Origin of the sequence: Streptomyces sp. NPDC048484, assembly GCF_040651415.1 — a bacterium.
GTDB lineage: Bacteria > Actinomycetota > Actinomycetes > Streptomycetales > Streptomycetaceae > Streptomyces.
In genome coordinates, this window is the sequence record NZ_JBEZJY010000037.1 from 1 (window position 1) to 98,241 (window position 98,241).

A 98,241-nucleotide genomic window follows, 5' to 3' on the forward strand; every position below is an offset into this window, starting at 1 on the left:
AAACCCCACGAAGGAGCGGAACAACACACACCGCTTCGGCATAGTCGCGGTCTCCGCATAGGTCCAGCTATGCGGATATCCGCATAGGTGGACGACACCGGCTCACTCGCCCTCGGCGGAGCCCTGGCCGGCCTGGCCATCTGCTCGCGCACCCAGCTGCTGCTCGTGCTGCTGGGCGGGCTCTTCGTCCTGATCACCCTGTCCGTGGTGATCCAGGTCGGCTCGTTCAAGCTGACCGGCAAGCGCGTCTTCAAAATGGCCCCGCTGCAACACCATTTCGAGCTCAAGGGCTGGTCGGAAGTCCTGGTCGTGGTCCGCTTCTGGACCATCCAGGGCATCTGCGTCATCGTCGGTATCGGCGTGTTCTACGCCGGCTGGGTAGCAGGCTGACCAGGACGCTCAGGAACCCGACAGGCAGCGACACTCTCGAACCCGACAGGCGGCGCGCGAGGTAGGGCGCCGTGGCACTGTGCCGCGCGATCGAGCCACCTCGGCCGCATCCGGGGCACGGCAGAGCCTGTCCCCGTCCGTCGCGTGGTTCATGTCGCGGCCCTCCCGGGAGGGCGGGCCTCCGGGGAGGGCGGTTGCAGAGGGAGGCCGCCCGGCGAGCGGCGGGGAGGCGTTTCGCCGGGCGGCCCGGTGTCAGACACGAACGGTGTCAGACGCAAACGGTGCAGACGCAGCCGATGTCAGACGCAGCCCGCGGGGGTCGCCCGGGACACGTCGTCGATCAGGGCCTCGTGGGCCGCCTTGAGCCGCTTCACATCGGGCTTGACGACCGCACGGTCGTAGGTGATCAGCCCGTTGAGCTCGCCCTCGACGTCCGCGATCTGGGTGTACACCGCGCCGTTGCCGCCCTTGCAGGCCAGGGCGTGCACCTCGGCGAGCTTGGTGAGGTAGTCGTCGGTGTACGTGGCCGGGTCGACGTCGACATAGGACTGCTGCACCGACCAGGCGTGTCCGGGCACCGCCAGGCCGAGGCCGCCGTACTCACCCATGACCTGGGCCCGTTTGCCGTCCGGGTGCGGTGGCAGTGCCGGGCTCGGATAGCCGTGCTCGTCCATGAGGTCGCCCGTTCCGCCGTCGGCGCCGAGGTTGAGGCCCGACTGGTTGTTGACCAGGCGTGTCGGGTCCCAGGCCTTGGCCTGCTCGGCGATGCGGCCGACGTCGTACTGGCCCCACCCTTCGTTGAAGGTGACCCACATGACGATCGACGGACTGCTGATGTGCTCGTCGATCATCTGCTTCATCTCGCGCTCGTACGTGGCGCGGGCGGTGGCGGACGGGTTCACACCCGCCGTCATGGCCGGCATGTCCTGCCACACCATCAGGCCGAGCTTGTCCGCCCAGTAGAACCACCGGTCCGGTTCGACCTTGATGTGCTTGCGGACCGAGTTGAAGCCCATCGACTTGTGCATCTTCAGGTCGTAGGCCAGGGCCTTGTCGCTCGGGGCGGTGTGCAGGCCGTCGGGCCAGAAGCCCTGGTCGAGGGTGGCCATCATGAAGATCGGCTCACCGTTGAGGACGGTCCGCGGGGTTCCCCCGACGTTCTCCACGGAGATGGACCGCATGCCGGCGTAACTGCTGACGCGGTCGGATCCGACCTTGACCTTGACGTCGTACAGGAACGGGTCGTCCGGCGACCAGAGGCGTGCGTCCTTGATCTTCAGGGTGAGCGGGCTGCCCGTGTGGCCGGAGACGGTGGCCACCTTGCGCTTGCCCTCGTACGCGGTCGCGGTGACCGGGACCCCGTCGCGTACGCCCTTCGGCGCGACCGTCAGCGTGCCCGCGTCCACGTCCGGAGTAAGGGCGAGCGAGTCGACGTGGTCGGTGGCGACGGGCTCCATCCACACGGTCTGCCAGATGCCGGAGGACGGGGTGTACCAGATACCGCTCGGGTCGAGGCGCTGCTTGCCGAGCGGCGGGTTCTCGCCGTTCGCGGCGTCCGTCGGGTCATAGACGCCGACGATCAGCTCCTGGGTGCGGCCGGGCTTCAACGCGTCGGTGACGTCGGCGCTGAACTTGTCGTAGCCGCCCTGGTGTTCGGTGACCTTGGTGCCGTTGACGTAGACCTCGGAACGCCAGTCGACCGCGCCGAAGTTGAGCCGCAGACGTTTGTCCGAGCCGATCTTCCAGTCGGACGGGACGGTGAAGGTACGCCGGTACCACATCCGGTCCTCGTGCCGTTCGATGCCCGACAGCTGGGACTCGACGGGGTACGGGACAAGGATCTTTTCAGCGAGCTTCTTGCCGACCGGGGGCTGCTCCCCCGCCTCGGCCGCCGCGAACTGCCAGCTGCCGTTGAGGTTCTTCCAGTTGTCGCGGGTGAGCTGCGGCCTCGGGTACTCGCGGTGCGCGTTGGCCGGGGTGACGTCCTTGCCCCACTTGGTGCTCAGTTGGTGGGTCGAGAGGTTGGTGCCGCTGCTCCAGAAGGCTTTGACAACGTTGCCGTCCTTGGCGGAGAGACCCCCCGCTCCGTCGTAGCGCACATCGGCGCTGCCGCGCGCGGTGCCGGTCTTGTTGCCGACCACGGGCTCCTTGAGCGCGACCAGCAGGGACTTGGAGTCGGCCGGGTCGAGCTTCACCTTTCCGAGCGGCCAGGCGGCTCCGCCGATCACCGCGTCCAGGTGGTCGAGGAAACCAGCCGCGGGCGCCTTGAGCTTCTGGGCGAAGTCGAGCCGGAGTGTGCGGCCGTCCTTGAGTACCGTGGTGGCGATGGCCCCGTCGTAGTCGTAGCCCGCGGGCAGCAGGAACGCCGACTGCGGGATGGCGGCCTTGGTGCCGCCGGGCGGTGTCCACCGCACATGGAGGTTGGAGCCTCCGTAGTGCTCGAAGTACTCCACCTTGATGTCGTAGGCCGTGCCGGCGGTCAGCTCCACGGGCTGCGAGTTCTGTTCGCGGTCCCAGTCGTCGACCCAGTGGTCGATGGCGATCTTCCCGTCCACCCAGAGGCGGAAGCCGTTGTCCGCGCTGATCGAGAAGGTGGTGGGGCCGGACTTCTCCGGCACGATCCGGCCGGTCCAGCGGACGCTGACGTCGTCCGACTTGCCGGTCGCGGAACTCAGGCGGGACTCCAGGCTGTCGAAGTCCAGTCGGGAGTCCATTCCGGTGGCCTTGAGCTCGTGGAAGTCGAAGGCGCCGGGGGCGGACTGGGTGTAGTACTCGCCCTTGAGTCCGTGGACCTCGGGGGGATCCTCCACCGCTGTCGCGACAGGTGCGGCGGCCAGTCCCGCGGCACCGAGTACCGCTGCGACGAGCAGGGCGAGTCGGTTTCTGAGTGGTCTGATGCGCACGAATCCTCCTAGGGTGAGGAAGGGTGGCGGCTCGGGGCTTCAGTCTGTACAACGTTGGAAGCAGAGGCAGTTGGCATGAGAGCACGAGCTCCCGCCCGCTGTCCAGGTTCATGACACAGCTCCGGTCGCGGAGTTCCCGTCGATGCCGAGGAGATCCCTTGCGGGTCAGCCTGAAGGACGTGGCCGAACGGGCCGGCGTCTCGATCAAGACCGTTTCCAACGTCGTGAACAACTATCCGCACATCACCCCGGCGATGCGCGCCCGGGTCCAGGAGGCGATCGACGAACTCGGCTACCGGCCGAACCTCACCGCGCGCCATTTGCGCAAAGGCCGTACGGGCATCATCGCGCTCGCCGTTCCCGAGCTCGGCAATCCCTATTTCGCCGAACTCGCGGGCGCGGTGATCGACGCCGCCGCCGAGCACGAGTTCACAGTCCTGCTCGACCACACGCGGGGCGAGCGCGAGCAGGAACTGCTGGTCAGCCAGGGTTTCCGGGCCCGGGTGATCGACGGGCTGATCCTCAGTCCGCTGGAGCTGGAGGCCGAGGATCTGCGGGGCCGGCCCGACGACGTACCCCTGGTACTGCTCGGCGAGCGCCAGTACGGTCTGCCCTTCGACCACATCGCGATCGACAACGTGGCCGCCGCACGGGCGGCGGTGCGCCATCTGCTCGACCGCGGCCGGACCCGGATCGCCTATCTCGGTGTGCGTACGGACTCCGCGAACCGCCCCGCCCATCTGCGACTCGACGGCTGGCGTGCGGAGTTGGCGGCGGCGGGCCTGCCGGTAGACGAGGACCTGATCGTGACCGTCGGCGGCTGGGACCGGGACGACGGCGCCCACGCCATGGCCCAGCTGCTCGACGCGGGCCTGCGTCCCGACGCGGTCTTCGCCTTCAACGACCTCATCGCCATCGGCGCCATGCGGGTGCTGCACGAGCGCGGGCTCAGGGTGCCGTGGGACATCGCCGTGGTGGGTTTCGATGACATCGCCGAGAGCCGTTTCGGAGCCGTTTCGCTGACCACCATCGCGCCGGACAAGCAGGCGATCGCCCGCCTCGCGGTGGCCTCGCTGTTGCGCAGTCTGTCGGGCCGTCAGGATCCCGGCGGGCGTGAACTCACCGCGGAGTTCCGGCTGGTGGAGCGGGAAAGCACCCTGGGGCGCCGCTGACGACGGGCCGAACCAACTGGTCGAGATTTCGGACGGAGAGGTTTACAGGCCCTCTCCAACGATGTAAAAAACTCCCCTGAACGACGTGCACGCCATGTTGACGGTCAAGTGCCGAACCCCCGAGAGCGATCTCAGTCCGTGTGCTTCTGCAGAAGGTGATCCAGAACGTCATCAGCCAGATCGGCTCCCTCGACTCCGCAGAACGGCCTTGCCCGGGCGGCATCGATGCCGCCCGGGCAAGGCCGGATACGCGTCCCGGGGCTACTTCGTGGTGAGGTAGGCCCGTTCGGTCGTCTGGACCAGCGTGTTGCCCTCACGGTCCGTCAGCTTCGCCCGCAGGGAGACGGAGCCCGCCGCGGCGGGGTGGGTCAGCGACAGGTGCTTACCGCCGACGGCCTTGACGGACTGCCAGGTGGTGCCCTCGTCGTAGGAGACCTCGAAGGCGAGCTTCCTGGGCCGCTGCCCGGCGGCCGCGCCCTTGACTGAGAACGGCACCTCGAAGCGCCGGCCCGCCTTCGCCGTGCTGGCCAGGGTCAGCTTCGGGGAGAAGGTGACCGTCGACAGCGGCAGCGCGGCGAAGTCGTCGTCCGGGGTCGTGGCCGAGCGGAAGGTCCACTCCGCCTGGACGCGGGTGCTGACCGGGAACACCGCGGGGTCACGGGAGCTCTCCACGCTCAGCTTGTACGAGGCGTCCTGGGCCGGGACCGTGTACTCGGTGAGGCCCAGGGTCGGCGGGAAATCGTAGTTGTCTGCGATCTCCTTGCCGTCTGCCGTGAGCGTGGCCTTCGTCGAGGTGGTGGCGGCCTCGCCCCAGTGCCCGTCGCCGTCGCCGAACAGCGGCACATAGGCCCTGATGGTGTTCCCGAGCCGGGCGACACCCGGCAGGCCCTGGCCCGGTCCGAGCTCGTCGGGGCGGTTCAGGACCGGGCCGAACACGCCGACGTTGAACTGCTCGCGGTAGTTCTGTCCGGCCTTCCAGGTCTGCGGCATCCGCATCAGGAAGTTCTCCCAGACCTTGTCATCGCCCTGGCCGCTGGTCTGCCACATGCGGAAGGACCACTTGACGCTGTTGGCGAGGATGTAGTCGGTGGTGCTCAGCGGCAGGCTCCCTCGCAGGTCGCCGAAACTGGCGAGCAGGTTCCCGTCTGCCGTGTGCGGGCTGACCTCCACCTGGACGTTCCTGCCTTCGACGGATGCACCCGCCCGGAGGTCGACCTTGGCCAGCTGCTTCTTCCCGACCGCGGCGGTGAAGCCGTTGAGGTCGTTCGCGCGGTCCCAGGCCAGGTGGTAGGTGACCGGCCGGCCCTCTTCGTCGAGGCGGGTCCAGTCGCCGGTGAACAGCGCGCTGACGTCGTTCTCGGACTGCTCGGTTCCGAGCCGCCCGAACCGGCTCCCCGCGAAGGTCGGCAGCAGGTACTGAAGGCTGCCCGCGCGCAGGCCCTCGCCCCGCGCGTAGTCGAACGCGACCGTGGCCTCGGTGTTCTCGGCCGCCGCGTCCGGCAGGGTGATCTCCACCGGCTTCGCCTGCCGTGCGTCGACGGTGACGCCGGTGTCCTTGTCCAGGCTCAGCTTCGGCTGCACCAGCACGGAGTGCGTGGAGGACTCGTACGACGGGTGGATCACACCGCTGAGGGTGTAGTCGCCCTTGGGCAGCCGTACCGTGAGCTCGCCGTCCTCCTCATCGGCGTAGTCGCCCCGGAAGTCGCTGTCCACGCCTGTGACGGAGGTGGCGGCGTCGCCGGTCGGCTCCCCCTTCTCGTCGAGGTGCTTCAGCGTCAGGTCGTACGACTCGACCTCGCGCTCCACCCCCACGGCGGAACGCACCTGGATCTTGTCGTCCTCGGACGCGGCCTGCACCGAGCCGCCAAAGGTGCCATCGGTGCTGCCGGCGCGGGTGTCCGCCGTGACGTCGGCGCTGGCGGTGCCGCCCGCCGGGACGGTGAGCTGCCGCGGCGACACGGCGAACAGGCCCTCGGCGGCGGGCTTGCCGTCCGCCGCGAACGCGTCGACGGACAGGTCGAGGGTGACCGGCTCGGTACCGAGGTTGCGGTACGTCAGCTGCTTGGTCGCCGATGTGTCGTCGTTGTGCGGCCACTGCTGCTTGCCGAAGTCGAGCGGCCCCTGCTCGGTGACGACGCTCTGCTCGATCGCCCGGGCCAGGTCGGTCCGGCCGGTGCCCTGCTGGAAGGCGCTGTACGAGCTCGGCTTGGCGGAACCGGTGAGTACGGCCTTGATGCGCTCGCCGGTCCAGTCGGGATGCTGCTGGGCGACGATGGCGGCGGCGCCCGCGACATGCGGGGACGCCATGGAGGTGCCGCTGATGGTGAGGTAGCCGGGTATGTCGGAGGGGTACGAGCCCGCCAGGACGCTGCCGGCGGCCGAGGCGGCCGTGATGTCGACGCCGGGCGCGGTCAGGTCGGGCTTGACCCCGCCGTCACCGACGCGCGGGCCACGGCTGGAGAACTCGGCAAGCTGGTCGGCGTCGTCGACCGCGCCGACGGTGAGCGCGGCGTCGGCGCTGCCGGGCGAGCCGACGGTCCCCTCGCCGAACTCGCCCTCGTTGCCGGCCGAGATGACGAAGAGCGTGTCCGATGCGGCGGAGAGCCGGTTGACCGCCTCCTCCATCGGGTCGATGCCGGGCGTGTCCGTGCCGCCGAGGCTGAGGTTGGCGACGTCGGCGCCCTGGGCCACCGCCCACTCCATGCCCGCGATGATGCCGGAGTCCGAGCCGTAACCGTCGTCGTCCAGGACCTTGCCGTTCAGGAGCTTCGCTCCCGGGGCGACGCCCTTGTACCTGCCTCCCGACCTGGCTCCCGTCCCGGCCGTGGTGGACGCCACGTGGGTGCCGTGGCCGAACTTGTCGCCCGGGCCGGAGGAGCCGGAGAAGTCCTGCTGCGCGATCACCTGCCCGGCCAGATCGGCGTGGGTCGTGTCGATCCCGGTGTCCAGCACGGCGACCTTCATGCCGGTGCCGTCGAACCCTGCGGCCCAGGCCGTCGGTGCGCCGATCTGCGCGACGCTCTTGTCGAGGGTGGCCTTGCGCCGGCCGTCCAGCCACACCTTCTCCACCGCGGTCGAGGCGGTGAACCCGTCGGTGCCGGCACCGGTCACGGCGTTCCAGAACGTGGCGCCACGCTCCTTGACGGGGCGTATCGCCTTCCCGTTGACGACGGGCAGCGCGCGGCCCATCCGCGCCCCGGCCCCGGTGAACGGGCTCATCGAGGGCGCCTTCCGGCCCTTGAACGTGACGATCAGCGGCAGGTCGGAGCGGCCCGCGTCGTCGTAGCCGTCCGTCACCAGCTGGGTCACGTCGAACAGCCGTGCATCCAGCTTGCCCTGTGCCAGCAGCAGCTCCGTGTCGGCGGGCACCACATGGGTGTGTCCGTCGATCTCCCGGACCGAGAACGGCATCCGTTCCCGGCCCTTCGCCCGCTCCACGCCGGTGATCCGGCCCTTGCCGTCCACCTGGACCCGGTCGCCGGTGACCAGTGTCACCGTCTTGACCGCGCCGGCCGTGCCGAGGCCGCCCACGCCCCGAGCCACCACCCCGGAACGCCCGTCGGCCGGTTCACCGGTCGGCGCGGCCCGGGCCACCTCACCCGGGACACCGGCCAGCAGCAGGGCCGCGGAAGCCACCCCTGCCACCACGACCGCACGCCTTGGTCTTGCGCGTAACTCCATCTGAACTCCTCGCGATCCTGGATCTGTCAGGAGCCGTCCGGCGGCACCGGGATTCCCGGCGCCTCACCCCTGCGCCGACGGCTCGCTCCTGATACGGACGGGAGAACCAGTGGGTTGCCACAACATCAACAGGCGTTTCTGACGCCGGGTCACCTGATGCCTGGTCGCTTGACGGGAACGGGCAGCCGACCCGATGCAGACGGTGACGGACCGCCGCGTGTCCGCCCGCCGTTCCAGGGCATTCGGAGTCCGGAAGAGGCAGGCTGCGTTACCTCGTCGTTGCCCGCAACGACCCCCGAGAGAGGCATTGGTCACGTGCGTACCGTCGGAGTGGAAGAAGAACTCCTCCTGGTCGATCCTGAGACCGGAGAACCGCAGGCCCTGTCCGCTGCGGTGCTCGCCCGTGCCGCCAGGGACGATCCGTCGGAGGAGACGTTCGAGAGGGAACTGCACAGCCAGCAGCTCGAGTTCGCCACCCATCCGCAGGCGGACATGGCCGACCTGGGCGCGGAGATCGTCCGATGCCGGAAGGAGGCGGAGCGCGTCGCGGGGGACATCGGGGCCGCCGTCGTGGCGCTGGCCACCTCGCCGCTGCCGGTCAGTCCGTCGGTCAGCACGAACACCCGGTACCAGTGGATGGTCCAGGAGTTCGGGCTGCCCGCCCAGGAGCAGCTCGTCTGCGGCTGCCACATCCACGTGTCGGTCGAATCCGACGAGGAGGGCGCCGCGGTGCTCGACCGGCTGCGCCCCTGGTTGTCCGTGCTGACGGCCCTCAGCGCGAACTCCCCGTTCTGGCAGGGCAAAGACAGCCTCTACAGCAGTTATCGGAGCCGTGTGTGGGTACGTTGGCCGATGGCCGGCCCCACCGAGCTCTTCGGTTCGGCCGACGGCTATCACCGACGGGTCGACGACATGGTGGCCACGGGTGTGCTGCGGGACAAGGGCATGGTCTATTTCGACGCGCGGATCGCCGAGCGTTACCCCACGGTCGAGATCCGTGTCTCGGACGTCTGCCTGGAGGCAGGCACCGCCACACTGCTCGCCACCCTCACCCGTGGACTTGTCGAGACGGCGGCGCGCGAGTGGCGCGCGGGGCAGGCCCCCGCGGAGCACACCGTGGACCTGCTGCGCCTGGCCGCCTGGCGGGCCGCCCGGTCGGGGCTGGAAGAGGAACTTCTGCATCCCCTGTCCATGAGGCCGGCACCCGCCGATGACGTGGTGCGGGCGCTCCTGGAGCACGTCGGCCCCGCCCTGGACGACAGCGGAGACACCGACCGCGCTCACACGGCCGCCGCGGAACTGCTGCGTCACGGCAACGGCGCCCGGATCCAACGCCGGCTCCTGGAGCAGACGGGAAGCCTGGGTGACGTGGTCGCGGAGTGCGTACGACGCACTCAGACGTGAGTTCAGCGTACGTCGGCCCCCGCTGGTGTGTCGTCCGCGTGTGTGTCGTCGAGGAAGCCTCCTGACTGGTGCTGCCACAGCTTCGCGTAGGCACCGTCCGAGGCGAGCAGCTCCTGGTGTGTGCCCTGCTCGACGATCCGTCCGCGGTCGAGGACGACCAGCCGGTCCATGGTGGCAACCGTACTCAGCCGGTGCGCCACCACGAGTGCGGTGCGTCCCTCCATGAGCCGCCACAGCGCCTCCTGGACGAGGACCTCACTCTCGGAGTCCAGGGCGCTGGTGGCCTCGTCGAGCAGCAGGATCGGCGCGTCGCGCAGGATCGCCCGGGCGAGCGCGACCCGCTGGCGCTGCCCGCCGGACAGCTTCACACCGCGTTCGCCCACCATGGTGTCGAAACCGTCCGGCAACGCGTCGGCGAACTCCGTGACGTGCGCGGTCTCGGCGGCGCGGCGGATCTCGGCGTCGCTCGCGTCCGGCCGGGCGAACGCGATGTTGTCCCGCAGGCTGCGGTGGAACATCGCCGGGTCCTGCGGCACATAGGCGATGAGGCTGCGCAGGTCGGCCTGGCGCAGCCTGCTGATGTCCTGTCCGCCGATCAGGATCCGGCCGGCGTCGAGGTCCGTCATCCGCAGCAGCAGCCGGCTGAGCGTGGTTTTGCCTCCGCCGGACCGGCCGACGAGACCGATCTTCGTGCCGCCGGGCACAGCCAGGTCGAGTCCCTCGAAGAGGGGGCCGGCTCCCGCGTGGGCGAAGGTCACATCCTCGAAGTGGACGTCGGAGGCCTCGGAGCGCAGCGGCTCCGCAGGCACCGGGTCGAGCACGGTCGGTGGCATCAGCAGCAGTTCGGTGAACTGTGCGGCCTCCGTCATCGAGCTCTCCAGGCGGCGGTAGATCTGGTTGAACTCGAACATGATGCGTGTGGCGTTGGTGTAGTACGTGAAGGCGACCACGACCGCCTCCACGCCGTGCCCACTGCCGGCGAGGGCGACCGCGAGCAGCAGGCCCAGCGCGTTGGTGAGTACGGACAGGGGGGCGATGAGTGTGTCGATGCGCAGGTTGCCGTAGTCCCAGGACCTCAGCGTGAGCCGCCGCGACTCCGCGACACGGGACCGGTGCTCCGCGGCCTCGCGTTCCTCGGCCGCGAACGCCCGGACGGTGTCCATGTTCATCAGGCTGTCGGCGACATGACCCGACACCCGGGCGATCGCCTCCTCGCGCTTGGCGACCAGTTTCTGGCGGCGGCGGACGAGGGGCACCACACACAGGGCGGTCAGCGTGATCATCGTCAACAGGCCGACAACGAGGAGCGGTTCGTAGCGCCAGAGCACCACTGATCCGAAGACCAACGGCACCAGGCTGCCCACGACCTGGAAGGTCAGCGTGTCGATGAACGCCTCGAACCGGGAGGCGAAGCTCAGCACCCGCTTGGTCAGCGACCCGGCGAAGTTCTCGTGGAAGAAGGCCGCGTCCTTGGCGAACAGTTCGTCCATGCCGATCACATACAGGTTTTCGATGCCGAGGGCGTCGAGCCGGTTCAGGCAGTGCAGACCCAGCCGCCACAGTATCTCCGCGAGCAGCAGGACACCGGCGAAGGCGAGGACGTAGGGCAGCGCCGCGGTGACGGTGATACCACCGTCGACGGCGATCCGGCCGACGAGTTTCGCCACGATCAGCGGCGCGATGTAGTTGATGCCGATGTTGCCCAGCGCCGGCAACAGCATCCCTGGCACCGAGAACAGTTTGAACCGGGCCAACTCCCTTCCGTAGCAGCGTAGAGCGAGGAGCACCGCACCCTTGCCCGGCTGCACCTTGCGCAATTCAGGTGATCCCATCCCCACCTCCTGTCGTCGCACGGCGGCCCGTCACCCGCTTCGGCAGACAGCGAACGACAACAGCGCCCCGCGCACCTCACACCCCTGCCAGGTGTGGGTAAGGGCGGGCCGGAGCTCCGATTGTCCCGCGTGGGCGCCCGAGGAGTCCAAGTGTTTTCCCTGCCCTCAGGACCCATACATACGTGCGAGACCAACAGCCGACCGGACGTTTCCAAGACACTTGTGCAACCGTGGGGCCTCTGCATACGGCATACGACTACATACGACTGGGGGGATACGACGTGGCACACATCCTTGTCATCGGTGGCGGAATCGCCGGTACGGCGGCCGCGTTGGCCCTGCACAAAGCAGGGTCGGACGTCACCGTGTACGAGGCACACCCCGACTCGGCCGAGGACATCGGCGCGTTCCTCACACTCGCGAGCAACGGCATGCGAGCCCTCGCCCAGGTCGGCGCCTCCGCCGCGGTCACGGCGGTCGGCTTCCCGCTGCGCTCGATGCGTGTCCTCGACGACACGGGCGCCGCCGTGGCCCGTGTGCCGCTCGGTGAGGCCGACGACCCGCTCCTCCGGTATCGCTGCCTGCACCGCGGCGAACTGGCCACCGCTCTGCAGGCGGAAGCAGTTCGCCGGGGCATCGACATCCGGCACGGTGCCCGCCTCACGTCCGTCCAGGACGCCCCCGACGGTGTCACCGCACACTTCGCCGACGGCAGCACCGCCACGGGTGACCTGCTCGTAGGTGCCGACGGTCTGAACTCCGCCGTACGGCAGGGGTTCGCCCCCGCCGTACAGCCCTGCTACGCGGGGCAGCGCGTCTTCTACGGCTACACCGGCCACGCTCCCCCGGAGGAAAACGCCGAGGACGGCGAGCGCATCACGATGGTGCGGGGCAGCGCGACGGCCTTCGGCTACGCGGTGTCTCCGGACGGGGAGACGTACTGGTTCGCGCGCGTGGCCGGTGAGCCCCTGGCCGCCGACGAGATCGCCCACGGCACACCTGCCCACTGGCGCGATCTGCTCCTGCCGCTGCTGCGCAAGGACACCACTCCTGCCGCAGGCATCGTCGCGGCCACCACCGACCGTGTCATGGTCACCAACGCCACCGAGATTCCCACCGGCACGCCGTGGCGCTCCGGCCGCACCCTGACCATCGGCGACGCGGCCCACGCGGCCTCCCCGGCGACCGGGCAGGGGGCGTCGATGGCCCTGGAGGACGCCGTCGTCCTCGCGAAGTCCCTGCGTGACGCACCCGATACCGAGACCGCGCTGTCCCTCTACGAGTCACTCCGTCGTCCGCGTGTGGAGGAGAACGTCACCGTCAGCGGGAACATCTCCCGCGGCACGCCTCCACCGTCCCGCCCCGGCCGGGGAGCGCCCACTCCCTCCTCCCGTCCTGGCGACGACGCACTCAACCGGCACCTGGAATGGCATGCCGACCTCTGGGCGGAGAGCGGCGGCGGTACGCGTGAATGAGGCGCGCACCAGGAACACCACAATAAAGTCGTGCGTACTATCTCTACACTGACGCAAAGCGCGCGGTTGTGTCCTTCGGACGGATCAGCCCTGACAGACACCATCCCGCTCTTCACTCGTGCAGAGACATGTTCCCTGTTTCTGCACATGTGTTGGCGGATCGAGAAAGGCTTTACTCATGCCTGAGAACCAGACCTCCACCACAGAACTCACGTCGCAGTACGTCGCACAGGTGACGAGCGACCTCGAACGCAACACCAAGGAGCAGGACCGCATCGCCGCGGACATCTCGGCCCTGCAGGAGCAGTTGCTCGCCCTGGAGCACGACCACACGGTCCTGGTGAACATGCAGCAGGCGCTCGGCGGCGCGCGCCCCACCGCCGGGACCACCGCGGCTGTGCCCTCCGTGCCGAGCCAGGCTTCCGCCTCGCCGAAGCAGGCCAAGCAGGCCAAGCAGAAGAAGGCCGCTGCTACGGACGCCAAGGAGACCGCCACCAAGGAGACCTCCGCCAAGAAGCCCGTGGCGAAGGCGGCCAAGGCAGCCGCCCAGCCGAGCCTCGTCGACCTGATCCGCACTCACCTGGAAGAGCAGAAGGAGCCGCGCTCCGCCGCCGAGATCACCACCGCGCTCACCTCGGCCCACCCCGACCGCAACATCAAGACCACCGTCGTGCGCACCACCCTCGAGAACCTGGTCGCCCGGAGCAGCGCCCACCGCAGCAAGCAGGGCACCTCGGTCTTCTACACGGCCACCGCCGAGTCTGCCGCCGAGCCCCAGCCCGCCGCGGCGACCGCCTGATCACTCTCGTCGGCTCCACTGCCTCCGGGCTGCCGGCACGCTGGCACGCGCCTGTTCGCGTATGCCATTGCGTGCCGGGCCGCCCGCGGCACAGGGTGGCCCGGCCGGTCATGCCACCGGTCAACGGGCCGGGTGCCGTTGGGTGAACTCGTCGGCGAGTATGCCCATCAGCACCACGTCGTGGTACCGGCCGGCGAAGAACACATGGTCACGGAGGCGCCCCTCCTCGATGAGACCGACTCGGCGTTGCAGCGCCAGCGACGCCTCGTTGTGCGCGAAGATCCGCGCTTCACACTTGTGGAAGCGCCGCTCCTCGAACATGAACCGCAGCAGCATCACCGCGGCCTCCGTCGCATAACCCCTGCGCCGGTGTTCCGCACCCATGGTCACCGTGCGCCGTGTGTACGGGCATGCGTCAGGCGCCGCTGCCCGCGGTGAACGGCCCGAACTCCCATGTGCTGTCCCCGAAGACGGCCGACTCCTCAATGCTGACCTGCACGCCGTTGACCTTGAGGTCGTACTGCGTCGGCGTCGTTCCCTCGGTGAGCAGGTACGACGTGCTGGGGCGGTACGTCGTTCGTCGGCAAGGCCGTTGTCAGTGGTGGCAGGCAGGATGACGGCATGACCACACCAGTTGCAGTGATCGTGGATGCCGCCGCCTACGCGCAGGCGGTCGAGGACGCCGTGCAGGCTTCGGGCGCCTACTACACGGGCGGCACCTCGCCGATGGACGACGACACCTACGACCGGCTGATGCGCGCCATCACCACGTGGGAGGCGGAGCATCCCGACCAGGTGCTGCCCCACTCGCCGACCGGAAAGGTCGCAGGCGGTGCCGTGGAGGGCGATGTGCCGCACACGGTGGCCATGCTCAGCCTGGACAACGTGTTCTCCCCCGACGAGTTCACCGCCTGGACGGCTTCGCTGGCCCGGCGTATCGGTCACGACGTGGAACGGTTCGATGTCGAACCGAAACTCGACGGCCTGGCGATCGCCGCCCGCTACACCGGTGGCCGCCTGGACCGTCTGATCACACGTGGGGACGGAACGGCCGGGGAGGACGTCTCGCACGCGATCGGCACCGTCGAGGGCCTGCCCGAGGCCCTCGCCGAGCCCGTCACGGTGGAGGTGCGCGGTGAAGTCCTGATGACCACCGCCCAGTTCGAGCACGCCAACGAGGTCCGCACCGCGCACGGCGGCCAGCCGTTCGCGAATCCGCGCGGCGCCTCGGCGGGCACCCTGAGAGCCAAGGACCGCGCCTACACCGTGCCGATGACGTTCTTCGGCTACGGCCTGCTGCCCCTGCCGGACACGGACGCCGAACTCGCCGGACAGCTGCGCGAGCTGTCCCACAGCGAGCTGATGTCCCGTGCCGCCGGGCTCGGGGTGAACACCACCGCCGGCACCGCCGTCCCCGGCACCACGGCCGACACGGCCGAGCAGGTCCTGGCGCGGGTGCAGGAGATCGCCGCGCTGCGGGCCACGCTGCCCTTCGGAATCGACGGGATCGTCATCAAGGCCGACCTGGCCGCCGACCAGCAGGCCGCCGGATCCGGTTCGCGTGCCCCGCGCTGGGCGATCGCCTACAAGCTGCCTGCGGTGGAGAAGATCACCCGGCTGCTCGACGTGGAGTGGAACGTGGGCCGTACCGGCATCATCGCCCCGCGCGCCGTACTCGAACCGGTCGTCATCGACGGAGCCACCATCACCTACGCCACCCTCCACAACCCGGCCGACATCACCCGGCGCGACCTGCGCCTGGGCGACCACGTCATGGTCCACCGCGCCGGCGACGTCATTCCCCGTATCGAGGCCCCTGTCGCCCACCTGCGCACCGGTACCGAGCAAACCATCGCCTTCCCCGAAGTGTGCCCGCGGTGCGGTGGCGGCATCGACACCAGCGAGCAGCGCTGGCGCTGCGAGAACGGCCGCAACTGTCATCTCGTCGCCTCCCTCTCGTACGCCGCCGGCCGCGACCAGCTCGACATCGAAGGCCTCGGCCACACCCGCGTCGTCCAGCTCGTCGAAGCGGGCCTGGTCGCCGATCTCGCGGATCTGTTCGCTCTCACCCGCGACCAGCTCCTGCGCCTGGAGCGAATGGGCGGGACGAGCACCGACAACCTCCTCGCGGCGCTCGGTACCGCCAAGGGGCGGCCGCTGTCGCGGGTACTGTGCGCGCTGGGGGTGCGGGGCACGGGCCGTTCGATGTCCCGCCGCATCGCCCGTCACTTCGCCACGATGGACAACGTCCGCGCGGCCGACACCGCGTCGATGCAGCGGGTCGAGGGCATCGGCACCGAGAAGGCCCCCTCCATCGTCGCCGAACTCACCGAACTCGCCCCGCTCATCGACAAGCTCGTCACCGCCGGGGTTAACATGACCGAGCCCGGCGCCACCCCGCCGAGCGCGGCAGCCCCCGACGACCTCGACGACCCCAAGGGCGCCTCGGTGAGCTCCCCGGACGCACAGGACCCGAAGGCCCCGGACGGCCCGGGACCGACGGGCGGGCCGCTGGCCGGCATGACGGTGGTCGTGACCGGCGCGATGACCGGTGCTCTGGAGAAGCTCAGCCGCAACGAGATGAACGAACTCGTCGAGCGCGCCGGAGGCCGCTCCTCCTCCAGTGTCTCCAAGAAGACCGCCCTGGTGGTGGCAGGGGAAGGTGCCGGATCCAAACGCGCCAAGGCCGAGACCCTCGGCATCCGCCTGGCCACCCCCGACGAGTTCGCCGCCCTCGTCACCGACTACCTCGAATAGTCTGCTCCCCGCATCCGCTCGGCCGATGAGTTTCGCCGGGGCCAGCAGTCAATCAGGCAGTGACGGACCGCAGGACAACAGCGACGGACCACAGGACAACAAGGAGACCTTCGATGCGCACCCTGATCAGCAGCGCCTTCATCTCGCTCGACGGCGTCGTGGAGGGCCCGGGCGGCGAGCCCGGTTACCGGAACTCGGGTTGGACCTTCAAGGACATGGAGTTCCTCCCAGAAGCGTTCGACATCAAGGGCCGGGAGCAGCGGGAGGCCACCGCGATGCTGCTGGGCCGGACGAGCTACGAGGCGTTCAGTCCGTTCTGGCCGGACATGGAGGATTTCTCCGACTACAAGATGATGCCGAAGTACGTCGTCTCCACCAAGCTCGCCGAGGACGGCCTGGTGTCGAACTGGGGACCGACCACGATCCTGCGGTCGCTCGACGAGGTCGCCGCGCTCAAAGGGACCGAGGGCGGCCCGATCATCATCCACGGCAGCGCCGCCCTCAATCGGAGCCTCTCGGACGCCGGCCTGATCGACCGCTACCACCTCCTTGTCTTCCCCCTCCTGCTCGGCGCGGGCAAGCGTCTGTTCAGCGACACGGACAAGGACACCCAGAAGCTGCGGCTCGTCGAGCACGAGGCGTACGCCAACGGCCTGCAGAAGAACGTCTTCGACGTGGTGCGCTGACGAGACGTGGTGCGTTGACGATACGACCGCGCTCCCCGAACCGGGTGTGTCCGGGGAGAGTGCGTCAGTTCACACCTCGCACGGCACCGGCGGCGGAACAAGCAGGAGCGGCCGACCGTTCATCCGTATGTGGCTGCGGAGGGGACAGTGTCCCCGGGCCTCACCCAAAGCCCATGGGGACGATCGTTCGGCTGAAGCCCCATGGAGCCCCCCCGCCGAGAGGCGACCGCCCTCCGCAGACCACCGCACACAGCCCCGGCTGGTCTCCCCCGTCCAGCCGGGGCTTTCCCGTGCGCGGGGTCAACGCCGGTGGCGCAGAACCGGGCCGCCATGACAGGCTCTGCGTCGCTCGTGAACAGGCCGTTGGTGAGGGGAAATCCGTGGACACGCAGACCTGGGACGCGCTGGTCGCATCGATGAAGAACGCGTACACCGCGGATCTGACGCAAGGGACGGCGCCTCGCCCGGTCATCATGCCTCTGGTACGTGGCGAACTGGTCGGGCTCATCTGGCTACGCCCCACCAAAGGCGGCGAGGACGCCCTCACCGCGATCGTCGAGCTCTCGAACGTCGCCGCCGCGGCAGGCGCCGACGAGGTCGTTCTCGCCTGGGAGACGGACGAAGTCGCCACCGCATGCCGGCTTCCGGCCACCGGCCCCGCCCCCTGCCTGAACCTGGTACACGCCACGAAGGACGGACACGTACTGCACCAGCTTCCCTACACGCGGGAGCCCCTGGACGCGTCCCCTGGCGACCCCGGTCCGGTCACGGCCGCACCGCTGTGGCTCCCTGCCCCGGAACCGCAGCCGGACGGCGATCTCGCCCCGCCGATCCAGGCCGCCCTCACCTACTCCTTCACCCCTCTCGAGCTTGACCACCCCTCCCCCTTCGGCGTCACCGTCCTCCTGATGGAAGACGACGGCTACACCGTCCACCTCACCGACACCTTCACTCTGTGACTCCACGGTCGGGGTCTGTGCAAGGGTGAAGGCCGATTGCCGTTGTCGTCCCGCCACAGCGGGGTATACGGAGCTGTGCAGGTACCGCACCACCGCCCCCGTCACAGGAGAAGAGCCATGGCAGGCATCATGAACAAGATCAAGCAGTTCGCCAAGAGCCCGCAGGGCCGACGCACCATCGAACAGGCCCGCCGTGCCTCCGCCGATCCTCGACGCCGAGCCCAGGCCCAGCGACTGCTGGGCAAGTTGCGCGGGCGGCGCTGACCCCGGTCGAGCGACCTGCCCTCAGGGCCGGCGGCGACACGGCTGTTTCGTACCCGCCGACCGCACTCCCGACGCCGACGCAAAGACCCCACCCGAGGGACACGGGTGGGGTCTTGTGGAGCGCCGGGCAGGCCTTGCACCTGCATTTCCCCGCAGGAAGCGGGGCGTCTTTCCTTGGACCACCGACGCGAGACGCACCAGCCGATCGGCCGCGCGCTCAAGATCAAGGATACCAGCGCCGGGACCCGCGAATCACACGTTGACGGAAGGTCAGGCGAGAAGACGTTTTCGGCGCACGGGTTGCGGGCCGCGTTGTTCGGAATACATGCCACCTGACCAGCTGCGAAGAGCTCCCGCAGGCTCCTTGACCAGACCGAATCACTAGGGTGCGGAAACATGATGGCGCGGCTTCGGGCTGGGGCCGATACTCGCATCTCAGGCGATCTGGGCCCTGGTTGACGGGCACGGCGAGATCGCTGTGGCACTGCGCCAGGCGCGTGCTGTCGGCCCGCCGACGCGGCCGCCACCCTCACCGTGCTGCAGGCGGCCCGCCGCTCGTCCGCCGAGGGTGTGGCAGTCCGGCGGCAGCCCGGAGCACTGAAACTCCAGGTCATGCCCCGTAAAGGACCCAAGTCGCCTGTAGTGCGTAGGCACCAGGACACCTGTGTGGGTGGTCCGGGTGCACCAGGCGAAGACGGCAGCAACGGACGATGCCCCGCGAGGCGCCGACGGGGAGTGTTGGAGGCGTGCGCATTTCGCGCATTCCCCCTACCCGGCAGCTTCGACCCGGCCGGCTGACCGGCCGGGCAGTACATCCCGCTGGCGGACCAGTGCGGCCCGCGGCCCCGCTTGACGTGTGCGCCACGAGAGCGCTGCGCCCACATCAAACGGGTCCACGCACATGCCCGCACCCAAGCTCGCACCCAATGATGACAAGGACGTCCATGTCCGAAGCTGTGATTTCCCCCGTCCGCATCGGGAGGCTGTCGATCGGTGCCCTCGGCATCCTGGCGCTCGCCCTCGGCACCCTGCAGTCGGTGGTGGAGCCTGCGCTCCCGCTGCTGCAACGTGAGTTGGAGGTCAGTCCTGGCGAAGGGGCATTGATCGGCAACGCGCTACTCGTCACCGGCGCGGTCGTCACACCCGTCGCAGGCAAACTCGGCGACCGCTACGGCGGAAAGCGGGTGCTGGTCTGGCTGATGGCCGTGGTGTCGGCCGGTGGTCTGTTGGCCGGCCTGGCGCCGAACCTGCCGGTGTTGTTGCTCGGTCAGGTATTGCAGGGTGTCATGGTGGGTGCGCTGCCCCTCTCGTTCATCCTGGTGCGTAAACACCTCCCGGCAGGAGAGTCGCAGGTGGCGATCGGACTGGTCGTCGCGCTGTTCACGGGCGGCAGCATGGTGGGAATGCTGTTTGCGGGGCCGATCGCGGATGGACTGTCCTGGCATTGGATGTTCGCGGTACCGACGATCGCGATCATCGCGATGACGTTGGTCGTGACGTGGCTGATGCCGCATGATCCGCCGATCCGGTCGGACAGCAGGATCGACTGGCCTGGTGTTCTTCTGCTGAGCGGCACGTTGCTCGCGTTCATGCTCGGGCTCGTGACGGTGACGAGGGACGGCGGTCTGCCACCATTCGCGGTCGGTGCCATCGCGGTGGGCGTGGCCGCCCTCGCGACCGGATGGGTCGTCGTCGAGCGCAGGGCGGTCTCGCCGATGGTCGATCTACACATGCTGGCAAGGCCCGCGATGCGGAACGCGTTCGTGTTCACCTTCGTCATCACCACCAGTTACGGGATGGTCGGCTTTCTTCTCCCGCAGTTGTTCGGGGTGTCGGCCGACGGGTACGGCTTCGGAGCCAACACCACCGACATCGGACTGTTCCTGCTGCCCGGCGCCGTCGCCGGGTCGGTGAGCGATTCGGTCGGCGGGATCGCGGCGCGGCGTTTCGGTCCGCGTGCCGTGGTCGTCGTGGGCACCGTCGTCACGGCGGCCACGATGATCGCCCTGGCGGCGCTGCACAGCGCGGAATGGCAGCTCGTCCTCGCGAAGGCGCTGACCGCGTTCGCTGCGGGCGTCGGTACCACGGCGTTGCTCGCCGGCACCTTCACCACCGTCGAGACCAGGGACACCGGCATCGCCACCAGCCTGCTCGTGGTGACACGCGTGATCGGCACCGCCCTGGGCGCCCAGATCGGCGGCGCGATCCTCAACGCCGGTGCCACCCCGCTGACGGGCCGGCCGGCCGAATCGGCCTTCGCCACAGGTTTCGCCATCGCCGGCCTCGTCGCCGCGTTGTCACTGCTCGTTGTCCGTATCACGAAGAATGGAGCCCAGGCATGACACCTACCGGTCTGTCGATGAACGTGAGTACTGCCGCGAAGCGCAAGGTTCTGATCTCCGGGGCCAGTATCTCCGGACCCGCGCTGGCGTACTGGCTGCACCGTTCCGGGTTCGCGGTCACAGTGGTGGAGAAGGCAGACGCACTGCGCGCCGGTGGTTACCCGATCGACGTCCGCGGTACCGCGACAGAGGTGGTCCGGCGGATGGGCATCCTGCCGCGGCTGCGGGACGCGCACATCGACTCGACTCGCTGCACGTTCCTCCACGCCGATGGCAGCAAGGTGGCCTCGGTCAGCCCGAGCGCCGTTGTCGGCAGCGTCGAGGGACAGGACATCGAGGTGCGTCGTGGGGATCTGGCCGCGAGCCTCTACGCGACAGTTCGCGACGATGTGGAATTCCTGTTCGGCGATTCCATCGACACTCTCGACCAGTCCGACCAAGAGGTCGACGTCACGTTCCGCAGTGGGCAACGGCGTACGTTCGACCTGGTGGTCGGCGCCGACGGTATGCACTCACACACCCGGGAGTCCGTGTTCGGCCCCGAAGAACAGTTTCACCGCTACCTGGGCTACTGCTTCGCCATCTTCACCATGCCGAACACCTTCGGGCTCTCCCGTGAACTCATGTTGTGGAACACCCCGGGGAAAGCCGCGGCCCTCTACGCCGTCGGGGACAACGACGAGTTGCACGCCTTCCTGAACTTCCACCAACCGCAGCCGCCGTTCGATGCCCTCCGGAACCCCGGCGCCCAGCGGGACCTGATCGCCACGACCTTCGCAGGCGCGGGATGGGAGGTCCCTGGCATGGTCGACGCCATGCGCGACGCGGATGACCTGTTCTTCGACACGGCCGGTCAGATCCGTATGCCCCACTGGTCCAGCGGCCGCGTCGCGCTCGTCGGCGACGCCGCGTACGCACCCTCGTTCCTCACCGGACAAGGCTCAAGCCTTGCGCTGGTCGGTGCCTACATGCTCGCCAACGCCCTGGCCACGAACCGGGACCACACCGCGGCCTTCGCCGCCTACGAGCGCGGCGTTCGCGAGTTCGTCACCATGAACCAGGCACTGGTCGACACGGGTGCGGCCACGCTCTTCCCCACCACGGCGCGGGCCCTGGAGCAACGCAACAAAATGCTGCGTGATCTCGTCACCATGCCCTCCCCGACAGCACGACCGGCCCACTCAGCCCTTACGCTGCCCGAGTTCGCCCCTGTGCCGTGACCGGCTGCCGGCCCGCCTCCTGTTCGGCTTCCGTTCGGCTCCGGGTGCGAGGCCCCCGGAACGGCGCCGGCAGAAGGCGGGCTTCCGCTGCAAAGCCGCCCTCGGCTGAAGCGGTCGTGCTCACCGCGCCTTGTCGGCCACCACTGTCCCCCCGACGGCAGTCCGTTCATCGTGACGCGCCGCCGGTCCGGTCGGCCGGCGGATGAAGGCAACACCCAGGGCCGCCAGCACGGACGCCGCGGCGAGAGCGTACAGACCTCCGTGCGTGTTGCCGGTGGTGTCCTTGAGATAGCCGAAGAGCGTGGGTGAGACGAAGCCGCCGAGGTTGCCGAGCGAGTTGACCACCGCCAGCCCGGCCGCGGCGATCTTCAGGTCGAGGCCGCTCTGCGCCATCGGCCAGAACAGAGTGGCCGCGCACTTCCCGCCGACCGCTGCCAGCGTGATGGCGAGCAGCCCGAACCATGGGGAGCCCAGGGTGGCGAGGAAGGCGCCGATCGCCGACAGGACCAGACACACCGCGAGGTACGGCCGGCGGTCCGGGACATGGTCCGTGAAGTGGGCCATCGAGTACATGGCGATCACCGCACAGATCCAGGGGATGGCGGACAGCAGCCCGATCTGGAAGGGCGAGAGCCCGCCGATCTCGGCCACCAGGCTCGGCAGCCAGAAGGTGATCGCGTATCCGGTGAGGGCCATCGCGAAGAAGACCCCGGTCAGCAAGGCGACCTGAGGGTGGATCAGGAGCCGCCAGCGCGAGACCTTGGGTGCCCGGCTGCGGGCCTCCTGGTCGCGGGCGACCGCGCTGCTCAGCGCCTCCTTCTCCTCCTCCGTGAGCCAGCGCGCCTCACCGATGCGTGAGACGAGGAAGAACCCGGCGACGATACCCACCAGGATGGAGAAGGCCCCTTCGAGAGCGAACATCCAGCGCCAGCCGGCGAACCCGCCCACGCCGTGCATTTCCAGGAGCGCCCCGGTGATCGGACCGGTCACGATGTAGGCCGTGGCGGAACCCCCCAGGAAGATCGCACTGGCCCGGCCCCGGCTGGAGTCCGGCAGCCACTGAGTGAAGTACAGGAGCACTCCGGGGAAGAAGCCCGCCTCGGCGACGCCGAGGACGAACCGCAGGATGTAGAACGTCGTCACGTTGTGGATGAAGCACATCGCCAGGATCACCAGACCCCAGGTGATCATGATGCGGGTCAGCCAGACCCGGGCGCCGAAGCGCTCCATCAGCATGTTGCTCGGCACCTCGAAGAGTGCGTATCCGATGAAGAACAGGCCGGCACCGAGACCGTAGGCGGTGGCGCTCACCCCGACGTCCGCCCGCAACTCGTCCTGGACGAAGCCGACGTTCGTCCGGTCCATCTGGTTGACCAGCAGCATCAGAACCAGGATGGGCAGCATGCGGCGCAGGAATTTGCCGACCGCGCGGCTTTCGGCGTCGGGTTCGCTCTCGGGACTCTTCGCATGAGGCTGCGGGACCATCATTGTCTCCCACTTCGATCGCCGTGATGGCATGACAGATGCTTCTGGGGCCCGCGGTGTTGACCGCGCAGGCCCGACTCCGCTCGCGAAGGCGAGGGGGGCGCTGCACCCCGATCGGGGGCGACAAGCAACCGACGTATACATATGTGAATCCATGTCACACGCGTGGACACGTTACGGATGCATGCCGACCGGGTCAACGGCTTCCCGGCGGATTCCCACAGCCACACACCTTGCTCACATTCAAGGACTTCGGGCACGCCAGAGGTGGTGCGTGGCACCACAGCCCCTTGACGGTCCCCGACGGCTCGCCCTAAGTTGACTGGCGCCTACACGGATATAAATACACTTCACGTATGTAAACGGAGTTTCATGCCTGACGGAGTGCTCTTCCTTCCGGTCACGCCCTTCGCACCCGACGGCGGCCTCGACCCGCGGACCCTGGACACCCCCGTACGGGCAGGCGTGACGGCCGGTGCGGGCGCGGTCCTCCCCGGCTGCGGCACCGGCGAGTTCCGCGCGCTGTCGCCACGCGAGCACTCCGACGTCGCACGGACCGCGGCGACAGCGGCAGACGGGGCCGTCCCCGTCTACGCGGGTGTCGGCGGCGCGCTCCCGACGGCCGTCGCCCTCGCGGAAGCGGCCCGGGACAACGGCGCCGACGGCCTGCTCCTGCTGCCGCCGTACCTGGTCAAGGCCGGCGTACGGCTGCGCGGCCTGGACGTCGGGGCGGTGCGCGCACCGCTGAGCGACCCCACACGAGAAGACCTCGACGAACTCTCCGTGCTCATGGAGCGAGGACTCGAACTGGTAAGGAACGCCTGAGCATGAGTGTCGAACCACTGCGGATCTCCGGCGTCACCATCACCCCCGTGGCCTTCCGCGACCCACCGCTGCTCAACTCGGTCGGCGTCCACGAACCGTACGCTCTGCGCGCGATCATCGAGGTGCGCACGGACGGCGGACTCACCGGACTCGGCGAGACCTACGCCGACGCCAGACATCTGCAACGGCTCCAGGCCGTCGCGGAGCGGGTCATCGGGCTCGACGTCTACGCCACCGAGGAACTGCATCGCCGCGTCGGCGAGGTCATCGCCCGTGTCGGCGGCGTCGGAGGCTCCGGTCTCACCGGAATGATCACCACCAGCAGCACCGTCGACCGGGTGCACTCACCGTTCGAGGTCGCCCTGCTCGACATCCAGGGGCAGGCGTGCGGCCGTCCGGTCTGCGACCTCCTCGGCGGCGCCGTGCGCACGTCGGTGCCCTTCAGTGCCTACCTGTTCTACAAGTGGGCCGGCCACCCCGGTGCCGAGCCCGACGAATGGGGCGCCGCCCTGGACCCCGACGGTGTGGTGGCCCAGGCCCGGCGCATGATCGACGCGTACGGATTCACCGCCATCAAGCTCAAGGGCGGAGTCCTGCCGCCCGAGGAGGAGATCGAGGCGGTACGGGCCCTGCGTGCCGCCTTTCCCGGCCACCCCCTGCGGCTCGACCCGAACGCCGCCTGGACGGTGCCCACCTCCGTCAAGGTCGGCCAGGCACTCGACGGTGTGCTGGAGTACCTGGAGGACCCCACACCGGGCATCGAGGGCATGGCCGCCGTCGCCCGCGAGGTGTCCATGCCGCTGGCGACCAACATGTGTGTCGTGGCCTTCGACGAGCTGCGTCCCTCGGTGTCGGCGGACGCCGTGCAGGTCATCCTCTCCGACCATCACTACTGGGGCGGGCTGCGCCGCTCGAAACTCCTCTCCGGGATCTGCGACACCTTCGGTATGAGCCTGTCCATGCACTCGAACTCGCATCTGGGAATCAGCCTCGCCGCCATGACCCACCTCGCGGCGGCCACCCCCCGCCTCACCTACGCCTGCGACACCCACTGGCCGTGGAAGACGGAGGACGTCATCGAGCCCGGTGTTCTGGAGTTCAAGGACGGCTCGGTGGCGGTGCCGTCCGGCCCGGGCCTCGGTGTCACGCTCGACCACGACGCGCTGGGCACACTGCACGAGCAGTATCTGACCAGCGGCCTGCGCAACCGCGACGACACCGGCTACATGCGTACCTTCCACCCGACCTACCGGGCCACCATCCCGCGCTGGTAGGGCACCACGCGCAGGCCGGCCCTCTCCCCCGCCCCCGCCGGCCACCGATCCTCACCGGCGGCGGACACGGCGCCCGCTGCGGCGCCCGCGCTCCGTTCTACGTGGGCACGCCGAGCGGTGATCACATCGCGAGACAGCCTTGCGTCATGGCCCTGACCAGGCGTTGTCTCGCACAGTGAGTATCGAACAACCCGCACACCACGACAACGACAACGCAGGCGACCGCTCCGCGCGCCGCGCCGTCACCGTCTTCCCCGTCCTCGTTCTCCTCGCAGGCGCCGTCGGGCTACTGCTCCCGGGCAGCTTCGCCGGCTGGGGCGAGTCGGTGCCGTACCTGCTGGGCGTGGTGATGTTCTGCATGGGCATCACCATGACCCCGCTGGATTTCCGCGGTGTCGTCAAACGACCCTGGGCGGTGGCCCTCGGGCTGGTCGCGCACTACGTCATCATGCCGGGCCTCGGCTGGGTCATCGCCCACTTGCTGCAGCTCCCGCCGCAGCTCGCGGCGGGCGTGATCCTCGTCGGCTGTGCCCCCAGCGGCACCGCCTCCAACGTGGTGACGTATCTGGCGCGCGGTGACGTCGCGCTGTCCGTCTCCGTGGCCACCGTCTCCACGCTCGTGGCCCCGCTGGTCACCCCGCCGCTGACGCTGCTGCTGGCGGGCGAGTACCTGCCCGTCGACGCGGGCTCCATGGTCGGAGACATCCTCAAGACCGTACTGCTGCCGGTTCTCGCGGGTCTCGCCGTGCGGTTCCTGGCGGGCCGCTACGTGCAACGGGCCCTGCCGGCGCTGCCCTGGCTGTCCGCCGTGACCATCGGCGTGATCGTGACCGTGGTGGTGGCTGGCAGCGCCGACGCCATCAAGTCGGCCGCGCTGCTGGTGTTCGTCGCCGTCGTGCTCCACAACGGTCTCGGTCTGGCACTGGGCTACGGCGCGGGACGGCTCAGCAGGATGGGCGAGCCGGCGAGCCGTGCCATGGCCTTCGAGGTCGGCATGCAGAACTCGGGACTGGCGGCTTCGCTGGCCACCGCCCACTTCAGCCCACTGGCCGCGCTGCCCGCCGCGGTCTTCTCCGTCTGGCACAACATCTCCGGCGCCCTCGCCGCGGCCTGGCTGTCCCGCCGCAAGCACTGACCGTCGTGCTGCCGGGCCACCACTTCCGGAGGACGGGCCGCGGTCACCGCCGGACGGTCGGGCGGTCGGGCGGTCGGGTGGTCGGGCCGCACAGACGCCGGGTGAACTTTTTCAGACACGCGCGTGGCGTAATCCGTCACGTTCCAGCCATGCGCGGGTGCGGGCCCGAACTGCGTTCTTTACCCCTCCGTAACCCTCGGAGTGCTGGATGACAGGGCTTTGACCAGGGACAACGCAGGATTCCTTCATTGACGAGGGCCATGGTGCTCATTAGCGTCAGCACCATGAACCACCGAGCTCCCGTGGAGACCATCGACGAACTGGACCGGCGCATCATCGCCGCGCTCCAGCTCAACGGTCGCGCCCCGTGGAGCGCGGTGGCGCGGTGGGTGGATGCCAGTGAGACGACCGCCCAGCGGCGCTACCGGGCTTTGCGCGAGCGGGGGCTGCTGCGCGTCGTCGGCACCCTGGAACTGGACCGGACACGGGAGGGATCCTCCATGCTCGTCCGGGTGCAGGCCAGGCCCGGCCGCGGTCTGGACGTCGCGGAACGGCTCACCGCCAGTCCGGACGTCCGTTTCGTGGCCGCCGTCACCGGCTCCGCCGATCTGATCGTCGACTTCGTCGCCCGCGACAACGACGAGATGATGCGGTTGCTCTTCACCGATCTGCCCGCGGCCGAGCTCATCACCAGCACCGAGGCCGTACCGGTCATCCGTGCGTTCACCTCGGCGTCGATGTGGGACACCGGGCTGCTGCCCGCCGAGGCGGCCGCCGACCTGCGGCCCGCCTCCCTGGCGTCGTCCTGCGACCGTGCCGACTGGGACGTGGCGCCACAAGCGCTCACCGCCCTGGAGCAGGCGGTCGTCGCGGCGCTCAAGGAGGACGGCCGCACCCAGGTCAGCACCCTGGCCCGGAGCCTGGAGCACACCGAGTCCAGCGTCGCGCGGGCCATGGACCGGCTCATCGCCCGCGGCGTCCTGCAGTTCCGCACCCTCGTCGAACCGGCGCTGCTCGGGTACGACGCGGAGTTCATGGTCTGGCTGTCGATCGAGCCCGACCGGCTCGACGCCGCGGGACGGCAGCTCGCCCGGCATCCGGGAACCAAGTTCCTGAGCGCGGCGACCGGGCGCTTCAACCTCGTCGGGCACATGGTGCTGCCCCGCCGCAGCGACCTCTTCCGCTACACCAGCGACGTCATCGGGGCGCTGCCCGGACTGATCGCCTCCGACGTGACGCTGCACCTCGCCACCATGAAGTACTCCTGGCACCGGATGGTCCGCCCCGCCTGAGCGGGCACGCACCCGCCCCGTCGTGCCCCGCGACGGCTCCCGGCGGCCGCCGCACGCCTCTTCTTCGCTCTCTTTCCTCTCCCTTTCCTCTCTCTTTCCTCGCCCCGTCCCCGACCCGTGGAGTCACCATGCCCACACACGATTCCGGCCTGCCCGCGGAGAGCTGGCGCTGGACCGAACAGACCTGGCGCGGTCACCTCGACGCCGTACGGGCCGGACGCCGGCTGGTCCCCGACCGCTGGCCCGGCGGCGCCCGGGTGGCGGTCGCCCTGTCCTTCGACTCCGACCACGAGACGATCCCGCTGCGCGACGGCGAGACCAGCCCCGGCCGCCTCGCCCAGGGCGAGTACGGTGCCCGCGTAGGCGCACCCCGGATCCTGGACCTCCTCGCCCGTCACGGCGTCCCCGCGACGTTCTTCATGCCGGCGGTCTCCGCCCTCATCCATCCCGAGGAGGCCCGCGCGTACAGCCGTGACGGGCATGAACTCGCCGTCCACGGCTGGATCCACGAGCGCAACATGCTGCTGGACCCCGACGACGAGAGGGAACTGACCGCACGCGCCCTCGACACTCTCGACACGCTGACCGGACAGCGGCCCGTCGGGATCCGCACGCCGTCCTGGGACTTCTCGGACTCCACGCTCGACATCATGCTCGAACTCGGCTTCGCCTACGACTCCTCGCTGATGGCCGACGACGAGCCCTACGAGATCGTCACCGGCGGCAGGCCCACCGGCCTGGTCGAGATCCCCGTGGACTGGATCCGGGACGACGCCCCCTACTTCACGATGGACCGCTACGGCTCCGTGCGCCCGCACAGTCGCCCGCGCGACGTGCTGGAGATCTGGACGGACGAATTCGACGCCGCCCACCGCGACGGCGGTGTCTTCCAGCTCACCCTGCACCCGCACGTCATCGGCCACCGCTCCCGCCTGGTGGCGCTGCGCGCACTCCTCGACCACATCGCCGCCCACTCCGGCGTCTGGTACGCCACACACGCCCAGCTCGCCGACACGGCCCGCAGCGTGCTGAACGGCCAGACGACCGCCGCCCGTGCCCGTTCCGTCCCCGACGCCCCGGAGCAGACGCCATGAAAACCGGATCCGCCACACCCGCCGGTCCCCTGCCCAAAGACGGCGACTCCCCCGCCCCGGACAGACTGAGCGGCGCCCAGCGCAAGGCCATCGTCGCCGGCACCATCGGCAACACCGTCGAATGGGTCGACTGGGCCCTGTACTCCATCTTCGCCAAGATCATCGCCGATGAGTTCTTCCCCAAGGGCGACGAAGCGGTGGCCCTGCTGTCCACGCTCGCCGTGTTCGCCGTCGGCTTCGTGATGCGACCGGTCGGTGCCGCCGTGCTCGGCGCCTACGCCGACCGCCACGGACGCAAGAAGGGCATGACGCTCACCGTCGCACTGATGGCGGGCGCCGGCTTCCTGATCGCGATCACCCCGAACTACGACACCATCGGCGTCCTCTCCCCACTCGTCCTGCTCATCGCCCGGCTCGTACAGGGCTTCTCCGCGGGCGGGGAGTTCGGCTCGTCCTCCGCCTTCCTCGTGGAGTCGGCCGCCCGCGGCAGGCGCGCGTTCGCCGGGTCGTGGCAGCAGGTGTCGGTCGCGGGCGGCGTCCTCATCGCCTCTCTCCTGGGCACTCTCACCACCTCGGTGCTGAGCGACGACGCCGTGCACTCCTGGGGCTGGCGCGCCGCGTTCGTCTTCGGCGGCCTCCTCGGCCTGGTCGGTCTCTGGCTGCGGGTCTCGGTCCAGGACACCGAGTCCTTCACCCAGGCCCAGGGTTCGGGCCGTACCCGTACCAACCCCGTCAAGGCCATGTTCGTCGAGCATCCCGCGGCGACCCTGCGCGTCGTCGGTATCACGATCGCGGGCACCCTGACCTACTACATCTGGGTCAACTACCTGCCCACGTACGCGAACCTGACCACCGGCATCCCGCTGAAGACCGCCCTGCTGTCGCAGACGCTGTGTCTGGTCGTCTTCGTCGTCGCGCTGCCGTTCGTCGGGCTGCTCTCGGACCGGGTCGGCCGTAAACCGACCATGGCGGCCTTCGCCGGCGGCTTCGTCATCCTGGCCTGGCCGCTGCTGCACCTGCTCGACGGCAGCTTCCTCAGCCTGTTCCTGGTCCAGCTCGTGGGCATGCTGCTGATCCTCGGCTACTCCGCCAACTGCGCCGTCATCATGGCCGAGCAGTTCCCGGCGGAGGTACGCGCCACCGGCATCGCCCTGCCCTACGCCCTGGCCGTCGCGGTCTTCGGCGGCACGGCCCCCTATCTCACCACCTGGCTGCACGAGAGCGGCCACAGCGACCTGCTGTGGATCTATGTGTCCGCCGCCGCCCTGATCTCCCTCGTCGTCTACCTCACGATGCCGGAGACCAAGGACAAGGAGTTCAACTGATGGCGCATGTGCTCGTCACCGGTGCCGCGGGCGGTATCGGCGGGGCGATAGCCGAGGAGTTCGCCGCGCAGGGCGCGCTGCTCACTCTCGCCGACCGCGACCCCGAGGCGCTGGAACCGACCGCGGCGCGGCTGGGCGGGGGCGCGGCACGGCTGGGTGGCGGCGCGGCGGCGCACGCCGCGGACCTCACCGACCCGGACGCGCCGGCCGCCCTGGTCGAGGAGGCCTGGACGGAGCACGGCCCCGTGGACATCCTGGTCAACGCGGCGGGTGTCTACCCGTCCCTGGACATGGCCCAGGTCGACGCCCGCGCCTGGGACCGGCTGTTCGCCGTCAACCTGCGCGCTCCCGTGCTCGCGACCGCCGCGTTCGCCCGGCTCGCCATCGCAGGAGGGCGGCCCGGCGCCGTCGTCAACATCTCCTCCGGTTCCGCGCTGCGGGCCCGGCCCGGCGGAGGACCGTACGCGAGTTCCAAGGCCGCCCTGGAGATGGCCACCCGCGCCGCCGCCCTGGAACTGGGCGAGCACGGCATCCGCGTCAACGCGGTCAGCCCCGGGTTCGTCCAGGTCTCCAGCGACTGCAATCCCGTCTCGGCCGAGTACGCCGCGGCCATCGGCGCCAACCCGCTGGGCCGCCCGGGCAGCCCGCGGGACATCGCCCGCGCGGTGTGCTGGATCGCGGGCCCGGACGCCTCATGGATCACCGGGGAGGTCCTGCGGGTGGACGGCGGATCCAGTACGGGCGCACTGCACCTGCCCCGCATCTGGCAGCCCGGCGACACCCGCGCCGCCCCGCTCACGGCGGCCCCGGTCGCCACCACGGAAGGACCCACCCCATGACCGACGCCTCCCCGCAGCGGGCCGCCTACACCGTCGTCGGCGGGGGCGCCATCGGCGGGACGCTCGCCTTCGCCCTCGCGCGGGCCGGCCACCCGGTCACCGTCGTCGACACCGACCCTGCCCACGTGGACGCAATCCGCGCCCGCGGACTCGTCGTCGCGCACGGCGACACGCGTACGAGCGTGCCGGTCACCGCCACCACCCCGGACGGGTTCTCCGGCACCCTGGGACGGGTCCTGCTGGCCGTGAAGGCACAGGCCACAGCCACGGCGGCCGCATGGATCGCACCCCGCCTGGACCCGGACGGCTACGTCGCCTCCCTCCAGAACGGCTTCAACGAGACCCTGATCGCCCAGCACGTGGGCGCCCATCGCACCGTCGCCGCGTTCGTCAACATCTTCGCCGACGTCATCGAACCGGGTGTCGTCCTGGACGGCGGCGCCGGTGCCGTCGTCATCGGCGAACCCGACGGCGCCCCGGTCAGCCCCCGCGTCCACGCACTCGTGGCCGACCTGCAGAGCTGGGGCCCGGCCGTGGCCAGCGACAACGTCGAGGGATACCTCTGGGCCAAGGCCGGCTTCGGTGCCATGCTCGCCGCCACCGCACTCGCCGACGCCCCCATGGCCGACCTCATCGACCGGCACCGGCCCAGCATGGCCTGCCTGACCGGTGAGATCTTCGCCGTGTCGGACCGGCTCGGCGTCACCCTGGAGGCCTTCGACGCCTTCGACCCCCACCCCTTCCGGCGGGGAGCGGACCCGGTGGACCGCGACGCCGCGTTCGACCGCCTGACCGCGTGGCTGCGTACCCAGACGAAGGACCGCAGTGGCATCTGGCGCGACCTCGCCGTACGCCACCGGCCCGTCGAGGTCACCACCCACTACACCGACGTCCTCGACCACGCGGCCCGCGAAGGACTGCCCACGCCGCTCCTGCGCACCGTCATGGCCGGCCTGCGTGAGCTGGAGGGCGCTCCGGACCGGATGTCGGAGTCTCGGCTGGAGGAACTGGACCGCCTCGCCGGGCCCGCGGCGCCCGGGCTCCTGCCGGAGGCTGAGCAGGCCGCGGCGGTCCGGCGCTGGCTCGACGAGCACCGCGAAGACATGGTCGCCGACCTCGACGCGTACACCTCCCAGGGCAGTGCCAGCGACGACCCGGACGACCTCGACGCCTGTCTCGGCTGGCTGCGCGACTGGCTCGACCGGCGCCTGGGCGCACCGGACACCGAGGAGACCCTCCCCCGCGAGGAGGCCGGAGACATCCTCGTCCGCCGCTATCCGGCCCGGGGCCCGGCCGCCGACGACAGCCGGCCGGTCCTGCTCCTCGGCCACTACGACACCGTCTGGCCGACCGGCACCCTCGACAGCTGGCCCTTCAGGCGGGACGGCGACCACATCAGCGGGCCCGGCGTCTTCGACATGAAGGCCGGTCTCGTACAGGCCGTGTGGGCCCTGCGCGCCCTCGACGCCCTGGAGCTGCCCCGGCCGGCCTGCACCCTGATGCTGAACGGCGACGAGGAGACCGGCAGCCTCGCCTCCCGCGAGGCCATCGTCGCCGAGTCCCACGACAGCAGGCTCGCCATGGTCTTCGAGGCGGCCGCCGACGGCGCGATCAAGACGGCCCGCAAGGGCGTGGGACTCTTCACCGTCACGGTCACCGGCAGCGAGGCCCACGCCGGGCTCGACCCCACCGCCGGGGCGAGCGCGGTGGACGAACTCGCCCACCAGATCCTGCGCCTGGCCGAACTGCGCGCCCCCGACGCGGGCACCTCGCTCAATGTGGGCGTGGTGGAGGGCGGCACCCGTAGCAACGTCACCGCGGGACGTGCCGTCGGCCGCATCGACGTACGCGTGGCCTCCGCGGCCGAGCAGAACCGCGTCACCGAAGCTCTCGCCGCCCTGCGCCCCGTGGATCCGCGCACCCGCGTGGAGGTCACCGGGGACTGGAACCGCCCCGTCTTCGAGCGGACCGAACAGGTCGCGGCGCTCGCGGAGCTGGCCCGCCGGTGCGCGGCACTGCTCGGCGAAGACCTGCGGGAGGCGTCCGTCGGCGGCGCGAGCGACGGCAACTTCGTCGTGGCCACGGGAACACCGGTCCTGGACGGCATCGGGGCGGTCGGCTCGGGCGCACACGCCCGCTCGGAGAACACCTCGGTGTCCGGCATGGTCGCCCGTTCCGCGCTGGCCGCCACGGTGCTGGTCTCGCTGGCCGCCGGATGACCCCTCGAACGAGCGGTGTGCCCCGCGCGGCACGGGGCACACCGCTCGTTCGACAGTCCCTTTCGGGGAGAGCTGCTTCCGTTGGCCAACCCGGCGTGACGTAGGTCATGGAGGCCATGAAGGTCACTGGGGTCACGGGGGCCCGGGAGGTCTGGGAAGCGGTCTTGGAATGCCTGGTGACTCTGCCCTTGCTGCTGCCTTCTAGGATTGGGCTGTTCTGGGGCTGCCGGGCAATGGTGCTCAGCGCGACGGGCCATGGGGACCGAAAAGGTTCCTGGCCCGACCTCGTCTCCCATTTTCCGGACCTCTGTTACCGGACCACTGTCTTTGAAAGGTCTCCTGCACCATGCCGCTGGCACTGCTGGCCCTGGCCGTCGTCGCGTTCGGCATCGGCACCACCGAGTTCGCCACCATGGGGCTGCTGCCCCAGATCGCCGACGGGGTCGGGGTGTCCGTGCCGCGCGCCGGCAATCTCGTCTCGGCCTACGCGCTCGGGGTCGTTGTCGGCGCCCCCGTCCTGACAGGCATCGGTGCGCGCATACCCCACAAGCGACTCCTGCTGCTCCTGTCCGGACTGTTCGTGGTCGGCAACGCCGCGTCCGCACTCGCGCCCAACTTCGGTCTGCTCTTCGCCGCACGCTTCCTGGCGGGACTGCCACACGGAGCACTGTTCGGCGTGGGCGCGGTCGTCGCCTCCCGGCTGGTCGCTCCCGAGCGGGCCGCCCGCGCCGTCTCGAAGATGTTCCTCGGGCTGACCGTCGCGAACATCGTCGGCGTACCCGCCAGCACGGCTCTCGGGCAGCAACTCGGCTGGCGCTCCGCCTACTGGGCGGTCGCCGTCATCGGCCTCATCGCCCTGGTGTCACTGGCTCTCTTCGTTCCTCACCAGCCACGCGGGCAGCAGTCCGGCATCCGGCACGAGCTGCGGGCGATGGGCAACAAGCAGGTCGTGATCGGCCTGGCCACGGCCGTCGTCGGGTTCGGCGGGTTCTTCGCCGTCTACAGCTACCTGGTGCCCATGCTGACGCATCTGACGGGGATCTCCGGCTCCTCGACCACTCTGGTCCTCGCGCTCTACGGCGTCGGTATGACCGTCGGCACACTGGTCGCCGGCCCGCTCACCGACCGCGCCCTGCGGCCGACGCTGTACGCGGGGCTCGCCCTGCTCGCCGCGGCGCTGGTGACGTTCTACTTCACCGTCCACTCCACGGTGCCCGCCCTGATCACGATCACCTTGATCGGTGCGATGGGTTCCCTCGTCACCACGCCCGTCCAGATGCTGCTCATGGCCAAGGCGAAGAACGCTCCGACCATGGCGGCGGCCTCCAACCACTCCGCTTTCAACCTGGCCAACGCCGGCGGCGCCTGGCTCGGCGGCCTGGTCATCGCGGCCGGCTGGGGCTGGGCCGCACCCAACCTGGTCGGCGCGGCTCTCGCCGTGGCGGGCCTCGGGCTCGCCTTCGCGGGAGGCCTCATGGACCGGGGTGGCCCCCCTTCCGAGGCGATCGCCTCCTCCGTGGGTGAAGCCTCGACGGCAGCCGGAGAAGGCACGGTGCCCCAGCGCACATAGCCTCGGACAGCCCTCGGGGTGGGAGACGACGGTCTCCGCTGTCACAGGGCCTTGAGCCGGGTGCGCAGGAGGCAGAACTCGTTGCCCTCGGGGTCGACCAGGACGTACCAGCTTTCGGTGCCGGTCTGGCCGATGTCTGCCGGCCTTGCGCCCAGAGCGAGCAGTCGTTCCAGCTCAGCATCCTGGTCGCGGTCGGTGGCGTTGACATCGATGTGCAGCCGGAGCTTTGCCGTCCGGGGGTCGCTGGTCGGGCTGAAGACGAGGGTGGGCTGCGGGCCGCCGAAACCGGTGTCGGGCGGGCCGATCTCGATGCTTCCGTCGGCTTCCCTGTCGAGCTCGACGTAGTCGAGGACGTCGCTCCAGAATGCGGCCAGCCGGTCGGGATCCGCAGCGTCGATGACCAGTTCACTGATTCGGCATGCCATGGCCGTCACTATACGTTTGTGACGTGCCGTGACGTGACGGGCTTGGCTGGGGTCGGGCCGTGGGCCTGCCGCTGACAAGCGGACACCACGGCTGTCACCCCTGGTCGTACATCCGCGGGCCGATGACCCGGAGCACGGGCGCACTTGTGCTCGCGCCATGTCAGCTCATCCCGGCCAACTGCCGTTCCTCAAGCGCCTGCCGCCCGGCCGCTGGACGGCGGGCGTCTGGGGCGGTGCCATGGTTTTCGCGTGGATCGACGAGTTCTTCGTTCTACCGGGCGACACCCTCCACGACGGCCAGGTCCTCCCCGGCTTCGGCCTGACGTGTGTGAGCGGGCCGATCCTGCTGGGCGCCGTGTCGCCGTCGCCCTCGTGCTGACCGCTGGCCGGCTCCTGCCGCGCCGCCCGCTGGTGGCCTACCCTCTCCTGCTGCTCGGCACGGTCTTCGGGGCGTCGCTGCGCGGCAGGGCCGGAGCGGATCACCGGCCGGCGGATCAGCGTCTGCCGAGCCGTTGCGGGGTGGAAGCGTGGGCCGGTCGGTCCGGGTCAGTCGTGCGGGACGACGGCGACCGGGGACGCGGCGTGGTGCATCACCGCGTGGGCGACCGGGCCGAGGTACGTGCCGATCGCTGAACCGCGGCTGCGGCGGCCGATGACCAGCAGACCGGCGCCGGAGGCGGCCTCCACCAGATGGTGGGCGGCCCCGCCGGTCACGGACGTCTCCGTCACCTCGACTCCGGGGAACTTCTCCCTCCACGGGCGCAGCGCTTCGGCCAGTTCGATCGCCTTCTGCGCGGCCAGTTCGCCGCCCAGGTCCGACATGGCTGCGCCCGAGGTGTAGCCGAAGCCGGTGTCCATCCCGTAGTAGGCCGGCGTCGACCAGCCGTGCACGACACGCAGCGCCGACGTGCGGCTGGCGGCGGCGTCGAAGGCGAACTCGATCAGCGCGTCGGAGGGTCGCCGCAGGTCCAGGCCGAGCACGACCTCGCCGAACGGGGGCTCCGCAGGGCGAAGGCCGGAGGCGGCCGGATCCTCGGCCCGCACCAGGACCACCGGGTGGGCGGCGCGGGCCACCACCGAGAGCGCCACCGAGCCGACCAGGAAGCCGCCGATGCCGCTCAGCCCCCGTGACCCGATGACCAGCAGCTCGGAATCGTCGGCGGCCGCCAGTAGTACCGGGACCGGCTGCCCGTCGACCTGGTCGGCGCTGACCCGCAAGCTGGGGTAGCGGCGCCGCAGATCCTCCTCGGCCTCGCGCGGCACGCGCTCCGCCCAGTGGCGCTGCAGCTCCTGCCCGGCCGGAGGTGCGTAGGCGGTGGGGTACTTGTAGGGCTGCTGTTCCCATGCGTGTACGAGGCGGCAGGGCAGGTCGCGGAGCAGGGACTCACGGGCCGCCCAGTCCGCCGCGGCCAGGCTTTCGCGCGAGCCGTCCAGGCCTGCGGTGATGATGCGGGACATGCTGCCAACTTCCATGTGGAATAGGTGTATTGCGCCGGCCGCGCGGCCGGCGAAGGAGGCCGAGCTGTCCGGCCCGGTGCGATCGAACGGTGCGAAATCTGGCCGCGTGCCGTTGTCGTCCTGGGCCCAATGTCCTGCCCGGGCCAGTCCGACCGCAGGGGCCCACAGGTACCTTCACAGGGGCCGAACGTCCCTCTCCCTCCCCGTTCGGGAAGCCGCACGGGCGCTGATGCGCAGCCGGATGCCGGAGCTGGCCTGCCTGATGCTGACGTCCTTCGATGACGAGGAAGCCCTGCTCGACGCGATCATGGCCGGGGCGGCGGGCTATGTGCTCAAGCAGATCAGGGGCTCCGATCTGGTCGCGGCGGTCCGCACGGTCGCTTCCGGCCAGTCGATGCTGGACCCCACGAGCCAGCCATCTCGCACAGCCCGACTCCACCGGCCACTCGACGCGCTGAGTCCACCCTGTTCCGCCTCGCCGCCCGGGCCTGCCGCGGGGCCCGCCCCCGCGGTCAGCCTTGGGTGGCGGCGCCGTCCGCACTCACGGGAACCCGCCACACCAGCCGCGTGCCGCCGCCCTCCGGGCGTTCGCCGAGCGTCAGTGTTCCGCCGAGGGCGGCGGCCCGCTCCTTGATGTTCTTCAGCCCGCTGTGCCCGACGTGACCCGGCACCCCGCAGCCGTCGTCCGTCACTGTGAGCGTCAGTTCGCCGCCGGCGCACTGAAGCCGGACGTCCACCGCACGTGCTCCGGAGTGCCGGGCCGCGTTGCTGAGCGCCTCGCCGAGCACCGCGACCGCGTGGTCGGCGATGTCGCCGGGGACATCGGTCTCGACGAGCCCCTCGATGCGCAGCGCGGGCAGGAACCCGAGTGACGTGTCCGAGGCCCTCACCGCGTCGGACACGCGGCCGCGCAAGCCGTCGTTCTCCCGCCCGCCCCCGCCGTGGGTGCGCAGTCCGAAGATCGTGGAACGAATGATCTTGATGGTGTCGTCGAGGTCGTCCACGGTCCGTGTCAGCCGCTCCATGCCCTCGGGGTGGTCCATGAAGCGCTGGGTGCTCTGCAGGGTCATGCCGGCCGCGAAGAGCCGCTGGATGGCGAGGTCATGGAGGTCGCGGGCGATGCGGTCCCGGTCCTGGAGCAGGGTGATCTGATCCGCGTCCCGCCGCCGTTCGGCCAGCTCCAGGGCCAGCGCCGCCTGGTCGGCGAACCCGAGCAACGGCCCGGTGTCGGCGTCTCCGAACGGAGTACCGGCCTGCACGCGCCCGAGCAGCAGCACGCCCCGCGCCTTTCCGCCTGCGCCGAGCGGCACCGCGACCACGGGTCCGAGCCCGGCCCACTGGACTTCGCCCTCGCCCGTGCGCGCATCGTGCTCGATGTCGGCGCTGACCACCGGCTTCGCCGAACCGAGTGCCGCTCCGACGAAACCGTCCCGCGCGGACAACACCAGCCCCCTGCGCTTCTCCCTGCCCAGGCCGACCGCCAGGGCCGGCCGCAGTGTCTCCTCGCCCGGTACATGCTCCGCGATCAGCCCCATGTCTGCGGAGACGATCTTCCGGGCCTCGTCGACGATCAGTTCCAGCACGTCCGCGCTCGGCGCACCGGTCAGGAGCATGCTGGTGACCTTGCCGCTGGCCCCCTGCCAGCGTTCGCGCAGCCTGGTCTCCTCGTACAGCCGGGCGTTCTCGATGGCCACCCCGGCGGCCACCGCCAGCGTCGACAGGACGGACTCGTCCTCCGCGTCGAACTCCCTGGCGCTGCGCTTCTCGGTGAGGTAGAGGTTTCCGAACACCTCGTCGCGCACCCGGATCGGTACACCGAGGAAGGAGTGCATCGGCGGATGGTTGGCCGGGAAGCCGTACGACGCCGGATGCTCCGACAGTTCCGGCAGCCGCAGTGGCACCGGGTGCCGGATCAGCTCGCCGAGGAGCCCGTGCCCGCTGGGCAGCGCCCCGATCTCCGCCCGCTCTTCATCGCCGATACCGACGGTCAGGAACTCGGACAGCTTCTGGTCACCGCCGATCACGCCCAGTGCCCCGTACTCGGCGTCCACCAGCACCACCGCGGCCTCGACGATGCTGCGCAGCACCTGCGGCAGGTCGAGCTCCCGCCCGACCGACAGCACGGCCTCCAGCAGGTTGTGCAGGCGGTCCCGGGTACCCCGCACCGCCTCGATGCGCACCTGCAGCTCGCCCAGCAGTTCGTCGAGCCGCAACTTGGGCGCATGCTCCTCGGAACCGTCGCGTCCATCCCCGCTCATGACTTCCTCCGACCGACACAGCAGACAAGGCGACTCGAACCAGTTCCCCTGCCTTCACCGTACTGTCCGGGGGGCCTCGCCAGCGCAATCAATCGGGCCGAAGGCAGATTGGTATCTCGGCCGCACGAACCGTTCCTTCGAGACAGCCCCCGAACGTGACGTGTTCCCTGGCATCGAGCCGGGCCATGGCCCGCTGCACGGACCGGGCAGGAACTGCCTCGGCCGACACTTCCTCCGTGCGCAGGACTTCGGCGACGGTCTCGGCGATCCGCGCGGTCGAACCGTTCGTCGTTCCGTAGGCAACCAGCACTTTTCTCAGCATGACGGTGTGCCTCCTCTCAAGGCTTTCGCGGTCATCCCCCGTCATTCCCCGGTGGCGCCGTGCAGGGCAGGCTCGGTCGGCCTCAGATGCGAGTCGTTCAGCCGGTACGTGAGCTTGCGGACCAGCGCCTCGTCGATCACCTCGCGGCGGATCTCGTGGTCGGGCTGCAGGAAGACCTGGATCAGGTCGCGGCGGGTAACGATGCCGACGAGCCGGTCCCCTTCGTCCACCACCGGCAGCCGCTCCACATGGTCCCGTGCCATGATCCGGGCGGCCTCGGCGATGGTGTCGTCGGCGTGCACCGTGACGGGCGGCACGGACATCAGCTGCCCGGCGGTACGGGCGTGTGCCTTCGCGGCCTGCTTGCGAGTGCGGCGGCTCCGCCCGGTCAGCCGGAAGCGGCGTTTCGGCCCGCCCGGGCCGGGTGTCTGCGCCTGCCGGACCACGAGGTCGGTCTCGGAGACGACTCCGAGGACCTTCCCGTCCTCGTCGACCACGGGCAGTCCGCTGATGCGGTGCTCGGCGAGGATTCGTGCCACTTCCTTGAACGGGGTGCCGTCCGGTGTCCGAACGACCTCCGTCGCCATTACGGATCCGACCTTGTCGTGCCTCATGTCTGTTTCTCCTCAGCGCAGTCGGCGCAGATAGGGGTCCTGAACTCTGCGCGGCAGCAGGCGGACTCGTGCGTCGAGCACGGTGACCGCGTCAGGCGTCGCGAGGACGGGGTTGAAGTCGGCTTCGGCGAGCTGCGGCAGATCGCTCGCCATCCGGGACAGGCGCAGGAGCAGCTGTTCGAGGCCTTCCAGGTCGACAGGCCCGCTGCCGTGTGCCCCGAACAGGAGCGGTGCGCAGCGCGGGGCGGTGATCAGGTCGTGCACGTCGAGGTCGGTCAGCGGGGCGAGGCGGGCGGCGTGGTCGGCCAGGACCTCGGTCGCGGTGCCGCCGAGTCCGAACAGCACGAGCGGGCCGAAGACTTCGTCCTGCACGACTCCCGCGAGCAGTTCGGTGCCACGCGCGGCCAGCGGCTGGACGACCACCCCGGTCATCAGGCCGGCGAACCGGGTCTCGAAGTCCCGGAAGGCGGCTCGCACTTGGGCGTCCCCTTCGAGATCGAGGTGCACGGCGTGCTGTTCGGCCTTGTGCAGCTGGCCGGGCCAGTGTGCCTTCATGACCACCCGGCCGTCAGGGCCGCGCAGCCGCTCGGCTGCGATGACGGCGTCGTCCTCCGTCTGTGCCCAGGACCACGGGAGCTGGGGAATGCCGTAGCAGGTGAGGAGTTCGGCGCAGGTGTGCGGGTCGAGCCAGCCGCCGTCCGGGTGGGCCGCGAGGTAGGTATCGGCGACCGCGCGGGCCCGGGCCATGTCGACGTGGCGGAGCTCCGGGACGCTGCCGGCGGGACGGTTCAGCCAGGCAGCTCGGCGGGAGGCGTGTGCCAACGCCCGTGCCGCCGCGCCCGGTTCGGCGTACGACGGTATGGTGCCGCCGTCCCGCGTCGTCAGCAGCCTGACCGGCAGGTCCTGCTCCAGGCGTACGACGGCGACCGGACGGGCACGGTGTGCGGGGCCGCTGGTGAGGGCCCGCACGAGGTTGTCGCCGGTCGCGGCGGCGACGGCCGTGGGAACGAGGGCGAGCAGGACGGCGTCGATACCCGGTTGCCGAATGATCCGGTCCACGCAGTCCCGGAGTTGCTCCTCCGTGACGGCGGCGGTGGCGTCGACAGGGTTTTTGACGGTGGAACCGTCGGGCAGTACGGCGTGCAGACTCTCGATCACCGAGGGCGTGAGCGGCGGGAGTGACAGCCCGGCTTCCGCGCAGGCGTCCGCGGTCAGGACGCCTGCCCCGCCCGCGTTGGTGACGACGGCCACGCGGCTGCCTGTCGGGAGCGGCTGGGAGTGCAACAGGGCGGCGGTTTCGAGCAGTTCGCCCACGGACCGGGTGGCGGTGACGCCCGCCTGGGTGAACAGGGCCTGCCGGGTCATGGTCGGGGTGGCGGCGGCCGCGGTGTGCGAGGCCGCGGCGCGGCGGCCGGCGTCGGTGCGGCCGGCGTCGACCGTGAGCACCGGCATACGGCGGGTCACGCGCCGGGCGGTACGGGAGAAGGCCCGCGGGTTGCCGAAGGACTCCAGGTGCAGCAGGGCGAGTTCGGTGCGGCCGTCGCTCTCCCACCACTGGAGCATGTCGTTGCCGCTGACGTCGTACTTGTCGCCGAGCGACGCGAAGGACGACACGCCGATGCCCAGACGGGACAGCCCGTCGAGCAGGGCGATGCCGACGCCGCCGGACTGGACGGCTACGCCCGCCGTGCCGGGGCGCGGATGATCCGCTGCGAAGGTGGCGTCGAGGGAGAGTGCCGGGTCGGTGTTGGTGATGCCGAAGCAGTTGGGGCCGACGAGCCGCATGCCGTACGTGCGGCACTCCGCCAGCAGAGCTTGTGCCTGGTCGCTGTCGAGCCCGGCCGACACGACGAGCAGCGCGCGTACGCCGGCCTTGCCGCACTCCTGCGCGGTGGCGGCGAGGGCAGCGGCCGGTATGGCGAGGACCGCGAGATCCGGGACCTTGGGCAGCGCGCTCACCGACGGGTAGGACGGCACGCCGAGGATCGAGGTGGCATTGGGGTTGACCGCGAAGAGCCGCCGGGTGAAGCCGCCCTCGTGCAGATGGTGCAGGAGGGCCCGCCCCACCGATCCGGGCCTGCGCCCGGCGCCGACCACAGCGATCGCGTTCGGCCGCAGCAGCAGTTCCAGACTGGCCACGTCGGCGGCCCGGCCGCGGGCCTCGACGGCCGACAGGTAGGTGTCGTCCTCTGCCAGAGCGATGGAGCAGCGCACCTCGGGGCCGGCGAAACGGCGTGCGGTGCGCAGGCCCAGGTCGGCGAAGAGTCGAAGCACTTCGTGGTTCTCCGAGAGCGCGTCCGCTGTGAACGTGGTGATGCCGTCCGCACGGGCTGCGGAGACCAGGTGCTCGACGAGGAGCGTTCCGACGCCGTGGTGGTGCAGCCCGTCGGCGACGGTGACGGACATCTCGGCCGAGGCCGCGTCGTCGCCGACCTCGTACTCGGCCAGACCGATCACCTGGTCCTTCGACTCCGCCATCAGCGCCCGGTAGCCGGGACGCGGCGGGGCACAGGCCCGGTCGGCGGCCATGACGGCGGAACCCCGGCTCGCCGCGAAGAACCGCAGCCGCAGATTTTCCGCGGACATCTGCTCGTAGAGCCTCTGCAGATGTTCGTGATCGGCCGCTGTGACCGGACGGACGCATACGGTGGTGCCGTCCGAGAGCAGGGCATGGACCGTGGGTCGGTCGAACGTGTCATCCGTCATCGCGGGTCTCCTTCAAAGCCTTGTGGCCCTCCGAGCATCCAGCGGACAGGGCAGTGATCCCATGGGCTGCCCGGGGGTGCGTTGGGGGCCGGTCGGCCCTGGGACCCGGTCTCACACGCGCAGCGGGCCCAGGCCCGCACCCGGCGGACATCGAGGGTGCGGGCCTGGGCCCTGGGGCGCGGAGACGCCGTCCTACGGGTCGGCGTCCCCAGTCGTCGGCTGCCAGCGCCGTGAGGTCCGGGAGCCGGTTGGTGCAGCCCCACTCGTTGTCGTACCAGCCGAAGACCTTGGCCGGATTGCCGTTCGCCTGTGTCCGCGGCACTGAGCATCATCCCGACCGGCACGGGCGCCGCCCGCGAGGTCCGCGCGTTGGACTCCTTTGCCGGTCAGGGGCTTTCATCCGGTCCAGGTCCAGTCCTCGACCTCGGGCAGGTCGGTGCCGTGCTCGCGGATCCAGGCGTGGTGGCGGGTGCGGGCGTCAGCCATCTGCTGGCGTACGGCCGCCGCGTGCACCGCCAGGCCGGGGACCCGGTCGATGACGTCCATGACGAGCCGGTACCGGTCCATGTCGTTGCGGACGACCATGTCGAACGGAGTGGTCGTGGTGCCCATCTCCTTGTAGCCCCGGACGTGCAGATGGGCGTGGCCGGTGCGGCGGTAGGCAAGGCGGTGGATCAGCCAGGGGTAGCCGTGGTAGGCGAAGATCACCGGCTTGTCCGCGGTGAACAGGCCGTCGTACTCGAAGTCGCCCATTCCGTGCGGGTGTTCCTTGCGCGGCAGCAGCCGGGTCATGTCCACGACGTTGACCACCCGGACGGCGAGTTCCGGCAGGTGCTCCCTGAGCAGCTGCGCGGCGGCCAGGACCTCCAGGGTGGGCACGTCGCCGGCGCAGGCCAGCACCACGTCCGGATCCCGGTCGCCGTTCGAGGTGCCCGCCCAGTCCCAGATCCCGGCACCGCGGGCGCAGTGGGCGCGGGCCTGGTCCATGGACAGCCAGTCGAAGCAGGGCTGCTTCCCGGCGACGATCACGTTCACGTAGTCGCGGCTGCGCAGGACGTGGTCCGCCACGGACAGCAGCGTGTTGGCGTCCGGCGGCAGATAGACCCGGACGACCTCCGGGCTCTTGTTGAGGACGTGGTCGACGAAGCCCGGGTCCTGGTGCGAGAAGCCGTTGTGGTCCTGGCGCCAGACGTGCGAGGTCAGCAGGTAGTTGAGGGAGGCGATCGGCGCCCGCCACGGCAACTCCCTCGACGTCTTCAGCCACTTGATGTGCTGGTTGACCATCGAGTCGACGATGTGGACGAACGCCTCGTAGCAGGAGAACAGTCCGTGCCGACCGGTGAGGAGGTAGCCCTCCAGCCAGCCCTGGCAGAGGTGTTCGGAGAGGACCTCCATGACCCGGCCGTGCCGGTCCAGATGCTCGTCCACCTGGAGGATCTGGGCCTGCCAGGCCTTGCCGCTGGCGTTGAGGACGGCTCCCAGCCGGTTGGAGGCGGTCTCGTCCGGGCCCACAAGGCGGAAGTCGCGCCGTTTTGACGTGGCCCTCATGACCTGTTCGAGAAGGTCGCCTAGGACCCGGGTGGGCTCGTGCGAGGTGGTGCCCGGCTTGTCGACGGGGACGGCGAAGCGGTCGAGGGACGGCATCGGCAGGTCGCGTACGAGCAGGCCGCCGTTGGCATGCGGGGTGGCACCCAGGCGTCGGGCCCCTTCGGGGATACAGGCGAGGACGTCGGCCGCGGGCCTCCCGTCGGCGTCGAAGAGTTCCTCGGGGCGGTAGGAGCGCAGCCAGGTCTCCAGCTGCCGCAGGTGGTCCGGGTTGTCGCGGACACCGGACAGCGGGACCTGGTGGGCGCGCCACGTGCCCTCGACCGGGACGCCGTCGACCTCACCGGGCCCCGTCCAGCCCTTCGGGGTGCGCAGCACGATCATGGGCCAGTGCACGCGCTCGGTCACGTCGTCCTCGCGGGCCGTGCTCTGCATCAGGGCGATGCGGTCCAGTGCCTGGTCGAAGGCGTCGGCCATGGCGCGGTGGACCTGGTGCGGGTCGTCGCTGGTGACGTGGATCGGTTCGTGGCCGTATCCGCGCAGCAGTTCGTCGAGTTCGGACTCCGGAAGGCGGGACAGCACGGTCGGGTTGGCGATCTTGTAGCCGTTGAGGTGCAGGATCGGCAGGACCGCGCCGTCGTGGACCGGGTCGAGGAACTTGTTGGAGTGCCAGGAGGCGGCCAGCGGGCCGGTCTCCGCCTCGCCGTCGCCGATGACGCAGGCGACCAGCAGGTCCGGGTTGTCGAAGGCGGCGCCGTAGGCGTGTGCGAGCGAGTAGCCCAGCTCGCCTCCCTCGTGGATCGAGCCGGGCGTCTCCGGGGCGACATGGCTGGGTACTCCGCCGGGGAAGGAGAACTGCCGGAAGAGCCGGTCCATGCCGGCCGCGTCCCGTGAGACGTCCGGGTAGGTCTCGCTGTAGCTGCCCTCCAGCCAGGAGTTGGCGAGTACGGCGGGCCCTCCGTGTCCGGGACCCCAGACACAGAGCGCGTCCAGGCCACGCGCCTTGATCACCCGGTTGAGGTGGGTGTGCACGAGGTTGAGGCCCGGGGAGGTGCCCCAGTGGCCGAGCAGCCGCGGCTTGATGTGGGCGGGGGTGAGCGGCTCGGTGAGGAGCGGGTTGGCCAGCAGGTAGATCTGGCCGACGGCCAGGTAGTTCGCGGCCCGCCAGTGGGCGTCCAGAGTGCGCAGTTCTTCGTCGCTCAGTACGGTGTAGTTCCGGTGTTCGGCCTTGGGCATGGTGACTCCGTAAGTCATCGGGGCGAGCCGGGCTCCGGGAAAGGGTGCGAACCGAGGGCGCCCGCTCGTGGTGGTGGAAGAGCCTCACGCTCAAGCGCGTCTCGGAACCGGACCCCGCCGGTCGCGCGACACACGGTGGCGCTCCGGGCCGGTCATGCCCGCTGGGGTACGACGGCCACGGGGCAGGCGGAGTGGTGCAGGACCGCGTGGGCGACCCTGCCTATCTGGAGCCCGAGGTGACCGTGGCGCCGCTGGGCGCCGACGACGAGCAGGTCGGCGTCTTCCGAGGCATCGAGCAGCACCTTGCGGGCGGGGCCTTCGACGGTACGCCGGCGCAGTTCCACACCTTCCGGGGCATCCCGCAGCGCCGTGTCCAGGATCCGCACGGCCCGCTCCTCGTGCAGCCGGGCGGGTTCGCCGGCCATCAGAGGGTGGTCGGTGGTCTGGTACCCGGGGCACCGCCAGGCGCGTACGGCCTCCAGGGGCACCCGGCGTTGCGCCGCCTCCTCGAAGGCGAAGCGCACGGCCGCCGAGTTCTCCGGCTCCTCGCCGACCCCCAGCACGACGCGCCCGCGCATCGCGGACCTCGCCCGGTTGTCGTGGCTGCCACGCAGCACGATCACCGGACAGTCGGCGCGGGCGGCGACCGCGAGGCTGACCGAGCCGAGCAGCAGCTCGGCGATGCCGCCGCGGCCGCGCGATCCCAGGACCAGGGCGAAGGCGGTACGGCCCTCGCGCAGCAGCACGGGCACGGGCTCTTCGGGCACTACCTCGGTGGAGATCTTCACGTCCACGTCACGGCGGTGTGCACGCTCCGCGGCGGCCTCGACGATGGTGTCGGCCAGCATCTGTTCCGCGGACCTGCCCACACCCGTGGCACTCTCGTACTGCTCCCACAGCGAGGCGTGCACCAGCCGCAGCGGCAGCCCGCGCAGGGCGGCCTCGTCGGCCGCCCAGTCCACGGCGCGCAGACTCGACTCGGAACCGTCGACGCCCACAACCAGGGGGAGTTCCATCGCCATCACCTTCCCGCAACCATGTCGAGGACGATCCGCGCTCTGATCTCGCCGCGCAGTACGTCTTCGACGGACTCATTGACGCTCGCGGGCGGCCGTGTCTCGTGGACGACCGGCTCGCCGAAGGCTCGTACAACTGCTGCCTTCATGGTTTCCCTCCTCCTCCGGGCAGGTCAGCCGTGTGCGACAACGGCGACTGGGGCAGTGGCGTGATGCAGTACGGCCTGGGTGACGGGGCCGGTGTGGGAGCCGAGCGGACCGCGGCGGATTCGGCGGCCGACGACGACCAGGGAGGCCTCGCGGGAGGCGTCGACCAGGTGAATGGCAGCCGATCCGTACCGGGGCTCCTCGACGACCCCGACGGCGGGGAACTTCTGCCGCCACGGGCGCAGGGCCTCGGTGAGGGCGGTGGACTCCTGGCGTGCCAGCTCGGTGTGGAGTTCGACGTCGGCGGAGAGACCGTACGCGTAGTAGGGCGGCGGATTCCAGCCGTGGACGACCCACAGCTGGGTGGCACGGCGGATGGCGGCGTCGAAAGCGAACTCGATGACCGAGTCGTCCGGGGTGTCGATGTCCAGACCGAGGACCACGGGCCGGTACGGGGCCGCGGCGGACGGAATGCCCGCCGGATCCATCACGTGCTCGTCGGCGGCCTGTTCCCCGGCACGGACCAGAACGACGGGCTGTGCGGCGTGCGCCACTACGGCCTGGCCCACCGAGCCCACCGAGCCCACCAGGAACCCGCCGAGCCCGCTGAGGCCACGGGATCCCAGGACGAGCAGCTCGGCGTCCTTCGCCAGGCCGGTGAGCACATCACCCGGCCGTCCGGAGAGCTGCTCGGCGGTGACCTCGACGCCGGAGCGCCGCAGCCGGAGGCCCTCGGCGGACTCGTGCGGGATCCTCCCCCAGCCTTCGGCCGGGGGCGCCTGCGTCCTGCCTAGCCCGCTCCGGGGCTGTCGCGTCCCGGGACCGGGGAGCGGTGCCCGCGCCGTGGGCTCCGGTACGGGCTCGCGGACGTACACCAGTTGCAGCGGCAGTCCGCGCAGCTCGGCCTCGCGGGCCGCCCATTCCGCGGCCGCCCGGCTCTCGGACGAACCGTCGAGACCCACAGTGACGGTGCGGGGCATGGTCTCCACCTCCTGCTGTCGGGGTAACTGGTTCCAGCGTTGTGCCGGACGGGCTCCCCGTGCAGGGGCCACTGGTACTCGGTATGGGCCGAACGGCCCTGTGTTCCGGCCGGCGCGGCGGACACCGGACGGGTCCCGCCGCGTCTTCGCGCGGTCAGCGGAGCCAGCTGTTGGTGCGGACGAACGGCAGCGCGGCCCAGAGCTTTCCGACGCCCAGGGTGTTGCCGGCGGAGGCCAGCGCGAGGGCGATCAGGACGACCGCGTAGATCAGGTGGTAGTCGACGAGAGGATTCGGCGACATGGTCGGCGAACCGTCGGACAGGTGCCGGGCGGGCGGCCACTCGGCGATCCACATCAGCGCCATCATCGCGGTGCCGGCGACGGCCGCGAGCCGCAGCGCGAAGCCGCCGACAAGGGCGAGGCCTACGCCGAGCAGTCCTGCCATGAACAGCCAGTCGGCCCAGGTGGCACCGGCCCAGGAGTGGAAAGTGGACTCCATCGGCCCGGCCGCCACACCGCCGAGGAAGCCCTGGGTCGGCGAGCCGCCGTCGATCCAGCCCTTGCCGGACGAGGTGGCATAACCGAACCCGAAGGCCTTGTCGAGGTAGGCCCACAGGAAGACGAACCCGGTGAGCAGACGCAGGGAGGCGAGGGCGTAGGCCTGCGCGGTGTGCGAGTCGGTGCCGGCCGACACGGCGGACGCGGAGGAGGTCCGGCTCCTGCGCAGCGACGGCAGGTGGAACCCCGGGCTCCGGTGCGGGTGCTCGTGTACGGCCATGGTGGTGATCCCTTCGGAAACGATCGGGTCGGTGTCTGACGTCCCTCACTCTTGTCGTGCGGAGCTGGTCACGCCGGGTGCCGAAGGTCCGCCGACGGAGGGCCGAACGGCCCTTTGCGGAGGGTCTGTCGGGGCGGCTGGTGCATTACGGGATCACGCGGTGCATCCTGAGGGACGCGGTGAAAGGCGGCTCATGTCCCAGAGCTCGGGCGGGCACGTTCCAGGGTGGCGCCGCCTCATGCCCCGGCCGGGCGCACTGTTCGGCCGTCTGACGCCAGGACTCGGCCCGCTTCTCCACTACCGGCTCTCATGGCTGAAGGGCGACCTGCTGGCCGGCATGACCGTGGCCGCGTATCTCGTGCCGCAGGTCATGGCGTACGCCGGTGTGGCGGGACTGCCGCCGGTGGCAGGGCTGTGGGCGATCCTGCCCGCGCTCGCGCTCTACGCCGTGCTCGGTTCCTCGCGCCTGTTGTCGGTGGGCCCCGAGTCGACCACCGCGTTGATGACGGCGACCGTGGTGGGTCCGCTCGCCGCCGGGGACCCCGGCCGGTACGTCATGCTGGCAGCCGCCCTGGCAGCCGCGGTGGGCCTGCTGTGCGTGGTGGCGTGGGCGGTGCGGCTGGGCTTCGTCGCCGACCTGCTCTCCCGGCCGGTGCTGATCGGCTATCTCGCGGGCGTGGCGCTGATCATGATCGTGGGCCAGCTGCCCAAACTCACCGGCGTACGGACGACGGCCTCGGCCTTCTTCCCGCAACTGTGGTCCTTCGTACGACACCTGTCGGGGGTCCATACGGCAACGGTGGTGTTCGGCGCCGCTCTGCTCGCTTTTCTGCTCACGGTGGCGCGGTTCCTCCCCGCTCTGCCCGGCCCCCTGCTGGCCGTGGTGCTGGGCACGGCCGCCGTGGCCGGTCTCGACCTCGACGACCGGTACGGCATCACGGTGATCGGCGAGGTCCCGGCGGGCCTGCCGGGCTTCGCCGTGCCGGACCTGACCGAGCTGCCGCACCTGCTGCTGCCCGCCCTCGGCGTCCTCCTGGTCGGCTACACCGACGTCATCCTCACCGCGCGGGCCTTCCAGGGCCGTGCCGAGGACGGCCGGCAACTCGACGCGAACCAGGAGCTGCTGGCCCTGGGCGCGGCCAACCTCGGCGCGAGCGCGCTGCACGGCTTCCCGGTGAGCAGCAGCGCCAGCCGCACCGCGCTCGCCTCCTCGGCGGGCGCCCGCAGCCAGGCCTACTCGCTGATCGCCGGCGTGGTGGTCCTCGCCGTCCTGCTGTTCCTCAGCCCCCTGCTGACCCGGATGCCCTCGGCGGTCCTCGGGGTGCTCGTCGTGTATGCGGCCGTCCGCATGATCGACCTGGCGGGCTTCCGGCGGCTGGCGGGCTTCCGCCGCCGGGAGCTGCTGCTGGCGCTCGGCTGCCTGGTCGGCGTGCTGGTCCTGGGCATCCTGTACGGCGTGCTGGTCGCCGTCGGCCTGTCCGTCGCGGAGCTGCTGACCCGCGTGGCCCGCCCGCACGACGCGGTCCAGGGGGTGGTGCCCGGGGTGGCGGGCATGCATGACGTGGACGACTACCCCGAAGCCCGGACGATCCCCGGCCTGCTGGTCTACCGCTACGACTCCCCGCTGTTCTTCGCCAACGCGGAGAACTTCCACCGCAGGGCCCTGGCCGCCGTCGACGAACAGACCGACCCGGTCCGCTGGTTCGTCCTCAACACCGAGGCGAACGTCGAGGTCGACATCACCGCTCTGGACGCCGTCGACGCCCTGCGCCGCGAACTGGCCGACCAGGACGTTGTCTTCGCCCTCGCCCGGGTGAAGCAGGACCTCTGGCACGACCTGAAGGTGTACGGCCTGACGGAGTCCGTCGGCACCGAGCGGATCTTCCCCACCCTGCCGACCGCTCTGGCCGCGTACCGGGAGTGGTGCCGCGATCAGTAGGCGGACAGGCCGTACTCCGTGAACTGACGGCGGACCCGCCCGGTCAGCTCGGGGTCAGGGCCGGGGTTGTACCCACAGCGCTCACCCTCTCTCGCCGAGTTGCTTCACACACCCTCATCGAACAGTGCGGCGACGGATGACACAGGGGGCCGAAGGGCCCGCACCCGGTACCGGGCGGCCCCTTCATGAGGCCGGGTGGCCCATCGCCGACGCGGCGGCGCGCGAACACGCTGGAAGCAGCAGTTCCGTAGGCCCGTCCTGGAGGTCCGTCATGAACGCTCCCCCCACCACCAGCATGTTGCGGGCGCTGCCCGCCGAGCAGCGGCAGCGGCTGATGCGGGTCGCCCGCGAGGTGTCGATCCCCCAGGGCACGCGCCTCTTCGAGGAGGGCGCACGCGCCGACCGGTTCTGGATCATCCGTACCGGCACCATCGACCTCGACATGCACGTACCCGGTCGCCGCGCGGCCGTCATCGAGACTCTCGGGCACAACGAACTCGTCGGGTGGTCCTGGCTGTTCGCGCCGCACTCCTGGCATCTGGGCGCCGGGACGACGAGCCCGGTCCGGGCGTACGAGTTCGACGCCACAGCCGTACGGGCGATGTGCCACGACGACTCGGTTCTGGGCCTCGCGGTCGCCGAATGGGTGGGCGGCATCGTCGCCCACCGCCTGCGCTCGGCCCGCACCCGGCTGCTCGACCTGTACGCCCCCAACGGCAGCGGCGGTCAGCTGTGACCGTCCCGCGAACCAGGGAGCGAGGGGCGCGTTGTCGGGACGGACGACAAGTACAGCTCAGACGACGACTGCCCGGGCCACGGCGGGATCAGCTGTGGGCATGTGACGTGCCGGAGTCGGAGTCCGCCCGTGCCGGCCGGTTGTCCGGCCGTTCTTGGGCCACTGCCGCACGACTGCCGATCCGCTCTCCGCGGGAGCCGACCCGCTCTCCGCTCAGAGATCCGGTCGGCTCTCCGTGGCGGGAATCGGCGAGCTCGGTGGGCGGACTGGGGGCGGTCGGTTCAGGAAGTTCGGGATGCGGGATGCTCCGACGGGTGGACTCGCCGTCAGCCTCCAGGCTCTGGCGCTCGAAGAAGCGGAGCATCTCCACAGGGAACGGCATGACCAGGGTGCTGTTCTTCTCCGCCGAGACGTCCACCACGGTCTGCAGCAGGCGGAGTTGGAGCGCGCCCGGAGTGTCGGCCATGGTCGCCGCCGCGTCGGCAAGCCGCTGGGACGCCTGGTACTCACCGTCGGCGGCGATGACCCGGGCACGGCGTTCACGCTCGGCCTCGGCCTGCTTGGACATGGAGCGCATCATCGACTCCGGGAGGGCGATGTCCTTGATCTCCACGCGTTCGATACGCAGTCCCCAGGGCTCCTCCGTGGGCGCGTCCATCACCTTCTTGAGCTCCGAGTTGATGTGGTCACGGTCGGAGAGGAGCGTGTCCAGGTCGGCCCTGCCGATGACCGCACGGAGCGAGGTCTGGGCGATCTGGGAGATGGCGTCGGGGTAGTTGCGGACGTTGACCAGGGCTTTGACCGGGTCGATGACCCGGAAGTAGACGACCGCGTCGACGGTGAGCGTCACGTTGTCGGCGGTGATGGACCCCTGGGGCGGGATGCCGAGGACCTCTGTCTGCACGGACACCTTCCGCATCTGGTCGCCGATCGGCCGTATGACATGCAGGCCGGGCCCACGGATGTCCGGCAGCAGCCGCCCGAAGCGGAACACCACGCCCTTCTCGTACTGCTGGACGCTGCGCAGGCTCATGCCGAGAAGGACCAGCCCGGCCACGGCGAACACCACCAGCACAGTGATCAGAACACTCATGGTTCTCACATTCTTTACGTGGATGGTGTCCCTGAACCCGAGATGTCCGGGAGGCGCACGGCGATCGCCAGAAGCGCGACCACCGTCAGGAAGAGCTCCACGGCCCTCACATTCCCTTCGCCGCATTCGGCATCGGAACCTGAGGAGCGGCGGCGAGGATGCCGAGTGCAGGAGCAGTGACTGCCGGGACATGTGGCCGTGAGGTCGGACGGCGGGCCCCATGGCCTCCTTCGGAGTCCCAGACCTCCTCCACGCCCCGGTCGGCCGTCGCTGTTGTACGCAGGCGTGCCGCCTCCTCCATCAGCCGGCTCGCGGTCGACGTGCGCTGGGGGTCGCTCGCGGCGGCCATCAACCAGGCGGCCGAGACGGGACTCGTCTGCGGAGGGATCACCAGCAGATCCCAGCGGCCCACGCCGTAGGAGAGGAGTAGCAACTGGTGCGGATCCTGCTCGCCCAGGAACCAACCCACCTTCACCACATGCCCGTTCACGGGCACCTTGTGCGGAATGGTCGGCCAGTGTGTGGGATTCACCGTGACCCTGGTGATCCGGCCCCACAGCGGATCGAGCACGGCTGTCAGTGAAGGAAGTTCCGCCCGGAGATCGCGGGAACGGGGCCACCAAGCGCCGTCCAGAAGAGCCGGTGCGGAACCGTCGGGAGCCAGCGACATGCGGAGCAACGGAGGTGAGAGCTGGTCTTCGGGTGTCGGCGCGTACGAAAAGGTCGCAGTCATGATGCGAACCCTGCTCCGGACCGGTCGGAACCGGCCCGATGTAGTCGATCGCCGAAAACGACACGAGCATTGACGCCGGTGCGCGAAATACTCTCGGTAACCCGAGCGTACTCCTCCGCGCGGACCACACGCAGGTTCTTGGAAGCCGGCGCCCGGACCTGTTTCCGGTCGGCGAGCCAGGGCCATGACGTCATGCCCACGCTCCGGTGCGCGCCGTCACCGGGCGGCCGGTCTGTTCGGTGGAACCGCCACGCGGCGGCCGAGTGTTGGCCGACCGTACCCGGCCGCTGCCCTCGTGTGTCCGAGGGCAGCGGCCGAGCGCCTGATCACGGTTGCCCGCAGAGGGGGACTGTGCGGTGTCAAAGCCGTGCCAGGCGGTCCGGGCTGGTCCGTCGCGCGACTGCGTGGCCGGTCCAGGGTGCGGCGCCGAGGTCGGGTGTCACTTGATGTGGCGGGTGACGCGGGTGGCGTGGTGGAGTAAGTACTCCAGCGGACCGCGACGGAAGTAGCGCGTCCAGATGGTTGCCAGCAGCATGGCGGCTGCGATGAACCCGCCGAGTGCGATCAGGGCCGGGCCGGTGTCTTCTTCCATGCCGAGCTGGTGAATGGCGAGGATGTGGCCGACGTACGCGGACAGCGCGATCATGCCGACGGCGGCGACCGGCCGGGCCAGCCGTGTCAGGCGCGGCATCCGGGCGGCGGCGGTGACGCAGGCGGCCACCACGAGCAGGGCGACGCCGGTGTTGCCCAGGATGGAGAAGGTCGTCTGGCTGTGGGGTGCAGCTACCAGCAGCCAGGCGGCCGGGGTTTCGTCGGTGGGGTAGCCGACGGTGTCCGACCACCAGGCGGAGGCCGTCCCGGTGCCGTCCGTGGCCGCGGCGACCGTGGCGCGGGCGTGCGGGATGAAGTTCAGGGCCAGCCAGGATCCGCCATAGCCGAGCACGGCGAGCCCGCCGCCGGTGGCGGCCAGGCGGTTGCGGATCCGGCCCTGGGTGAGATCGAGGCGGGCGACCGCCATGCCTGTGATCATGAACGGCATCCACGTGAGCACCGGGTACTCGCCGGTGAACAACAGCTCCAGCAAACCGTCGGTTTCGCTGACGCGCGCCAGTGGATCCGCGGCGATGACCATGTCGGCCCAGTCGCCGCCTTGGACGGCCCGCTGGATCACGTACAGGAGCACGGGCATGAGCAGAGCACTCGCACCGGCCAGTATCGCCAGGGTGCGGGCCCGTAACCGGTGCAACGGCAGGATGATCAGGAAGATCAGCCCGTAGAAGGCGAGGATGACGTCGACGTCGGTGTCCAGGGCGGTCAGCGCATAGCCCGCGGCGATCAGGATCAGCGCACGGACGACGATACGGCCCGCTGCCTGCCGGCCGGCCCGCCCGGTGCGCGGCTGCGGGCGGCCGGTGATGAGGACGAGGGAGAACCCGGCGAGCACGGCGAACAGTGCGGAGGACCGGCCGCGGGCGAGTTCGGCGAGAAAGCCCAGGGGCCCGCCCACCGTCGGCTCGGGGCCCACATGAGCGGCGTACATGCCGAAGACGGCCAGGCCGCGGGCGAGATCGAGGCCGATGAGCCGACCGGCTGAGGGCGGGCGCGAGGCGCTGGGTGGCCGGTCCGGCAGCGGGCCTGGTTGCGGATGGGCGGGTGCGGGGGCCGGGGGCGCGTCGTGGGTCATGGGTTTCAGGCTGGCGTGGCCCGGGTCGCACGCCCATCCGGCAGGTGGCGGCCATCGTCCCGCCGACCGGCTGGAAGCCTTCCGTCGCCCAACGGAAAACAGCGCCGAGGGAACCTCCGAGCGGTCTTCTGCGTGATACGAATCCCCAAGCGGTCGCACGCCGACAGGGGGGCGCACGTGATACGCGTACTGGTGGTCGACGACGAAGCGTTGGTCCGAACGGGCTTCGAACACATTCTGTCCGCGGCCGGCGACATCGAGGTGGTGGCCGCGGTCGCGGGCGGCCAAGCAGTGGCTGCGGCCGGGGAATTGCGTCCGGACGTGGTGCTGCTGGACATCCGGATGCCGGACGTGGACGGGCTGACGGTACTGGCCCAGTTGCGGCGGCTTCCCCAGCCGCCGGTGGTGGCCATGCTCACCACGTTCGACATGGACGAATACGTGGCCGCCGCCCTGCGCTCGGGGGCGGCCGGGTTCCTGCTCAAGGACACCGATCCCGTGCAACTGCCCGTACTGGTGCGCAACCTGGCCGAAGGCGGCGTCGTGCTGTCCGGCTCCGTCACCCGCACCGTCGTACACGGCTACCTCGACAACGGCCCCCAGCACGCCGCCATGCGCCGCGTCGAAGCGCTGACCGACCGGGAACGCGCCGTGCTGATCCTGATCGCCGAAGGACTGTCCAACACCGCCATCGGAGCGCGGCTGTATCTGAGCACCGGCACGGTCAAGGATCACGTGAGCGCCGTACTGTCCAAACTGCGGGTGGTCAGCCGCGTCCAGGCTGCCCTGCTGGCCGAACGAGCCGGCCTGCTCAAGGCGCCGGATTCCCAGGAGGAGGGGTGAAAACCCGCCGCGTACCCGCCCCCGTGCTGGACGTCCTGCTGATCGCCGTCTCCCTGCTGGACATCTGGGTGCACGAGGAGTCCGACGAACCGCTGCGCAGAGCCGCGGCCCTGCTGGCCACCGCCGCTTTGGCCCTGCGCCGCCATGTGCCGCTGCCGGCCTTCCTGCTCACCCTTCCCGCCGCTCTGGTCAGCGACGCGATATTCGCCCCGCTGGCCGCGCTGTACGCCCTGGCCTCGCTCAACCGCCACCGGGTCCTGCTGGCGCTCGGCGCGCTGGCTCTTGCCACCTGCGACCTCACCTACTGGACCTGGCCCGAACCTGCCTTCGCCGATCTCTCCGACTCCTCCGACCTGGTCACCGTCACCTACAGCCTGGCCACTGCGGCCGCGCCGGTCTTCCTCGGCCAACTCGTCCAGGCCCGACGCGAGTTGTCGCTGCGGCTGACCGAAATCTCCCAGGCCCGCGAACACGAACGTGAACTCCTGGCCCAAAGTGTGCTGGCCAAAGAACGCGCCCAGCTCGCCCGGGAGATGCACGACGTCGTGTCCCACCAGGTCAGCCTGATCGCGGTCCGCGCCGGGGCCCTCCAGGTGGCCAGTCACGACGCACCGACGCGCGAAGCCGCAGCCACCATCAGACAGCTGAGCGTGCAGACCCTGGAGGAACTGCGGCACATGGTGAGCGTTCTGCGAGCCGCCGGCAGCCGCCCCACCGAGCTGACCCCGCAGCCCTCCCTGGCCGACCTGCAACGCCTCATCGACACCAGCGGTATCGAAGCAAGCCTGCACACCGACCTGCCCGAAGACCTCCCAGCGCCCCTCCAACGCGCCCTCTACCGCGCCATCCAGGAGGCGCTCACCAACGTCCGGAAACACGCGCCCGGCGCCACCGCTGTCATCCGTGTCCAACACCAGGACAGCACCGTGCACGCCACCGTCATCAACACGGCCCCCACCCGGCCCGCCCTGCTCCTGCCCGGCGCCCACCACGGCCTGGCCGGGCTGCGCCAACGAGCCGAACTCCTGGGCGGTACGGTCACTGCCGGCCCCGCACCCGACGGGGGCTACGAACTCCACCTGCACCTGCCGCTGCATCAGACACTGTGATCCGCCTCTTCCTGCCGGTGCCGCGGCAGGCGACGTCGGCCGTTCCGATCCTCCGTACAGGCCTTTTCGGTTGCTCGGGCGAAATCAGTTGGCGGGCTTGCCGAACCAGCGGGAGAGGTGGTCGTCCAGATCCTGCTGATCGTCGCCGATCCAGGCGACGTGGCCATCGGGGCGCAGCAGGACGCAGGGAACATCCAGTGCCGCGGTGGAGTCCGCGAGGTGATCGACCCGGTCCGCCCAGCCGCCGACGGTCAGGCGTTCGGTGCGGTCGAGGAGCAGTCCGCGGCCGCGCTGCAGCAGATCGTAGAGGTGACCGTGTTTCATGTCGATGTCGGGCAGGCGGCGGCCGAGCAGGTCGGGGCCTTCGCCGAAGTCGTAGCGGATGCCGATCGCGGTGATCTTCTCGATGAGACGGCGGTTCACCTCGTCGAAGTCCATCAGTTCGGTGAGCAGCCTGCGCAGGGCCTGCGGGCCCGGTTCGCTGGAGTGCAGTTCCATCTGGGCACGGGTGTTGTCCAGTACGTCCTCGGCGACCGGATGACGTTCGGCCTGGTAGGTGTCCAGCAGTGTTTCCGGCGCCCAGCCGCGGATCTGTGCGGCCAGTTTCCAGCCGAGGTTGAAGGCGTCCTGAACGCCCAGGTTGAGGCCCTGCCCGCCGGTGGGTGGATGGATGTGTGCCGCATCGCCGGCCAGCAGCACCCGCCCGACCCGATACCGTTCGGCCAGCCGGGTGGCATCCCCGAAGCGGGACAACCAGCGCGCGGAGTGCACGCCGAAATCGGTTCCGGCGACGGTGCGCAGCTGTTGTTTGAAATCCTCGAGGGTGGGCGGTTCCGCGCGGTCGCTGACTCCCGCGGCGGGGACCACGACGCTGTAGACCCCTTCGCCGAAGGGCCGGAGCCAGAATCGCTGATGGGTCTCGCGGATTTCGGCCACCTTGGCGGCGATCTCCTCCTGCGGCGCGCCCACTTCCATCTCGCCCATCAGCGTCTCGGTCCGTGAGGGCTCACCGGGGAAGCCGACGCCGAGCAGTTTGCGCACCGTGCTGCGCCCGCCGTCACAGCCGACGAGATAGCGCGAACGCAGCTGTTCGCCTCCCCCGCCGGCTACGCCCTCACTGGCGGGGGTGCCCCCACTGGCCAGTTCGACGGTCACACCCTCGTCGTCCTGCTCGAAACCGGCGACCGCGCAACCGCGCCGGATCTGCGCACCCAGTTGGGTCGCATGTGCTTCGAGCAGGTGGACGATGACCGGCTGCGGGATGCCCAGCAGATAGGCGTGCGCGGAATCCAGGCCCTGGGGCGCGGGCTTGTTGATGGCTGCGAAGAATCCGCCGGCCGGACGCTGTCTGCCGTGTTCGCGCAGGCGATCCAGCAGCCCGCGCATCGCCATCAGCTCAAGACTGCGAATGTGCAGACCGACGATGCGGACGAACGACACGGGCTCGGTTTCCCTCTCCAGAACGAGTACCCGTACATCGTGCAGCCGCAGTTCGGCGGCCAGCATCGCGCCGGTCGGCCCGCACCCGGCAATGATCACGTCGAACATGAGGGGCGTGCGATCGGCGCCGGAGGCCGGTGACCGGAGAACTCCGGGGACGTCGCCCACCGTGGAGTCACGCTCGACCCCGTCGTTCGCCGGCGGCTCGGCGGTGAACTGCTGAGAGCGCATAGGTGTTGCCTTTCGGGAGTGCCTTGTCGGACAGGCGCTCCCGGCGACACCTACGTCAATCGCCGGCCGTGACGGAAAGGGGGAGCACCCACATCTCTGCTGCGTTCATGGGTCTCACCTCCTCGGGCGGTGTCACGGTCAACTGCAAGCTACAGACCCGAACATCACCCCGTCCAATGCTTTCCCAGCGACGTGATCACGACTCCGAACGGGCCCGTGCGGTGGCAGGGCGAATCCAGCGTGGCGGCCCGGCCGGCCACGGTCGACGGTCTATTCCTGGCTGCCCCGAGGCAGACCGGAGCTCGGAGGGCGCTGCCCTGATGAGGTTCGCTCGTGGCCACTTTCCGGCGCCTCCTTCCGGATGCCGGTTTCGTGCCGCGGTGTTCGGTCCTCCTGCGGCAGCCGGTGCTCCAGGCGCAGCATCAGGGCCGCGCCCAGTGCGGCGAGCAGGCCCACGGCGAGCCAGGGCAGCAGGCGGTTGTGGCTGAAGAGCAGACCGAACAGGGTCGGCGCGACGACGTTCGCGCCGGCGAAGGAGTACTGGAACGCCGCCAGGTAGGTGCCTCGTGACCCGGGCGGCGCCGCGTCCGCGGCAAGCGCGTTCGACGCGGATCCGTAGGTCATCTCCGCGACCGTGTAGCACACCACCACTGCCACCAGGAACGGCACCAGCGCCGGGGACGGCAGCAGGACGGCCGCTGCGGACGCGGCGCACCACAGCGTCCACAGTCCGCCGGCCCAGGCCATGGCGCGGGCCCGGGTACAGCGGCGCCGCACGAAGCGGGTGACGGCCGCCGTGCAGGTCGCGAGCAGCAGGGTGTTCAGGGCCAGGAGAGGGCCGGGCGCCCAGCTCGGTCCGGACAGTCCCTGAACGACGTACACGGGCAGGGACAGAGACAGGAACGAGCTGCACAGGGCAAAGAGCGTGCATGTCCCGATCAGTGCGAGGTAGGGGCGGTCCCGCAACAGCGCCCGATAGCCGGAGGGGCCCTCGGCCGGTGGCAGGGCGTGCGGGGTGGAGGGCACCGCGTAGACGACCACCAGCGCGGCGGCCAGGAACGCCACCGCGCTGGCGAGAATCAGCCCGTCGTAGACGCGCGCGGAGTCGACGACGAGTACCGCGCCCGCGAGCAGCGCCCCGCCGCCGGCGCCCGCTTCCCGGATCATCCAGGTCCGGGCGAACCAGTGGTCCTTGGCGTCCACCCCTTCGGTGTCCGCCTGGTCGGCGATGAGGGTGAAGATCGAGGACCAGTAGACCCGCAGGCCGGCCGTCGTCACCAGCATCGCGGTCACCAGTGAGCCCGCCCCGGAGACCGCCAGGTAGAGCAGGAAACCAAGCCCCTGCAAGGCCTGGCCGCCGGCGACCACCAGCCGCGGCCCGAGCCGGTCCACCAGCCGTCCGACGACCAACGGCAACGGCAGGGTCAGCGCGGTGCTCACGCTGACGAGCACACCGATCTCTGCCACATCCAGATCAGTGACTTCAAGGAAGTACAGCAGTGACAGCGGGAGGTACAGGCCCGTGCCCAGCGAATCGACCGCCACCGCCGTCAGGAGCGGCCAGCGCCTTGAGCCGGTCTGCCCCGTACCGTCGCCCGTCGCCGCCCGTGCCACGCCATGCACCGCCCTTGTCCCGTCCCGCCCCGCCCCGCCCCGCCCCGCCCCGCCACCTGATGACCAGCCCTAGTCTGTAACAAGGATGTCGGCGACCCTCAACTCCTTACAGGTGCCGTCGCCGGCGTCGCCCGCTGCCGTCCAGGACGCACACAGCGTGAGCGTGGTGCTACGCGCCCATCAGCCGTCGAAGTGACGGCGCGCGTCCTCGATGTGGCCGAGGTACTGGTGGGTCCAGCCGCACATGCCGTCGACCGTGGCGCGCAGGGCCCGGCCCGGCTCAGTGAGGGTGTACTCGACCCGCGGCGGCACGGTGGGGTACACCTTCCGCTCCGCCAAGCCGTAGCGCTCCAGCATGCGCAGGTTTTGGGTGAGCATCTTGTGACTGATGCCCTCGACCTCGGTCCGCAACTCACTGAAGCGCAGCGTGCGCTCACCGAGCGCCTCGATGATCAGGAACGCCCACTTGTTGGCGACGTCCGAAAAGATCTCGCGCGCCAGAGAGTCCGCGCGCCTCAGGTCGGCGTCCTCGGGCAGGCCCTTGAGCTGCTTGGTCACCATCAGGTTCCTCAATCACCGAAAAGTTCATTCTTCCAGGTCGACGGCCACTCTCCTACAGTTCCCGAGTAACCACAAGAGAGCATGAACCAGACCAGAAGGGTGAGCACCTTGTCCACCATTGATGTCTTCAACCACGATGTGCCGGCCGAGAGCGACTTCGGCTACTCCCAGGCGATCAGGTCCGGCGCTCTGATCCATGTCTCCGGACAGCTGGCGTTCGACGAGGCGGGAGAGTTTCACCACGCGTACGACTTCGCCGCCCAGCTCAAGCAGACCTACGCCAACGCGGACAAGGTCCTGGACCACTACAGCGTCACCCGGAACCAGGTCGTCTCGCAGACCCTGTACGTGGTGAACCTGCGGCAGAACGCCGCGGCGACGGCGGAGGGCAATCTGGAGTACTTCGGCGACCACCGTCCGGCCAGCACAGTCTTGGGCGTCACCGAACTGACCCTGGCCGGCCAGGTCGTTGAGATCAGCTTCGTCGTCGACACGAGGCTGCCCGCCTGAGCTTGCCCGCGGCGCACGGCCCGGCTTGCCGACCTCTGGAGGTCACCGGTCACTCAAGTGACCTCCGCTCCCCGCCCCCTGTCCCCTCGAGTACCGCGTCGGCGCCGATCAGTTCCAGCAGCCGCACCACGGGGTCGGGGACGCCGGCCAGTCGCAGGTCGGTGACGCGGCACAACGTGCCGCCCACAGGTACGCCTGCCGACCGGCAGGGAAGGCCGGATGTCACAGTGGGGTGCCCTAAAGCCTGTTCCCGGTGATTCCGTCAGCGGGGGGTCATGGCGGCCCAGGCCTCGTCGTCCAGGGCCAGGCGCGGGTCGGTCTCCGTGCGCGGGGGCATCACGGGGGCGTCGTCCCTGGTCCGCAGCGCAGTGACCGCCGCAAGGTGGCCCAGCCGCAGCCGGGAACGCTCGTCGCGGTCCTCCAGCACGCCGACCAGGTAACCGGACGCGAACGCGTCTCCGGCGCCCACCGCTTCTACCACTCTGGTCGGCGGCGAAGGCACGAACGTGCGCACCCCACCGACATACGAGGTGGCTCCGTGCTCGGCGTCCTTGACGACAACCACAGGTGCGGCGCCCAGGAGGTCCGCGACGTCGTCCGGGGCGGCGGTGCCCCACAGCTCCTCGGCCTCGTCCCGTCCGACAAAGACGATGTCCGCCACGCGGGCGAGCGCCAGCAGCGCCACCGCGGCGTCGGCGCCGCCGGCCTGCCAGAGAGCCGAGCGGTGATTCACGTCGAAGGAGACGAGCTGTCCGGACAACCGTCCTGACGACTGGTCTGACGACTGGCCTGACGGGGTGGGGTTGTGACGTCCGGCGAGCAGAGCTTCCAGCAGGCCGGCGCAGGTGTCGGAGAGGGCCGCGGTGATGCCCGAGAGGTGCACGATACGCGCCCGCCTGAGCACCGGGTGCGGGGCCAACTCCGGTCCCATCCGGGATGCCGCCGATCCGCGACGGTAGTAGTGCGTGCGAGTGCGGTGCGGGCCGGGGTCCTTGAAGTAGACCCCGGTCGGCTGCTCGCGATCGATCTCGACGCCGCTCACGTCCACGCCGCGTGCGGTGAGTTCGGCCAGGATGCGGTGGGCGAACGGGTCGTCGCCCAGGCGGCTCAGCCAGGCAGCGCGGTGTCCGAGTCCGGCCACTCCGCAGGCGACGTTGGATTCGGCGCCGCCGACAGCCAGACGCAGTGCGGGCTGCTCGGCGAGCGGGCGGTCGTCCGGCGGGCTGAGGACAGCCATCGTCTCTCCGACACAGACGATGTCGATGTCGATCGACGTCCGGTCGTCGTCGCCATCAGCAGCAGCAGTGGCAGTAGCCGTGGTGGCAGAGGGCGGTGTGGACACAGGTCGCTCCTGGCAGACGGTGAACGCGTGGGGCGCGGTACGGGTGGTGCCGTACGGGTGGCGCCGTACAGGGTGCAGGTGTGTCACCTCTCAGGGTGCCGGTCGCCCCTCAAGGTGCAGGTCGCCCCTCAGGGTGCGGAGCGCCGCTCAGCGGCGAGGCGCAGCATGACCTTGCTGCTCCCGCTCCTGGGGTCGGCGGCGACGGCAAGGGCCTCCTCGGCCTGTTCCAGGGGGAAGCGGTGGGTGATCAGCGGGCTCACGTCCAGGCCGTCCCGGAGTGCGCGGAGCGCGTCGTCGATCTCCTCGACGAAGCGGTAGGAGCCGATCCAGGTGATTTCCCTGGTCACCAGGTCGCCGAGCACGGCGGGGACCGCCACGCCGGGCAGATTGCCGACCTGCACGAGAGTTCCGCCCCGGGCAGTGGCCCGCAGTACCGGGCCCAGCGCGGCCGAAGCCCCGGATGCCTCGAACACCACGTCGACGTCCGCGGGCAGGACGTCGCCGCGGGAGAGATCGCGCGTTTCGTCGGCGCCCATGGCACCGGCGACGGCAAGGGACGCCGCGGCCAGGTCGGCGGCGATCACCGTGCCGGCACCGCGGTGGCGGGCGGCGGCCACGACCAGGGAACCGATCGGACCGCAGCCGTTGACCAGGACCGTACGTCCGCGCAGGTCGGGGATGCGGCCGACGGCGTGCAGGGCGACGGCCAACGGTTCGGCGAGGGCGCCCTGTTCGGTGCCGACGCCGTCGGGCAGCGAGCGGATCTGCGCTGCGGGCACTGTCCGGTACTCGCTGAAACCGCCGTCGGTGTGCGGGTCGAAGGCCGCCGAGCCGAAGTAGCGGACGCGCGGGTGGAGGTTGGTCCGTCCGGCGATGCGCTCGGGGAGCACGCCGTCCCCGACCGTCTGAGCCGGGTGGACGGTGACTGGCTGCCCTTCGCTCAGACCGGTGACCTGCGCACCCAGCTCGGCGATCCGGCCGGCGAACTCGTGCCCGAGCACCAGCGGGTGCTTGAGGGAGGCGGTCCCGGACGCGCCGTTGCGCCAGTACGCGATGTCGGATCCGCAGATGCCGCCCCACTCCATGGCCAGCAGTACCTCGCCGGGGCCGGGCACCGGCCGGGCGCGCTCGTCGATGCGCACATCGCCCGGGCCGTGTACGACGACCGCCCTCATCCCGGGTCGCCCCGCGGCCGTTGTGTCTGCTGTGTCGGCTGTGTTGTCGATGGGGTTGGTGACGGTGTTCATACGGCGTCCTCCAGCCGGACCAGGTCGCGTCCGCGGGTCTCGGGGGCGAGGTACGCGCTGACGAAGGTGATGAGCGAGTAGACGACGAGCATCGCGGAGATGGGCCACCAGCTGTCGGTGAGTGCTGTGAGCGTGGCCGCGAGGACCGGGCCGATCGCGGTGGCGAGGATGCCTCCGACCTCTTTGGCGAGGGCGAGCTGGGTGAACCGGCTGCGGGCGCCGAAGAGTTCGGCCATGGTGACGCTCTCCACCGAGAACAGTCCGAGGACTCCGACGTTCAGGCCGAGAACCATGCCGACCATGACGCCCGCGGTGGAGCCCGAGGTGATGAGGAGCATCACCGGGAAGGCGATGACGGCGGTCAGCAGGCTGAGCGTGAGGTACACGACCCGTCGTCCGAAGCGGTCACCGAGGAGACCGACCACCGGCACGGTCACGAAGCCCAGGAGCGATCCGTAGACGATCGCGTCCGTCGGGACGGAACGGTCGACGGCGAGGTTGGTGGCGAGGTAGCCCACGAGGAACGTCTGGATCAGTCCGGAGTTGCCCGCCTGCCCGAACCGCAGCCCCAGCGCCAGGAAGAACGCCTTGCCCTTGCGCTGACGGACCGCGGCGGCCAGGACGTTTCCGTCGCGCTTGCCGACGGTGACGCCGGCGGACTCGACCTCGCCACGGGGCAACGCCACACCGTCGACCACGTCGGGGCGCTCCTCGAAGACCGGGCTCTCCTTGAGGCCGCGGCGCATCCAGGCCGCGAGGATCATCAGCACAAAACTCAGCAGGAAGGGCAGCCGCCATCCCCAGGACAGGAGTTGGTCCTCACTGAGGACGGTGAGCAGAACGGCCCACAGGCCCGACGCGGCGAGGGTCCCGGAGTTCGTGCCGAGGGACACCAGCGAGGAGACCAGGCCGCGCCGGCGGACGGGGGCGTACTCGGCGAGCATCACGGTCGCGCCGGCGATCTCGGCGCCGGCGCCGAAGCCCTGGACCAGCCGCAGCGCGACGAGCAGGATCGGTGCCGCGATGCCGATGGTGGCGTACGTGGGCAGGGCGCCGATGAGGGTGGTGGAGGCACCCATCAGCAGGATGGTGATGTACAGGACCTTCTTACGGCCGAGCCGGTCGCCCATCCGTCCGAAGTAGACGGCTCCGGCGAGCCGGGCGACGTACCCGACGCCGTACGTGGCCATCGCCGCGATCAGGCCGATGGCGGGGCTGACGTCCGGGAAGAAGAGCCTGTTGAAGACGATGGCGGCGGCCAGCGAGTAGAGCTGGAAATCCATGAACTCCATGGCCGTACCGAGCCAGCCCGAGACGGCGGCCCGGGTCAGATCGCGCGTGGTGCGCTTCTCGGAAGGTGCCTGCTGGGCAGCCGTGGCGCTGTCCTTCATCGTGAACTCCGTTGTTCGGGGAGTGAAGTGCGGCTCTCGGTGTGTGTGGGTGGGGGGTGTGCGGGCTCAGAGTTCGACGCGTCCGGCCCGCAACCCGGGAAACCGGTCCGCGACAGCGGCGGTGAGGACGTCGTCGTCCGCCAGATCGTTCGCGCCGACGGCTCGCAGCAGCGCGCGTACCGTGTCGGACGGATTGGCCGTGGACCCCCAACAGGCGGCGAGCGTGTCGGCCGCGGGGTCCGGGAGCGCGTCGGCCCGGCGAGTGCCGAGCGCCCAGGCGGCAAGGGCCAGCTCCAGGACCGGAGTGCGCGTGCCGCGGGCGCGCAGTTCACGCAGAGCCGGCAGCCAACGCTCCGTGATCTTCAGCGATCCGTCGGAGCCGATCTGGAGCAGCCGGTGCCGCATCGCGGGATTGCGGAAGCGTACGACGAGGTCCTCGGCGTACGCGGTCGGGTCGGGGCCGCCCGAGGGGAGGGTGTGGGCAACCTCCGCGCACAGCGCCCGGACGAGATCCTCGCCCCAGTCGGTCGCCATGGTGTCGGCGATCGTGGTGAGGCCCGCGGCGGTGCCGAGGTAGGCGAGGGCCGAGTGGGAACCGTTCAGCAGACGCAACTTGGTGAGCTGGTAGGGCGCGACATCCTCGACGAACAGTGCCCCGTCGAGCTCCCAGGGCGGCCGGGGCCCGGCGAATGAATCCTGCAGCACCCACTGCCGGTACGGCTCGGCCGCCACGGGCAGCGCATCACGCAGCCCGAGCGAGGCGAGGGCGGCGGCCCGGTCCGACTCGTCGGTCGCGGGCACGATCCGGTCCACGACCGTCGCGGGGAAGGCGACCGTTTCGGTCATCCGGTCCAGGATGTGCGTTCGGTCCGGCCAGGTGGAGGCGCGGACGAAGTCGTGGATGCCGCGACGCAGCGACGCGCCGTTGTCCGCCATGTTGTCGCAGGACACGACGCTGATCGGCGGGGCGCCCGCGCGCATCCGTGCCGCCAGCCCGGCGGCCAGTCGCCCGATCACCGTGGTGAGGGGTCCGCCGGGGTCCGCGGAGAGATCGGCGGCAACGGGCGGGGCCCCGGTGTCCAGGCCACCGGTCGCCGGAGAACGGTGGTAGCCCTTCTCCGTCACGGTCAGGGTCACCACTGTCACCTCGGGATCGGTGAGCAGGGCGTCCACGGCCCTGGCGTCGGGTCCCATGGCGAGGGCGCCGACGACGGAGCCCACCACGCGGGAACGGTGACCGTCCGGACGGCGTTCGGTGAGCGAGTACAGGCAGTCCTGCTCCCGCAGCGCTCGTACGGTCTCGACGGATCGGGGCGCGACCGCGGTGATGCCCCAGGGCTCGCCGGAGCGTGCGGCGGCGTGCTCGGTGTACACGGCCTGGTGGGCCCGGTGGAAGGCACCGAGGCCGAAGTGGACGACGCGCGTGCGCAGTTCGGCCGGGTCGATCACGGGCCGCAGGCCGGGTGCGAGCCCGGCGAGCGACATGCGGTTCAGCGGCGGTCGGATGTCGGTGCTCACCAGTCGTGCACCGAGCCGTCGAGGCGACGCGCGACCGGGAGGTAGCGGCGCTGGTAGGGGAAGCGCTCGGCGGCCTTGTCGTCGTACTCGACGCCGAGGCCCGGTTCGTCGGAGGGGTGGAGCATGCCGTCCGCGAACGTGACGCCCGTGCGGAACACCTCGGCGGTCTCGTCCGCGTGTCCCATGTACTCCTGGATACCGAAGTTCGGCACGGTGATGTCGAGATGCACGGCGGCGGCCATGCTGACCGGGGACAGGTCGGTCGCTCCGTGGGAGCCGGTGCGCACCTGGTAGAGGGCGGCAAGGTCGAAGATCCGCCGCAGATGGGTGATACCGCCCGCGTGGACGACTGTCGTGCGGACGTAGTCGACGAGTTGTTCGGTGATGAGCTGCTGGACGTCCCAAATCGAGTTCATCACCTCGCCGACCGCGATCGGCGTCGTGGTGTGCTGCCGGATGAGCCGGAAGGCCTCCTGGTTCTCGGCCGGGGTCGGGTCCTCCATCCAGAACAGCCGGCAACTCTCGACGCTCTTGCCGAACCGGGCCGCCTCGATGGGCGTGAGCCGGTGGTGCACATCGTGCAGGAGGTGGAAACCGAAGCCGAAGCGCTCCCGGACGGCCTCCAGGTACGTGGGCGCGAACTGGAGATATGCCTCGGTGTCCCACGGCTGCTCGTCCGGCAGCTCGGTGGCCGCCGGCTCGTAGACCTTGCCCTTGCGCACTCCGTACGTGCCGCCGACGTCGGGCACGGCGGCCTGCGCCCGTACGGCTTTGTAGCCCAGTTCCAGATAGCGCCCGACGTCGTCCAGCAGTGAGGGCACGTCGGTGCCGCTGGCGTGCGAGTAGACCAGGACGCCGTCCCGGGAGCGACCGCCCAGCAGCTGGTAGACGGGCAGTTCGGCGATCTTGCCCTTGATGTCCCACAGGGCGGTGTCGACGGCGGCGATCGCGGTCATGGTGACCGGTCCGCGCCTCCAGTACGCGCCCTTGTAGAGGTACTGCCAGGTGTCCTCGATGCGGTCGGCGTCCCTGCCGATCAGCAGCGGGACCACGTGATCGCGGAGATAGCTCGCGACCGCCAGCTCTCGACCGTTGAGTGTGGCGTCACCGAGTCCGGTGACCCCGTCCGTGGTGGTGATGCGCAACGTGACGAACGTGCGCCCCGGGGAGGCGACGAGCACCTCGACCCGCTCGATCCTGTTCACTGGCGGCTCTCCTTACGGCGGGGACGGCTGCCGAGCCGATGGTCCCGACCACCCCGGCAACGTGTCGTGCAGTACTTGTATACAAGCACTGGTCGCATAGATGAGCAAGACCCCTCCCCCGCGCTACGTAGGATGGGCGCATGGCTCAATCGAACGGGCGGCGGACGAGCAGGCGCGACATCTACCTGAAGCTGCGCCAGATGGTCCTGACCCTCGAACTCGCCCCGGGCGCGGCCCTCTCGGAGAACGAGATCGCCGTCTCACTGGGAGTCAGTCGCACCCCGGTGCGGGAGAGTTTGATCCTGCTGGCCCAGGAAGGCCTGGTACAGGTCTTCCCGAAGATCGGGTCCTTCGTGTCGCGGGTGGACCCCGCACAGGTCGCGGACGCGCAGTTCTTGCGGGAGGCGGTGGAGCTGGCCTCGCTGGAGGACCTGCCCGCTCAGCTCGATCCCGCGGTCCTCGCCGAGCTGCGGGACAACCTTGAGCGCCAGCAGCACACGGAACTCGGCCTGGAGGAGTTCTTCGCCCTGGACGAGTCCTTCCACCAGGGTCTGATGCGGCTCAGCGGTCATGGCAACGTCTGGACCACGGTGGCCGGGGCCAAGGGCCACCTGGACCGGGCGCGACGCCTCGGCCTCCATGAGAACGTGTCGCCGACCGTGTTCGCCATCCAGCACCTGGAAATCCTGGACGCCGTCGCAGCAGGAGACATCCCGCTCGCCCGCACCGCCATGCGCACGCACCTGCGGGCCGTCTTCAACGACATCGAACGCATTCGCGCCCATTCACCGGAACTCTTCGCCACCGACGCCACGACGGTTCCGGTCCGTCGCAACATCGTGATCTGGGAGTGACACCGGCCGCGCGTCCGGCGCGGAGCCGGGGAGCCAGGCGCCCCACTGCCGGACCATGCCGACGTGTGATGTCTTCCTGTTGAATCAACGTGTTGGAGAACGCCGAACAACGCGCCCGCGAGGTCGGCTACGACCCCGCCCTCCGCCACCCACTACGACGAAGCAACCGCCTGGTCACACCACGCACACCCCCATCCCGCCTGACGTCGAACGACATGAGATGTCTGACCACACCGAGTATCCGCTCGAGGAGCCTGGCCCTCTGCGGCGGCCAGACGCGGGATCCGGACGCGGGACAACGAGCGTCATAGCCGCTCAGCCGCCCGGCAACCGGCCCACCCCGTCACCATCGGCGTGCAGGACGCCGCCGTGGGCGAAGGTCATGCCACCGAACAACACCGGTGCGTCCACCTCGGCACGGACCGCGCCCCCACCGCCATCCTCACCGCTGACGGCCACTCGTACGCGGTCGGCTCCGTCTCCCGGCCCTGGGCCTCGCGGACCTTTCCGCGCAGCCGTCGTGCATCTCCTTGACCAGGCCGTTCTTTTGCCACCTGCGGAAGGAGGCATACACGCGGTGCCATGCGGGGAAGTCGCCAGGAACAGAGCGCCACTTGATCCGGGAATCCCGAGCGAACCCGTGTTCTTGCATGGCGCGCAGACGCGCGTTCACCTCGCTGAACCGTACGTTGTCGGCCTGGTCGACTACCGCGTCGATGTGGGCCAGGCCGCACCTCAGAGGCGTACGGCCGAGCCGCGTTCGCTCATCCGCGGTGCGCACAGGATGCGCTTCCTGCGGACCCGTCTGCCTTCGATCGCCGCGACGGTCAGCCGGGCCGCTTCCTTGGCGATCTCGGCCAGCCCCCAGTCGACGGTGGTGAGCGGGGGCGTGAGGACACGGGAGACGGGGTGGTCGTCGAAGCCGACCACGGAGATGTCCCGCCCGACGTGGAGCGAGGCCTCCGCCGCGGCCGCGTACACCCCGTAGGCGAGGGAGTCGGAGAAGCAGAAGACGGCGGTGGCGCCTCTCCCCCGGTCCAGGACGTCCCGTGCCACCGCCGTCGCCTCGCCCAACTCCTGCGGACAGGGGACGAGTTCGACACACAGTCCGAGACGGTCGGCGGCCTCCCGCACGTAGACGTCGGCGGGGCGGTCGGGGGTGCTGGGCCGGGTCGGGGTGAGCACGGTGACCCGGCGGTGGCCGAGGGCGTGCAGGTATTGCAGTACGGCGTCGATACCGGCCCTGTTGTCGAAGATGACCTGCCCGGCGGTGCGGGCGCGGCTGAGGGAGTCACCTATGGCCACGACCGGCAGAGCGTCGGCGATCGGCGCCCACCCCTCCGCGGAGGGGTCCACAGGAGAGACGAGCAGGGCGTCCACACGCTGATCGCGCAGTCGTTTGGCGAGGGCGAGTTCCCGGCCGGGGTCCGCGCCGGCGTCCAGGATGAGGGCGTAGCGGTCGCCGACGAGGAGTTCGCGGCCGATCGCGGCCATCAGCTGTTGCTGCCAGAGGTCCTGGAGGTCGCCGGCGAGGACCCCGACCATGCTCGTGCGGCCACTGGCCAGAGCGCGGGCGATGGGGTCGGCCTCGTAACCGAGGTCGGCGGCGGCCTTGCGTACTCGTTCCTCGGTCTCTTTCGAGACCTGCTTGCCGCGCAGGGCGTAGGAGACGGCGGCGGTGGAAAGGCCGGTGGCCTCGGCCACCTCCCTGAGGGTGGTGCGCTTGTTTGGCCTGGCCATGCGGTGAAGCCTACCGGTGACTGTCCGCACGGTGCGCGAAGGCTTGACACGGCATCTTGTTAACCGCTTAATTTAACCGCATCACTGAAGCGCTTAACCTCCCTCGGCCAAGTCACTCCAGCCCCTCCCCCGCCTCGCACTGACCTCCACCGACCTCCTCGGCGCGGACGCCGCTGTCCTCGCGCTGCGCACCGTCAACCCCGCCCGTCCGCTGCACGGCCGCGCCCACGGCGTGCGGCGGACACCATCACGAAGGGAGCGCCTCCATGACGTACGGATCCCTGCCGGACCGCACCCTGGACAAGCGTGAGCTCCAGGCCCTCGTCGACGACCTCGCCGCCCGCCCGGGCCTGTGGCGGGCGCAGGTCGCCTTCTCCGACGAGGAACGGCACTACGCCTCCCTGTACCGCGACGAGTACGTCGACGTCTGGCTGCTGTGCTGGACCCGGCAGAACGACACCGGCTGGCACGACCACGACCTGTCCTCCGGCGCGGTCAGCGTCGTGCAGGGCGCACTGAACGAGTCCAACCCGCGCATCGGCGGCAGCCACCTGTCCGTCACGGTCGACGCCGGCAAGTCCTTCTGCTTCGGCCCCGAGCACATCCACCGCCTCACCGGCGCCACCGACGACGCGGTGTCCCTGCACGCGTACTCGCCGCCGCTGTTGCGCATGGGGCAGTACGACATCACCGAGGACGGGCTGATGCGCCGGGTCTCCGTCTCGTACGCGGACGAACTGCGCCCGCTGGACACCCCGGTGGGGTGAGAGCCCCTGACAACGCGCTCCGCCCGTCCTGGTCCTGGAGCTTCTGGACTCCGAGTTCTCCTTAGCTCTACTGGCGCTGCTCGTGTCCGGTGAACAAGTCGACCAAGCCCTGGGGTGCGTTGTCGTCGAGGAAGCAGAGCCGGAAGATGTCGGCGGCCTCGGCGGCGGCCTCGACACCTCGGGGGAACAGGGCTCGCTCGTACTCACTCAGCGCGGCCTCGACATCGTGGCGGTGCGCGGCGATGGCCCGGCCGAGTTCGGCGCCGTCGTACATGGCCAGGTTGGCGCCTTCGCCGGACGGGACCATCAGGTGGGCCGCGTCGCCGAGCAGGGTCACGCCGGGCACACGGTCCCACCGGTGCCCCATGGGCAGGGTGTGGACGGGGCGCAGTACCGGTGCGGTCTCGCCGGCCGTGATCAGCGCCGTGAGCTCCGGAGCCCAGCCGTCGAACTCCGCCGCGATCACCGCCCTGACCGCGGCGGAGTCGGTGAAGTCGATACTCGCGAACCAGTCCTGCGGCTTGTTGAGCGTGATGTAGGCGTGGAGAGTTCCGCCCCTCTCACGGTGAGCGTGTATCCCCCTCCCCGGCGCGAGCGCGAACATCGCCCCGCCGCCGACCGCTTTCGCGCCGGCGGGATGCCGGGCGTCACTGTCGAACGGGTGGGTCTCGACGAACGACGCGCCGACGTACTCGGGTGTGGCGTCGGAGAGCAGCGGCCTCACTCGTGACCACGCGCCGTCGGCGCCGACGAGCAGGCTCGTGACAAGGGTGGTTCCGTCGGAGAAGGTCACCTCGTGGCGGCTGTCACCGAGGGCACGGACACCGCTGACCTTGTGGCCCCATCGGACGGTGCCTGCCGGGAGCGAGTCGAGCAGGACCTGCCGCAACTCGCCGCGCTGCACCTCGGGGCGTCCACGCGTGCCGTCGTCGGGTATGTCGACCAGAACGTTTCCTTCCCGGTCGAGGACCCGCGTCGCCTGGCGGCCTTCCAGGATGAGGCTGCGGAACTCGTCCATCAGGCCTGCCGCCCGAAGAGCCGGTTGACCGTTGTACTCGTGGATGTCGAGCATCCCGCCCTGCGAGCGAGCGGCCGCCGAGGGCTCCGCCTCGTAGACCGTCGCCGGGATGCCGTGCACGTGGAGGACGCGAGCCAGCGTGAGGCCGCCGAGGCCGGCGCCGATGATCGTGACGTCAGTGGTCATGGTGATTCCTTGTGTGTCGCACGTCTGCCGGGCGGACACCCGGCAGGTCATCTATGGAACGTCGTTCCAGTCCCAGCCTGGAACGGCGTTCCATAGATGTCAAGCTGGAACAGCGTTCCAGGGCTGTGTCAGGATGTGGGCATGGCAGCCAGGACACGTCGCACAGAGCGACGAGAGGAACCGCTCTCCCGGGAGCGCATCATCGAGGCCGCGATCGGGCTTCTCGATACGGCGGGCGAGGGCGGACTCACATTTCGCGCTCTGGCCGAACGCCTCGCCACCGGGCCAGGTGCGATCTACTGGCACGTCTCGGGCAAGGACGAACTCCTCAATGCCGCCACCGACGCCGTCGTCGCCGGCATCATGACCGCCGACACCAACGACACTGCCGCTGCCACCGACAGCGCCGACACCGCCGCCGGCACGACGCCGCAGGAAGCGATCCGCGGACTCGCACTCGGCGTGTTCGACGCGATCGAGGCCCACCCGTGGATCGGCACGCAGCTCGCCCGGGCCCCGGGGCAGTCGCCTCTCCTGCGAGTCTTCGAACACCTCGGACGCCAGGTACAAGCGCTCGGTGTACCCCACGCCGCCCAGTTCACCGCGGCGTCCTCCCTGCTGAACTACATCCTCGGAGTGGGTGGACAGAACGCGGCCAACACCCAGACACACCTGGCACGGCAGCCGGGCACGAACCGCACCGAGTTCCTCGACACCACCTCGGCCGCATGGGCGGACCTCGATCCCGACGCATACCCGTTCACCCGAAACGTCGCAGACCAACTACGCGACCACGACGACCGGACAGAGTTCGTCGCCGGCATCGACCTGATCCTCACCGGCATCACAGCCCGTCGACAGGTGGCCGCCGACTGACACCGGCCCACCCCACCGGATGGAGGCAGCCGGCTTCGAGGCCGGTCGACGCGCGGCCGTCGAGGCATGACCTTCGGGTGAACGGCTGGCCACTGCGGTACTTCGCCAGTACTATTGAATACTTTCGGTGATCGTTCGAGAACGTACCGTCATGCAGTTCGGGGGAACATGCGCGCCGAAGGTCTCACTCCCATCGAAAACACGCTCAGCATGCACCTCGGCGGGCACATCTCGGTCGAGAAGGTGGACGAGAAATGCACAGCCGCTTCCCCGCTTCTGGTGACTGCAGAGACAGTGTGGATCGACCTCAGTACGGCAGTGACGTTCGATGTCATCGCGATGCTGCGGGTGTTGTCTGTCGCGGCGATGCGCAAGGACTCCGGCGGCGAGACCCGGTTCCGGCTTCCCAGGAACGCGGCGGCGCGGCATTGCCTGCGGCTTTGGAGGTTCCCGGACGCGGTGTCGGCCGTGACCCGCACTCCGTTCCGCCTCCTCGTCTCCGAGGAAGACGAAACCTACTTCGGGGAAAACTGGCCGGAAACGCAGGAGCCGTCGAGTCACGGGGTCGACAACCTTCGGTCGAGTGTCCTGCCCTATCTCGTCGAGCGACAGAACTTCGGGATATGTCCGTACCGGTTGGACGATGCGATGAGCCGCCTCCAGTTCGTCGAGGACGAGACCGCCCGCTGGACCGGCTACGCACTGGTCCAACTCCTGCAGAGAGTTCTCAAGGGGTCGGCATCCGATGTTGCGCGCGTACTCGTTCCCGAACTGCTCAACAGCGTTGTCGCGCACCGTTCCGCGCGGCTGGGCGTGGCCGGCTCACAGATGGAGCTGCCTGCACCGTGGGTCGATGACGGAAACGGGATACTCACCATCGGGGTGTGGGACAACGACGTCACACTGATCGCATCGCTTCGGGAGCGGCTGGCGGGCGGTGAGAAGGAATTTGAGGGAAACTCTCGCGTGTCGGCCCAGTTGGTCGTCGACTCCGAAGGCTGGACCCGGAGCCGGAGGAACTACGATTCGAGGTGGCTGCCCGGCCCGAGCGCTGCGGATTCCGAGGTACTGCTCGCCGAAATGGTGGCCGGCACGCCGCTCCTTGTCCCTCCGACCGGATATCCCCAGGCCGGACAGGGAATCTACACGCTCTACAGGACAGCGATCGACGTATTCGGAGGCAGTCTTCAGATCCGCACGGGCGGCACATGCCTGACCGTTCAGAGCGCCCCGGATTTCGACGGCGCGCGCTATCAGGTTCGGGCGACGCAGAACGCCGCTCTGCCTGCGCAGTTGGGAAACCTGATATCGGTACGGCTACCGGTGCACAATGTCTGACCTCGCCGTACAGAAGATCATGGTCAGAAGGGCCGCTCCGGAACCTGTCCACGAGAACATCCTCGACGTCTATCGATGGCTCGGCGGCCAACTCGCGCAGGAGCCTATTCGCCTCATTCCCCCGAAGCACACGATCTACGTGACCTCCGAGGAATTCCACTCCCGGAATTTCGAGATCCACAGGCACCTCACGGGCCAACTTCCCGTGAGCCGGGGGACCAGGTACCTGATCCTCGACCTGACGGGCAATCCATACAGTCTCCTTGAAGAATCGCTGCTGTACCGCATCGCGGTCATCGCGCAGGAGTGGATAGCTGTCGGTTCCCGCCGTGTGCTCGCGATTCTGGTCCGGAAGCGCCCCTCCGAGACCTCGGACTTCTGGGTTCCCTTGCGGTCCTCGGGGGAAAGTGTCAGCCGTGCCGGAAAGATCGTCGTCATCGCGGACGACGGATCCTGTGAGTGGGCACACGGCGGCACAAAGAGCCTTGGCCACGGTTTCGCGGAGGAGTACGCCGCGCATCGGGCCCCGTCGGACGAGTCCCTGAAGCAGCGCTTGGAGACGAAAGTCATCCGGAGGCTGGGACATTACGACTTCGGCAACCGGGACATCCCGCACTGCTCGCGGTACTTCTTCGACATGGGGCAGGCCGTGGAGGAGATCGGGATGATGGCCGAGCGATGGCTGAAGAAGCACTTCGCGCCCGCCCTGGCCGATCCGAAGGGCCTGACGCTCATCAGCGTCGAATCAGGCACCACATATCTGCACGACGCGATCGCCGGTGTGGCCACCGCCCTCGGCTGTACCTGGCGTCGCGTCAAGTCGAGTGAGCAGGTGACCAGCCTTGAGATCACCGGGACGGCGGTGCTCTTCTTCAACGTGGTCCACACTGGCCGTACTTACGAGAACGTGGTCCGGCTTCTACGCGGCCGAGGTGTTGAACTGGCCTCCCGGGCATTGGCGATCATCGTCACCGACCAGGGTCTCGACATGTCCGGCGGGCCTCTGCCCTGTGATGAAATCACACGGTTCAACCGCGCGAAGGTGCCCCGCGAGAGCTGCGAGCAGTGCCGGATCGGACTCAGACATACGAATCCGTTGGAAGACCACCTTCAGGCGCTGCGGAGTTACGACGTCTGGAACATCTTTCTCGGGTCACGCTGGCGCCCCGAGGAGTTCGGACCTCATGATGCCGACACCTTCTTCTCATACCATCCGGACATGGGGCATGTCTTCGAGGTGTACGGCGACTGGATCGCCCTGAAGGCCATCTCCCTGTCAAAAGCTCTCGGGGAGCAACTCGATCCGATCTTCGTCTGCCCACAGGAGGAGCGCATCGAGAAACTGGTCGTCAGGCTCGGGGTGTTGATGGAGAACCGACAGATCACCATCCGGATCCCTCGTGACGTCCTGGACGACTCGGATTCCGAGGAGCGTCTGACGGCGACAGCAGATGAGGACTGGCAACGACAACTGCGACATCTGGGAAGGCGCCGGAAGAAGGCGCTGATTCTTGACGAGTTCCGTGCGCGAGGCACTACCGCACGTGCAATTCGATCGATTCTCCAGCAGTTCGGAGTGGAGCCGATCGCGTTGGTGCCCATCCTCGATTTCTCCGATGAACAGGACCTCGACGGCCTTCCGGTGTACCCCCTGTACAAGATCAGGGCCAGAAGGAGCGGACCGTGACGGACGACAACTCATGGCTTGCGACACCTCCTGATCTTCTGGCGGAGGAGAACCCGGAGCAGGCATGTCGAGCCCTTGCCCACATCCTCGACACCAAGCGGGATGTCTGGAGGTCGACCACTCGCTCGGGAAGCGCAGTCGGTGGAAACGGCCAGGTGAAACGCAGCCTGCTGGTTGCCGACTACGCACGTAGGTCGAAGCAGCTGCCACCCGAACTTCGGGCCTATCTCGACCGCAAGGTCATCAACTCGTTCCTTCCCCCCGAATTGGCCGGGGTCAAGGAAGACGCGGACTTCCGTCATACGAAGGAAGCCGTCGACGTCGCGGTGGTCACGGTGCTGCCGGAAGAACTCGATGCCACGCTCTCCGTGTTCGGCCTCAACGGCGAGGTGTTCAGATCGGCCGGCGGGCAGCGGTTCTACCCCACGCGCGTGCCCGCCCGCAGAAGCCGCGAATCACTGTCCGTGATCATCACGGCGTCCGGCGAACCTTACAACATTCACATTGTGCGGTGTATCCAAGCCCTGCTGGAACAGTACGCGCCCAAAGTGGTGTTTCTCCTCGGTATCGCGGCAGGCGTTCCGGGCCAGGTCCAGCGCGGTGACGTAGTGGTCGCCAGACGGGTCCACTACTACGAGTCGGCCCGCCTGGGCGCGGTCGTCGAGCCCCGCCCGCAGTACGCGCAGGACTCCGACACCTACGGGTACGGGATCTTCCATTACAACCCGAATCGCACCAACTACCATGATGAAGTCAATCGATTCCTGCGCGGGCTCAACAGCGACGACCTGCCCGAGGGACTCGAAATCGGGCACCGTCCGCACATCGTGAAAGACAACGCGACGATCACGTCGGGCGAGAAGGTCCTCAGGGACGGAAATTTCCTTCGCAGGCTCAGGGACAATGACAACGCGATCTGCGCAGCGGACCAGGAATCATATGGTTTCGCCCGTACTGTGCACGACCTGCCCTGGTTGATCTTCCGAGGGATCAGCGATCACGGCGACGACGTGAAGGACGATCGTTGGAAATATGTCGCGTCGACCTTCGCCGCCCTGTGCCTCAAGGACTTTCTGCAGACGCAGTACCTGGCCCCGGGCACTGACACGCTCTGAACGGGAAAGCCGGACACAGGCCTGGCACGAGCAGACACAGGCACAGCAGACAGGCCCAGCAGACACAGACCCAGAGGGCGGATCCGGCCGGACCCCGACGCCCGTGACGGCCTGCGCACCCTCCACGGGTCTTGACCCCACGCGGAACCCCTCCTAAAGTCCTCGCACTCTCGCAGGTACATCGATTAACCACTCGTTAACCGCCATGGTTGGAGACACCCCGCTGTGCGCTCACCGCTGACTCGGCGCGGCTTCATCGCCGCCGGTTCCGGCCTTGCCGCCGCGACCGCTCTGCCCGCTCTGTCCGGCTGTTCCGCGCTGACCGCGGCGGACTCCGATCCCGACACACTCGTCGTACACAGCCAGCTGGGCACCACCGCGCCCGGATCGCCCACCTATCTGGCATCCCTGGACCGCTTCCGCAAGGAGAACCCGGGACTCAAGGTCAAGAACCTCGTCAACGGCGACGACCTCGCCCAGGTCTACGAAACCTCCCGGCTGGCCCGTAAGGAACCGGACGTGGTCATGGTCAACCTGTACGACAAGACCCTGGCCTGGACGGATGTCGGCGCGACAGTCGACGTCAAGGACTACCTGGACGACTGGGGGCTGCGCGAGCGGGTGCTGCCGGTGGCCCTGGACGCCTGGACCGACAGCAGGAAGAGACTGCGGGCCTTTCCCTACTTCGCCACCAACTGGCCGGTCGCGTACAACAGGTCGCTTCTCGACAAGGCCGGAGTGGACGAGATCCCGGTCACCGGCGACCAGCTGATCGCCGCGTCCCGCAAACTGCGCGCCAAGGGCATCGGCCCCGTCACGGCCGGCGGCAACGACTGGACCGGGCAGAAGCTCCTCGCCCAGATCATCCAGACCTTCCTCACCGAGGACGAGGCCCGGCACGTCTACTCCACCGGCGACTTCAGCGGGAGCAGGGGCGCGAAGGAGGGCATCGAGTACTTCGTCGAGCTGCGCGACGCCGGAGTGTTCGTCGACAAGGCGCAGGGCCTGACCTCGGACTCGATGACCACGCAGTACAACACGCAGGGCGCCGCCATCCAGTCGGCGATGTCGTCGGCGCTCGCGAAGGTGCCGGAACCCGTCGCACGCCACACGGACGTGGGCGGCTGGCCGCTCGCCGGGGGCGCCGCCCACGAGCGGCCGACGATCCTGCGGACGTACACCCTGATCGGGTTCTGGATCAGCCCGAACGGCACGAAGAAGATCGACGCCGTCGAGAAGTTCCTGCGCTTCATGTACCGCCCCGACACCGTGTCCCGGTTCATCCGGGAGAGCGGCCGCGACATGGCGCTGCGCTCGGCCACGGTCAGTACGGACTTCCCGCTGGTCGCGGCCGCCCAGCGGCTGGGGGACGACGTCAGCCAGGTCCTGCTGCCCGACGTGTACGTGCCGCCCACGGCGACCCAGCCGCTCATCACCGCGACCAGTACGTCCTTCACCCGCGGCACCGGCGCCGCCAAGGTCCGCGGCGCGCTCGAAGCGGCGTACCGCTCCGCGTGAACCTCCCGTACCAGTCCCCGTACCTGCCCCAGTACCTGTCCCCGTACCCGCACGCGTGCCCTGCCCCGCGTCCCGCGCCTCAGTCCATCGGAGTCACCGCATGACGACGTTGACGCCCCCACCGGGCGACACCACGGTCCGCCGCCCCGGCCCGCCGTCCGCCACCACCGGGCGGCGCCCGCCCCGGCAGGGCGGCACCGGCCTCGCCGTCCCGGCCCTGGTCTGGTACCTGGTCTTCATGGTCGGCCCGATGATCGCGATCTTCGTGGTCGCCGCCCTGCACTGGCCGGGCATGCTGCAACCGGTGTCGTTCGCCGGCCTCGGCAACGTCCGTACCGTCCTCGACGACCCGGTCTTCTGGGACGCGGTGCGCAACACCGCGGTCCAACTCGCCGTCGCCCTGCCGATCATGATCGTGTGCGCCTACATGCTGGGCTACTACGTCGCGCAGAAGCCGCCGGGACACCGGGTCATCCGCTACCTGCTCTTCATCCCGGGGCTCATCTCGACCCCGGCGAAGGCCATGGTGTTCTACGCCGCCCTGTCCCCGGACGGCCTTGCCAACGGGGCCCTGGAGTCGGTCGGCCTCGGCTCGCTGACCGACGCCTGGCTCGCCTCGCCGTCCACCGCCCTGGCGTGTCTGATCGCCCTGGACGTATGGGCCGGAATCGGCTTCACCGCCGTACTGTTCGCGGCCCGCCTCGGCAGCGTGCCCGACGAACTCGGCGAGGCGGCCCAGCTCGACGGCGCCGGGCACTGGCGCACGATGTGGCTCATCCACTTCCCCGTCATCCGCGACTACGTCGGCGTGGTGACGATGCTCCAGTTCCTCTGGACGCTCTTCGGGTCCGCCCAGCACGTCCTGCTGCTCACCCAGGGCGGGCCCGGCAGCTCGTCGACCACCCTGTCGTTCCTCGTCTACCAGAAGGCGTTCATCGCGGCCGACCTGGGCTACAGCCAGACCGTCGGCGTCATCCTCTTCCTCGCCGGGCTCGTCGGACTGCTCACCATCCGCCGCGCATTCCGCCAGAACTACTGATCGGAGCCGCTCACCATGAAGCTCGGCAAGCGCTGGCTGCCCGCGCACATCCTGGTGTGGTCCTACGCGGTCCTGCTGATCGTGCCGCTGTACTACTTCCTCGCTTCGGCCTTCAAGACGAACGACGAGATCTTCGCGCACCCCTTCGCCCTGCCGACCTCGTTCGGTCTCGGCAACTTCCGCACCGCCTTCGACAGCGCCGACCTGGGACTCGCCGTCGTCAACTCGGCGCTGGTGACGGTCTTCGCCCTCGTCCTGACCCTGGCGCTCGCGCTGCCCGCGGCGTTCGCCCTCGCCCGGTCCACCGGCCGTGCCGCCTCCGTCATGGAAAAGGTCTTCTCGCTCGGCTTCCTCATCCCCACCTTCGCCGCGCTCTTCCCGACGTTCCTGCTGGCCGCGGCGACCGGCCTGTTCCACACCCGTACGTTCATGGTGCTGTTCCTGCCCGCGACCGCGATGCCGCTGTCCGTGGTGATCCTGGTGCAGTTCATGCGGACCATCCCCAAGGAGATGGAGGAGGCCGCGCGCATGGACGGCGCCTCCACGTACGCGGTCCTGCGGCATGTCTACATCCCGATGTGCATGCCCGGCATCGCGACCGTCCTGCTGCTGAACTTCCTCACCTTCTGGAACGAGTACCTGTACTCACTCGTGATCATCGGACCCGACCCCGCGCAGCGCACGGTCCAGGTCGCCCTGCCCACTCTGAAGTCGATCACCGGAACCGACTACGGCGTCCTCACCGCCGGCACGGTCCTCACCCTCGTACCGGTGTGGATCGTCTACACGATGCTGCAGAAGCGCATGCAGCAGGCGCTCGTCAGCGGGGCGGTGAAGCTGTGAGTACGTCCGCCGGCACCCCTGAGGGGTCTGCCCCTGCGGGGTCCGCCCAGCCCGTCAGGCGCCCCACCATCAAGGCCGTCGCGGCAGCCGCCGGAGTGTCGACCGCGGCCGTGTCCCAGGCCTTCAACGACAAGGGGCGACTGTCCGGGCCGACCCGCCGCCGCATCCTGGACACCGCACTGGAGCTGGGCTGGTCGCCGAGCGCGCCCGCCGCCGCACTGCGCAGCGCCCGCACCCGTACGCTCGCCCTGGTCGTCCGGCGCCCCACCGACGTACTGGGCGCGGACCCCCACTTCAGCGAACTGATCACCGGTATAGAGGGCGAACTCGCCCCGCGCGGCTACGGACTCCTGCTGCACCTGGTCGCGGGGGCGCAGGAGGAGAACGTCCTCTACGAGCGGCTCGCCGCCGAGGGCAGGGTGGACGGCGCGGTACTCACCGACGCGCGCGCCGACGACCCGCGCCCCGCGCTGCTGACCCGGCTGGGCCTGCCCGCGGTGCTTCTCGGCGCCCCCGACCGTGCGGCGGCCGTGCCGCGCGTCGGCCTCGGCCGGCAGGGGGCCGGCGTCGAGGAGGTCGTCGCCCACCTCCTGGAACTCGGCCACCGGCGCATCGCCTACGTGGCGGGTCCCGAGGAGCTGCAGCACACCCGGCTGCGCCACGGTGCCTTCGGCGCGGCCCTGCGCTCCGCGGGCGTGCGACCGGTCGCCGTGCTGCACACCGACTTCTCGGAGGTGTCGGCGGTCGCCGCGACCGACGCGCTCCTGGCCACCGCGGACCGCCCCACGGCCATCGTGTACGCCAACGACTCGATGGCCGTGTGCGGCATGGGGGCCGCCCAGCGTGCGGGCCTGCGCGTCCCCGAGGACCTCTCGGTCGTCGGCTACGACAACCTGCCCCTCGGCCGTTGGCTGCATCCGCGGCTGACCACCGTCGACCAGCAGGTGCAGCGGGTCGGCGCGGCCGCCGCGCGTGTCCTGCTCGCCCGCTGCGGCGAGGACGTCGAAGCCGAGCAGCTCGACGACCGGCCCCGCCTGGTCGTCCGCGAGTCCACCGGCCCCGCTCCCCGCTGACCGGCCCGCCGCTCCCGACCCCGACCCAGCCACGAGACCTCACACGCACCCGTACCACCCGTACCACTCGACCGATCCGAGAAGGACCAGAAGGACCATGCGACGCCACAGCGCCCACCTGACCCACGACTCCGCCGTACTGCCCTGGCTCGGCGCCAACTTCTGGTCCCGCACCGGCGGCCCCCTGATGTGGCGCGACTACGACCCGAAGACGGTCCGCGAGGAACTTGAGGTGTTGCGCGAGCACGGTCTGACCATGACGCGCTCCTTCTTCTACTGGCCGGACTTCCACCCCGAGCCGCACCGCGTCGACGACACCCTGTGCGACCGTTTCGCGGACTTCCTCGACGCGCACACCGAGGCGGGCATGGGCACCGTGCCCACCTTCATCGTCGGCCACATGTCCGGCGAGAACTGGGATCCCGTCTGGCGTGGCGGGCGGGACCTGTACGAGGACGTGTGGATGGTCGGCCGTCAGGCGTGGTTCGCGTCGCAGATGACCCGCCGCTTCAAGGACCACCCCGCGGTCACCGGCTGGCTCATCACCAACGAGATGCCCGGCTACGGCCGCGTCTACCAGGAGAACCCGCCCTCCTCCGACGTCGTCACGGCCTGGGCGCAGGCCATGTGCAACGCCGTACGCGCCGCCGGCGGGACCCAGCCCGTCAGTCTCGGGGACGGCGCCTGGGGCATCGAGGTGACCGGCCGCGACAACGGTTTCTCGCTCCGCGACACCGCGGAGTACGTCGACTTCGTGGGCCCGCACGTCTACCGCTCGGACACGGACCGGCCCCGCCAGCACTACCGGGCGGCCTTCGAGTGCGAGCTGGCGTCGGTGACGGAACAGCCCGTCGTACTGGAGGAGTTCGGCCTCTCCACCGACACCGTCTCCGCCGAGAACGCCGGGGTCTACTACCGGCAGACCCTGCACAACTCCCTGCTCGGCGGAGCCACCGGCTGGATCGCCTGGAACAATACCGACTACGACGACCTGTGGGACCGCTCGCCGTACGACCACCACCCCTTCGAGATGCACTTCGGGATCACGGACAGCGAGGGCGCGCCGAAGGCACCGCTGCTCGAACTCGCCGCGTTCGCCGACGTGTTGAAGGCGGTCGACTTCGCCCGCTGCCGACGGGCCGACACCGACGCCGCGCTGGTCGTGCCCGCGTTCCTGGAACGCGGATACCCCTACAGCAGGCCCGCCGACCGTCCGCTCATCTTCACCTCGCTGCACCAGGCGTACGTCGCCGCGCGCGCCGCCGACCTGCCGGCCGGACTCGTACGCGAGGCCGACGGCCTTCCCGGCCACGCCAAGCTCTATCTGCTGCCCGCCACGCGGCAGTTGACCGCCCGCACCCGACGTGAACTGGCACGCCGGGCACAGGAGGGGGCGACGGTCTACCTGTCGTTCTGCTCCGGCGAGCACCCCGGCACGCGCGGGCCGTGGTTCGACGACCTCGACGGCCTGTTCGGGGTCGAGCTGCAACTGTCGTACGGGGTCGCCGAGCCGGTGACCGACGACGTACTGGAGATGACCTTCACCGAGGACTTCGGCCCGCTCGCGGCGGGCGAGACCCTGACCTTCCCGGTGGCGGGCAACGAGGACAGCCGGGCCTATCTGCCGGTGGTCCCGCGCGACGCCCGGGTGGTCGCGGTGGACGCGCACGGCCGGCCCGCCCTGCTCGTACGCGAGACCGGACGGGGCCGCACCGTCCTTGCAACCTATCCGCTGGAACACATGGCCGCCCGCACCGCCCACGTCAACCCCGAGCAGACCCACCGCCTGTATGCGGCGCTCGCCGACGTCGCGGGCGCCGACCGCCCGGTCACCGTCGACAGCCCGTACGTGGGCGCGGACCTGCTCGTGCACGAGGACGGGCGGCGTTTCGTGTGGCTGGTGAGCCAGTCCGCCGAGGAACTGACCGTGCGCCCGGAGGCGGCCGGCACCCTGCGCGACATGACCTCCGGCGAGCGTGCGACGGACGTACGGCTCGCGCCGTACGGGGTCGTCGTCCTGGAGCTGACATGACCCGCCCGCTCCATCTGGACGCGGGCACATCGGTCGAGGCCCGGGTGCGGGACCTGCTGGGCCGCATGACCCTCCAGGAGAAGGTCGGCCAGGTCAACCAGCGCCTGTACGGCTGGGACGCCTACGAGCGGACGTCGTCCGGAGGGCACCGGCTCACCGACGCCTTCCTGACCGAGGTCGCCGCCCACGACGGCATGGGCGCCCTCTACGGGCTGCAGCGCGCCGACCCCTGGTCCGGGGTGGGATTCACCGACGGCATCACGGCGGCCGACGGCGCCCGGGTCTCGGACGACGTGCAGCGCCACGTCGTGGAGAACACCCGGCTGGGGGTGCCGGTGCTGTTCGTCGAAGAGGTGCCGCACGGCCACCAAGCCCTCGACGGCACCGTCCTGCCGGTCAATCTCGCCGTGGGCGCCACCTGGGACCCCGACCTGTACGAGGCGGCCGCCGAGGCCGTGGGCGCCGAACTGCGGGCCCGCGGCGGCCATGTCGCGCTCGTGTCGGCCCTCGACCTGGTGCGCGACCCGCGCTGGGGGCGCGCCGAGGAATGCTTCGGGGAGGATCCCCATCTGGCGGCCCGGTTCACGCAGGCGCTGGTACGCGGCATGCGCAGGGCGGACACCGCGGTCGTCCTCAAGCATTTCGCCGGGCAGGGTGCCACGGTCGGCGGACGCAACAGCGCGGCCACCGAACTGGGGCCGAGGGAACTCCACGAGATCCACCTCGCGGCGGCGCGCGCGGGCGTCCGGGCCGGCGCCGCGGGGGTGATGGCGGCGTACAACGAACTGGACGGCCTGCCCTGCGTCGCCAGTCAGCCCCTGCTGACCGGGCTCCTGCGCGACCAGTGGGGCTACGACGGGATCGTCATGGCGGACGGCGGCGCCATCGACCGTCTGGTCCGCCTCACCGGCGACCCGGTGGCCGCCGGTGCCATGGCCCTCGCGGCAGGCTGTGACCTGAGTCTGTGGGACGCCGGCTTCCCACGGCTGGCCGAGGCCGTCACCCGTGACCTCGTTCCCGAGGCCACGCTCGACACCGCTGTCGCCCGGGTCCTCACCCTCAAGTTCCGGCTCGGTCTCTTCGAGCAGCCGTACGCGTCCGGGCGCCCCGTCCACGAACCACCCTTCCCGGTAAGGGAGTTGAGTGAGCGGATCGCCAGAGCCTCCGTCGTCCTGCTCGAACACGACGGACACACTCTGCCCTTGGGGCCCTCGACGCGGCGGATCACCGTACTGGGCCCCAACGCCGACTCCGTACCGCACCAGATCGGCGACTACACCGCGCCTCAGCGGCCCGGAACGGGCGTCACCGTCCTCGGGGGCATCCGCGCGGCCGCCCCCGAGGGGGTCGGGATCACCCATGCCGCGGGGTGCGCGCTGACCGGCGCCGATCTGTCCGCGATCCCCGAGGCGGTCGCCCTGGCCGCCGCCGCGGATGTGGCCGTGCTGGTGCTGGGTGGTTCCAGTGCCCGCGACGACGCCACGGCGTTCGACCGCAACGGCGCGGCGCTGGTCGGTGCGGCCACGCCGGGCGGCATGACCTGCGGCGAGGGCGTCGATCTGGCGGAACTGACCCTGCCCGTGGGTCAACTGCGGCTGATCGAGTCGGTGACCGCCACGGGCACACCTGTCGTCGTGGTCCTGGTCCAGGGACGCCCGCACGCCCTGCCGGATCTCTCCGAGACCGGGACCGAGACCGGGACCGGGACCGGGACCGTGGGCGCCGTGCTGAGCGCGTGGTATCCGGGGCCGTGGGGTGGCCGGGCGGTCGCCGACATCCTCTTCGGCCGGGCGGAGCCGGAGGGGCGCCTGCCCGTGTCGGTACCGCGATCGGCGGCACAACTGCCCGTTCACTACAACGGCAAGGACCACGGCTATCGCGGTTACGTCGACCAGCCGGCGTCCGCCCGTCACCCGTTCGGCCACGGGCTGTCGTACACGACGGTGTCCTACGGCACGCCCAAGCTGTCCCGTACCTCCGTGCCGCTCGACTCGCCCACGCTGACCTGCACGGTCGCTGTCACGAACACGGGACACCGGCCGGTGTGCGAGACCGTGCAGTTGTATGTTCGGCGGATGTCGGGCGGCTCGTCGTGGCCCAGGACGAGGGAACTGCGCGGATTCGCCCGTGTCCGGCTCCGGCCGGGTGAGACCGCGGAGGCCGTGTTCGACATCGACGCGGACACACTCGCTTCGGTGACGCGAGACCTCGGCGTGGGCGTGGAGGCGGGTGAACTGCTGCTGGAGACCGGCCCTTCGTCCGACCGGACTCGTGCCACACCCCTCACGGTCGATCCTTGAAACACGAGGGGGTTGGACACAAGGGGGTTGGCGGGGCTCACTCGACGCCGGCCGTGACGTCACCGTTGACGGTGGTGAGCGTCATGCTTCGGTCGTCGTCCACATCGACGGTGGGGACGGTGACCGACGGGCGGCCGTTGTCGGTGGTCGCCGTGACCCGGTAGGCGGGCGCGTCGCGCGGCACGGTGACCCGCACCGAGCCGTTGGTGGAGACGGCGCCGACCCGGTCCGGAGCCGTGGCGCAGTCGAGCGTCACGTCGCCGTTCACGGTTTCGGCGTGCACCTTGCCGGCACGCAGGGTTTCGGCGTGCACGGATCCGTTACGGGTCTCCAGCCGGACGGCGGCGTCCCCCCGGCCGGACCTGGTCACCGTCACATCGCCGTTGACGGTCGTGAGGTCCAGTGCCGCGAGGACACCGGCCACATCGATACCGGCGTTGCGGGCGGAGACGGTGACGGACGCGCCCGCCGGGACGTCGACCTCGGGCATACGGGGACACTCCTGGCCGTGCGGGCCCCGCGTCGGGCAGGACAGGTCGAGCACCCAGGTGTCGTCCCGGTGGGACCAGTGGTGCCGGATGTGCCGGTCGACGCCGGCCCGGTCGCCGTCGGCGGGCCGCAGGCGCACCCCGTTGTCGGTACTGATCACCAGGTCGGCGCCCCGGGCCACGGCGGGCTGTGCCCCGGCCGCCCATGAGCCGTCGTTCCCGTCGTTCCCGTCGCTTCCATGGCGACTTCCTCCGCTGCCGCCGCACGCCGCGACGAGAGGGAAGACCGCGACCAGGGCAACCAGGCGCCGTGCCCACGACGTTGTCGTTGCGTCCATGCCCGGTCGGTTTCCCCCTGCCCGCGCATCCATGACTCCCGCTGCCTCGCGAGAACCCCGCCGAGCACGGCTGTGCGGCTGTGCGGCTGTGCGGCTGTGCGGCTGTGCGGCTGTGCGGCTGTGCGGCTGTGCAACCGATGTCAGGGACGGTCTGCTCGACGGTGCCTGTTTCCACACCGTTCTCAGAGGCGGGTGGGACCACTGCCCCAGTCGAGGCGGAGCACTGCCAGGTCGTCGGAGTGCCGTCCGGCGTTCAGCGCATGGGTTTCCTTGATGAGGAGGTCGACGTGGACGGCGGGGTCGGTCGACGGCTGGTTCCCCATCAGCGCGAGCAGCCCTTCGACGCCGAGCCGCTCACCCTTTGTCCCGTTGTGCCCTTCTGTGAGGCCATCGGTGTAGAGGGTGAGGGCTCCGGTGGGCGGCAGCGGAACGACCGTGGAGGGCCAGCTGCGGGCCCCGGGGACGATACCCAGTGCGATGCCGTGTGCTGCGGTCAACTCCCAGGTCCCCTCGGCTGTGGTGAGGAGCGGTTCGTGGTGCCCGGCGAGATGGAGGGTGGCGGTGGCGGCGTCCTGGTCGAGGGTGAGGAGGGTGCAGGTGGCGAACAGTTGCTGGCTGCCCCGCTCGGCGACCAGGATGCGTTCCATGAGGTGCAGCAGGTCGCCTCCGCGGTGTCCGCCGAGCACCAGGGAGCGCCAGGCGATCCGCAGGCAGACGCCGAGCGCCGCTGCGTCGGGACCGTGGCCGCTGACGTCGCCCACAACGGCGTGCAGCAGTCCGTCGTCTCCTTCCACCACGTCGAGGAAGTCCCCACCGAGCAGGGCCATCGTGGCGCTGGGCAGGTAGCGGGACGTCACCCGCACTGTGGAGGTGTCGAGGATCGGCTGGGGCAGCAGGCCGCGTTCCAGGCGGGCGTTCTCTTCCGCCCGCAGCCGGATGGCCTGGGCTTCCGCGCTCGCGCGTTCAGTCTGGTTGCGGTAGACGGCGTAGCGCAGCGTCCTCTGCAGAAGGTCCGCTTCGACCTTCCCTTTGACGAGGTAGTCCTGGGCTCCGGCGGCCATGGCGTCGGTGCCCGCCCGGTCCTCGGACAGCCCGGTCAGGACGATCACCGCGGTGTGCGGTGCCAGCGCCCGGACGGCTGTGACCGCGTCTATGCCCGACACGTCGGGCAGGTGGAGGTCGAGGAGCACACAGTCGATCGGGCTGCCGACCAGTTCGGTGCGGGCCTCGGCCAGGCTGGTCCGAACGGTCAGCGCGAACCGCAGCCCGGTGTCGTGCAGGAGTTCCTCCACGAGCAGGGCGTCGCCCAGGTCGTCCTCGATCAGGAGGATGCGGTACATCGGCTCGCCGGAGGGCGATTCCGGGGCGGCTGTCATCGCTGCGGTCATCCTGCCGGCTCCGCGTCGGATCTGGTGGCCTCCGGCATCGGGGACGAATCGGAGCTTTCCGGCGGTTGGGGTGCGAGGGTGAAGGTGAAGCGTGCTCCGTCGCGGTACGCCGGGTCGACGGCGATCGTACCGCCGTGGAATTCGACGATCTTCTTGCACATCGCGAGTCCGATTCCGCTGCCCGCGTAGGCGTCCTTCGTGTGCAGTCGCTGGAAGATCACGAAGATCTTGTCGACGTACTCCGGTGCGATGCCGATGCCGTTGTCGGTGACGGTGAACCGCCACAGTTCGCCCTCTCGGGCCGCCGTGACATGGATCTTCGGCGCTTCGCCCGGCCGGCGGAACTTGACCGCGTTGCCGAGGAGGTTCTGCCAGAGCATGCCCAGCTGGGTGGGGTCCGCGACCAGGGTCGGCAACGGGTCGTGGGTGATCGTCGCTCCGGCCTCTTCGATACCGACGCTCAGCGCGGACAGGGTCCCTTCCAGCACCTTGTCCAGGTCGATGCTCTGGTGGGCGTTGTGCAGCCGCCCGACCCGGGAGAAGTCGAGCAGGTCGTTGATGAGGATCTGCATGCGGTTCGCCCCGTCGACCGCGAAGTCGATGTACTGATCGGCCCGGCTGTCGAGCTGCCCTCCGTAGCGCCGCTGGAGGAGCTGGGTGAAGCTGGAGACCTTGCGCAGCGGCTCCTGCAGGTCGTGGGAAGCCACATACGCGAACTGCTCCAGCTCGGCGTTGGAGCGCTGAAGGTCCGCGGCCTGCGCGTCCAGGCGCAGCCGGGTCTCCTCACTGAAGGCCAGTTCCCGCACGAGACGCCGGCGCATGAAGTCGATCTCGCCGCTGAGGCGCCGCAGGTCCGCCGGGCCCGTCAGGGTGATGGGATGGCCGAAGTCGCCGCCGGAGATGGCTCGGGCGTCCACGCCGAGCCGTTCCAGCGGCCTGTTGATGCCACGGCGCAGTCCCTCGAAGATCAGAGCCGTGAGGACGACGATGAGTACCGCGATGGCGCTGAACACCCAGTTCCGCAAGGTCATCGTGGCCGTCAGGTCATCCCTCGCCTGTACGCGTTCCGCGCGCAGCCGTTCCTGCTGGCCGCTCAGAGCGCCCCGTACGTCGTCGAAGGCCGCCTTGCCCTCCGCTGCCCGTTCACCGGCCAGCGGTGAGGGCAAGCCGGGCGGCGCGGCGGCGATGGGCCGGGCCACCCTCTCCTGCCACTTCGTGACGGCATCCTGCACTGCTTTCAGGTCCTCCAGGCCCACGGGGTCGTCCTTGAGCAGCTTGGTGAGTTGCGCGAGGTTGGCTTCCTGCTCGGTGATCCCCTCCCGGTAGGGAGTGATGAACTCCGGAGTACCGGTGAGCCCGTAGCCGCGGATACCGGTCTCCTGGTTGAGCACGGCCGCTTCCAGACGGATCGCGATGGTCAACGCGGGAGACCGCACGTCCACGATGTCCTCACTGATCGACTCGGTCCGCCCCAGGACCCAGGCTCCCGCCGCCCCGAGCAGGGCCAGAATCACCAAGGAGGCGGCCACCCCCACGCGAAGCCACCTCCTGGTCGTCCACGCTGAAAGCCCTCGCGCACGCGATTGCCTCTCATCGCCGGTCATCCTGTGGACTCCTCGCTGTGCCAACGGCCTTGAAAGTTGGGGCAGCACACTTTAGAGGGCGACAACCCTTGTTGTCGCGGGGGTGCCCCTGGACCTAAAGTGCCGGGTATGCCTGGCAAGGACTTCGCGTCGCGGATCACTCCGCAGGAGACAGCCACCATCGCGGACGCGGCGGTCGGCCATCTCGCGCAGCGCCTCGCCCGTCGGCTGTTGGAAGCCCCGTCGCCCCCGGCATCGGACGACCCGGCACACGCCTTGACTCTGCTCCACGTGCTGGATCATCTCAAGCAGGCCACTGAACGACTTCAGCAGGAAGCGGCCGCGACTGCCGCCCACACGGGTGCCGGCTACCCGCAGATCGGTGCCGCCTGCGGCATGACCCGGCAGGGTGCCCGGCGCCGCTGGCCGGGGCTCTTCCACCACTCCAACGAGAAACCCACGGAGCATCCGACAATGACGACCCCCATCCGCCCCTTCGACGTCCTGCTCGTCGAAGACGACCTTGCCGACGCCATGCTCATCGAAGAGGCCCTGTCCGAGCGCGGGGCCCGCAACCTGGTCCAGGTCACCGACGGGGTCGCGGCACTGGAACACCTGCGGACCCCGGGCACCCCACGGCCCGACCTCATCGTCCTCGACCTGAACATGCCCCGGATGAACGGCCGCGACCTGCTCAAGGTCCTGAAGTCCGATGACGACCTGCAGACGATCCCCGTGGTCGTCCTCACCACGTCCACCGCTCCGGACGACGTCACGGGCGCATACAGCAGTCATGCCAACGCCTACGTGACCAAGCCCGTCAATCTGGAGGAGTTCGAGCAGGCCGTCCGGAGCATCGACGCCTTCTACCTCGACACCGCCACGCGGCCCCGGCCCTGACCGGCCGGACAGGTCCTGATGCCTGTGCCGGTAGTTGATCGTCAGTCAGTGCGTGGACGCAGCACCATGAGCGAGCCTTCCAAGGTCGCCACCATGGCAAAGGGGAACCGGTCGACCTCAAGACAGAGCGCAACGTCATCGGGATGGACTCCTTGACGCACCCCCTCCGCCAGTTCGGCGGCGGCTCGCGACTCGGCAGCGCGGCGGAGGAACTCAGCAGCATCCGTCTGCGCCCCGGTGGCTCTCCGAGCGATGTATTGCGCACACGCCAGATCTTCGTCGGCCTGCCCATCGTCCCCGGTGACCACGAACGTGACACTGTCACTCTCGCGCGTCCGCAAGAGCCGAGCCGTTGCCTCCGCCACCACGAAGCCGGCGCACAGCACCAGCGGCGCCTCCTTGACCGCGAGGGCGCCGACCGTCCCTGCCGTGGTCTTCTGCACAACGGTCCGTCCGCCAAGGTCGATGGACCGCAGCAGGCCCGGCGAGTTGACGGCGTCGAACCCGGGCGCGGGCGGACCGTCTTTGAGCGCCACCCACTCCGGGTGGCGAGCCTTGAGCACCAGTGCCTCGTCCAGTGACTCAGCGAGAACGATCTTTTCCGCCCCCTGGGCGAAGGCCCAGGCAGCAACGGTGAAAGCACGCATGACGTCGACCACGACCGCCACGGACGGGGCTTCGACCAGATCAGCGATACCAACAAAACGAGCGTCCATTCCGGTCATGCTCGCGCATGCCCAACACCGGACGCCCAAAGAGTAGTAGGCGTCACATCGACGGTCTCGGACCGCAGCACCTTCGCTGCATCGGACCGCAACGCGCCGGGCTGCCTGACAGCACCATCGCCTCCCTGTCACTCGACGTCATCCGAAGGGCGACTGCTGGACTCGTGGACCTCGGAGCGACCGGCCGTCAGCGGCGCGTTCTGCGCGGCCGGAAGCGTCCGTCCAAGGCGTGCGAGCGGGGACAGAGCCATCACCACCGGGGACAGCATCATGCCTGCGGCCGCCGCCAGGAGACTGGTGCGCAACCCCCACTCCTCAGCGAGGAATCCGCCGAGCAGGGAGCCGAGCGGGGACAACCCCATACCGACAAACGTGATCGTCGCGGCGGCACGGCCCTGCATCCCGTCCGGAGTGACCGTCTGCCGGACGGCCATGACCGCCACATTCACCAACTGGCCGCCGACCCCGAACACGAAGTTGACCGCGAGGAGCGCGGCAACGGTCACCACAGGGGAGCCGTGCAGGGCGGGCACACACAAGAACACGCCGTCGCCGAGTGCCGCCGCGGCCACGAGTACCGGGCCGTACCCGAACCGGTTCGGCAGGCGTGCGGCCAGCATGGAACCCAGGAGCGCGCCCGGCCCTGTCGCCGCGAGTGCCAGCCCGACGGCGGTGCCGGACAGGTGCAGTTCCCGCGGCAGGAAGAGCAGATAGACGGTCATCACGGCCGCGAAGGAGAACTGGAAGGCGGCCGAGGCCAGGCACGCGGTCCGCAGCACGGCATCGCTGACGACAAAACGGAGCCCCTCGTGGATCTGCCGCCAGACCCGAGGGGGACGTTCCAGGCGCTCCGGGACCGATTCGACTCGACGGATCCGTCGGATCGACAGGAACGACAGCCCGAAGAACAGCGCGCTGGAGGCAGCAGCGATCGGCGCCGACAACAGGGACACCAACGCACCGCCGAGGGCGGGGCCGCCGATCTGAGCGGCAGACCGGCTGCCCTCAAGTGCGCTGTTGCCACGCACCAGTTGGTCGCGTCGCACCAGCCGTACAAGAGACGTCTGGTATGCCAGGTCGAAGAACACGGAGAGCGCTCCGACGGCGAAGGCGACCATGAACAGCGCGGGCAGACCGAGCCAGCCGAAGAGGCCGGCCACGGCGGCGGCACCCAGGGCAAGGGTCCGCCCGACGTCAGTCAGCACCATCACCGTGCGGGTGCGCCACCTGTCCACCCAAGCGCCGACGAGGAGCGAGAACAACAGGATCGGCGCCTGGCCCACGGCGCGCAGGACGCCCAGCTGGGTGGCACTGGCATCGAGCGTCAGGACGGCGAAGAGCGGAAGGACAACCAGACCTGTGTGTTCCCCGAGTTGGGAGGCGGTCTGCCCCACCCAGAGTCTGCGGAAGTCGCTGTCCCGCCACAGGCTCGACGGATCGGGTCGACCGGAATCGGATACAGCGGAGGAAGCGGACGGCACAGAGGTCCCTCGGGTTGCCGACAACGAGGCCCGCTACCGGGCACACGACAGGTGCGCCGACGGTTCAGGCAGGAGAAGGCTCGCTGTGCCGCAGCATCAAGGGCAGCACGCGATGACAGGCCGATCGGCCTACAACGTCAACGCGCGCTCGGGCGACCGGGCATGTCCGCAACTCCTCGGGGGTCAACTCGCTTCACCCGGGACACTAGTGCTCGGCGGCTCGACGTGAAAGGCAATTACGGTTCGGCGCAGGCGGTCGGACCGGGCGAGCCGGACACCGAGCCCTCCCTTCGTTTTGTCATGCACCTGTACAGATGTTCCGCGGCATGCTGTCATGCCGACTAGCGCTGTTTCCAACGTTGTACAGGCAGATACGTCGAGCCGCCAGCCTTCTCGGCCGTTCCGGCCGTCGGACTCGCGGTACCGGCCGCCGCACCGGACCACATCGGCCCGGTGTCGCGGTGTCGCGGTGTCGCGGTGTCGCGGTGTCGCGGTGTCGCGGTGTCGCGGTCGGAGTGTGTCGCCCGGGCCACCCGGCCCCTCTTCGTACGTGTGCGTCCTTGCTCTCACCTCCGACCCCAAGGAGTCACGATGCGCAGCACCCCGGTCCCACGTCTCCGGGCAGCATGGCTGAGACGCCGGGCGAGGCGGATCACCACCGCGCTCGCCGCCCTCGCGCTGGTGTGCACGGCCGCCCTCACCGCCACGGGCACTTCTCAGGCCGCTCAGGCCGTACCGGCCGCAGCGGCCGCGTGGACACCCAAGCCCTCCCCCATGACCACCCCATGGACGAACCAGGTCCCGGTCGACAATCCGCTGCCGGAGTATCCACGCCCCCAGCTCACCCGTACCGACTGGGCCAACCTCAACGGCATCTGGGACTTCGCGGTCACCACGGCGGGCGCGGGCCAACCCTCGTCGTTCACCGATCAGATCCGGGTGCCCTTCGTCGCCGAGTCCGCGCTCTCCGGGATCCAGCGCAAGATCACCCAGAACGACAAGCTCTGGTACAAGCGCACCTTCACCGTCCCCACGGCCTGGACCGGCCGTCGCGTCCAGCTCAACTTCGGTGCCAGCGACTGGCGTACGACGGTCTGGGTCAACGGCACGCAGGCCGGCAGCACGCACAGCGGGGGTTACGACTCCTTCTCGTACGACATCACCGACCTGCTGGGCGGCGGCACCAACACCGTCGTCGTATCCGTCTGGGACCCCACGCAGACGGGCGGCCAGGCGGTCGGGAAACAGCGCATCAACGACGTGGCGCCCCACCCCGGGGGCGGCATCTTCTACACCGCGGCCTCCGGCATCTGGCAGACGGTGTGGCTGGAGCCGACGGCCGCGGCGCACATCACCCGGCTGGACATGGTGCCCGACCTCACGAACAACACCCTGAAGGTCACCGTCAGGGGCGACGGCGTCGCGGGGCACAGTGCCCGGGTGACCGTGTCCTCCGGCTCGACCACGGTGGGCAGCGCGACCGGCGCGGTCGGAGCCACGTTCACGGTGCCGATACCGGGCCCGCACCTGTGGACGCCCGAAGACCCGTTCCTGTACGACGTGAAGGCGGAGCTGATCTCCGGTTCGGTCACCGTCGACTCCGTGGGCAGCTACACCGGAATGCGCTCCGTGGGGACCGCCCGGGTCGACGGCGTCCTGCGTCCCGTCCTCAACGGCAAGTTCGTCTTCCAGACCGGCACCCTCGACCAGGGCTACTGGCCGGACGGCATCTACACCGCGCCGACCGACGACGCCCTCAAGTACGACCTGCAGAAGCACAAGGATCTCGGCTTCAACATGGTGCGCAAGCACATCAAGGTCGAGCCGCAGCGATGGTTCTACTGGGCGGACAAGCTGGGGCTGCTCGTCTGGCAGGACATGCCCGCGATGGACACGCGCGCCCCGGACAGCGCCGCCCGGACACAGTGGGAGGCCGAGTACGACCGCATCATCGACCAGCACCGCAGCTCACCGTCCGTGGTGATGTGGGTCAACCAGAACGAGGGATGGGGGCAGTACGACCAGGCCCGCATCGCCGACCACGTCAAGGCGTACGACCCCGCACGGCTGGTCGACAACATGAGCGGCATCAACTGCTGCGGCGCGGTCGACGGTGGTAACGGCGACGTCCTCGACCATCATGTCTACGTCGGCCCCGGCACCACCGTGCCCAGCGCCACCCGCGCCGCCGTCCTCGGCGAGTACGGCGGCCTGGGCTTCAAGGTCGCCGGTCACGAGTGGTATCCGGGCGGCGGCTTCAGCTACGAGGACCAGCCGGACCAGGCCCATCTCGACAACCGTCTGGTCGGACTCCTGGACGCCCTGCGCGAGCTACGGATGCCCGCCGGCCTCTCCGCCTCCGTCTACACGGAGATCACCGACGTGGAGAACGAGGCAAACGGCCTCCTCACCTATGACCGGCAGGTCGTCAAGGTGGACGCGGCCCGCGTCCGGGCCGCCAACCGCACTCTCATCGACACCTCCCGGGCTCCGACCACCCCCGTCGTCCTGCCCTCGAACCAGTACAGGTCCCTGCGGGTGACGACCTCCGGCTTCACCGACCGCTATCTGCGCCATCGGGACGGGGCCGCCTACACCGACGTGGTCGACGCGAACAGCAGCAGTCTGCTCAAGAACGACGCCACCTGGAAGGTCGTACCGGGCCTCGCCAACAGCGCCTGCTACTCGTTCCAGTCGCGCAACTACCCCGACCAGTACCTGCGTCACCGCGACTTCCGTGTCTACAAGGAGTCGGGCAGCGGGAACCTGTTCAACGCCGACGCGACCTTCTGTGCCGTGCGCGGCGCGGGCGGCGGCGTCCGGCTTTCCGCATCGAACTTCCCCGAGCAGTATCTGCGGCACTACAACGCCGAATTGCGGCTGGCGACTCCCGGCGGTGCCCACACGTGGGACAACCCCGCCTCCTTCACCGAGGACACCACCTGGGCCGTCGAAGCACCCTGGGCCCCCTGACCACGTGTGAGGGGCGGCACCCGCCGGGCCGCCGCCCCTCGCCTCGCCCGGCGCCAAGGCGGGAGGCGAATCAGCGAACCTGACCAGCGGCCGCCGCGTCGGCGACTCCAGGGGCAGTCAGCTTCGCGGCAGCAGGCGGCGTGCGGTAGGCGCGAAGGGGCGCGTTGGTCGCGGACACGACGGCGATCGCCAGGATGGCGGACAGTCCGCCGAAGACCAGCGAGAAGGAGGCGGAGGTGGCCGACGCCAACAGGCCACCACGGAAGTTGCCGAGTTCGGGGCCCGCGACACCGATGACGTGTTCTACCGAGGAGACCCGCCCCCGGTACGCGTCCGGGGTCTCCAATTGGACCAGGGCACTGCGGGTGACGACAGACACGGTGTCGGCCGCGCCCGCCACGGCCAGGCAGCCGAGCGCCAGCCACAACGGCCCCGCCAGACCGAAACAGGCCAGCGCCAGGCCCCAGACACCGGCCGCGGACAGCTGCACCAGGCCGCCGCGGCGCCAGCGCGTCACCGTGCCGGAGAGCAGACCGGCCGTGATCCCCCCGACCGCGACGGCCGAGAGGAACAGGCCCAGGGTCTGCGGGTTGCCCTCGAAGCGGATCTCGTTGACCAGCGGGAAGAGCGCGATGGGCATGGCGAGCAGTGTTGCGGACAGGTCGGTGGCCATCGAGCCCCACAGCGTCGGGCGGCGCAGGACGATCCGCCAACCGCCGCGCTCTGGCCGGCGCCTGCCGCCTGCCGCGTCAGCGCCTTCGGGCCGCATGGCAGGCAGGCGGATCACCGCGAGCATCGAGACCGCCATGGCCAGGGCCTGGGTTGCGTATGCGGCAGGGAAATCCCAGTGAGCGATGATCAGCCCGGCCACCGCGGGACCGGTCAGCATCGCTGCCTGGAAGGAGAAGTTGGTCAGTGCAAGACCGGCCGCGACCTGGTCGCCGGGCAACAGCCGGACCGGGAAGGTGCGCCGGGCAGGAGCTCCGAGAGCGCTGCAGCTCGTCCCCATGGCTACCAGGGCGAGCAGCAGCAGCACGTTGCCGTTGTCTGCCAGCGCCTGGGCGCACAGCCCTGCGGCGGCCAGCAGTTGGCCCGCGGTGGTGGCCCGCACCACCGCACGGCGGTCAAAGGTGTCGGCCAACGTGCCGCCGAGCAGCCCGAACAGCACCATCGGCAGGCCGATGGCGAGCCCGATGGCGCCGGTGCCCACGGGGCTGCCGGTCAGGTCCCAGACCTGGGCCAGCACCGCCACGTTGGCTATCTGTCCGCCGAGTTGAGAGGCGGAGGTACCGATCCACAGGTCGCGAAACGACTGACTGCCACGCAGCGGGCGGGTGTCGAGGAACCGGACATGGACACGCCGCCTCATGGCGGTGGCTCGACAAGGTGGTGGAGGATCCGCTGCCGCATCGACCGGCGTTCCAGTGCCCGCCGCACCTCCCCGACAACGGTGGTCATCGCGTACGGGACCTCGCTGTCCAGCTCGGCGACCGCCTCGTGGGTGGCGCGCCACTCCGCCTCCAGGAACGGCACCAGCGACCGGCCGCGCTCGGTCAGGTCGATTCGCCGGGTGCGGGCGTCAGGCCCCGGCTCGGAGGTGACGAGCTCCTCCTTGCGCATGGCGGCGATGGTCTGGCTGATCGCGGAGTGCGAGCGGTCCAGGGACTTCGCAAGCTCGCGGATGGTCAGTGGTCCGGTGTGGGCGAGTCGGATCAGCGGATAGGCGAACCGAGGCCGCACCCCCTCGATGCCACGCTCGACGTAGACCTGCTCGATCTCGGCGTCCATGGCAGCCAGAAGCGCGTGCAGGGAGTTCCAGGGATCGGGTAGCGCTGTGGGATCTGAAGATGTCACAGCGCTAATATAACAGCGCTGCGATAATCGAGACTCGTGGTCAGACGTTTACGACTCGGTACGCGACAGTCGGGGCCCTCGGAGTGATTCGACGGGCCCTGGCGATCCCATCTCTACGGCGTGGCCGCGGGTTCCAAGCCCCACCTTGACCACATCTCGCTCCGTGACCACCTGCGTAAGTGGCCCGATGAAGTCCGGCGCTACAGCGCGCTGAAGGATGCCTTGGCGCAGCGGTTCCAGGCCGATAGAGAGGGCAGGCGGGACTAATAAGTCATCTCATTTGGATGACTCGGTAGAATCTCCGTCATGGTGGGGATTGTTGAGCGGTTGGTGCCGGACGAGTTGTGGGAGTTGTTCCAGCGAGTGGTACCGGAGGCGCCGTCGCGCCCTCAGGGTGGTGGGCGGCGTCGGCACGGTGATCGGGAGGTGCTGGCCGCGATTGTGTTCGTGGCCACGTCGGGTTGTACCTGGCAGCAAGTGCCTTCCGCATCGTTCGGACCGT

General features: G+C 69.8%; 76 protein-coding genes and 5 pseudogenes. 43 read left to right on the top strand and 38 right to left on the bottom strand.

Translation table 11 applies throughout. The features are described from left to right. Positions 1-93: 93 nt before the first annotated feature. Positions 94-390, top strand: a pseudogene (locus AB0D14_RS31600) (phospho-N-acetylmuramoyl-pentapeptide-transferase); the annotation flags it as partial. 299 nt (positions 391-689) lie between these two features. On the opposite strand, the gene AB0D14_RS31605 reads toward AB0D14_RS31600, so the two are convergent. Next, positions 690-3,293, bottom strand: coding sequence for a PA14 domain-containing protein (locus AB0D14_RS31605; protein WP_362785989.1), 2,604 nt, complete (start codon positions 3,291-3,293; stop codon positions 690-692). Between the two features lie 158 nt (positions 3,294-3,451). Between AB0D14_RS31605 and AB0D14_RS31610 the strand changes: the two genes are divergently transcribed. Next, the gene (locus tag AB0D14_RS31610; RefSeq protein WP_362785990.1) at positions 3,452-4,465 is read left to right on the top strand and encodes a LacI family DNA-binding transcriptional regulator; all 1,014 of its coding nucleotides are present in this window, start codon (positions 3,452-3,454) and stop codon (positions 4,463-4,465) included. 261 nt (positions 4,466-4,726) lie between these two features. Here AB0D14_RS31610 and AB0D14_RS31615 read toward each other — a convergent pair whose 3' ends face one another. Next, positions 4,727-8,101, bottom strand: coding sequence for a S8 family serine peptidase (locus AB0D14_RS31615; RefSeq protein WP_362785992.1), 3,375 nt, complete (start codon positions 8,099-8,101; stop codon positions 4,727-4,729). A gap of 360 nt (positions 8,102-8,461) precedes the next feature. Between AB0D14_RS31615 and AB0D14_RS31620 the strand changes: the two genes are divergently transcribed. Further along, entirely contained in the window at positions 8,462-9,550 is a 1,089-nt protein-coding gene (locus tag AB0D14_RS31620) for a glutamate--cysteine ligase (protein ID WP_362785993.1), read from the top strand. Between the two features lie 2 nt (positions 9,551-9,552). On the opposite strand, the gene AB0D14_RS31625 is transcribed toward AB0D14_RS31620, so the two are convergent. Then, on the bottom strand, positions 9,553-11,382 hold the full coding sequence (locus tag AB0D14_RS31625; RefSeq protein WP_362785994.1) for an ABC transporter ATP-binding protein: 1,830 nt from the start codon (positions 11,380-11,382) through the stop codon (positions 9,553-9,555). 266 nt (positions 11,383-11,648) lie between these two features. Here AB0D14_RS31625 and AB0D14_RS31630 point away from each other — a divergent pair, with 266 nt between their 5' ends. Further along, complete coding sequence (locus tag AB0D14_RS31630; protein WP_362786111.1) at positions 11,649-12,857, top strand: FAD-dependent oxidoreductase; 1,209 nt, start codon at positions 11,649-11,651, stop codon at positions 12,855-12,857. 178 nt (positions 12,858-13,035) lie between these two features. Beyond that, on the top strand, positions 13,036-13,656 hold the full coding sequence (locus AB0D14_RS31635) for a hypothetical protein (protein ID WP_362785996.1): 621 nt from the start codon (positions 13,036-13,038) through the stop codon (positions 13,654-13,656). A gap of 120 nt (positions 13,657-13,776) precedes the next feature. On the opposite strand, the pseudogene AB0D14_RS31640 reads toward AB0D14_RS31635, so the two are convergent. Beyond that, positions 13,777-14,046: pseudogene (locus AB0D14_RS31640) on the bottom strand (GNAT family protein); the annotation flags it as partial. Between the two features lie 231 nt (positions 14,047-14,277). Here AB0D14_RS31640 and ligA point away from each other — a divergent pair. The 6 genes from ligA (at position 14,278) to AB0D14_RS31670 (ending at position 21,884) form a co-directional block, all read left to right on the top strand. Further along, the gene (ligA, locus tag AB0D14_RS31645; protein ID WP_362785997.1) at positions 14,278-16,413 is read left to right on the top strand and encodes an NAD-dependent DNA ligase LigA; all 2,136 of its coding nucleotides are present in this window, start codon (positions 14,278-14,280) and stop codon (positions 16,411-16,413) included. 113 nt (positions 16,414-16,526) lie between these two features. Continuing rightward, positions 16,527-17,099 carry a dihydrofolate reductase family protein gene (locus AB0D14_RS31650; RefSeq protein WP_362785998.1) on the top strand — a complete coding sequence of 191 codons (573 nt, stop codon included), beginning with the start codon at positions 16,527-16,529 and terminating at the stop codon, positions 17,097-17,099. 380 nt (positions 17,100-17,479) lie between these two features. Then, the gene (locus AB0D14_RS31655) at positions 17,480-18,058 is read left to right on the top strand and encodes a hypothetical protein (protein ID WP_362786000.1); all 579 of its coding nucleotides are present in this window, start codon (positions 17,480-17,482) and stop codon (positions 18,056-18,058) included. Between the two features lie 117 nt (positions 18,059-18,175). Continuing rightward, positions 18,176-18,322 (top strand): hypothetical protein, encoded by a 147-nt coding sequence (locus AB0D14_RS31660; protein ID WP_362786002.1) that lies wholly within the window; start codon positions 18,176-18,178, stop codon positions 18,320-18,322. A gap of 944 nt (positions 18,323-19,266) precedes the next feature. Further along, positions 19,267-20,664 (top strand): MFS transporter, encoded by a 1,398-nt coding sequence (locus tag AB0D14_RS31665; protein ID WP_362786113.1) that lies wholly within the window; start codon positions 19,267-19,269, stop codon positions 20,662-20,664. Continuing rightward, a complete protein-coding gene (locus AB0D14_RS31670; protein WP_362786004.1) occupies positions 20,661-21,884 on the top strand; it encodes an FAD-dependent monooxygenase in 1,224 nt (407 codons plus the stop codon). The genes AB0D14_RS31665 and AB0D14_RS31670 overlap by 4 nt, the downstream gene beginning before the upstream one ends. Before the next feature lie 120 nt (positions 21,885-22,004). Here AB0D14_RS31670 and AB0D14_RS31675 read toward each other — a convergent pair whose 3' ends face one another. Next, the gene (locus tag AB0D14_RS31675; protein WP_362786006.1) at positions 22,005-23,402 is read right to left on the bottom strand and encodes an MFS transporter; all 1,398 of its coding nucleotides are present in this window, start codon (positions 23,400-23,402) and stop codon (positions 22,005-22,007) included. A gap of 339 nt (positions 23,403-23,741) precedes the next feature. Here AB0D14_RS31675 and AB0D14_RS31680 point away from each other — a divergent pair, with 339 nt between their 5' ends. The 9 genes from AB0D14_RS31680 (at position 23,742) to AB0D14_RS31720 (ending at position 34,942) form a co-directional block, all read left to right on the top strand. Next, positions 23,742-24,194, top strand: a complete 453-nt coding sequence (locus AB0D14_RS31680) for a dihydrodipicolinate synthase family protein (protein WP_362786007.1) — start codon at positions 23,742-23,744, stop codon at positions 24,192-24,194. A 2-nt stretch (positions 24,195-24,196) separates the two neighbouring features. After that, the gene (locus AB0D14_RS31685) at positions 24,197-25,468 is read left to right on the top strand and encodes a glucarate dehydratase family protein (protein WP_362786009.1); all 1,272 of its coding nucleotides are present in this window, start codon (positions 24,197-24,199) and stop codon (positions 25,466-25,468) included. A 175-nt stretch (positions 25,469-25,643) separates the two neighbouring features. Then, positions 25,644-26,603, top strand: coding sequence for a bile acid:sodium symporter family protein (locus AB0D14_RS31690; RefSeq protein ID WP_362786011.1), 960 nt, complete (start codon positions 25,644-25,646; stop codon positions 26,601-26,603). Positions 26,604-26,887: 284 nt separating this feature from the next. After that, the gene (locus tag AB0D14_RS31695) at positions 26,888-27,895 is read left to right on the top strand and encodes an Lrp/AsnC family transcriptional regulator (RefSeq protein ID WP_362786013.1); all 1,008 of its coding nucleotides are present in this window, start codon (positions 26,888-26,890) and stop codon (positions 27,893-27,895) included. A gap of 128 nt (positions 27,896-28,023) precedes the next feature. After that, the gene (locus AB0D14_RS31700) at positions 28,024-28,989 is read left to right on the top strand and encodes a polysaccharide deacetylase (RefSeq protein ID WP_362786015.1); all 966 of its coding nucleotides are present in this window, start codon (positions 28,024-28,026) and stop codon (positions 28,987-28,989) included. Continuing rightward, positions 28,986-30,314, top strand: coding sequence for an MFS transporter (locus AB0D14_RS31705; protein ID WP_362786017.1), 1,329 nt, complete (start codon positions 28,986-28,988; stop codon positions 30,312-30,314). The genes AB0D14_RS31700 and AB0D14_RS31705 overlap by 4 nt, the downstream gene beginning before the upstream one ends. After that, positions 30,314-31,153, top strand: a complete 840-nt coding sequence (locus AB0D14_RS31710) for an SDR family oxidoreductase (protein ID WP_362786018.1) — start codon at positions 30,314-30,316, stop codon at positions 31,151-31,153. The genes AB0D14_RS31705 and AB0D14_RS31710 overlap by 1 nt, the downstream gene beginning before the upstream one ends. Further along, on the top strand, positions 31,150-33,372 hold the full coding sequence (locus AB0D14_RS31715; RefSeq protein ID WP_362786020.1) for a 2-dehydropantoate 2-reductase: 2,223 nt from the start codon (positions 31,150-31,152) through the stop codon (positions 33,370-33,372). Before AB0D14_RS31710 ends, AB0D14_RS31715 begins: the two co-directional genes overlap by 4 nt. Positions 33,373-33,718: 346 nt before the next feature. After that, positions 33,719-34,942: an MFS transporter gene (locus AB0D14_RS31720; protein WP_362786021.1), complete on the top strand. Its 1,224-nt coding sequence runs from the start codon at positions 33,719-33,721 to the stop codon at positions 34,940-34,942. Between the two features lie 41 nt (positions 34,943-34,983). Here the strand turns inward: AB0D14_RS31720 and AB0D14_RS31725 are convergent, their stop codons facing one another. Then, positions 34,984-35,367: a VOC family protein gene (locus AB0D14_RS31725; RefSeq protein ID WP_362786023.1), complete on the bottom strand. Its 384-nt coding sequence runs from the start codon at positions 35,365-35,367 to the stop codon at positions 34,984-34,986. A gap of 157 nt (positions 35,368-35,524) precedes the next feature. Between AB0D14_RS31725 and AB0D14_RS31730 the strand changes: the two genes are divergently transcribed. Further along, positions 35,525-35,746, top strand: a complete 222-nt coding sequence (locus AB0D14_RS31730; protein ID WP_362786025.1) for a hypothetical protein — start codon at positions 35,525-35,527, stop codon at positions 35,744-35,746. 167 nt (positions 35,747-35,913) lie between these two features. On the opposite strand, the gene AB0D14_RS31735 is transcribed toward AB0D14_RS31730, so the two are convergent. Then, on the bottom strand, positions 35,914-36,825 hold the full coding sequence (locus AB0D14_RS31735; RefSeq protein ID WP_362786027.1) for a universal stress protein: 912 nt from the start codon (positions 36,823-36,825) through the stop codon (positions 35,914-35,916). A 229-nt stretch (positions 36,826-37,054) separates the two neighbouring features. On the opposite strand from AB0D14_RS31735, the pseudogene AB0D14_RS31740 reads away from it, so the two are divergent. After that, positions 37,055-37,261, top strand: a pseudogene (locus tag AB0D14_RS31740) (DNA-binding response regulator); the annotation flags it as partial. Between the two features lie 76 nt (positions 37,262-37,337). Here AB0D14_RS31740 and AB0D14_RS31745 read toward each other — a convergent pair. The 9 genes and pseudogenes from AB0D14_RS31745 to AB0D14_RS31785 all read right to left on the bottom strand — a co-directional run bounded on the left by AB0D14_RS31745 (position 37,338) and on the right by AB0D14_RS31785 (position 48,427). Continuing rightward, positions 37,338-39,083 carry a GAF domain-containing sensor histidine kinase gene (locus AB0D14_RS31745; RefSeq protein ID WP_362786028.1) on the bottom strand — a complete coding sequence of 582 codons (1,746 nt, stop codon included), beginning with the start codon at positions 39,081-39,083 and terminating at the stop codon, positions 37,338-37,340. A gap of 88 nt (positions 39,084-39,171) precedes the next feature. Continuing rightward, a complete protein-coding gene (locus AB0D14_RS31750) occupies positions 39,172-39,450 on the bottom strand; it encodes a hypothetical protein (RefSeq protein WP_362786029.1) in 279 nt (92 codons plus the stop codon). Next, positions 39,447-40,019, bottom strand: a complete 573-nt coding sequence (locus AB0D14_RS31755) for a CBS domain-containing protein (protein WP_362786031.1) — start codon at positions 40,017-40,019, stop codon at positions 39,447-39,449. Before AB0D14_RS31755 ends, AB0D14_RS31750 begins: the two co-directional genes overlap by 4 nt. Before the next feature lie 12 nt (positions 40,020-40,031). Continuing rightward, complete coding sequence (locus AB0D14_RS31760) at positions 40,032-42,725, bottom strand: GNAT family N-acetyltransferase (RefSeq protein ID WP_362786033.1); 2,694 nt, start codon at positions 42,723-42,725, stop codon at positions 40,032-40,034. Between the two features lie 396 nt (positions 42,726-43,121). Then, complete coding sequence (locus AB0D14_RS31765) at positions 43,122-45,506, bottom strand: phosphoketolase family protein (protein ID WP_362786035.1); 2,385 nt, start codon at positions 45,504-45,506, stop codon at positions 43,122-43,124. Positions 45,507-45,658: 152 nt separating this feature from the next. After that, positions 45,659-46,522, bottom strand: a complete 864-nt coding sequence (locus AB0D14_RS31770; protein WP_362786037.1) for a universal stress protein — start codon at positions 46,520-46,522, stop codon at positions 45,659-45,661. 5 nt (positions 46,523-46,527) lie between these two features. Continuing rightward, positions 46,528-46,635: pseudogene (locus AB0D14_RS31775) on the bottom strand (zinc-dependent alcohol dehydrogenase); the annotation flags it as partial. A gap of 60 nt (positions 46,636-46,695) precedes the next feature. Further along, positions 46,696-47,649 carry a universal stress protein gene (locus AB0D14_RS31780; protein ID WP_362786039.1) on the bottom strand — a complete coding sequence of 318 codons (954 nt, stop codon included), beginning with the start codon at positions 47,647-47,649 and terminating at the stop codon, positions 46,696-46,698. Positions 47,650-47,803: 154 nt separating this feature from the next. Beyond that, positions 47,804-48,427 carry a DoxX family protein gene (locus AB0D14_RS31785; protein ID WP_362786040.1) on the bottom strand — a complete coding sequence of 208 codons (624 nt, stop codon included), beginning with the start codon at positions 48,425-48,427 and terminating at the stop codon, positions 47,804-47,806. Between the two features lie 238 nt (positions 48,428-48,665). On the opposite strand from AB0D14_RS31785, the gene sulP reads away from it, so the two are divergent. Then, positions 48,666-50,366, top strand: a complete 1,701-nt coding sequence (sulP, locus tag AB0D14_RS31790) for a sulfate permease (RefSeq protein ID WP_362786042.1) — start codon at positions 48,666-48,668, stop codon at positions 50,364-50,366. 271 nt (positions 50,367-50,637) lie between these two features. Then, positions 50,638-51,102 carry a cyclic nucleotide-binding domain-containing protein gene (locus tag AB0D14_RS31795; RefSeq protein WP_362786043.1) on the top strand — a complete coding sequence of 155 codons (465 nt, stop codon included), beginning with the start codon at positions 50,638-50,640 and terminating at the stop codon, positions 51,100-51,102. An 88-nt stretch (positions 51,103-51,190) separates the two neighbouring features. Here AB0D14_RS31795 and AB0D14_RS31800 read toward each other — a convergent pair whose 3' ends face one another. The 3 genes from AB0D14_RS31800 to AB0D14_RS31810 all read right to left on the bottom strand — a co-directional run bounded on the left by AB0D14_RS31800 (position 51,191) and on the right by AB0D14_RS31810 (position 54,612). Further along, the gene (locus tag AB0D14_RS31800) at positions 51,191-52,195 is read right to left on the bottom strand and encodes an SPFH domain-containing protein (protein ID WP_362786045.1); all 1,005 of its coding nucleotides are present in this window, start codon (positions 52,193-52,195) and stop codon (positions 51,191-51,193) included. Between the two features lie 106 nt (positions 52,196-52,301). Next, complete coding sequence (locus tag AB0D14_RS31805) at positions 52,302-52,928, bottom strand: DUF5994 family protein (RefSeq protein ID WP_362786046.1); 627 nt, start codon at positions 52,926-52,928, stop codon at positions 52,302-52,304. Between the two features lie 439 nt (positions 52,929-53,367). Then, positions 53,368-54,612, bottom strand: a complete 1,245-nt coding sequence (locus AB0D14_RS31810) for a DUF418 domain-containing protein (RefSeq protein WP_362786047.1) — start codon at positions 54,610-54,612, stop codon at positions 53,368-53,370. A gap of 177 nt (positions 54,613-54,789) precedes the next feature. On the opposite strand from AB0D14_RS31810, the gene AB0D14_RS31815 reads away from it, so the two are divergent. Together AB0D14_RS31815 and AB0D14_RS31820 are read left to right on the top strand one after the other, a co-directional pair. Next, positions 54,790-55,455 (top strand): response regulator transcription factor, encoded by a 666-nt coding sequence (locus AB0D14_RS31815; RefSeq protein ID WP_362786048.1) that lies wholly within the window; start codon positions 54,790-54,792, stop codon positions 55,453-55,455. Then, positions 55,452-56,564 (top strand): histidine kinase, encoded by a 1,113-nt coding sequence (locus AB0D14_RS31820; protein WP_362786050.1) that lies wholly within the window; start codon positions 55,452-55,454, stop codon positions 56,562-56,564. Before AB0D14_RS31815 ends, AB0D14_RS31820 begins: the two co-directional genes overlap by 4 nt. A gap of 84 nt (positions 56,565-56,648) precedes the next feature. Here AB0D14_RS31820 and rox read toward each other — a convergent pair whose 3' ends face one another. The 3 genes from rox to AB0D14_RS31835 all read right to left on the bottom strand — a co-directional run bounded on the left by rox (position 56,649) and on the right by AB0D14_RS31835 (position 60,410). Next, positions 56,649-58,235, bottom strand: a complete 1,587-nt coding sequence (gene rox, locus AB0D14_RS31825) for a rifampin monooxygenase (RefSeq protein ID WP_362786052.1) — start codon at positions 58,233-58,235, stop codon at positions 56,649-56,651. A 270-nt stretch (positions 58,236-58,505) separates the two neighbouring features. Further along, complete coding sequence (locus AB0D14_RS31830; protein WP_362786053.1) at positions 58,506-59,849, bottom strand: MFS transporter; 1,344 nt, start codon at positions 59,847-59,849, stop codon at positions 58,506-58,508. Between the two features lie 180 nt (positions 59,850-60,029). Beyond that, positions 60,030-60,410 (bottom strand): helix-turn-helix domain-containing protein, encoded by a 381-nt coding sequence (locus AB0D14_RS31835; RefSeq protein ID WP_362786055.1) that lies wholly within the window; start codon positions 60,408-60,410, stop codon positions 60,030-60,032. A 108-nt stretch (positions 60,411-60,518) separates the two neighbouring features. Between AB0D14_RS31835 and AB0D14_RS31840 the strand changes: the two genes are divergently transcribed. Further along, positions 60,519-60,920: a RidA family protein gene (locus tag AB0D14_RS31840; protein WP_362786056.1), complete on the top strand. Its 402-nt coding sequence runs from the start codon at positions 60,519-60,521 to the stop codon at positions 60,918-60,920. 49 nt (positions 60,921-60,969) lie between these two features. Here AB0D14_RS31840 and AB0D14_RS31845 read toward each other — a convergent pair whose 3' ends face one another. The 6 genes from AB0D14_RS31845 to manD form a co-directional block, all read right to left on the bottom strand. Further along, positions 60,970-61,107, bottom strand: a complete 138-nt coding sequence (locus AB0D14_RS31845) for a hypothetical protein (RefSeq protein WP_362786058.1) — start codon at positions 61,105-61,107, stop codon at positions 60,970-60,972. A 75-nt stretch (positions 61,108-61,182) separates the two neighbouring features. Further along, positions 61,183-62,262: a sugar kinase gene (locus AB0D14_RS31850; protein WP_362786060.1), complete on the bottom strand. Its 1,080-nt coding sequence runs from the start codon at positions 62,260-62,262 to the stop codon at positions 61,183-61,185. Positions 62,263-62,390: 128 nt separating this feature from the next. Next, positions 62,391-63,509 (bottom strand): L-idonate 5-dehydrogenase, encoded by a 1,119-nt coding sequence (locus tag AB0D14_RS31855; protein ID WP_362786062.1) that lies wholly within the window; start codon positions 63,507-63,509, stop codon positions 62,391-62,393. After that, on the bottom strand, positions 63,506-64,900 hold the full coding sequence (locus AB0D14_RS31860) for an MFS transporter (RefSeq protein ID WP_362786064.1): 1,395 nt from the start codon (positions 64,898-64,900) through the stop codon (positions 63,506-63,508). The genes AB0D14_RS31855 and AB0D14_RS31860 overlap by 4 nt, the downstream gene beginning before the upstream one ends. Before the next feature lie 66 nt (positions 64,901-64,966). Beyond that, positions 64,967-66,418 carry a mannitol dehydrogenase family protein gene (locus AB0D14_RS31865; RefSeq protein ID WP_362786065.1) on the bottom strand — a complete coding sequence of 484 codons (1,452 nt, stop codon included), beginning with the start codon at positions 66,416-66,418 and terminating at the stop codon, positions 64,967-64,969. Then, positions 66,415-67,623 carry a D-mannonate dehydratase ManD gene (gene manD / locus AB0D14_RS31870; protein WP_362786067.1) on the bottom strand — a complete coding sequence of 403 codons (1,209 nt, stop codon included), beginning with the start codon at positions 67,621-67,623 and terminating at the stop codon, positions 66,415-66,417. Before manD ends, AB0D14_RS31865 begins: the two co-directional genes overlap by 4 nt. A 140-nt stretch (positions 67,624-67,763) precedes the next feature. Here manD and AB0D14_RS31875 point away from each other — a divergent pair, with 140 nt between their 5' ends. Further along, positions 67,764-68,477: a GntR family transcriptional regulator gene (locus AB0D14_RS31875; RefSeq protein WP_362786069.1), complete on the top strand. Its 714-nt coding sequence runs from the start codon at positions 67,764-67,766 to the stop codon at positions 68,475-68,477. 315 nt (positions 68,478-68,792) lie between these two features. On the opposite strand, the gene AB0D14_RS31880 is transcribed toward AB0D14_RS31875, so the two are convergent. Together AB0D14_RS31880 and AB0D14_RS31885 are read right to left on the bottom strand one after the other, a co-directional pair. Then, a complete protein-coding gene (locus AB0D14_RS31880) occupies positions 68,793-68,936 on the bottom strand; it encodes a hypothetical protein (protein ID WP_362786071.1) in 144 nt (47 codons plus the stop codon). Positions 68,937-69,212: 276 nt separating this feature from the next. Beyond that, complete coding sequence (locus AB0D14_RS31885) at positions 69,213-70,217, bottom strand: LacI family DNA-binding transcriptional regulator (RefSeq protein ID WP_362786073.1); 1,005 nt, start codon at positions 70,215-70,217, stop codon at positions 69,213-69,215. Positions 70,218-70,483: 266 nt separating this feature from the next. Here AB0D14_RS31885 and AB0D14_RS31890 point away from each other — a divergent pair, with 266 nt between their 5' ends. Then, positions 70,484-70,984, top strand: a complete 501-nt coding sequence (locus AB0D14_RS31890; RefSeq protein ID WP_362786075.1) for a cysteine dioxygenase family protein — start codon at positions 70,484-70,486, stop codon at positions 70,982-70,984. A gap of 67 nt (positions 70,985-71,051) precedes the next feature. Here AB0D14_RS31890 and AB0D14_RS31895 read toward each other — a convergent pair whose 3' ends face one another. Further along, a complete protein-coding gene (locus tag AB0D14_RS31895; protein ID WP_362786076.1) occupies positions 71,052-72,188 on the bottom strand; it encodes an NAD(P)/FAD-dependent oxidoreductase in 1,137 nt (378 codons plus the stop codon). A gap of 141 nt (positions 72,189-72,329) precedes the next feature. Between AB0D14_RS31895 and AB0D14_RS31900 the strand changes: the two genes are divergently transcribed. The 10 genes from AB0D14_RS31900 (at position 72,330) to AB0D14_RS31945 (ending at position 86,009) form a co-directional block, all read left to right on the top strand. Beyond that, positions 72,330-73,064, top strand: coding sequence for a helix-turn-helix domain-containing protein (locus tag AB0D14_RS31900; protein WP_362786078.1), 735 nt, complete (start codon positions 72,330-72,332; stop codon positions 73,062-73,064). Positions 73,065-73,232: 168 nt separating this feature from the next. Then, a complete protein-coding gene (locus AB0D14_RS31905) occupies positions 73,233-74,402 on the top strand; it encodes a hypothetical protein (protein WP_362786080.1) in 1,170 nt (389 codons plus the stop codon). Next, positions 74,395-76,089 (top strand): hypothetical protein, encoded by a 1,695-nt coding sequence (locus tag AB0D14_RS31910; RefSeq protein WP_362786081.1) that lies wholly within the window; start codon positions 74,395-74,397, stop codon positions 76,087-76,089. The genes AB0D14_RS31905 and AB0D14_RS31910 overlap by 8 nt, the downstream gene beginning before the upstream one ends. Next, entirely contained in the window at positions 76,086-77,204 is a 1,119-nt protein-coding gene (locus AB0D14_RS31915; protein WP_362786082.1) for a hypothetical protein, read from the top strand. Before AB0D14_RS31910 ends, AB0D14_RS31915 begins: the two co-directional genes overlap by 4 nt. A gap of 225 nt (positions 77,205-77,429) precedes the next feature. Continuing rightward, entirely contained in the window at positions 77,430-78,722 is a 1,293-nt protein-coding gene (locus AB0D14_RS31920) for an ABC transporter substrate-binding protein (RefSeq protein WP_362786083.1), read from the top strand. A gap of 100 nt (positions 78,723-78,822) precedes the next feature. Further along, the gene (locus tag AB0D14_RS31925; RefSeq protein WP_362786085.1) at positions 78,823-79,761 is read left to right on the top strand and encodes a sugar ABC transporter permease; all 939 of its coding nucleotides are present in this window, start codon (positions 78,823-78,825) and stop codon (positions 79,759-79,761) included. A 15-nt stretch (positions 79,762-79,776) separates the two neighbouring features. Further along, positions 79,777-80,604, top strand: coding sequence for a carbohydrate ABC transporter permease (locus AB0D14_RS31930; protein ID WP_362786087.1), 828 nt, complete (start codon positions 79,777-79,779; stop codon positions 80,602-80,604). A gap of 68 nt (positions 80,605-80,672) precedes the next feature. After that, positions 80,673-81,677 (top strand): LacI family DNA-binding transcriptional regulator, encoded by a 1,005-nt coding sequence (locus tag AB0D14_RS31935; protein ID WP_362786115.1) that lies wholly within the window; start codon positions 80,673-80,675, stop codon positions 81,675-81,677. Between the two features lie 97 nt (positions 81,678-81,774). Then, on the top strand, positions 81,775-83,709 hold the full coding sequence (locus tag AB0D14_RS31940; RefSeq protein WP_362786089.1) for a cellulase family glycosylhydrolase: 1,935 nt from the start codon (positions 81,775-81,777) through the stop codon (positions 83,707-83,709). Next, positions 83,706-86,009 carry a glycoside hydrolase family 3 N-terminal domain-containing protein gene (locus AB0D14_RS31945; RefSeq protein WP_362786090.1) on the top strand — a complete coding sequence of 768 codons (2,304 nt, stop codon included), beginning with the start codon at positions 83,706-83,708 and terminating at the stop codon, positions 86,007-86,009. Before AB0D14_RS31940 ends, AB0D14_RS31945 begins: the two co-directional genes overlap by 4 nt. 37 nt (positions 86,010-86,046) lie before the next feature. Here AB0D14_RS31945 and AB0D14_RS31950 read toward each other — a convergent pair whose 3' ends face one another. The 3 genes from AB0D14_RS31950 to AB0D14_RS31960 all read right to left on the bottom strand — a co-directional run bounded on the left by AB0D14_RS31950 (position 86,047) and on the right by AB0D14_RS31960 (position 89,827). Further along, on the bottom strand, positions 86,047-86,835 hold the full coding sequence (locus AB0D14_RS31950; RefSeq protein WP_362786092.1) for a DUF4097 family beta strand repeat-containing protein: 789 nt from the start codon (positions 86,833-86,835) through the stop codon (positions 86,047-86,049). Between the two features lie 182 nt (positions 86,836-87,017). Next, a complete protein-coding gene (locus tag AB0D14_RS31955) occupies positions 87,018-88,223 on the bottom strand; it encodes a fused response regulator/phosphatase (protein WP_362786094.1) in 1,206 nt (401 codons plus the stop codon). Continuing rightward, a complete protein-coding gene (locus tag AB0D14_RS31960; protein WP_362786096.1) occupies positions 88,220-89,827 on the bottom strand; it encodes a CHASE3 domain-containing protein in 1,608 nt (535 codons plus the stop codon). The genes AB0D14_RS31955 and AB0D14_RS31960 overlap by 4 nt, the downstream gene beginning before the upstream one ends. Positions 89,828-89,935: 108 nt before the next feature. Here AB0D14_RS31960 and AB0D14_RS31965 point away from each other — a divergent pair, with 108 nt between their 5' ends. Continuing rightward, a complete protein-coding gene (locus AB0D14_RS31965; RefSeq protein ID WP_362786098.1) occupies positions 89,936-90,706 on the top strand; it encodes a response regulator in 771 nt (256 codons plus the stop codon). A 41-nt stretch (positions 90,707-90,747) separates the two neighbouring features. Here the strand turns inward: AB0D14_RS31965 and AB0D14_RS31970 are convergent, their stop codons facing one another. Next, positions 90,748-91,422, bottom strand: coding sequence for a 2-phosphosulfolactate phosphatase (locus AB0D14_RS31970; protein ID WP_362786117.1), 675 nt, complete (start codon positions 91,420-91,422; stop codon positions 90,748-90,750). A 137-nt stretch (positions 91,423-91,559) separates the two neighbouring features. After that, complete coding sequence (locus AB0D14_RS31975; RefSeq protein ID WP_362786102.1) at positions 91,560-92,912, bottom strand: MFS transporter; 1,353 nt, start codon at positions 92,910-92,912, stop codon at positions 91,560-91,562. 591 nt (positions 92,913-93,503) lie between these two features. Here AB0D14_RS31975 and AB0D14_RS31980 point away from each other — a divergent pair. Further along, positions 93,504-95,885: an AbfB domain-containing protein gene (locus AB0D14_RS31980; protein WP_362786104.1), complete on the top strand. Its 2,382-nt coding sequence runs from the start codon at positions 93,504-93,506 to the stop codon at positions 95,883-95,885. Positions 95,886-95,955: 70 nt separating this feature from the next. On the opposite strand, the gene AB0D14_RS31985 is transcribed toward AB0D14_RS31980, so the two are convergent. Beyond that, positions 95,956-97,254, bottom strand: coding sequence for an MFS transporter (locus AB0D14_RS31985; RefSeq protein WP_362786106.1), 1,299 nt, complete (start codon positions 97,252-97,254; stop codon positions 95,956-95,958). Then, complete coding sequence (locus tag AB0D14_RS31990; protein WP_362786107.1) at positions 97,251-97,739, bottom strand: MarR family transcriptional regulator; 489 nt, start codon at positions 97,737-97,739, stop codon at positions 97,251-97,253. Before AB0D14_RS31990 ends, AB0D14_RS31985 begins: the two co-directional genes overlap by 4 nt. A 117-nt stretch (positions 97,740-97,856) precedes the next feature. Here AB0D14_RS31990 and AB0D14_RS31995 point away from each other — a divergent pair. Beyond that, a pseudogene (locus AB0D14_RS31995) lies at positions 97,857-98,006 on the top strand (GrpB family protein); the annotation flags it as partial. A 39-nt stretch (positions 98,007-98,045) separates the two neighbouring features. Next, the coding region (locus AB0D14_RS32000; RefSeq protein WP_362786109.1) for a transposase at positions 98,046-98,241 on the top strand (196 nt) is incomplete at its 3' end.

Excerpts from the sequence above, each read along its gene's own strand:
- AB0D14_RS31625 (WP_362785994.1), bottom strand. The coding sequence starts at position 11,382 with ATGGGATCACCTGAATTGCGCAAGGTGCAGCCGGGCAAGGGTGCGGTG.
- AB0D14_RS31635 (WP_362785996.1), top strand. The coding sequence starts at position 13,036 with ATGCCTGAGAACCAGACCTCCACCACAGAACTCACGTCGCAGTACGTC.
- ligA (WP_362785997.1), top strand. The coding sequence starts at position 14,278 with ATGACCACACCAGTTGCAGTGATCGTGGATGCCGCCGCCTACGCGCAG.
- AB0D14_RS31650 (WP_362785998.1), top strand. The coding sequence starts at position 16,527 with ATGCGCACCCTGATCAGCAGCGCCTTCATCTCGCTCGACGGCGTCGTG.
- AB0D14_RS31660 (WP_362786002.1), top strand. The coding sequence starts at position 18,176 with ATGGCAGGCATCATGAACAAGATCAAGCAGTTCGCCAAGAGCCCGCAG.
- AB0D14_RS31665 (WP_362786113.1), top strand. The coding sequence starts at position 19,267 with ATGTCCGAAGCTGTGATTTCCCCCGTCCGCATCGGGAGGCTGTCGATC.
- AB0D14_RS31670 (WP_362786004.1), top strand. The coding sequence starts at position 20,661 with ATGACACCTACCGGTCTGTCGATGAACGTGAGTACTGCCGCGAAGCGC.
- AB0D14_RS31675 (WP_362786006.1), bottom strand. The coding sequence starts at position 23,402 with ATGCCATCACGGCGATCGAAGTGGGAGACAATGATGGTCCCGCAGCCT.
- AB0D14_RS31680 (WP_362786007.1), top strand. The coding sequence starts at position 23,742 with ATGCCTGACGGAGTGCTCTTCCTTCCGGTCACGCCCTTCGCACCCGAC.
- AB0D14_RS31685 (WP_362786009.1), top strand. The coding sequence starts at position 24,197 with ATGAGTGTCGAACCACTGCGGATCTCCGGCGTCACCATCACCCCCGTG.
- AB0D14_RS31695 (WP_362786013.1), top strand. The coding sequence starts at position 26,888 with ATGAACCACCGAGCTCCCGTGGAGACCATCGACGAACTGGACCGGCGC.
- AB0D14_RS31700 (WP_362786015.1), top strand. The coding sequence starts at position 28,024 with ATGCCCACACACGATTCCGGCCTGCCCGCGGAGAGCTGGCGCTGGACC.
- AB0D14_RS31705 (WP_362786017.1), top strand. The coding sequence starts at position 28,986 with ATGAAAACCGGATCCGCCACACCCGCCGGTCCCCTGCCCAAAGACGGC.
- AB0D14_RS31710 (WP_362786018.1), top strand. The coding sequence starts at position 30,314 with ATGGCGCATGTGCTCGTCACCGGTGCCGCGGGCGGTATCGGCGGGGCG.
- AB0D14_RS31715 (WP_362786020.1), top strand. The coding sequence starts at position 31,150 with ATGACCGACGCCTCCCCGCAGCGGGCCGCCTACACCGTCGTCGGCGGG.
- AB0D14_RS31720 (WP_362786021.1), top strand. The coding sequence starts at position 33,719 with ATGCCGCTGGCACTGCTGGCCCTGGCCGTCGTCGCGTTCGGCATCGGC.
- AB0D14_RS31725 (WP_362786023.1), bottom strand. The coding sequence starts at position 35,367 with ATGGCATGCCGAATCAGTGAACTGGTCATCGACGCTGCGGATCCCGAC.
- AB0D14_RS31730 (WP_362786025.1), top strand. The coding sequence starts at position 35,525 with ATGTCAGCTCATCCCGGCCAACTGCCGTTCCTCAAGCGCCTGCCGCCC.
- AB0D14_RS31735 (WP_362786027.1), bottom strand. The coding sequence starts at position 36,825 with ATGTCCCGCATCATCACCGCAGGCCTGGACGGCTCGCGCGAAAGCCTG.
- AB0D14_RS31745 (WP_362786028.1), bottom strand. The coding sequence starts at position 39,083 with ATGAGCGGGGATGGACGCGACGGTTCCGAGGAGCATGCGCCCAAGTTG.
- AB0D14_RS31750 (WP_362786029.1), bottom strand. The coding sequence starts at position 39,450 with ATGACGGGGGATGACCGCGAAAGCCTTGAGAGGAGGCACACCGTCATG.
- AB0D14_RS31755 (WP_362786031.1), bottom strand. The coding sequence starts at position 40,019 with ATGAGGCACGACAAGGTCGGATCCGTAATGGCGACGGAGGTCGTTCGG.
- AB0D14_RS31760 (WP_362786033.1), bottom strand. The coding sequence starts at position 42,725 with ATGACGGATGACACGTTCGACCGACCCACGGTCCATGCCCTGCTCTCG.
- AB0D14_RS31765 (WP_362786035.1), bottom strand. The coding sequence starts at position 45,506 with ATGCCCAAGGCCGAACACCGGAACTACACCGTACTGAGCGACGAAGAA.
- AB0D14_RS31770 (WP_362786037.1), bottom strand. The coding sequence starts at position 46,522 with ATGGAACTCCCCCTGGTTGTGGGCGTCGACGGTTCCGAGTCGAGTCTG.
- AB0D14_RS31780 (WP_362786039.1), bottom strand. The coding sequence starts at position 47,649 with ATGCCCCGCACCGTCACTGTGGGTCTCGACGGTTCGTCCGAGAGCCGG.
- AB0D14_RS31785 (WP_362786040.1), bottom strand. The coding sequence starts at position 48,427 with ATGGCCGTACACGAGCACCCGCACCGGAGCCCGGGGTTCCACCTGCCG.
- sulP (WP_362786042.1), top strand. The coding sequence starts at position 48,666 with ATGCCCCGGCCGGGCGCACTGTTCGGCCGTCTGACGCCAGGACTCGGC.
- AB0D14_RS31795 (WP_362786043.1), top strand. The coding sequence starts at position 50,638 with ATGAACGCTCCCCCCACCACCAGCATGTTGCGGGCGCTGCCCGCCGAG.
- AB0D14_RS31800 (WP_362786045.1), bottom strand. The coding sequence starts at position 52,195 with ATGAGTGTTCTGATCACTGTGCTGGTGGTGTTCGCCGTGGCCGGGCTG.
- AB0D14_RS31805 (WP_362786046.1), bottom strand. The coding sequence starts at position 52,928 with ATGACTGCGACCTTTTCGTACGCGCCGACACCCGAAGACCAGCTCTCA.
- AB0D14_RS31810 (WP_362786047.1), bottom strand. The coding sequence starts at position 54,612 with ATGACCCACGACGCGCCCCCGGCCCCCGCACCCGCCCATCCGCAACCA.
- rox (WP_362786052.1), bottom strand. The coding sequence starts at position 58,235 with ATGCGCTCTCAGCAGTTCACCGCCGAGCCGCCGGCGAACGACGGGGTC.
- AB0D14_RS31835 (WP_362786055.1), bottom strand. The coding sequence starts at position 60,410 with ATGGTGACCAAGCAGCTCAAGGGCCTGCCCGAGGACGCCGACCTGAGG.
- AB0D14_RS31855 (WP_362786062.1), bottom strand. The coding sequence starts at position 63,509 with ATGAACACCGTCACCAACCCCATCGACAACACAGCCGACACAGCAGAC.
- AB0D14_RS31860 (WP_362786064.1), bottom strand. The coding sequence starts at position 64,900 with ATGAAGGACAGCGCCACGGCTGCCCAGCAGGCACCTTCCGAGAAGCGC.
- AB0D14_RS31875 (WP_362786069.1), top strand. The coding sequence starts at position 67,764 with ATGGCTCAATCGAACGGGCGGCGGACGAGCAGGCGCGACATCTACCTG.
- AB0D14_RS31885 (WP_362786073.1), bottom strand. The coding sequence starts at position 70,217 with ATGGCCAGGCCAAACAAGCGCACCACCCTCAGGGAGGTGGCCGAGGCC.
- AB0D14_RS31890 (WP_362786075.1), top strand. The coding sequence starts at position 70,484 with ATGACGTACGGATCCCTGCCGGACCGCACCCTGGACAAGCGTGAGCTC.
- AB0D14_RS31895 (WP_362786076.1), bottom strand. The coding sequence starts at position 72,188 with ATGACCACTGACGTCACGATCATCGGCGCCGGCCTCGGCGGCCTCACG.
- AB0D14_RS31900 (WP_362786078.1), top strand. The coding sequence starts at position 72,330 with ATGGCAGCCAGGACACGTCGCACAGAGCGACGAGAGGAACCGCTCTCC.
- AB0D14_RS31905 (WP_362786080.1), top strand. The coding sequence starts at position 73,233 with ATGCGCGCCGAAGGTCTCACTCCCATCGAAAACACGCTCAGCATGCAC.
- AB0D14_RS31910 (WP_362786081.1), top strand. The coding sequence starts at position 74,395 with ATGTCTGACCTCGCCGTACAGAAGATCATGGTCAGAAGGGCCGCTCCG.
- AB0D14_RS31925 (WP_362786085.1), top strand. The coding sequence starts at position 78,823 with ATGACGACGTTGACGCCCCCACCGGGCGACACCACGGTCCGCCGCCCC.
- AB0D14_RS31930 (WP_362786087.1), top strand. The coding sequence starts at position 79,777 with ATGAAGCTCGGCAAGCGCTGGCTGCCCGCGCACATCCTGGTGTGGTCC.
- AB0D14_RS31940 (WP_362786089.1), top strand. The coding sequence starts at position 81,775 with ATGCGACGCCACAGCGCCCACCTGACCCACGACTCCGCCGTACTGCCC.
- AB0D14_RS31945 (WP_362786090.1), top strand. The coding sequence starts at position 83,706 with ATGACCCGCCCGCTCCATCTGGACGCGGGCACATCGGTCGAGGCCCGG.
- AB0D14_RS31950 (WP_362786092.1), bottom strand. The coding sequence starts at position 86,835 with ATGGACGCAACGACAACGTCGTGGGCACGGCGCCTGGTTGCCCTGGTC.
- AB0D14_RS31955 (WP_362786094.1), bottom strand. The coding sequence starts at position 88,223 with ATGACCGCAGCGATGACAGCCGCCCCGGAATCGCCCTCCGGCGAGCCG.
- AB0D14_RS31960 (WP_362786096.1), bottom strand. The coding sequence starts at position 89,827 with ATGACCGGCGATGAGAGGCAATCGCGTGCGCGAGGGCTTTCAGCGTGG.
- AB0D14_RS31965 (WP_362786098.1), top strand. The coding sequence starts at position 89,936 with ATGCCTGGCAAGGACTTCGCGTCGCGGATCACTCCGCAGGAGACAGCC.
- AB0D14_RS31970 (WP_362786117.1), bottom strand. The coding sequence starts at position 91,422 with ATGGACGCTCGTTTTGTTGGTATCGCTGATCTGGTCGAAGCCCCGTCC.
- AB0D14_RS31980 (WP_362786104.1), top strand. The coding sequence starts at position 93,504 with ATGCGCAGCACCCCGGTCCCACGTCTCCGGGCAGCATGGCTGAGACGC.
- AB0D14_RS31985 (WP_362786106.1), bottom strand. The coding sequence starts at position 97,254 with ATGAGGCGGCGTGTCCATGTCCGGTTCCTCGACACCCGCCCGCTGCGT.